General features: G+C 61.2%; 103 protein-coding genes and 1 tRNA gene. 45 read left to right on the plus strand and 59 right to left on the minus strand.

From position 1 onward, the window contains the following. The 7 genes from D1159_RS04985 to D1159_RS05015 form a co-directional block, all read right to left on the minus strand. Positions 1-561, minus strand: a 561-nt coding sequence (locus tag D1159_RS04985; protein ID WP_202620935.1) for a biotin/lipoyl-containing protein, incomplete at its 3' end; no start/stop codon positions are given. A gap of 21 nt (positions 562-582) precedes the next feature. Next, entirely contained in the window at positions 583-1,566 is a 984-nt protein-coding gene (locus tag D1159_RS04990) for an alpha-ketoacid dehydrogenase subunit beta (protein WP_161844585.1), read from the minus strand. After that, a complete protein-coding gene (locus tag D1159_RS04995; RefSeq protein WP_161844586.1) occupies positions 1,563-2,537 on the minus strand; it encodes a thiamine pyrophosphate-dependent dehydrogenase E1 component subunit alpha in 975 nt (324 codons plus the stop codon). Before D1159_RS04995 ends, D1159_RS04990 begins: the two co-directional genes overlap by 4 nt. A 68-nt stretch (positions 2,538-2,605) precedes the next feature. Beyond that, the gene (gene mch / locus D1159_RS05000; protein ID WP_161844587.1) at positions 2,606-3,565 is read right to left on the minus strand and encodes a methenyltetrahydromethanopterin cyclohydrolase; all 960 of its coding nucleotides are present in this window, start codon (positions 3,563-3,565) and stop codon (positions 2,606-2,608) included. Positions 3,566-3,609: 44 nt separating this feature from the next. Beyond that, positions 3,610-4,338 carry an SDR family NAD(P)-dependent oxidoreductase gene (locus D1159_RS05005; protein WP_161844588.1) on the minus strand — a complete coding sequence of 243 codons (729 nt, stop codon included), beginning with the start codon at positions 4,336-4,338 and terminating at the stop codon, positions 3,610-3,612. Positions 4,339-4,447: 109 nt separating this feature from the next. Further along, positions 4,448-6,715, minus strand: coding sequence for a xanthine dehydrogenase family protein molybdopterin-binding subunit (locus D1159_RS05010; protein WP_161844589.1), 2,268 nt, complete (start codon positions 6,713-6,715; stop codon positions 4,448-4,450). A 60-nt stretch (positions 6,716-6,775) separates the two neighbouring features. Next, entirely contained in the window at positions 6,776-7,246 is a 471-nt protein-coding gene (locus D1159_RS05015; protein WP_161844590.1) for a (2Fe-2S)-binding protein, read from the minus strand. 582 nt (positions 7,247-7,828) lie between these two features. Here D1159_RS05015 and D1159_RS05020 point away from each other — a divergent pair. From D1159_RS05020 to D1159_RS05065, 10 genes are all read left to right on the plus strand, one after another. Next, the gene (locus tag D1159_RS05020; RefSeq protein ID WP_161844591.1) at positions 7,829-8,575 is read left to right on the plus strand and encodes a GntR family transcriptional regulator; all 747 of its coding nucleotides are present in this window, start codon (positions 7,829-7,831) and stop codon (positions 8,573-8,575) included. A gap of 505 nt (positions 8,576-9,080) precedes the next feature. Next, positions 9,081-10,628 carry an ABC transporter ATP-binding protein gene (locus D1159_RS05025; protein ID WP_161844592.1) on the plus strand — a complete coding sequence of 516 codons (1,548 nt, stop codon included), beginning with the start codon at positions 9,081-9,083 and terminating at the stop codon, positions 10,626-10,628. After that, positions 10,625-11,692: an ABC transporter permease gene (locus D1159_RS05030; RefSeq protein WP_161844593.1), complete on the plus strand. Its 1,068-nt coding sequence runs from the start codon at positions 10,625-10,627 to the stop codon at positions 11,690-11,692. The genes D1159_RS05025 and D1159_RS05030 overlap by 4 nt, the downstream gene beginning before the upstream one ends. Continuing rightward, positions 11,692-12,615, plus strand: coding sequence for an ABC transporter permease (locus tag D1159_RS05035; RefSeq protein ID WP_161844594.1), 924 nt, complete (start codon positions 11,692-11,694; stop codon positions 12,613-12,615). The genes D1159_RS05030 and D1159_RS05035 overlap by 1 nt, the downstream gene beginning before the upstream one ends. A gap of 415 nt (positions 12,616-13,030) precedes the next feature. Then, positions 13,031-14,143, plus strand: coding sequence for a BMP family protein (locus D1159_RS05040; protein ID WP_161844595.1), 1,113 nt, complete (start codon positions 13,031-13,033; stop codon positions 14,141-14,143). 89 nt (positions 14,144-14,232) lie between these two features. Beyond that, positions 14,233-15,306 (plus strand): BMP family protein, encoded by a 1,074-nt coding sequence (locus tag D1159_RS05045; protein WP_161844596.1) that lies wholly within the window; start codon positions 14,233-14,235, stop codon positions 15,304-15,306. A 77-nt stretch (positions 15,307-15,383) separates the two neighbouring features. Beyond that, positions 15,384-16,523, plus strand: a complete 1,140-nt coding sequence (locus D1159_RS05050) for an FAD-dependent oxidoreductase (RefSeq protein WP_279280004.1) — start codon at positions 15,384-15,386, stop codon at positions 16,521-16,523. Position 16,524: 1 nt separating this feature from the next. Then, positions 16,525-16,854 carry a (2Fe-2S)-binding protein gene (locus tag D1159_RS05055; RefSeq protein ID WP_161844598.1) on the plus strand — a complete coding sequence of 110 codons (330 nt, stop codon included), beginning with the start codon at positions 16,525-16,527 and terminating at the stop codon, positions 16,852-16,854. Next, a complete protein-coding gene (locus D1159_RS05060) occupies positions 16,841-17,923 on the plus strand; it encodes an FAD-dependent oxidoreductase (protein WP_161844599.1) in 1,083 nt (360 codons plus the stop codon). Before D1159_RS05055 ends, D1159_RS05060 begins: the two co-directional genes overlap by 14 nt. Further along, the gene (locus D1159_RS05065; RefSeq protein ID WP_161844600.1) at positions 17,916-18,227 is read left to right on the plus strand and encodes a (2Fe-2S)-binding protein; all 312 of its coding nucleotides are present in this window, start codon (positions 17,916-17,918) and stop codon (positions 18,225-18,227) included. The genes D1159_RS05060 and D1159_RS05065 overlap by 8 nt, the downstream gene beginning before the upstream one ends. 76 nt (positions 18,228-18,303) lie before the next feature. Here the strand turns inward: D1159_RS05065 and D1159_RS05070 are convergent, their stop codons facing one another. Further along, a complete protein-coding gene (locus D1159_RS05070) occupies positions 18,304-19,278 on the minus strand; it encodes a hypothetical protein (RefSeq protein ID WP_161844601.1) in 975 nt (324 codons plus the stop codon). A gap of 223 nt (positions 19,279-19,501) precedes the next feature. Beyond that, positions 19,502-20,758: a serpin family protein gene (locus D1159_RS05075; RefSeq protein WP_161844602.1), complete on the minus strand. Its 1,257-nt coding sequence runs from the start codon at positions 20,756-20,758 to the stop codon at positions 19,502-19,504. 185 nt (positions 20,759-20,943) lie between these two features. On the opposite strand from D1159_RS05075, the gene D1159_RS05080 reads away from it, so the two are divergent. Together D1159_RS05080 and D1159_RS05085 are read left to right on the plus strand one after the other, a co-directional pair. Then, on the plus strand, positions 20,944-21,642 hold the full coding sequence (locus D1159_RS05080; RefSeq protein ID WP_161844603.1) for a response regulator transcription factor: 699 nt from the start codon (positions 20,944-20,946) through the stop codon (positions 21,640-21,642). A 25-nt stretch (positions 21,643-21,667) separates the two neighbouring features. Then, positions 21,668-23,773, plus strand: a complete 2,106-nt coding sequence (locus tag D1159_RS05085; protein ID WP_243152119.1) for a HAMP domain-containing sensor histidine kinase — start codon at positions 21,668-21,670, stop codon at positions 23,771-23,773. Positions 23,774-23,970: 197 nt separating this feature from the next. Here D1159_RS05085 and D1159_RS05090 read toward each other — a convergent pair whose 3' ends face one another. The 6 genes from D1159_RS05090 to D1159_RS05115 all read right to left on the minus strand — a co-directional run bounded on the left by D1159_RS05090 (position 23,971) and on the right by D1159_RS05115 (position 30,123). Then, complete coding sequence (locus tag D1159_RS05090) at positions 23,971-24,819, minus strand: bifunctional 5,10-methylenetetrahydrofolate dehydrogenase/5,10-methenyltetrahydrofolate cyclohydrolase (RefSeq protein ID WP_161844604.1); 849 nt, start codon at positions 24,817-24,819, stop codon at positions 23,971-23,973. A 23-nt stretch (positions 24,820-24,842) separates the two neighbouring features. Continuing rightward, a complete protein-coding gene (locus D1159_RS05095) occupies positions 24,843-25,475 on the minus strand; it encodes a cyclodeaminase/cyclohydrolase family protein (protein WP_161844605.1) in 633 nt (210 codons plus the stop codon). A 219-nt stretch (positions 25,476-25,694) separates the two neighbouring features. Continuing rightward, complete coding sequence (gene asnS, locus D1159_RS05100; RefSeq protein ID WP_161844606.1) at positions 25,695-27,089, minus strand: asparagine--tRNA ligase; 1,395 nt, start codon at positions 27,087-27,089, stop codon at positions 25,695-25,697. 70 nt (positions 27,090-27,159) lie between these two features. After that, positions 27,160-27,235, minus strand: a tRNA-Ala gene (locus tag D1159_RS05105). 136 nt (positions 27,236-27,371) lie between these two features. After that, on the minus strand, positions 27,372-29,366 hold the full coding sequence (locus D1159_RS05110; RefSeq protein WP_161844607.1) for an FtsX-like permease family protein: 1,995 nt from the start codon (positions 29,364-29,366) through the stop codon (positions 27,372-27,374). Continuing rightward, positions 29,356-30,123, minus strand: coding sequence for an ABC transporter ATP-binding protein (locus tag D1159_RS05115; RefSeq protein WP_161844608.1), 768 nt, complete (start codon positions 30,121-30,123; stop codon positions 29,356-29,358). The genes D1159_RS05110 and D1159_RS05115 overlap by 11 nt, the downstream gene beginning before the upstream one ends. 264 nt (positions 30,124-30,387) lie before the next feature. Between D1159_RS05115 and D1159_RS05120 the strand changes: the two genes are divergently transcribed. Both D1159_RS05120 and D1159_RS05125 read left to right on the plus strand, forming a co-directional pair. After that, on the plus strand, positions 30,388-33,414 hold the full coding sequence (locus D1159_RS05120) for a hypothetical protein (protein ID WP_161844609.1): 3,027 nt from the start codon (positions 30,388-30,390) through the stop codon (positions 33,412-33,414). A gap of 191 nt (positions 33,415-33,605) precedes the next feature. Continuing rightward, positions 33,606-33,812, plus strand: coding sequence for a carbon storage regulator (locus tag D1159_RS05125; protein ID WP_161844610.1), 207 nt, complete (start codon positions 33,606-33,608; stop codon positions 33,810-33,812). 119 nt (positions 33,813-33,931) lie between these two features. Here the strand turns inward: D1159_RS05125 and D1159_RS05130 are convergent, their stop codons facing one another. The 14 genes from D1159_RS05130 to glnA all read right to left on the minus strand — a co-directional run bounded on the left by D1159_RS05130 (position 33,932) and on the right by glnA (position 49,471). Further along, positions 33,932-34,192 (minus strand): HPr family phosphocarrier protein, encoded by a 261-nt coding sequence (locus tag D1159_RS05130; RefSeq protein ID WP_161844611.1) that lies wholly within the window; start codon positions 34,190-34,192, stop codon positions 33,932-33,934. Positions 34,193-34,209: 17 nt separating this feature from the next. Further along, positions 34,210-36,339 carry a PTS transporter subunit IIABC gene (locus tag D1159_RS05135; protein WP_161844612.1) on the minus strand — a complete coding sequence of 710 codons (2,130 nt, stop codon included), beginning with the start codon at positions 36,337-36,339 and terminating at the stop codon, positions 34,210-34,212. A gap of 116 nt (positions 36,340-36,455) precedes the next feature. Beyond that, on the minus strand, positions 36,456-37,298 hold the full coding sequence (locus D1159_RS05140) for a PRD domain-containing protein (RefSeq protein ID WP_161844613.1): 843 nt from the start codon (positions 37,296-37,298) through the stop codon (positions 36,456-36,458). Between the two features lie 376 nt (positions 37,299-37,674). Further along, the gene (locus D1159_RS05145) at positions 37,675-38,841 is read right to left on the minus strand and encodes an iron-containing alcohol dehydrogenase (RefSeq protein ID WP_161844614.1); all 1,167 of its coding nucleotides are present in this window, start codon (positions 38,839-38,841) and stop codon (positions 37,675-37,677) included. A 76-nt stretch (positions 38,842-38,917) separates the two neighbouring features. Beyond that, positions 38,918-39,847, minus strand: coding sequence for an ABC transporter permease (locus tag D1159_RS05150; protein WP_161844615.1), 930 nt, complete (start codon positions 39,845-39,847; stop codon positions 38,918-38,920). After that, positions 39,844-40,926, minus strand: a complete 1,083-nt coding sequence (locus D1159_RS05155; RefSeq protein WP_161844616.1) for an ABC transporter permease — start codon at positions 40,924-40,926, stop codon at positions 39,844-39,846. The genes D1159_RS05150 and D1159_RS05155 overlap by 4 nt, the downstream gene beginning before the upstream one ends. After that, positions 40,923-42,455: an ABC transporter ATP-binding protein gene (locus D1159_RS05160; RefSeq protein WP_161844617.1), complete on the minus strand. Its 1,533-nt coding sequence runs from the start codon at positions 42,453-42,455 to the stop codon at positions 40,923-40,925. The genes D1159_RS05155 and D1159_RS05160 overlap by 4 nt, the downstream gene beginning before the upstream one ends. Positions 42,456-42,533: 78 nt before the next feature. Further along, on the minus strand, positions 42,534-43,559 hold the full coding sequence (locus D1159_RS05165; protein ID WP_161844618.1) for a BMP family protein: 1,026 nt from the start codon (positions 43,557-43,559) through the stop codon (positions 42,534-42,536). Positions 43,560-43,635: 76 nt separating this feature from the next. Then, entirely contained in the window at positions 43,636-44,352 is a 717-nt protein-coding gene (locus D1159_RS05170; RefSeq protein ID WP_161844619.1) for a flavodoxin family protein, read from the minus strand. Further along, on the minus strand, positions 44,342-45,178 hold the full coding sequence (locus D1159_RS05175; protein WP_161844620.1) for a creatininase family protein: 837 nt from the start codon (positions 45,176-45,178) through the stop codon (positions 44,342-44,344). The genes D1159_RS05170 and D1159_RS05175 overlap by 11 nt, the downstream gene beginning before the upstream one ends. A 33-nt stretch (positions 45,179-45,211) precedes the next feature. Further along, positions 45,212-46,213, minus strand: coding sequence for an ornithine cyclodeaminase family protein (locus D1159_RS05180; RefSeq protein WP_161844621.1), 1,002 nt, complete (start codon positions 46,211-46,213; stop codon positions 45,212-45,214). A 429-nt stretch (positions 46,214-46,642) separates the two neighbouring features. Further along, a complete protein-coding gene (locus D1159_RS05185) occupies positions 46,643-47,272 on the minus strand; it encodes an XRE family transcriptional regulator (RefSeq protein WP_161844622.1) in 630 nt (209 codons plus the stop codon). Between the two features lie 81 nt (positions 47,273-47,353). Next, complete coding sequence (locus D1159_RS05190; protein WP_161844623.1) at positions 47,354-47,977, minus strand: DUF2284 domain-containing protein; 624 nt, start codon at positions 47,975-47,977, stop codon at positions 47,354-47,356. Between the two features lie 162 nt (positions 47,978-48,139). Then, positions 48,140-49,471 carry a type I glutamate--ammonia ligase gene (glnA, locus tag D1159_RS05195; RefSeq protein WP_161844624.1) on the minus strand — a complete coding sequence of 444 codons (1,332 nt, stop codon included), beginning with the start codon at positions 49,469-49,471 and terminating at the stop codon, positions 48,140-48,142. Positions 49,472-49,694: 223 nt separating this feature from the next. Between glnA and D1159_RS05200 the strand changes: the two genes are divergently transcribed. Further along, positions 49,695-50,039 carry a CGGC domain-containing protein gene (locus D1159_RS05200; RefSeq protein WP_161844625.1) on the plus strand — a complete coding sequence of 115 codons (345 nt, stop codon included), beginning with the start codon at positions 49,695-49,697 and terminating at the stop codon, positions 50,037-50,039. Positions 50,040-50,133: 94 nt separating this feature from the next. Next, complete coding sequence (gene rpmB / locus D1159_RS05205; protein WP_101693494.1) at positions 50,134-50,322, plus strand: 50S ribosomal protein L28; 189 nt, start codon at positions 50,134-50,136, stop codon at positions 50,320-50,322. A 144-nt stretch (positions 50,323-50,466) separates the two neighbouring features. On the opposite strand, the gene D1159_RS05210 is transcribed toward rpmB, so the two are convergent. The 9 genes from D1159_RS05210 to D1159_RS05250 all read right to left on the minus strand — a co-directional run bounded on the left by D1159_RS05210 (position 50,467) and on the right by D1159_RS05250 (position 60,610). Further along, positions 50,467-51,882: an aminopeptidase gene (locus D1159_RS05210; protein WP_161844626.1), complete on the minus strand. Its 1,416-nt coding sequence runs from the start codon at positions 51,880-51,882 to the stop codon at positions 50,467-50,469. Between the two features lie 113 nt (positions 51,883-51,995). Then, complete coding sequence (coaE, locus tag D1159_RS05215) at positions 51,996-52,598, minus strand: dephospho-CoA kinase (RefSeq protein WP_161844627.1); 603 nt, start codon at positions 52,596-52,598, stop codon at positions 51,996-51,998. Between the two features lie 6 nt (positions 52,599-52,604). Then, entirely contained in the window at positions 52,605-53,630 is a 1,026-nt protein-coding gene (locus tag D1159_RS05220; RefSeq protein ID WP_161844628.1) for an L-threonylcarbamoyladenylate synthase, read from the minus strand. An 11-nt stretch (positions 53,631-53,641) separates the two neighbouring features. Further along, positions 53,642-53,911 carry a hypothetical protein gene (locus tag D1159_RS05225; protein WP_161844629.1) on the minus strand — a complete coding sequence of 90 codons (270 nt, stop codon included), beginning with the start codon at positions 53,909-53,911 and terminating at the stop codon, positions 53,642-53,644. Between the two features lie 17 nt (positions 53,912-53,928). Further along, positions 53,929-54,993: a peptide chain release factor 1 gene (gene prfA, locus D1159_RS05230; protein ID WP_161844630.1), complete on the minus strand. Its 1,065-nt coding sequence runs from the start codon at positions 54,991-54,993 to the stop codon at positions 53,929-53,931. A gap of 35 nt (positions 54,994-55,028) precedes the next feature. Continuing rightward, positions 55,029-55,793: a YdcF family protein gene (locus tag D1159_RS05235; RefSeq protein WP_243152120.1), complete on the minus strand. Its 765-nt coding sequence runs from the start codon at positions 55,791-55,793 to the stop codon at positions 55,029-55,031. Next, entirely contained in the window at positions 55,790-57,694 is a 1,905-nt protein-coding gene (abc-f, locus tag D1159_RS05240; protein ID WP_161844631.1) for a ribosomal protection-like ABC-F family protein, read from the minus strand. The genes D1159_RS05235 and abc-f overlap by 4 nt, the downstream gene beginning before the upstream one ends. A 138-nt stretch (positions 57,695-57,832) precedes the next feature. Beyond that, complete coding sequence (murF, locus tag D1159_RS05245) at positions 57,833-59,224, minus strand: UDP-N-acetylmuramoyl-tripeptide--D-alanyl-D-alanine ligase (RefSeq protein WP_161844632.1); 1,392 nt, start codon at positions 59,222-59,224, stop codon at positions 57,833-57,835. 330 nt (positions 59,225-59,554) lie between these two features. Beyond that, positions 59,555-60,610 (minus strand): D-alanine--D-alanine ligase, encoded by a 1,056-nt coding sequence (locus D1159_RS05250; RefSeq protein WP_161844633.1) that lies wholly within the window; start codon positions 60,608-60,610, stop codon positions 59,555-59,557. Positions 60,611-61,008: 398 nt separating this feature from the next. On the opposite strand from D1159_RS05250, the gene D1159_RS05255 reads away from it, so the two are divergent. From D1159_RS05255 to D1159_RS05290, 8 genes are all read left to right on the plus strand, one after another. After that, a complete protein-coding gene (locus D1159_RS05255; protein ID WP_161844634.1) occupies positions 61,009-62,574 on the plus strand; it encodes an NAD(P)H-hydrate dehydratase in 1,566 nt (521 codons plus the stop codon). A gap of 42 nt (positions 62,575-62,616) precedes the next feature. Continuing rightward, positions 62,617-63,231, plus strand: a complete 615-nt coding sequence (locus D1159_RS05260) for a hypothetical protein (RefSeq protein WP_347563635.1) — start codon at positions 62,617-62,619, stop codon at positions 63,229-63,231. A gap of 61 nt (positions 63,232-63,292) precedes the next feature. Next, positions 63,293-64,243, plus strand: coding sequence for a patatin-like phospholipase family protein (locus D1159_RS05265; protein WP_161844635.1), 951 nt, complete (start codon positions 63,293-63,295; stop codon positions 64,241-64,243). Positions 64,244-64,282: 39 nt separating this feature from the next. Further along, a complete protein-coding gene (locus D1159_RS05270; RefSeq protein ID WP_347563636.1) occupies positions 64,283-64,810 on the plus strand; it encodes an ANTAR domain-containing protein in 528 nt (175 codons plus the stop codon). A gap of 69 nt (positions 64,811-64,879) precedes the next feature. Then, positions 64,880-65,683 (plus strand): diaminopimelate epimerase, encoded by an 804-nt coding sequence (gene dapF / locus D1159_RS05275; protein ID WP_161844637.1) that lies wholly within the window; start codon positions 64,880-64,882, stop codon positions 65,681-65,683. Then, positions 65,667-66,884: an LL-diaminopimelate aminotransferase gene (locus tag D1159_RS05280; protein WP_161844638.1), complete on the plus strand. Its 1,218-nt coding sequence runs from the start codon at positions 65,667-65,669 to the stop codon at positions 66,882-66,884. The genes dapF and D1159_RS05280 overlap by 17 nt, the downstream gene beginning before the upstream one ends. Before the next feature lie 74 nt (positions 66,885-66,958). After that, complete coding sequence (gene addA / locus D1159_RS05285; protein WP_161844639.1) at positions 66,959-70,573, plus strand: helicase-exonuclease AddAB subunit AddA; 3,615 nt, start codon at positions 66,959-66,961, stop codon at positions 70,571-70,573. Positions 70,574-70,689: 116 nt separating this feature from the next. Continuing rightward, on the plus strand, positions 70,690-71,292 hold the full coding sequence (locus D1159_RS05290) for a cytidylate kinase-like family protein (RefSeq protein WP_161844640.1): 603 nt from the start codon (positions 70,690-70,692) through the stop codon (positions 71,290-71,292). Positions 71,293-71,372: 80 nt separating this feature from the next. Here D1159_RS05290 and D1159_RS05295 read toward each other — a convergent pair whose 3' ends face one another. The 6 genes from D1159_RS05295 to D1159_RS05320 form a co-directional block, all read right to left on the minus strand. Then, entirely contained in the window at positions 71,373-74,741 is a 3,369-nt protein-coding gene (locus tag D1159_RS05295) for a PD-(D/E)XK nuclease family protein (protein WP_161844641.1), read from the minus strand. Between the two features lie 78 nt (positions 74,742-74,819). Further along, positions 74,820-76,295: an IMP dehydrogenase gene (gene guaB / locus D1159_RS05300; protein WP_161844642.1), complete on the minus strand. Its 1,476-nt coding sequence runs from the start codon at positions 76,293-76,295 to the stop codon at positions 74,820-74,822. A gap of 72 nt (positions 76,296-76,367) precedes the next feature. Further along, positions 76,368-76,652 (minus strand): DUF1905 domain-containing protein, encoded by a 285-nt coding sequence (locus tag D1159_RS05305; RefSeq protein WP_161844643.1) that lies wholly within the window; start codon positions 76,650-76,652, stop codon positions 76,368-76,370. A gap of 43 nt (positions 76,653-76,695) precedes the next feature. After that, the gene (locus tag D1159_RS05310; protein WP_161844644.1) at positions 76,696-77,529 is read right to left on the minus strand and encodes a 4Fe-4S binding protein; all 834 of its coding nucleotides are present in this window, start codon (positions 77,527-77,529) and stop codon (positions 76,696-76,698) included. 18 nt (positions 77,530-77,547) lie between these two features. Then, positions 77,548-78,288: an acyl-ACP thioesterase domain-containing protein gene (locus D1159_RS05315; RefSeq protein WP_161844645.1), complete on the minus strand. Its 741-nt coding sequence runs from the start codon at positions 78,286-78,288 to the stop codon at positions 77,548-77,550. 19 nt (positions 78,289-78,307) lie between these two features. After that, positions 78,308-78,916 (minus strand): hypothetical protein, encoded by a 609-nt coding sequence (locus D1159_RS05320; protein WP_161844646.1) that lies wholly within the window; start codon positions 78,914-78,916, stop codon positions 78,308-78,310. Between the two features lie 239 nt (positions 78,917-79,155). Here D1159_RS05320 and gltX point away from each other — a divergent pair, with 239 nt between their 5' ends. Together gltX and D1159_RS05330 are read left to right on the plus strand one after the other, a co-directional pair. Further along, positions 79,156-80,652: a glutamate--tRNA ligase gene (gltX, locus tag D1159_RS05325; protein ID WP_202620949.1), complete on the plus strand. Its 1,497-nt coding sequence runs from the start codon at positions 79,156-79,158 to the stop codon at positions 80,650-80,652. A gap of 23 nt (positions 80,653-80,675) precedes the next feature. Then, positions 80,676-81,074: a hypothetical protein gene (locus tag D1159_RS05330; RefSeq protein ID WP_202620938.1), complete on the plus strand. Its 399-nt coding sequence runs from the start codon at positions 80,676-80,678 to the stop codon at positions 81,072-81,074. Positions 81,075-81,164: 90 nt separating this feature from the next. Here the strand turns inward: D1159_RS05330 and sigE are convergent, their stop codons facing one another. The 3 genes from sigE to D1159_RS05345 all read right to left on the minus strand — a co-directional run bounded on the left by sigE (position 81,165) and on the right by D1159_RS05345 (position 83,929). After that, positions 81,165-81,887: an RNA polymerase sporulation sigma factor SigE gene (sigE, locus tag D1159_RS05335; RefSeq protein ID WP_161844647.1), complete on the minus strand. Its 723-nt coding sequence runs from the start codon at positions 81,885-81,887 to the stop codon at positions 81,165-81,167. A 60-nt stretch (positions 81,888-81,947) separates the two neighbouring features. After that, a complete protein-coding gene (locus tag D1159_RS05340) occupies positions 81,948-82,781 on the minus strand; it encodes a sigma-E processing peptidase SpoIIGA (RefSeq protein WP_161844648.1) in 834 nt (277 codons plus the stop codon). Between the two features lie 206 nt (positions 82,782-82,987). Beyond that, the gene (locus tag D1159_RS05345) at positions 82,988-83,929 is read right to left on the minus strand and encodes an Ig-like domain-containing protein (RefSeq protein ID WP_161844649.1); all 942 of its coding nucleotides are present in this window, start codon (positions 83,927-83,929) and stop codon (positions 82,988-82,990) included. Positions 83,930-84,146: 217 nt separating this feature from the next. On the opposite strand from D1159_RS05345, the gene D1159_RS05350 reads away from it, so the two are divergent. Further along, complete coding sequence (locus D1159_RS05350) at positions 84,147-84,566, plus strand: hypothetical protein (protein ID WP_161844650.1); 420 nt, start codon at positions 84,147-84,149, stop codon at positions 84,564-84,566. Positions 84,567-84,626: 60 nt separating this feature from the next. Here D1159_RS05350 and D1159_RS05355 read toward each other — a convergent pair whose 3' ends face one another. The 4 genes from D1159_RS05355 to D1159_RS05370 form a co-directional block, all read right to left on the minus strand. Next, positions 84,627-85,361 (minus strand): phosphatase, encoded by a 735-nt coding sequence (locus tag D1159_RS05355; protein ID WP_161844651.1) that lies wholly within the window; start codon positions 85,359-85,361, stop codon positions 84,627-84,629. Between the two features lie 106 nt (positions 85,362-85,467). Beyond that, a complete protein-coding gene (locus D1159_RS05360) occupies positions 85,468-86,229 on the minus strand; it encodes a hypothetical protein (RefSeq protein ID WP_161844652.1) in 762 nt (253 codons plus the stop codon). A gap of 35 nt (positions 86,230-86,264) precedes the next feature. Then, entirely contained in the window at positions 86,265-86,687 is a 423-nt protein-coding gene (locus tag D1159_RS05365; protein WP_161844653.1) for a hypothetical protein, read from the minus strand. Between the two features lie 195 nt (positions 86,688-86,882). Next, positions 86,883-87,344, minus strand: coding sequence for a hypothetical protein (locus tag D1159_RS05370; RefSeq protein ID WP_161844654.1), 462 nt, complete (start codon positions 87,342-87,344; stop codon positions 86,883-86,885). Between the two features lie 240 nt (positions 87,345-87,584). On the opposite strand from D1159_RS05370, the gene D1159_RS05375 reads away from it, so the two are divergent. From D1159_RS05375 to D1159_RS05390, 4 genes are all read left to right on the plus strand, one after another. Beyond that, complete coding sequence (locus D1159_RS05375; RefSeq protein WP_161844655.1) at positions 87,585-88,016, plus strand: PadR family transcriptional regulator; 432 nt, start codon at positions 87,585-87,587, stop codon at positions 88,014-88,016. Next, positions 87,988-88,425, plus strand: coding sequence for a DUF6120 family protein (locus D1159_RS05380; RefSeq protein WP_161844656.1), 438 nt, complete (start codon positions 87,988-87,990; stop codon positions 88,423-88,425). The genes D1159_RS05375 and D1159_RS05380 overlap by 29 nt, the downstream gene beginning before the upstream one ends. A gap of 6 nt (positions 88,426-88,431) precedes the next feature. After that, entirely contained in the window at positions 88,432-88,875 is a 444-nt protein-coding gene (locus D1159_RS05385; protein ID WP_161844657.1) for a hypothetical protein, read from the plus strand. A gap of 187 nt (positions 88,876-89,062) precedes the next feature. Continuing rightward, the gene (locus D1159_RS05390) at positions 89,063-89,665 is read left to right on the plus strand and encodes a TetR/AcrR family transcriptional regulator (protein ID WP_161844658.1); all 603 of its coding nucleotides are present in this window, start codon (positions 89,063-89,065) and stop codon (positions 89,663-89,665) included. Between the two features lie 74 nt (positions 89,666-89,739). On the opposite strand, the gene pheT is transcribed toward D1159_RS05390, so the two are convergent. Beyond that, a complete protein-coding gene (gene pheT / locus D1159_RS05395) occupies positions 89,740-92,409 on the minus strand; it encodes a phenylalanine--tRNA ligase subunit beta (RefSeq protein WP_161844659.1) in 2,670 nt (889 codons plus the stop codon). 31 nt (positions 92,410-92,440) lie between these two features. Beyond that, positions 92,441-93,466 carry a phenylalanine--tRNA ligase subunit alpha gene (pheS, locus tag D1159_RS05400; RefSeq protein WP_161844660.1) on the minus strand — a complete coding sequence of 342 codons (1,026 nt, stop codon included), beginning with the start codon at positions 93,464-93,466 and terminating at the stop codon, positions 92,441-92,443. A 603-nt stretch (positions 93,467-94,069) separates the two neighbouring features. On the opposite strand from pheS, the gene D1159_RS05405 reads away from it, so the two are divergent. The 9 genes from D1159_RS05405 (at position 94,070) to proC (ending at position 103,745) form a co-directional block, all read left to right on the plus strand. Continuing rightward, positions 94,070-95,296, plus strand: a complete 1,227-nt coding sequence (locus D1159_RS05405) for an argininosuccinate synthase (protein WP_161844661.1) — start codon at positions 94,070-94,072, stop codon at positions 95,294-95,296. A 113-nt stretch (positions 95,297-95,409) separates the two neighbouring features. Then, positions 95,410-96,795, plus strand: a complete 1,386-nt coding sequence (argH, locus tag D1159_RS05410; RefSeq protein WP_161844662.1) for an argininosuccinate lyase — start codon at positions 95,410-95,412, stop codon at positions 96,793-96,795. Positions 96,796-96,812: 17 nt separating this feature from the next. Continuing rightward, positions 96,813-97,487, plus strand: coding sequence for a hypothetical protein (locus D1159_RS05415; protein ID WP_161844663.1), 675 nt, complete (start codon positions 96,813-96,815; stop codon positions 97,485-97,487). Positions 97,488-97,493: 6 nt separating this feature from the next. Continuing rightward, positions 97,494-98,453 carry an N-acetyl-gamma-glutamyl-phosphate reductase gene (gene argC / locus D1159_RS05420; RefSeq protein WP_161844664.1) on the plus strand — a complete coding sequence of 320 codons (960 nt, stop codon included), beginning with the start codon at positions 97,494-97,496 and terminating at the stop codon, positions 98,451-98,453. Between the two features lie 32 nt (positions 98,454-98,485). After that, positions 98,486-99,703, plus strand: coding sequence for a bifunctional glutamate N-acetyltransferase/amino-acid acetyltransferase ArgJ (gene argJ / locus D1159_RS05425; RefSeq protein ID WP_161844665.1), 1,218 nt, complete (start codon positions 98,486-98,488; stop codon positions 99,701-99,703). 173 nt (positions 99,704-99,876) lie between these two features. Beyond that, a complete protein-coding gene (gene argB / locus D1159_RS05430) occupies positions 99,877-100,731 on the plus strand; it encodes an acetylglutamate kinase (protein WP_161844666.1) in 855 nt (284 codons plus the stop codon). Positions 100,732-100,745: 14 nt separating this feature from the next. Beyond that, entirely contained in the window at positions 100,746-101,924 is a 1,179-nt protein-coding gene (locus tag D1159_RS05435; RefSeq protein ID WP_161844667.1) for an aspartate aminotransferase family protein, read from the plus strand. A 25-nt stretch (positions 101,925-101,949) separates the two neighbouring features. Then, positions 101,950-102,873 carry an ornithine carbamoyltransferase gene (gene argF, locus D1159_RS05440; protein WP_161844668.1) on the plus strand — a complete coding sequence of 308 codons (924 nt, stop codon included), beginning with the start codon at positions 101,950-101,952 and terminating at the stop codon, positions 102,871-102,873. A 71-nt stretch (positions 102,874-102,944) separates the two neighbouring features. Then, the gene (proC, locus tag D1159_RS05445; RefSeq protein WP_161844669.1) at positions 102,945-103,745 is read left to right on the plus strand and encodes a pyrroline-5-carboxylate reductase; all 801 of its coding nucleotides are present in this window, start codon (positions 102,945-102,947) and stop codon (positions 103,743-103,745) included. Between the two features lie 66 nt (positions 103,746-103,811). On the opposite strand, the gene D1159_RS05450 is transcribed toward proC, so the two are convergent. Together D1159_RS05450 and D1159_RS05455 are read right to left on the minus strand one after the other, a co-directional pair. Next, positions 103,812-104,519 (minus strand): hypothetical protein, encoded by a 708-nt coding sequence (locus D1159_RS05450; protein WP_161844670.1) that lies wholly within the window; start codon positions 104,517-104,519, stop codon positions 103,812-103,814. Positions 104,520-104,626: 107 nt separating this feature from the next. Then, on the minus strand, positions 104,627-105,625 hold the full coding sequence (locus D1159_RS05455) for an RluA family pseudouridine synthase (RefSeq protein WP_161844671.1): 999 nt from the start codon (positions 105,623-105,625) through the stop codon (positions 104,627-104,629). A 152-nt stretch (positions 105,626-105,777) separates the two neighbouring features. Here D1159_RS05455 and D1159_RS05460 point away from each other — a divergent pair, with 152 nt between their 5' ends. Beyond that, positions 105,778-106,026 carry an IreB family regulatory phosphoprotein gene (locus D1159_RS05460; RefSeq protein ID WP_161844672.1) on the plus strand — a complete coding sequence of 83 codons (249 nt, stop codon included), beginning with the start codon at positions 105,778-105,780 and terminating at the stop codon, positions 106,024-106,026. Positions 106,027-106,139: 113 nt separating this feature from the next. Here the strand turns inward: D1159_RS05460 and D1159_RS05465 are convergent, their stop codons facing one another. Next, positions 106,140-106,940, minus strand: coding sequence for a PP2C family serine/threonine-protein phosphatase (locus D1159_RS05465; protein WP_161844673.1), 801 nt, complete (start codon positions 106,938-106,940; stop codon positions 106,140-106,142). A 249-nt stretch (positions 106,941-107,189) separates the two neighbouring features. Between D1159_RS05465 and D1159_RS05470 the strand changes: the two genes are divergently transcribed. From D1159_RS05470 to D1159_RS05485, 4 genes are all read left to right on the plus strand, one after another. Next, positions 107,190-109,133: a protein kinase gene (locus D1159_RS05470; protein ID WP_161844674.1), complete on the plus strand. Its 1,944-nt coding sequence runs from the start codon at positions 107,190-107,192 to the stop codon at positions 109,131-109,133. 43 nt (positions 109,134-109,176) lie between these two features. After that, complete coding sequence (locus tag D1159_RS05475) at positions 109,177-110,844, plus strand: S-layer homology domain-containing protein (RefSeq protein WP_161844675.1); 1,668 nt, start codon at positions 109,177-109,179, stop codon at positions 110,842-110,844. Continuing rightward, on the plus strand, positions 110,841-111,764 hold the full coding sequence (locus D1159_RS05480; RefSeq protein ID WP_161844676.1) for an FHA domain-containing protein: 924 nt from the start codon (positions 110,841-110,843) through the stop codon (positions 111,762-111,764). Before D1159_RS05475 ends, D1159_RS05480 begins: the two co-directional genes overlap by 4 nt. A 298-nt stretch (positions 111,765-112,062) precedes the next feature. Continuing rightward, positions 112,063-113,775 (plus strand): methyl-accepting chemotaxis protein, encoded by a 1,713-nt coding sequence (locus D1159_RS05485; protein WP_161844677.1) that lies wholly within the window; start codon positions 112,063-112,065, stop codon positions 113,773-113,775. On the opposite strand, the gene D1159_RS05490 is transcribed toward D1159_RS05485, so the two are convergent. From D1159_RS05490 to D1159_RS05500, 3 genes are all read right to left on the minus strand, one after another. Beyond that, the gene (locus D1159_RS05490) at positions 113,738-113,965 is read right to left on the minus strand and encodes a hypothetical protein (RefSeq protein ID WP_161844678.1); all 228 of its coding nucleotides are present in this window, start codon (positions 113,963-113,965) and stop codon (positions 113,738-113,740) included. The genes D1159_RS05485 and D1159_RS05490 overlap by 38 nt on opposite strands. A 16-nt stretch (positions 113,966-113,981) precedes the next feature. Next, the gene (locus D1159_RS05495) at positions 113,982-114,191 is read right to left on the minus strand and encodes a hypothetical protein (protein WP_161844679.1); all 210 of its coding nucleotides are present in this window, start codon (positions 114,189-114,191) and stop codon (positions 113,982-113,984) included. Positions 114,192-114,468: 277 nt separating this feature from the next. Further along, on the minus strand, positions 114,469-114,786 hold the full coding sequence (locus tag D1159_RS05500; protein WP_161844680.1) for a PHP domain-containing protein: 318 nt from the start codon (positions 114,784-114,786) through the stop codon (positions 114,469-114,471). Positions 114,787-115,012: the final 226 nt, after the last annotated feature.

Here is a 115,012-nt window from a genome sequence, read left to right on the forward strand (position 1 = left end):
CGCGGGGGCGGCGGCCGGCACAGGCGCCGGAGCAGCGGCCTGGGCGGCGGGGGCGGGGGCCGCAGCGGGAGTGGCGGGAGCGGCGGTGACGGGAGTGCCGTACTTCTTCAGGTCGTCAATGGTAATCATGCCCAGCAGGCCGGTGCCCTTGATGTGGGCGTAGGCCAGACCTTTTTCCTCGGCGATTTTCTTGGCCCGGGGCGTGATCTTCACATCGCCGGCGGGGACGGCGGCGGCAGGAGCCGGAGCGGCGGCGCTTGCGGCGGGGGCCTCCTGCGCAGCGGGGGCCGCGGCGGGGACGGAGTCGTCCAGAGGCTCGTCCATGCTGTCGGCGATGACGCAGATAGTCTCTCCGCAGGGGATCTCATCGTCCACCTGGGCGACGATCTTGCGGATGACGCCGTCCCGGGGGGCCTCGCCGGTGTTGGTAATCTTATCGGTGCTGACCTCTACCAAGGCGTCGCCTTTCTTGACGGCGTCGCCCTCGCTGACCAGCCACTCGCCGATGACGCCGGTCTCCATGGACAGGCCGAATTTCGGCATACCGTAATTTGTAATCATTGTCGTATCTCCTCCCGTGACTTAATATTCCATGACCTCGCGGATGGCCTTGACCAGGTCGTCCTGCTGCGGCATGACATAGTCCTCCAGGCCGGGGGAGAAGGGCATGGGGGAGTCCAGGCCGGTGACCCGCTTGACGGGGCCGCGCAGGTACTCGAACACGTCCTCGTTGATCATGGCGGAGATCTCAGCGGCCCAGCCGCCGCACTTCACACCCTCCTGGGCGATGACCAGACGGCCGGTTTTGGCTACGGACTTCTGAATGGCGTCCTTGTCGTAGGGGAAGACCGTGCGCAGGTCGATGATCTCGCAGGACACGCCGTCCTTTTCCAGCTGGGCGGCGGCCTTGTGGGCCTTTTCCAGCATGATCTGGGTGGCCACAATGGTCACGTCGCTGCCTTCCCGCTCAATCTCCGCCTCATAGAGGGGGATCTCGTACATCTCCTCCGGCACCTCGCCCTTTACGTTGTACAGGGCCTTGTGCTCCAGGAAGAGGACCGGGTTGTCGCTCTTGATGGCGGAGATCAGCATACCCTTGGCCTCGTAGGGGGTGGTGGGGCACACGATGACCAGGCCGGGCGTGTTCATAAACCAGGACTCCACACAGGCGGAGTGGTGGTAGGCGCAGCGGATGCCGCCGCCCTGGGGGGCGCGGACGGTGATGCCGCAGTGGGCCTTGCCCTGGTACATATAGTTGAGCTTGGCGGCGTTATTGGTGATCTGGTCAAAGCCCACGCCCAAAAAGTCGGCGAACATGATCTCCGGCACAGGCTTCAGGCCGCAGACGGCGGCGCCGCAGGACAGGCCCAGAATGGCGGACTCGGACAGGGCGGTGTCCTTGATGCGCTCGGGCCACTTGGCCCAGATGCCCTTGGTGATGCCGAAATCGCCGCCCATTTTAGCGACGTCTTCGCCCAGGACGAAGACGCGCTCGTCCTGCTCCATAATCTGATGCAGGGCCTCGTTGATGGCCATGCCGTAGGAAAGCTTCTTGCCTCTGCTCATCTCGTCTCCACCTCTCTGTCAGCGTAAGTATAAGTAGTAGCGGTCTCGATGCCGGGGAAGGGACTCTCCAGGGAGAATTTCAGCATCTCCTGCACGTGGGCCTCTTCCTCTTCCTCGATCTTGACAATGTCGCCCTCGGCGATGCCCCGGTCCAGCATGGTCTTGCGGCACAGCTTCACAGGGTCGCGGTCCTTCCAGGCCTGCACCTCTTCGTCGGGGCGGTAGGCGGCGGGGTCGCCGGCGAAGTGGCCCTGCCAGCGGTAGGTGTCAAACTCCAGCAGGGTGGGACCCTCCCCCTTGCGGGCCCGCTCCACGGCGGACTCCACGGCCTCTACCACGGCCTCGATGTCGTTGCCGTCCACATAGAAGCTGGGCACCTCGTAGCCCTCTCCCCAGGTCTTCAGGCGCTGCTGGGGGTGGGCTTCGGTGTACTTGGTGGAGATGGCGTACTGGTTGTTCACCAGGCAGTAGATGATGGGCAGTTTCCAGGTGGCGGACATATTCATGCTCTCGTGGCAGGTGCCCTCGCCCAGGGTGCCGTCGCCCATGAACACGGCGGTGACAGCGTCGGTGTGGTTGTACACGGCGTTGAAGGCGGTGCCCAGGCAGGTGACCATGGTGGAACCCTGAATGCCGTTGAAGCCCATGTTGCCGCAGTCCAGATCGTTGACGTGCATGGAGCCGCCCCGGCCGTGGTTCACGCCGGTGGCCTTGCCGAAGATCTCAGCCATGACCAGCTTGGGGTCGGTGCCGCACAGGGCGATGGCGCCGTGGCCGCGGTGGTCGGGGAATTTATAGTCGGTCTTCTTCAGGCAGTCCACCACGCCGGCCTGGCAGGCCTCCTGCCCGATGCTCAGATGGACGAACCCGGGGACGGTACCGTTGGCGGCATAGGTCTCGATCACCTCTTCAAAGCGGCGGATCATGACCATGTCACGGTACAGCTTCAACAGTCTTTCGTTTGAAAGCATTTCGTTTCCTCCTATGACAGATAGAATTGTAATATGTACCACTGGAAATAATGCCGGACAGATGAAAATCAGTGCAGGAAGCTGCGCTCCAGGGCGTCGTAGTTGATCTCGCCGGCGCAGTAGGCACGGCCGGTGTTGACGTTGTGGATCTGGATCTTGCCCACGGAGTGGACGTCGTGGTCCACATAGAAGAAGTCCCGGCCCGCCGCCTCAAACACGTCCTCAAAGAGCTCGCCGTAGTTGGGGGAGGAGGTCTTGCCGGCCAGCTGGTGGATGACCTTGGCGATGTCCTTGTCTTCAGCGTCCACCCAGACCTCAATTTCGCTGCCGTAGATCAGCGCGTCATTGATGCGGCCCATGGCCTTCATCTCGTCCTTGACAATGGGGGCGATGGGGGCGGAGCCCCGGATCATGACAATCTGGGCGGGATCAAAGTGCTTTTCAAACATCTTGTGGCAGGTCTGCTCCAGCATACGGGCGGAGACCTGGATAGAGGCCACCACACAGGTGCTGGGGGAGATGAGGATGTACACGTCCTCGGGCTTCAAATGGCAGGCGTCCGCCACTTCCCGGGCCACGGCCTCGGTGGGCATCTTCACATCCTGAAGGCAGAGCACCGCCTTGTCGTGGTGGTCGCTGTAGTCGGTCATCTCAAAATACCAGTCGGAGGGGACCTTGGCAATGCCGCGGGCCGGACCGGTGCCGATGGTGGCGAATTCGCCCTCGCCCAGCTTCCACCCGGCGATCTGGGAGCCCAGGCAGGCGATCAGGGGCTGATCAATGAACATATTCACCGAAGCGAAGCTGTACTGGTCATTGAGCTTGAAGCTGCCCAGCGTTACCTCGCCCAGATCGCCGATGCAGGCCCGGGTAAAAAGCAGACCGGCGGTCCAGCTGCCTTTGCAGTTCAGGCCCATGTCGATCACCGTGGTGCCGCAGTCCATTTTAATCACCTTGCAGCCCAACGCGTCGGCGTTCTCCAAAATCTCCTGGACCACTTTCATGGCTCGCTTGTTTGTACTGACCATTGCTGCGCGCCTTCTTTCTTCTCTTATTTTATCCGAAACCGGATTTATGCTTTTTTGCCGAAAACGTCGATGGCGGCGCCCATAATGGGGGCGGCGGCGTCGGAGGCCAGGAAGCACACCACCTTGGATACCTCGTCCACCTGGAGCATCTCATCCAGCTTGACGGTGATGGCGGGATCGGTGTCAATCCGGGCCCGGGTCTGTTCCGTATTGGTCATGCCCAGATAGATGGCGTTGACGTTGATGCCGTAATTCTTGACCTCCTCAGAGAGGATCTGGGTCAGAGAGACGATGCCGCCCTTGGACGCGGCGTAAGCGCCAAAGCCGGGGAAGAAGAGCTTGGCGCCGGAGGAGCTCATATTGATGATCTTGCCGTACCGGCGCTGGATCATGCCGGGCAGGACGGACTTAATGCAGTAGAATGTGCCGTTCAGATTGGAGTTGATGTGCCGGTCCCAGTCCTCCAGAGAGGTATCCATCACTGTGGAGGAGTGGTAGTAAGCGGCGTTGTTCACCAGAACATCCACCTGTCCGGCCTGCTCCAGAATACGCTGGAAGCAGTCGTGTACCTGGGTATAGTCGCCCACGTCGCAGCCCATGGCACAGGCGTCGCCGCCCTGGGACCTGATCTCCGCCGCTACCTTCTCCACCTTAGAGAGAGTGCGGCCCAGCAGATAGACCTTGGCGCCCTGCCCGGCAAAATCCTTGGCAAAGCCCGCGCCCAGGCCCTGACCAGCGCCAGTGATGACAACGACTTTTCCTTCAAAACCCATATTATCTCAGCTCCATTTCGTTCAGTGTGGGGCGTCTCTGAAAAGCGGCGAATCCCCTCGCCGCCTTTCAGAGACGCCTCCCCTTGCCGGGAGGCGTCCCGAAATACGGTTACGGCTGGTTCAGGGCGGCCAGGATCACTTCCTTGCGCAGGGGCAAGTTGTGGAAATCCCGCTCTACCGCGTTGGACACCGCGTTGGCGATGGCCGCCGGGGAGGGCACCACGGAGCACTCGCCGATGCTTTTGCCGCCGTAGGGGCCGGTATACTCCGGCTTGTCCACGCAGGTGACCCGGATGGGAGGCATCTCATCGGCGGTGAAGATGTGAGAAGTGCGGAAGGTGCTGTTTTTCACCCGGCCTTTCTCATCCCACACGATGCCCTCGCACAGGGCGTAGCCCAGGCCCATCTGAATGGCGCCCTCGATCTGCCCCTCCACCGACATGGGATTGAGCACCGAGCCCACATCGTGGGAGGCCACGTAGTCCAGTACCTTGACCTCGCCGGTCTCGGTGTCCACCTGTACCTTGACAAAGTGGGCGCCGTAAGACTCGGCCATAGCCCGGCTGGCAAAGGTCTCCGCCACCGCCAGATCCCGCTGGTTCTTGCTGCGGGCGTGCTGGGCCAGTTCCGCCATGGTGGCGGAGCGGTCGGGGTAGTTCAGGCTCCAGGCCCGGCCGTCGTGGAGGACAATGCGGTCGATGGCGTCGGGGAGGAGATCCGCGGCCTCCTCCAGCAGCATCTGCTTCAGGGCGTTGGCCGCCTTAACCGCGGCGTTGGCGCTGACGTAGGTGCCCCGGCTGGAAAAGTTGCCAAAATCCCAGAGGGTGGCGTCGGTGTCGGCCTGGATGTACTCAATGTCGCTGGGCTGGATGCCCAGAATCTCGGCGGTGACCTGACCCTGTAGAGTGACGGAGCCGTTGCCCATATCGCAGCAGCCGCTGGCCAGGACCACAGTGCCGTCCTCATTCATGTGCAGGATGATGCCGGTGGTGTCCGGGTGGACGCCGAAGACGCCGTTGCCGTGGGTGGCCGCCGCCATGCCCACGCCGATGCGGTAGCGGCCGTTCTCCCGGCGGGAGGCCTCCTGCTCCGCCAGGGCCTTTTTCCAGTCGAAGAGGGCGGCGCCCTGCTCCACACAGGCCTTGGCGTAGGTGTTGCCCAGGGGGGTGTTGTTGCGCAGGTCCAGGCCGTGCTCTCCCTTGAGGTTTTTCAATATCAGGTCTACCAGGTCCATGTTGAGGGCCTTGGCGATCTGGTTGAGCTGACGCTGCTGGGCGAAAAATTCCTGCGGGGAGCCGAAGCCCCGCATAGCCGCGCCGCACAGGCAGTTGGTATAGACCTCCGTGGCCTTAAAGCGGATATTGGGTATGTCCATAATGCGGAAGGCCTTGCCCCCCATGGCCCAGGCCACGCTGGAGGTGCCGCCGGCGTAGGCCCCGGCGTTGATGACCACGTTGAAGTCCTGGGCTACGATGGTGCCGTCCTTCTTGACGCCGGTCTTGAGGTAAAGGATCATCTGGTGGCGGCTGTGCGAGGAGGGAATGTCCTCCCGCCGGGTATAGACCAGGCGGACTGGCCGGCCGGTTTTAATGGCCAGCAGGGACACCACATGCTCCAGAATCATGTCGATCTTGCCGCCGAAGCCGCCGCCGATGGCGGAGGCGACAACCCGCACCCGGCTCATCTTTAAACCGAAGAGGCGGGACAGGTTCACCCGCACGGCAAAGGCGTCCTGGGTGGGGGACCACACCGTCAGTTTGCCGTTGGCGTCGTACTGGGCCAGGGCGGCGTGGGTCTCGATGGCGCTGTGGTGAATTGCGGGGAGGGAATACCGGTCCTCAAAGACCAGGTCGGCCTCCTCCATGCCCTTGTCCACGTCGCCCTGATTGAGGTTGACGACCTCGGCGATGTTGCCGCCCTCGTGGATGGGGTAGGCATCCTCCTTCATGGCCGCTTCCGGGTCGATGTAGAAGGGCAGCTCCTCATATTCCACCTGGATGAGTTTCAGGGCTTTTTCCGCAATCTGGACGGTATCGGCGGCTACAGCCGCCACCTTGTCGCCCACATAGCGCACAATGGGGTCAAAGATGCGCTCGTTCTTGGTCTCGTCAATATTCTCGCCGCAGCAGTTGAAGGGGATATCGGGGGCGTTCTTGTAGCAGACCACCGCCCGCACGCCGGGCAAGGCCTCAGCCGCGCTGGTATCAATATGCTTGATCCGGGCGTGGGCCACAGGGCTGAAGAGCACCTTGGCGTGGAGCATATGAGGCAGCTTCATATCGGCGACGTATTTCAGTTGACCGGTCACTTTGACCTGGGCATCGCGCACAGGCAGACGCATTCCGATCATACCATTTTTGGGTTGTTGATAGCTCATTGGTTATCGGTTCCTTTCCTGCTTGCCACGTGGTCGTGGAGATGCACACTTAGGATAAAATCAGGCGTTTCTCATCCGCGCTCCGGCCAGACGGATGGCGTCCACAATCTTGACATAACCGGTGCAGCGGCACAGGTTGTTGGAGATGGCGGCGCGGATTTCCTCCTCGGAGGGGTCTGGATTTTTGTCCAGCAGCGCCTTGGCGGACATGACCATGCCGGGCGTGCAGTAGCCGCACTGGACGGCGCCGGCGTCGATAAAGGCCTGCTGGATGGGGTGGAGCTCAGGGCCGTTGGACAGGCCCTCAATGGTCTGGATGTCCTGCCCCACCGCCTTGACGGCCAGCACCAGGCAGGAATTGACGGCCTCGCCGTCGAGGATGACCTTGCAGGCGCCGCAGTCGCCGGTGTTGCAGCCGCACTTGGCGCCGGTGAGGTCCAGCACCTCCCGCAGCACGTGGAGGAGGGTCCAGTTCTTCTCTACCTGGACGGTGCGCACCTCTCCATTGATCTTCAGTTCAATGGTCTCCATAATAATCTGACTCTCCTTTTATAAATAGAGTTGTGAAAACACTGACCCTATTATAACTGATTGCGGGAGAAATGTCACGTAGTCTTCATAGCACTTTTGCCAATCATTGCTCCGGTTCCCTTTTCCCAAAGAAAATTACCGGAAGAATCACAATAGTACTACAAATAAAACGAGGAGGTGGATGGCCGCCGCCAGAATTCAGGCGGGCAAGGGTATATGCTTACTGGTCCTATTATAGTTTTCTCTGATCAAAATGTCAATTTTATTTGTTGTTTTCTTTCAAATTCGTGCATAATATCTATGGAAAGAATCTGATTTAAGAAATTCAAACTTTTTTTGAGGCGAGAACGCCGCTTTTTTTCTGTTTTCTCATTTTATTTGTATATAGTACTACTAAACTAAAAACCAGGCAGGGAACCCATACGCCTCTTTTGGAAGGAATTGCTTTGGAGGGCAGGCCGGACAGCTTGCTCCCACAGAAAAACTTATTGCAATACGCCGGGGGCGGTGGTAGAATGTGTTACAAAGGGATGGGAGCCCGTTTTATGCCAGTGATTCTTTTGTAGGACGTGGTACGTTAATATGGATGATAATTTAAATATCCTGCGCGTAGACAACAAGCAGCTCTCCTATAAAACGAAACGGGCGCTGATTGAACTCATCCGCAGTTCCAGCGAGGATGGAAAGCCCTTCAAACTGCCCAATGAGGACGAGCTCTCCCACCGGCTGGGGGTAAGCCGCAATGTGCTGCGGGATTCCCTGGCCTCCCTGGAGGAGATGGGGGTGGTTACCCGCCGGCGGGGCAAGGGGACCATTGCCAACCCTCAGATTGCCAATACCACCTTCCGGCTGGATACCGCGCCGGAGCTGTTCCATTCTCTGGAAGAGGAGGGATACCAGCCGCGGATCGAGTCGCTGAACCTGGGCTTTGTGTTCAAAAATGACCCTGCCTTTGGGCCGGAGTCTGCATCCTACTTAAATACGGAAAAGCTGTGCTGGATTGACGATGTGGTGGCAACCTACTGTATTGACCACATCGACGGCCGCTTTGCCATTAACGCGAAGGACTCTATTTTGGCCCTGCAAAACATGGGGCACTATCAATTTTTGGAGCGGTACTGCCACACGTCCATGGCGTACACCATGTCCCAGCTGGACGCCATCATGCCCAGCGCCCAGGTGATGGAGCTCATGCGCCTGCAGCCGGGGGAGCCGGTTTTGTTTATGGATGACCATGTATATAACTATGACCACGAGATTGTGGCCCACTCTACCATCTATTTCCGCAGCGGCCTGCTGGACCTGAAGTTCCTGCGCAAAAACTGGTAGGCGGGCTGAGCAAATAAATTTCCTCCGATCCCTGTCACTGGCTGTGTTGGTATGGGTTTCGGAGGGATTTTTTTATCCTTTGGTTTCTGCGGGGGCAGGAACTCTCTGGAAAACTTGACTGTTTGGTAAAAGAAATTTTGATAGGCTGGTGTTCGGGATTTCTTTTTATTTCTCAGTATAAGACTATATGTGTTTGAGAAAAATGCGGTTTTTGCTGTGATGGTTTTCGATAAATCTACACCGGTTTTAAGGCAGGTTAGTGGAAAACTATTGACTTTTCGTCTGGGTATTTGTATAATCCAAATAAATTGTATGTAGTACAAAGCACCTAGGGTCTCTTTTGATGAGGCCTGACGCCAGCATGTGAGTGGTTGGCACCATGTGGCCCGGCTGGCTCCCATCCATCTGAGCCTGTTCCCTGGAGAGGGTAAGCGTTTCTTTTGTACATGATACATACGGTTTTCCCTATCTCTGCACGTCCAAACCATCTGAAAGGAGCCAGAACATGAATGTTGTAGAAATGCATGGTATCTACAAGTACTTCGGGGATTTCTGCGCCAACAAGAATGTGGATTTCACTCTGAAGCAAGGCGAGATACATGCACTGCTGGGCGAGAACGGCGCCGGCAAGTCCACCCTCATGAACATTCTATATGGTCTCTACGGCCATGACGAAGGTCAGATCCTGCTCAACGGGAACGAGGTCCACATGGACAGCCCCAGCGTCGCCATTGAAAACGGAATCGGCATGGTGCATCAGCACTTCATGCTCATTCCCCAGCTCACGGTGACCCAGAACATCTTCCTGGGTATGGAAAAGGAGACCGGAGTGGTCCACAAGATCAAGGATCTGGACCGCCGGGTGCAGGAGCTAAATGACCGGTACGGCTTCAATGTCAGCCCTCAGTCCCTGATTTGGCAGATTCCCGTAGGCGTGCAGCAAAAGGTAGAGATCCTGAAGGTTCTGATGCGTAACGCCAAGATCCTGATTCTGGACGAGCCCACCGCCGTGCTCACCCCCCACGAGGTGGAGGAGCTGTTCCAGTCCATCCGGATGCTGGCGGACAACGGCTATTCTATCATCCTCATCACCCATAAGATGAGCGAGGTGATGACCTATGCCGACCGGGTAACCGTCATGCGCCTGGGCGAAGTGATTGGTTCGGTGAACGTGAAGGACTCCACGGAGGAGGAGCTGGCCCACATGATGGTGGGCCGCGACGTCAACCTGGAGCGGCAGATCCAGCCCCAGCCCACCGGCGGCCCCCTGCTGGAGATCAAGGATCTACACGTACATAACGACAAAAATCTCAACGCCGTCAACGGCGTCACCTTTACGGTACACGCCGGTGAGATTGTGGGCATCGCCGGCGTAGACGGCAATGGCCAGCTGGAGCTGGGCGAGGCCATTGTGGGCGGCCGCAAGATTGAGAGCGGCGACGTGCGCATTGAGGGCAGCTCTGTGGCCAAGGCTACTATCCGCGGCCATTTGGACGCCGGCCTGGCCCATATCCCCGACGACCGTCTGGCCAAGGGCCTGGTGCTCCAGTTCCCCGTGAAGCAGAACCTAATTATGGGCAGCCAGCGCAAGGCGCCCTTTGCCCACGGCCTGATGGCGGACAACAAGGCCGTCACCCAGCACGGCGGGAAGATGGTGCAGGAGTTTGACATCCGGCCCCACGACGCGGAGTATCTGGCCGGCGGCCTGTCCGGCGGCAACCAGCAGAAGGTGATTCTGGCCCGGGAGGTGGGCCGGGATCCCAAGGTGCTCCTGGCGATCCAGCCCACCCGCGGCCTGGATATCGGCGCCATTGAGTTTGTCCGCTCCAAGCTGGTGGAGGAGCGGAGCAAGGGCAAGGCAGTGCTGCTCATCTCCACGGACCTGGACGAGATCCGCTCCCTGTCCGACCGGATTCTGGTGATGCACGGCGGCCGCTTCATGGGCGAGGTCTCCGCCGATGTGGACATCGGCAAGCTGGGCCTGATGATGGCCGGCAAGAGCGAGGCGGAAATTCTCGCGGCCAGTGTTGGGAAAGGAGGCGGAGAGAAATGAGTGAAAAGATAAAGGAGCTGGGGCAGGCGTTCTGGAAGCCCCTTCTGGCTGTTGTGGCCTCGGTTGTGTGTAGCTGGCTGCTGCTCACCGCGTTCGGCTACCCCGCCAACGAGGCGTTTGTCTCCCTGTGGGAGGCCACCTTTAAAAACATGCGGGTCTTCGGCAACACCCTGAATAAGGCGTGCCCGCTGCTCTTCACCGGTATCGCTGTGGCCATCGGCAACCGGGGCAGCGTGTTCAACATCGGCGCGGAGGGTCAGTTCATCATGGGCTGTACCGCCGCCACCTGGGTTGGCATCACCTTCACCGGTATGCCCGGCCCCCTGCTGATGGTCCTGATGGTTCTGGCCGGCGCGCTGGCCGGCGCGGCCTGGGCGTTCATCCCCGGCCTGCTGAAGACCAAGTTCAGCATCTCCGAGATTATCACTACCATTATGTTCAACTACATCGCCCTTCAGCTGGTGGGCTTCCTGGTGCGCAATCCTATGCGGGACATGAGCCAGGCGGAACCCCAGTCCTACTCCATCGCCGAGCAGGGCTTCATGCCCTACCTGATCGCCAAGACCAAGCTGCATCCTGGCTTCTTCTTCGGGTGCATTGTGGCGGTAATCATCTTTGTGCTGCTGTTCAAGACTTACTTTGGCTATGAGGTCCGGGCTGTGGGCTACAACTCCACCGCGGCCAAATACGGCGGCATCAGTGTCAACCGCACCATGATTCTCACCATGCTCATCTCCGGCGCGCTGGCCGGCATGGGCGGCGCGTTCGAGGTGGCCGGTTCTGCCCACTATCTGTACGAGAAGATCTCCAACGGCTACGGCTACACCGCCATCGCCGTGTCTATTCTGGCCAACAACAACCCCATCGGGGTCATCTTCAGCTCGCTGCTTTTCGGCTTCCTGGCCTCCGGCTCCACCGCCATGCAGCGTACCATCGGCGTGTCCTCCTCCTTCGCTGACATTGTGCAGGGCATTATCATCATCTTCGTGGCCGTGGCCACGGTCAGCCGTGTGAAGAAGGCCAAGAAAGCCAGCAAGCCTGTGAAAAAGGAGGCGAAGCAGTAATGGATCAACTCTCTTTCTTCCTTGCCGCTACCGTCCGAATGGCCATTCCGCTGCTCATCGCCGCGCTTGGCCTGGTGGTCTCTGAGCGCGCCGGCCTGATGAACATCGGCGTAGAGGGTACCATGCTCTCCGGCGCCTTTGCCGCCTTCGCTGTGGCAATCTACACCAACAGCTACTGGCTGGGCCTGATTGCCGGTATGCTGGCCGGCGCCCTGATGGCGTTTATCTTCGCCGTGGCCTCCATCAAGTTCAAGGCGCCCCAGATTGTCATCGGCTGCGCCATCAATATGCTGGGTTCCGGCTTTACGGCGGTGCTCTTCCGCAAAATGTTCTTCGACGCCGCCAGCGGCGGCACCCAGGCTAAGGCCTTCCCCACAGTGGCCATTCCCGGCCTGAGCAGCATTCCGGTCATCGGCGATATGCTGTTTAACCACAACATCATTGTGTACCTGGGCTTCATTTTGGTCTTTGTGGTCTGGTTTGTGATGAACCGCACCGGCATCGGCACCCGGATCATCGCCGTGGGCGAGCATCCCAAGGCGGCCGATTCCCTGGGCATCAACGTCTTCACCACCCGTTACGCCGCTACCATCTTCAGCGGTCTGATGATGGGTATGGCCGGCGCTTATCTGGCCATCGCCCAGTCCAACACCTTCCAGGTGGATATGACCGGCGGCAAGGGCTACATCGCCATGGCCGTGGTGGTGCTGGGCAAGTGGAGGGCGCTGGGCGTCCTGGCGGGCGCGCTGATCTTCGGCGGCTCCAACGCCCTGCAGATGACGCTGCAGAACTCCGGTCTGAACATCCCGCCCAACCTGGTGCTGATGGTGCCCTATGTGGTCACCGTTCTGGCTGTGCTGGCCGCCTGCAAAAAGAAGGCCATCGACGCCAGCGCCAAGGGCGTCCCCTACGAGAAGGCGTAAGCACTGGCACTACAACAAATATCGGGCGGGCCCTGCGCCCGCCCGATATTTGTATAAATTCGGGCCCTGGCTTCCAAAATTCTTCCGGTTGTGGGAGGGATAGTTGGTAGTACTATGTACAAATTTAGTAGTACTATATACAAGCAACGGCGGAAAAATAGGAAAAAAGGGCATTGAAGTATGGGAAAAAGGCCTGAATTTCTGAAGCAAGATTCTGCACCTGGATAAGATGCACGAATTTTTTTAAAAATCCCAAAAGAAATTGACATTTTGAATGGGAAAAACTATAATGGGACTATAAGACAAAGAGTGTAAAAACCATTTAGTTTGTGTTACTATGTGCGCTTTCCGGGGGATGGAAACAGACCAGCGTTCGGACCATTTTCTGCGAGTTCAATGTTTGGAGGCAAAGAAAATGAAGAAACTGATGTCATTGGTCCTCTCCGGCGCACTGCTCCTGGGCGCCGCCGGCTGTTCCAGCTCCGGAAGCGGCGCGCAGCCCAGCGCGGTGCCCCAGCCCAGTACCGCGCCGGAACAGAGCGCAGCGCCTGAGCAGAGTACGCCCCCCGCCAGCAGCGCCCCCCAGGGCGGCGGGAGCGAGGTGGATCCCTCTGGAGTGAAGATCGGCATCCTGATTCCCGGCTCTCCCACCGACGGAGGCTTCTGCCAGCAGGGAGCCGAGGCGGGGTACGCCCTTCAGGACCTGGGCTACCAGGTGGACATTGTGGAGGCCGCCACCGCGGAGGAGATTAAGTCCGAGTCGGAGAATATGGCCGCTGACGGCTATCAGATTATCTTCGGCCACGGGGCCCAGTGTACCACGCCCATGGCGGAGGTCAGCCCCGATTACCCGGACACCTGGTTCGTCACTTTAGGGGGCGAGGTGGTCACGGACAACCAGTTCCCCGTGTGCGTATGCGCGGAGGAGAGCTGCTATGTCCTGGGTGTTGTGGCCGCTATGCTGACCAAGACCGGCACCATCAGCTATACCCTGGGGGGCGATTTCCCCTCCTATGTGAAATATACCAACGCCCTCAAGCTGGGGGCCCGGAGCGTCAACCCGGAGATTAAGACCCTGGGCGCTGTGCTCAGCTCCACCAACGCCAACGAGTGCTACGAGACCACCATGAACCAGATTAACCAGGGGGCCGACTTCGTCTTCGGCAACTGCAACGAGGGGCAGCTGGGCAGCATCAAGGCGGCGGAGGACAGCCAGGACGTGTACATCCTGGGCTGCTTGGGAGATTTCAGCAGCACCTCCCCCGACCGGGTGGTGGCCAACATGGTGTGTGACTACTCTGTGGGATACATCCAGGCGGTGGAGGCCATCCTCAGCGGAAACGCCCCCGGGGAGATTATGATGCAGACCATCGCCACCGGCTGCGTGGGCTTCACCTGGAACGAGAATTTGAAGGGCACACTGCCCCAGGAGGTCATTGACGCTGCCGGGCAGGCCTTGGAGGACATCCGATCCGGTAAGATCGATGTGCCCAACGAGTACGAGCTGGATCCCAACGAGCCCATCTAAGGGTCAGGCAGGGGGACGGCCCATGCCCCGCTTTCTTTCGTAGTAAACCGAAACCGGTTGCTAAAAATCAAACATTTGGAGGAATGAACATGAAAAAGCTGATCCCCCTGATCCTCTCCGGCGCCCTGCTCCTGGGCGCCGCCGGCTGCTCCGGCAGCGGTTCTCAGCCCAGCTCCGCTCCCAGCTCTGCCCCGGAGCAGAGCAGCGCCCCCCAGGGCGGCGGGGACAACGCCTCCGACGTGAAGATCGGCATTCTCATCCCCGGCTCCCCCACTGACGGCGGCTTCTCCCAGCAGGGCGCCGAGGCCGGCAAGAACCTGGCCAGCAAGTACGGCTACTCCGTGTCCACCGTTGAGGCCGGCACCGCCGACGTGATTAAGGCCGAGGCTGAAACCATGGCGGCTGAGGGCTACAAGATCGTCTTCGGACACGGCGGCCAGTGCTCCGCCCCCTTCGCCGAGATCTGTGAGGATTACCCCGACACTTGGTTTGTCACCTTCGGCGGCACCGAGATTCGGGACAACCTGTTCCCCGTGGTCATGTGTGCGGAGGAAGGGACCTATGTCCTGGGCGTGGCGGCCGGCATGATGACTAAGACCGGCAACATCGCCTACACCCTGGGCGGCGACTACCCCGCCTACACCAAGACCACCATGGGCTTCGCCTTGGGGGCCAAGAGCGTGAACCCAAGCATCAAGATTCAGGAGGCGGTGCTCAGCTCTCCCGACTCCAACGAGTGCTATGAGACCACCATGAGCCAGATCAACAGCGGCGCGGACATGATCCTGTCCAATGCCAACGAGGGCCAGGCCGGCGCCATGAAAGCCGTCACCGAGAGCAGCGACGTCTACACCTTCGGCTGCCTGGGCAACTTCTTTGACATGGCCCCCGGCAAGGTGCTGGGCAACATCATCGGCGACTATAACGTGGGCTATGACAACGCCACCAGCGCCATCATGGACGGCACCGTCGAGGCGGACTACATGTTCCTGACCATTGCCAATGGCTGTGTTACCGTGGACTGGAACCCAGACGTGGCGCTCCCCGCCGACGTGCAGGCCGCCGTGGATCAGACTTATGAGGACATCAAGTCCGGCAAGATCGACGTGCCCAACGAGTACGAGCAGGACGCCGCCAAGGAGCTGCTGGCTTCCTACAAATAATCGCATGACCCAGCAGGGGACGGCGCAGAAAGAGGCGCTGTCCCCTGTTTTCATCACCGGTGAAGGGATGATTTTTCATGAAAAGCAGTGTACTGATAGTAGGAGGCGGCATTTTGTCGGTTACAGCCGCCTACTATCTGCGTCTGGCCGGCCATCCGGTGACGGTGCTGGAGAAGGGGGAGCTTGCCCAAGGGGCGTCGGGGTCCAATCTGGGACAGCTGTCCCTGTTTGACCGCACCGAGCCCTGGCACTACGCCGCCGCCCGGGAGACCTTTGACGAATTCTCCCGTATGGCGCAGGCCCTGGAGTACGCCCCCTCCGGCGGGGTGGTGGTGCTCCAGAACGAGGGGCAGTATTTAGGCGCTCTGCCTGTGATGGACGCTCTGCGGGCCCTGGGGGAGCCCGCCGAGATCATCGTGGGGCCGGACGTCCGCCGGGTGGAGCCCTGCCTGGACCACACAAAGATCTATGGCGTGCTCTACTGCCCTAACGAGGGCAAGGTAAATCCCCTGAAAACCACCCTGCACTACGCCAAGCTGGCCGAAGAGGCGGGGGTGGACTTCCGCCTGCACACCGCCGTCACCGGGTTTGAGACGGCGGGGGACGCCATCACCGCGGTCCGCACGGATCAGGGGGACTTCCGCGCCGGCGTGGTGATCTGCGCCGCCGGCGCCTGGAGCCGTCTCCTGGGGGAGGGACTGGGACTGGATCTGCCCCTGCGCTTCCACCGGGGCACTGCCTTTGTGTCCCAGCCAGTCCCCCCCTGCATCAACGGCCCCATTGTGGGCGGGGAGCTCTTTTTGGCCCGCCGGGATATGGCCCAGCGGCGTCATGTGGGCCTGGGGGGCATTCAGACCGCCCACGGCAGCATTCTCATCGCCCAGGCCACGGAAACGGCCCCTCTGGACAGCCGGGCCGTCACGCTGCCAGGTCTATGTCTGACAGCAAAGACCTTTTTGGACCACTTCCCCACCCTGGGAGATGTGGAGATTATCCGTGCCTGGGCCTGCGTGACCCCCTATACCCTGGATGGACAGCCCCTGTTCGGCTTTACAAAGGCCTTTGGGAATCTCTTTGTACTCAGCGGCTTCAAGGGAGCTTTTTCCATAGCCCCGGCGGTGGCCCGCCGGGCAGTGGCGGCGCTGGATCAGGGAGATGTCTGGGAGGGAGCGTCCTTCCGCCCGGACCGGATGGTCCAAATTGCAGAGGAGGGATAACATGCGCCGTATTCAAGAACACCCCATCCTGGCCATAGAGGAACGCGCTGCTGTCTGCCTCACAGTGGACGGCCGGCAGATTCAGGCGAGGGAGGGGGACACCGTCGCCGCCGCTCTGCTGGCCAACGGCATCCGGGTCTTCCGCCACACCAGCCGCTTTCATGAGCCGCGGGGCCTGTTTTGCGGCATCGGCCAGTGTACGGACTGTGTGATGGAGGTGGACGGCCGGCCCAACGTGCGTACCTGTGTGACCCGGGTTCGGGACGGCATGGTGGTGCGCACCCAGGAGGGGAATGGGGCCCCTGGGGAGGAGCGCCATGAAGACCTATGACGTGATTGTGGTGGGGGCCGGTCCGGCGGGCCTGGGGGCTGCCATTGAGGCGGGCCGGACTGGGGCGTCGGTTCTTCTGCTGGACGAGAATGACCGCCCCGGAGGGCAGCTGTTTAAGCAGATCCATAAGTTTTTCGGCTCCCAGGAGCACCACGCCGGAATGCGGGGGTTCGCCATTGGGGAAATGCTGCTGAAAGAGGCGGAGGAGGCCGGGGTGGAGGTACACCTGGGCTGGAAGGCATGGGGCGTCTTTCCCGACGGGAGCGTCACCGCCGCCAACGGGACGCAGAGCGTCCGGTACCGGGGACGGACCGTGGTGCTGGCCACCGGCGCGTCAGAAAACAGCCTGTCCTTCCCCGGGTGTACCCTCCCAGGGGTGATGACCGCCGGCGCGGCCCAGACTATGGTAAACCTCCACCATGTGCGCCCCGGGGAGCGGATTGTGGTGGTGGGGTCGGGAAATGTGGGGCTGATTGTGACCTATCAGCTCCTCCAGGCCGGGGTAAGGGTGGAAGCCATTTTGGAGGCCGCCCCCGCTCTGTCCGGCTACGCCGTCCACGCCGGGAAGGTCCGCCGGGCGGGTGTACCCATCCTGCTGGGCCACACCGTCACCCGCGCTCTGGGGGCCCAAGGCGTGGAGGGAGTGGAGATTGCCCAGGTGGATGGGAGCTTTGAACCCATTCCCGGTACACAGTGGGAAATGATCTGCGATACCCTCTGTCTGGCGGTGGGGCTCACCCCCCGGGTGGAGCTGGCCGCGGCGGCGGGATGCGCTTTGGTGTGGTCCGGCCCTCTGGGGGGAATGCTCCCCCGCCACGGCGCCGGGATGGAGAGCAGCCGGCCCGGGGTCTACGTGGCCGGGGATCTGGCCGGAATCGAGGAGGCCAGCACCGCTCTGGACGAGGGCCGCATGGCCGGCCTGGGGGCGGCGTACCGGCTCAGCCGCCTCTCCCGGGGGGAATATGAGGCCAAAGGGCAGGCCATTCAGGCCCGTCTGGACAGCCTGCGCCAGGGCCCCTTTGGGGAGAAGCGCCGCCGGGCTAAGGAGGAGGTGTGGAGCCATGTCTGAGGATAGGGAAATCGTCTGCCGCTGTGAAGAGGTGACCAGAGAGGAGATCGTCGCCGCCATCCAGGCGGGGGATACCTCCCTGGAGGCCATTAAAAAGCACACCCGGGCGGGGATGGGCTTCTGCCAGGGCCGCACCTGCCGCCGGCTGGTGGCCCGGATGCTGAGCGTTTATGCCGGAATGCCGGTGGACCAGCTTCTCCCCGGCAGCATCCGAATGCCAATCGCGCCTATCTCCCTCAAGCTGCTGGCCGAGACCGCAGACGGGGACTTGGAGGACGGGAGCCTGGAAAACGGGGAGAACTGACCCTCAAAAGCCATACATACATAAAAAACAGCGCCGCCGCAGAGTGCTCTCTGCGGCGGCGCTGTTTGTGATGCGGTTACTTCCTGGCCTCGAAATAGGAGATAATCTCATCCGCGGCGGAGGCGGCCTGAGTTTTCACCCGGTCGATCTCGTTGAAGGTCTCCATAGTACCGGCCTCGGAAAAGACCTTCATGGCGTCCAGCCACTCATCCCCGATGGAGGCGAGCGTGTCAATCCCGCCGGCCAAATCGGGGCAGCCCCGCTTGGCGGCTTCGGCGTCAAAGGCAGGCAGGCTGGTGTCAAGAACCTGGTTGCCGCCGCCGTCCAGGCCGCAGGACATCCCTAAAGTCATGGTAGTGGGCAGAAGGGACATAACCAGAGAGATATCGTAATTATCCGGATTTTTTACCCACATATCATAGTAAGTTGTAAGGCTCTTAAAGGTTTTGGCCCGGGCGTAGAGGGAGCCGGCAGCCTGCCGGGCAGTATAGTCGTCCTCAAGGCGGAGTACCTCGTCAAACAGGGGGATGGTCTGAATATCCGCCTGGGTGAGGGAGAGCTCGCAGTCATAGACATCACTGCCCTGAATGGAAAAGACAGCGGTGGTCTCCCCGTCCTTCAGATCGTTTTTATTAACCCGGAAGACGGACATGGCCCGGATGGGATCCCCCCCGGCCAAAATCTCCCCCAGCTTCGTGGGATTGGCATAGCCGCAGGTGAGGAAAAAGCTGTTCAGGCTCTGCCGGTCGCTCTCATAGGTACGCAGGCTCTCATACTCGTTGCTGCCGTTCAGCTTGATGGTATAGAGGCTGTTATTAGAGGGGACGGACGCGTTCTGCTTCTCGTCCGGCATCAGGTCGTAGACGTGAATGAGGTATGCCTGCTGATCGCTCAGTCCGGATTCCTCAGACAGGTCCAGGGAGTCGCCGGGCTCCAGCAGGAAGAGTCCCTTGCTTTCCACCAGACAGGGCTTTTTGGCCGCCGCTCCCCCGCAGCCAGCCAGGGAGAGGCACATGGCAGCGGCCAGGAAGAGGGAAACAAGTTTTTTCATGTACGCATTCCTCTTTTCGTCAAAATATAATAAATTTATTCTACATGACAGGGAGAGGAACGACAAGATGCTGACTGCATCGGTTTCCAACTTTTTTCAACAGACTGAAACGCCTCCGGCTGTCTGTTCAGCCGGAGGCGTCAGCGCGTCGAAAAATGCGAGGAGCAAGGGGATTGGGATCAGAAGAAACGTCCTTTTTGATGCTTTTCTGAAAGAAAAAGCATTATGGCGCCTCGAAGGTGCCCAGGAAGAGGGGGAGGGCCCGCTGGGTGTCCACAATGGCAAAGACGAAGGGCCGGTCAAAGGTGAGGACCTTGGGCTCGCTGACAGGGGCGGCGGCGCCGCAGGCCATAACGGCGGCGGTATAGGCGGCGGCGGTGGTGCCCTCCTCATCCACCCGGAAATAGGTGCCGTGGAGGACCTGGCTGAGATAGAGGGGCGGGGTCTCCACCGTGCCCATGGCGGAGAAGTCCGCGGCGTCTGGGTTGAAGGCATCCTCCAGACCCATAGCCTGAAGGGTGCTGCCTAACTTGGTCTTGTAGTCCAGCTCAAACCGGGGGAGGGCCAGGGATACCTCGGTATCTGTCCCGCCAGCCAGAAGGGCCTCCAACGTCTGGCCGTCCAGGCCGGCCAGACAGGCGTCCAGATCGCTGCCCTCCTTGGGGAGCAGGGCCAGGAAGGCCAGACGGCCGTCCTGATAGGGGAGCAAAACCCCCTCAGCCTGGCTGTTTTCCAGGTAGCGCTCTGTCTGGGTGCCGTTGCGCATCAGATCCACCTTGCCGGTGGAGCCGTCGGCCAGGTAAAAGTCCCGATCTTTGGAGGTGATCGCCGGGTCAAAGGAGCTGACCCACTTCCCCTCAAAGTAGACGGCGTTTACCAGGGCCATCACTGTGTTGGTGTCCAGGGGCCCAATGGCGTCCTTGATATAGCCGCCGGTGTGGGTCTCAATCCACTGGTTGATCTGGCCCACCGTGCCGGATTTGGTGAAGTCGGCCTCAAACACGCCGGTCTGATAGGTGTCAGTACACCGGCTGAGGAAGGAATCCTCCGCCGTCAGCCGGGGGTCGATCCACAGGCTGTCGGCGATGGTGAGCTTGGTGTCCCCCTCCAGCGCGGCGTAGTCCGCCAGCAGAGAGGCACAGTTGGCGTTGAGGGCGTCCAGTCCGGCGCCCCCGGCCAGAAGGCCGTCAAACTGGGTCAACGTGTCCCCGGCGGCGCCGTTGGCCGTCATGGACAGGGCCAGCAGCACGGACAGGGGGGAGACGCAGGTGTTTTCCCCCGGCTTCCCCGCCGAGCGGGCGCGGCGGAGGAGGTCCAGGCCGAAACCGGCGGCGGTACGGTCCAGATCCGGATCCTGCGCCGCCGTCACCGCCGGGAGGGAGGCCTTGGGCTGGAGGGCCTTGGCCCCGGCGGCAGCGCCGCAGCCGGTCAAGGGCAGGGCCAGCGCCAGAAGCAGAGGGAGCAGAGACGTTCTTTTCATGATAATATCCTCCTTTTTGCGTTTCAGCAGACCGATGAACTTCTTTCCGATTGCTTTTTAGACGGCGTGTGTTGTAAAATGTTCCCGGCGCCGCAGGGCAATTTAAAGAATTCTTAAAAGAAACCCGCTGCCGGACTTAAACTTTGGCGGGTAATCTGAGTACAACGACAGAGAGGGAAGCTGACATGTACAATATTTTAATCTGTGACGACGACCGGGACATTGTCTCCGCCCTGGAGATCTACCTGACCAGCGAGGGATACGGCACAGTCGCGGCCTACGACGGGCTGGAGGCGGTGAAGCTGGCGGCGGAGCGGGATGTCCATCTGATTCTGATGGACGTGATGATGCCGGGACTGGACGGTATTCGGGCCACGGCCAAGCTGCGGGAGACCACGAACATCCCCATCATTCTCCTCACCGCCAAGAGCGAGGACAGCGACAAAATTCTGGGCCTGAACATCGGCGCGGACGACTACATTACCAAGCCGTTCAACCCCATTGAGGTGATTGCCCGGGTGAAAAGCCAGCTGCGGCGTTATACCACCCTGGGAGGGCGGAAAAAGGCGGAGGGGTCCAATACGCGGCTGAGCAATGGCGGCATTGCCATAGATGACGCCGCCAAAACAGTAACCGTGGACGGAGAGGCAGTCTCTCTCACCCCGCTGGAGTACAACATTCTGCTGCTGTTGATGAAGCACCTGGGCCGGGTGTTTTCCACGGGGCAGATCTATGAGCAGGTGTGGAACGACCCTTCTTTGGGTTCGGAGAATACCGTGGCGGTCCATATCCGGCATTTAAGAGAGAAGATTGAGATTGACCCGGCCAATCCCCGCTATATCAAGGTAGTATGGGGACTGGGTTATAAGATGGAAAAAGTCTGACAGACAGAAGAAATGAGGTGACGCTATGGGGCGGCTGACAGGGCGTCCGGTCCTGCGGGGATTGGCCATGGCGCTGTGCATTGTGTGCGCGGTGGCGGCCTTCTGGTCCGGTGCTGTAGTCGTGGGGCGGTGGGACGATCTGTGGTCTGGGGGCGGCTTCTACGAGAGCGGCAGCATCCAGTCGGTCCATTGGGAGAAGGTGGGGCTGCTCCAGGATGGGATCGAGCTGCGGCTGGAGAAGGAGTGGGGACGGCCTCTGGACTACCTAACCCAGAACCGGCTGGAGGAGATCGAGGCCTCCCTGGACCGGGAGCGGACCAATCTCCGCTTCCGTGTGCTGGACGAGGCGGGAAATGTGCTGTGGAGCAACGCGGCGGCGGGGGAGCTGGAGCGCACGGCGGATCGGCTCAGCGGCAGCTACTACCATAGCTGGAATCCCCTGTCAGACCAGGACAAAATCTACTGGCTGGAGCGGGAGGAGAGGTACCGTATCCTTCGGGTTCAGACGGAGGCCGGCCCGGTAGAGTACCAGCCCAGCGATGAGGCGGCGGCGGAGTACGCCCAGTACGGCTACACCTACAACTTCAGCAACATGGCATGGAGCTATGATCCGGAGTTGGATATCCGGGGCCACCGGGCGGGGGTGGTGCTGGAGTCCGGCGTGGTCAGGCCGCTGACGGCGGCGGACGAATTTCAAACCGCCAAGGAGGCGTATGAGGAGATTCAGGGCTGGCTTACGCCGCTGCTGGCGGTGGCAGTGGCTGCCCTGACCGGGGCCGCGGTGCTGCTGATCTGGCTGTGCAGCGGGGCAGGCGCGGAACCGGATGGGACAGCCAGCCTTCGGGGGCAGGACCGCATTCCCCTGGAGTGTTATCTTATGCTTCAGGCGGTGGCTTTCTCCGTACTGCGGTCAGCGGGGGACCCCATTCTCTTTTATCTGAACGGGGGCAGCGGCGGGGTGCGCCTGGTGGTGGGCCTGGGGACCCTGTCGGTGGCGGGGGCAGGACTGGTTCTGGCTTTGTGCCTGACGCTGGCAGCCCGGGTACGCAGCCGTATGCTGCTGAAAAATACGCTGTGCTGGCGGCTGTGGGCGGCGGTGACGGGCTGGGCAGCGCGGACGGCGCGGCACTGGCCTGTCACCCGGCGGGCGGTATGGGCCTTTGCCCTCTATTTGACCGGCACCTTTGTCACCTCCTTCACCGTGGTGCTCATCCCCATCTATCAGGGCGCGGTGCTGTGGGCGGTGTGCCGCTGGGTGCGGCAGTGGAGCGCCATTCGTGCCGCCACAGCCCAGATTGTGGGGGGCGGCCCGGAGGTGAAGATTGACACGCGGGGGATGTTCTGGGACTTGCGTACTCATGCCGAGCAGCTCAACGACCTGGGCCAGGCCATCACAAACGCGGTAGAGGGGCGCCTGAAGAGCGAGCGCTTCAAGACGGAGCTCATCACCAATGTGTCCCACGACTTAAAAACCCCTCTGACTTCCATCATCAACTATGTGGATCTGATGAAAAAGGAGGACATCCAAAATCCCAAGGCCAAGGAATATTTGGAGGTGCTGGAACGGAAGTCCCAGCGGCTGAAAAAGCTCACCGAGGACTTGGTGGAGGCGTCCAAGGCCTCCTCCGGCAGCCTGCCGGTGAATCTGGCGCGGCTGGAATTCGGCCAGCTTCTCCGCCAGGCCATGGGGGAGTACGAGGAGAAGTTCCAACAGGCGGGGCTGACGGCAGTCATCGGCGGGGCGGACAGCTCCACCGCCGTGCTGGCGGACGGGCGGCACCTGTGGCGGGTGATTGACAATTTGCTGGGCAACTGCTGCAAGTACGCCCTGCCTGGTACCCGGGTCTACCTGGACCTGGAGCGGGACGGGGAGATGGTGGTGCTGGCGGTGAAAAATATCTCTCAAAATCCCCTGAATATTCCGCCGGAACAGCTGATGGAGCGCTTTGTCCGTGGGGAGGCCTCACGCACCACCGAGGGCTCGGGTCTGGGCCTGTCCATCGCCCGCAGCCTGACGGAGCTCCAGCATGGGACCTTCCGCCTGTCCATCGACGGGGATTTGTTCAAAGCGGCAGTGGCCATGCCCGCCTGTCCAGCGGAGCCTCCGGCCCTTCCGGCGGCGGAAATATGAAAACGAAGAGGCATACTCAGGTAGAGTATGCCTCTTCGTTTAGGATATCAAAAAACGCAAAATTTGAAGGCTTTGGAGGGATGGTGTGAAAGGGAACCGTCAGAATTCCCCCAAGGTGAATTGCCCCGAAGGGGCAGGAGAGGGCGGCCTGGACCGTTCACGTCCAGGCAAACCAGTCTTCAGAACTTCAATAAGTTCTAAAAACTGCGCTCTGCGGCCTCTACCACGTGGCCCACCAGCACACAGGTGGTGACGGAGCCCACGCCGCCGGGGACAGGCGTGATGGCGTCCACGACTGCTTCGGCCTGGTCAAAGGCCACGTCGCCTTTGAGCTTGCCGTTTTCATCTACATTGATGCCTACGTCAACCACCACCTGGCCGGGGGAGACGAAGGAGCCGTCCACCACGCCGGCCCTTCCGGCGGCCACCACCAGCACCTCCGCCTCCCGGCAGACGGCGGGCATATCGGCGGTGCGGGTGTGGCAGATGGTGACGGTGGCGTGCTTTTGCAACAGGAGCATGGCCACCGGCTTGCCGACCACAAGGCTGCGGCCGACGACTGTGACCTTTTTTCCGGTGAGATCATAGCCGTAGTGGGCCAGAATCTCCATACAGGCCTGGGCGGTGCAGGGGGGGAAGCCCTGCTTGGTGCCGGCGAAGACCCCGGCCAGAGAACCGTCGGTAATGCCGTCCACGTCCTTGGCGGGGGCTAGGGCCCGGCGGACGGTCTCGTCATCGATGTGTTTGGGGAGGGGGCGGAAGAGCAGACAGCCGTGGATGCCGGTGTCCCGGTTGATCTGGTCGATCACGTTGAGCAGCTCCCCCTGGGTGGTACCCGCATCCAGCACGAAGTGGCGCACCGCCACGCCTATCTTCTCACAGCGCTTCATGGCGCCCCGTTCATAGCTGAGATCGTCCTCCCGAGTGCCTACTCGTACAATGGCCAAGGTGGGGGTAACGCCCTGCTCCGTCAGCTTGCGGGTCCGCTGGACAAGGCTGTCGTTCAGGGCGGCGGCAACCTCTTTGCCAGACAGAATGGTAGCCATACTAAATGTCACCTCTTCCTTTATTATCCGTGGAACCGGGCGGCCACGTTGGCAAAAATGGCGTCGGCCAGGGGGCAGTACCGATCCAGCATGGCGTTGGCCTGGCGCTCCAGCTGTGCGGCTTTGTCCCGGTCGGCCATGGACTTGGTGTTGATGAAGACGTTAAGGCTGGCCCCCTGAAGGGCTGCCTTGCAGCATACTGCCCCTACGCCCACATCGGAAATGGCGATGGCGGAGCCCATACGGGCGTAATCACTGTGAAGGTCAATCGCTTCGCACGCCGCGCGCATGATATCCAAGGGGACGGCGCAGGCGGCGTCCAGCGCCTGGGCCATGACCTGGGCCTTATGAGCCTTCTGCTCCTCGGTATCCTTGGGCAGGCCATAGGCCCTGGACAGGGGCTCAAAGGCCGCGGCGTCTGCGGCCACCAGATCCACAAGGCGCTGGCGCAGGGCGGCGGCTTTCTCATCCAGGGCGATAACGTCGGCCTCTACATCGGCGTATTTTTTCTTGCCCACAGTGAGATTACCCACCATATTGCCCAGGGCGATCCCGATGGCGCCCACCAGAGCGCTGGCCCCGCCGCCGCCGGGCACCGGGGCCTTGGAGGCCAGCGTGTCAAGAAATTCGGTACAGGTCTGTGCTGAGAGATCCATAATAACCCTCCGTTCTATTTTTCAAAGGATGGTTGTGTACACAGGTTCTAAACCCTATCATAACTGACCAGTTTAGAAAATGCAAGATCCGATGGGTCAAAACAGGAAAAAAGATGGAGGGATGGGGAATAATGCAATATAAATGCCGGCAGATTATGCGATTTTTCAATAAAATAAAACCGCTGGGACAGAAAATCTGCCTCAGCGGTTTGCTGTTTTTTAGAAATCCGCGCTGCCAACGGTGCGGGGGTGGGGGAGAACATCCCGGATGTTGGAGATGCCGGTGAGGTACATGACCATGCGCTCAAAGCCCAGGCCGAAGCCGGCGTGCTTGCAGGAGCCGTAGCGCCGCAAATCCAGATACCACCAGTAGTCCTTAGGGTCCATGCCCAGCTCCTTGATGCGCCCCTCCAGCAGATCCAGCCGCTCCTCGCGCTGGGAGCCGCCGATGATCTCGCCGATGCCGGGGACCAGGCAGTCGGCGGCGGCCACGGTCTTTCCGTCGTCGTTGAGGCGCATATAGAAGGCTTTGATCTCCTTGGGGTAGTCGGTGACGAAGACCGGCTTCTGGAAGACCTGCTCGGTGAGGAAGCGCTCGTGCTCGGTCTGAAGGTCGGCACCCCACGATACCTTATAGTCAAATTTGTCATTGTTCCTGGCCAGCAGCTCCACCGCATCGGTGTAGCTCACCCGCACAAAGTCGGAGGAGGCCACGTGCTCCAGCCGCTGGAGCAGGCCCTTGTCTACGAAGGAGTTGAAAAAGGCCATTTCGTCGGGGCACTTGTCCATTACCGTGCGGATGATGTGCTTGATCATGGCCTCGGCCACATCCATGTCTCCGGCCAGATCGCAGAAGGCCATCTCCGGCTCGATCATCCAGAACTCGGCGGCGTGGCGGGTGGTGTTGGAGTTCTCCGCCCGGAACGTGGGGCCGAAGGTGTACACGTCGCCGAATGCCATGGCGAAGTTTTCCGCGTTGAGCTGGCCGGAAACCGTCAGGTTGGCCCGTCGGCCGAAGAAATCATGGCTGAAATCAACAGCGCCGTCCTGGATGCGGGGGGGATTGGCCAGATCCAAGGTAGTGACCTGGAACATCTCGCCGGCGCCCTCGCAGTCGGAGGCGGTGATGATGGGGGTGTGGACATAGACAAAGCCCCGGTCCTGGAAGAAGCAGTGAATGGCGTGGGCGGCCACGCTGCGCACCCGGAAGGCCGCGGAAAACAGGTTGGTCCGGGGCCGCAGGTGGGCGATGGTGCGCAGGTACTCTACGCTGTGGCGCTTTTTTTGCAGGGGATAGTCGGGGCTGGAGGCCCCCTCAATCCGGATGGACTGCGCCTTGAGCTCCAGGGGCTGCTTGGCCTGGGGCGTGAGGACCACAGTCCCAGTGACCTGGAACGAAGTACCCACGTTTGCCTTGGCGGTCTCCTTAAAATTGTCCACCTGGCCGTCGGCAAAGACCACCTGGAGATTTCGGAAGCAGGAGCCGTCGTTCAGCTCCAGAAAGCCAAAGGTCTTCATGTCCCGGATGGTGCGGGCCCAGCCGCAGACCGTGACGGTCTGTCCGTCCAGCGCCCCCTGATCCGCGAAGATCTGCGCAATCGTGGTACGTTTCATAGTGTTCAGCTCCGTTTCTAAGGTATGGAAAGAAGGCTTCAAATCTTAACGATTTGAAGCCTTCTTTTTATGGTGGAGATAAGCGGGATCGAACCGCTGACCTCTTGAATGCCATTCAAGCGCTCTCCCAGCTGAGCTATACCCCCATATCCGATTCAGCACAGGGCTCCGTACCGAACGAATGTCATTATAGCGGGACAGCGTCAGCTTGTCAAGCCTTTTTTGAAGAAAAGCAGCGCAAAATATTTTCTGCGCATTCCCTGGCCCCGGCGGGGGAAGCGGTCAGCGCTCCCGGAGGATGCGGCGGCTGCCCCAGCAGGTGGCCAGGAAGTAGGCGCCGTAGACCAGCAGAATAAACAGGGCGGTGACGGTGCTGCTGGCCGCAGCGTCCAGCCGGCCGATCTGGGAGATGACGTCGTTGGCGGCCCGCATTCCCACAATGGAGTGGACCACGGCCAGGGACAGAGGAAGGAAGAAGTAGAGGAAGACCTGGATATCCACCGAGCGGCCCCGCATTTTTTCCTCTGCGCCCAGCCGGGAGAGGACCTGATAGCGCACGCAGTTGTCCGCCGCCTGGGACAGGAGCTGGAGGGCCAGCACCGCCGCAGAGGTCACCAAAAAGATGATGCCCAGATAGAGCCCGATGAAGAGGAAGAGCATTTTGGTGCCCATCTGGGACCAATAGATGTCCAGCCGGCTGTCAATCATGTAGCCGTAGCCCCCCTCGTAGTCTTCCCCCACCAGATCCTCATGGGAGAAAGAGACAGAATGAAAGGCTGCGTCCAAGGTCTCCTTGTCGCTGCCGGGGGGATAATTGCCCACAAAGAGGATGGAGTCCACCTTGCGGCCGGCCGCGGCGGCGTCAGGGAGAATGACCAGGGTGTTGTAGGTGCTGCTGCAGGTGTAGAGCATGTCGTCGCGGAAGGAGGCGGGGTCGGCCTGATAGGAGATGCCGTCGATGACAAGGGGGGGCTGCTGGACCTGAAGCTGGGCGCAGGGGTCGTCGCGGGAGCCGCTGAGCACGCCGTAGCGGTCCCCGGCAAGGTCGACCCCCTCCTTGCCCTGGAGGGCCATGATGGTGTTGAAGTCGCTCTGGGCAATGGCGCCGAAGAGCTCGAAGGAGGCGGGGTGGCCTTCGTATTCCACCGTCACCGGCTTGCAGTTGATCCGCAGGAGGTTGATCTGGACCCGCTGGGGGAGGTTTTTCTCCGCGTCAAAGCCCTTTCGTGTTAAAAGAGAGGCGAAGTCCGTCTCACAGGGTTCGTCGAGGTAAAGTTTGATGGAGATGTCGAAGGGGGAGTCCTTGGCGACGCTGCCGGCGATGGTGTTGTTCATGCCCACCGCGCAGCCGGTGATGCCGATGGCCAGCAGCAGCATAAGGCAGACCACCGTCATGGACAGGTAGTTGGTGTTGATATTGGAGTTGAACTGCCGCAGGATGAACATATTCATGCCGCTGTAGTAGAGCTTTTTGCTGCTCTGGCAGATTTGCAGCAGAAAGCCGGACAGGGAGCGGAAGAAGAGCAGCGTACCCAGGGTGCCCAGCGCCAGCATCAGCCAGAAGCCGGAGTCGATTTGAAGCAGCCCCCGGGTGAGCAGCATCCGGTAGGCGGTGGCCAGCAGTATGACGCTTGCCGCGAACATCACCACCGCCGCGGGGAGGGCGCGCAGCTTCAGGCTTTGATTGTGCCGGTTGGCCTGGAGCAGGCGGATCAGCCGCTGCCGGGCCACGGAGAAGGAGTTGAAGAGCATCACGACCAGGAAGATGACGCCGAAGTAGAGCAGTGTTTTGAACACGCCCTTCCAGGAGAAGACAAAGTGGAACTCCTCCACCGTCACCTCAAAGAGGCTGGCGGTAAAGGCGGAGAGGAACTGAGCCAGCACCACCCCCAGCGCCAGTCCCGCCCCCAGGGCCAGCACGCCGATAAAAAGGGTCTCCAGAAAGAGGAGGGCGGCGATCTTCCCCTGCTCCATACCCAGGAGCATGTAGGTGCCCAGCTCCCGCTTGCGGCGGCGGAGCATAAAGGTGTTGGCATAGAGGATCAAAAAGGCCAGAATAAAGGATACGAAGACGGACACCACGTCGATGAGCTGGAGAATGGAGTCCACCAGATACTTGTTGGGCCCGCCGTAGGCGGCCAGAGATTCCATGACCCACTGGGTCTCTAGGGAATTGAAAATGTAGAATACGCACACGCCGAAGAGGAGCGTAAGGAAGTACAAAGTGTAGTCCTTCACGCTTCGGATAACGTTTTTTCGGGCCAGCTTAAAGAACATCGCCGCTGTCACCTCCCAAAAGGGTTACCACTTGGATGATTTTGGCGAAAAAGTCCCTCCGGCTGTCGTCTCCCCGGACCAGCTCGGTGAAGGGCCGGCCGTCCTTGATGAAGAGGATGCGGTGGCAGTAGCTGGCGGTAAAGGCGTCGTGCGTCACCATAAGGATGGTGGTCTGCCGCCCCAGATTCAGGTCCTCGAACCGGTCCAGCAGCAGCCGGGCGGATTTGGAGTCCAGAGCGCCAGTGGGCTCGTCGGCTAGGACAAGGGCGGGTTGGGTAATGATAGCCCGGGCGGCGGCAGTGCGCTGGCACTGGCCGCCGGACATCTGATAGGGGTACTTTTTCAGGCAGTCGGTGATCTCCAGCAGCCGGGCGGTCTCCAGGACCTTGGCCTCAATCTCCCCGGCGGGGCGCTTGAGGATGGTCAGGGCCAGGGCGATATTCTCAAAGGCGGTGAGCGTGTCCAGCAGGTTGCAGTCCTGAAAGACAAAGCCCAGCCGTTCCCGCCGGAACTGGGCCAGCTGCCGGCTGCGCAGCCGGGTGACGTCCATTCCATCAATGACAATGCGGCCGCTGGTGGCGGTGTCAATGGTAGAGATACAGTTGAGCAAAGTGGTCTTTCCGCTGCCGGACGCGCCCATAATGCCCACGAACTCCCCGGGGTAGACGGTAAGGCTGATGTCATCGATGGCACGGGTGACGTTGCCCCGGCCGCCGTAGTACTTTTGAAGATTGGTGGCAGATAAAATCGGTTCCATATCCGTTTCCTCCTTATGGCCCTATTGTAACCGAAAGAGGGGCGGCGCGCCATCGAACTTCCTTACAGTTGGGTGACAGTTTTGTAAGGTTGCCGGCAGAAAATACGGATTGTGAAGGGTTTTACTTGCGTCTTATTTTTACACGCTGTATAATAAAAGGGGATGTTTTAGCGGGGATGAGAGCCAAAATGGAAAAGAAGGAAGTTTTTGGATTTTTGAAAACCGGGTTTTGTCCCGCATTTATTTAGATAAGGAGGGGACAGTATGTCTCTGAAAGAAGCGATTTTAGAAGAATTGAAAGAGGGAGATCAGGTAGCGCTGATCTATGGGCAGAGTCTCCAGGCAGCGGGGAGAATTTTACGCCTGACACCCAACCTAATCCAAATTGACACCGGATCCGGCCGGCCCCGGATTGAATTGGAAAGCATTTATTCCTATGACATTGTAGAGGAGGCCCAGGAAGAGCCGGCCCCGCCGGCGAAACAGTCCGCCTCCGGTCAGGAGGAGGAGATCGCCGCCGGAATCGCCCAAAGCCAGGCGCCTACCCCAGAGGCGGCGGCGGATTGGGACGGCATCCGGCGCTCGGCCCGCTCCAGCGGAAACCGCGGCGTTCAACGGGCGGTAGAAGGTATTTTAGACGCCCTGCGCTTTGCCAGCCGGCAACAGTCCGGGGGTCAGGATAAAATAAGGGATATTACGGCGCGTACACTCAACAGCATTCAGCTCTATCCGGAGGAGACAGCCCTGTTTCGCCGGGTGCTGGGAGGCATCTGCCTGCTCCGGGGGGATTTCGCCGGGGCGGAGGATCACTTTGCCAGCGCCGGGGAGTTCCGGGCCGCAGCCTACGCTGCCCAGTGGGGGGGCCGCCCCCAGGAGGCAGAGGGCTATCTGAACCGGTATATCTTGGAAAACCGGCTGTGGGAGGGGGCCCTTATCCGGCAGTACGGCGACCTGGCGGCGGCGAAAAAAGACGCCTCCGCCCTGTGGACCTGCCTGCGCCGGGAGGCCGCGCCGGAGGAGGACCGGCTGCACTGTCTCATCGACTGCGCGGTCTATCTGGCCCGCCGGGGCGGGTTCCCTATCCGCTGGGCCCGTCCAGAGGCGCTCTATTCGGCGGAAAACCTGCCTGGAATTGTGGACAGCCTGCCGGATGGGTGGCGGGCGGAAGGGTTCCAGATGGAACCTGCGCCGCCTCAGATTTCGGAAAATCCGGATCAGAGCCGCTGGCGCACCGGCAGCGTGAAGACCTATAACACCAACTGCTTCGGCTTCCTCCGGGAGGAGGACGGCGGGGACTGCTATTTCTATGTACGCCAGGTGCTGGAGGAGGATATCGACCTGCGGCAGGCGCTGTACTTCGGCCAGTGGCGGGGGCTGGAGGTGCGCTATGTCGACGGCGTGGGCCGGAAGGGCCGCAGCGCGGATGCCATTGAGCTGACGGACCGGGGCCGGGCAGAGGCCAGAAAGCGCCTGGCCCGCTGCCGGGAGGAGCATGGCCGGGAGACCTTGGAGGGGTATATTGAGTTCTACAGCCAGCACAACACCTGGGGCGTCATCCGCAGCGGGGGGACAGGCTATGGCTTCTATCAGAGCGCCGTGACGGATCCCTTCCTCCGTGCCTATCTGGATGAGCTGTTTGAGGTGCCGGAGAACATGGAGTTCAAGGTGACCTTTGCTGCGGACCTAAGCCGCGGGGGAAAGCCGGTGGCCAAGCAGGTGGCCGCTCTGGAGCCCTTTCCCGAGGAGGACCGGCAGCGGTGGATCCAGCGCCGCTACGTGAGCCAGGAGGAGGCGGAGCGGTGGCAGGCTGAACAGGCTCCGGCGGACGAGGCGCCCCAGGAGGAGATCCGCCTGCCGGAGGAGGGGGAGGACCCCTATCCGGCGCTGAATTACGAGGCGCTGGCCCCCTGGACCGGACCGCTGCATCCGGCGACGGAGGCGCCCGCCCCGGCGGCAGAGGGCGAGAGCGCCCCGGCGGAGTCCGCCGGTGAATCTCCCGCCCCGGCGGAGAAGCAGCCGTCAGAAGCGGTTTCTTCCACCCTGGACAGCGGTGTTTCAGAGAAGGCCTCTGAGGCGCCGCCGGCCGGGGAGCAGCCCATGCTCTTCGGCGGAGAAGCGGGAGAGGAGGGCGTGGATCAGCGCCCCCTGAGCGGCTATATCCAGGCGCGGCTGGAGGAAGTGGACCTGGAGAAGCTGGTCCAGGACGGCTGTGTCAAGGAAGGGCGGTTTGAGGGCACGCTGGAGGAGGCCAAAAGGGCTGTGGACGCCCTGTCTGCCCAGGCGGCGGCTCAGGAGGCGGCAGATCGGGCGGAGGCGCTGCTGGCCGCAGCCAAACTCGTGTCCCAGGTCCAGGAGCGCCATCCGGACAGCGGCCCCGCCCTAGAGGTCCTGGGTCTGGGCCGCGGGCAGATACAGCGCCTGGTTGGACAGGGCCTGTTCCTCCAGGGCGGCGCGCTGGCCGCCGCCGGACGGACAGACGGAACCCGCTTCCTCTACCTGGAGGCTTTGTCCGTGCTCAGCCGGAACAGTCCGGCCTTCGGCTGGGCCTTTGGGGGATATCTGGGCTCCTACTTCTGGCCTGGAGAGGAGCTAGAGGCCAGAGTGAAGGAAAACGGCGCTTCCGTCCAGGAGGGGTTGTCCATCCTCCAGCGGCTGGAGTACATCCTCCGGGAGGAGGGGGTCTTTGCCTTGGGCATGCTCCAGCTCACCAACGTCCTCCAGTACCGGGGGGAGCTGGGCCGGGAGGTGGAAAAGACCCTTTTCCGCTGTGAACATTATAAGGCCGTCCGCAGCCATTTCCACCGCCTGGGCATTACTGACGCAGGTCCCACGGACATCGGCTTTCTGACAGAGCTCCGCCTTGCCGCCAACCGGGTCAAGGGGGTCCATCGCAGGCTGGAGGAGCTGCTGGACGCCTGCATCCGCCGTCCGGTGGGCGGGCTCGCCCAGCGGGAGCGGCTGTCCGCCCTGGGGGACGAGAGCTGGGAGCTGTGGATGAGCCCCACCGGCTCGGCCCGCCTGCGGGAGCTGCTGACCCTGTTGGAGGAGATCAACCGGACCGGCAGTCTCAGCGACCGGAACCGCCAGGGGGAGATTTTCTCCCAGGTGCTGACGCAGCTGGAACAGCTGAAGGCGGGGATAGACGCCTGCCCCACCTATGTGTCCCACCACATCCTCCGGCCTAGGATCGTCCAGCTTGCGGCGGCGGTGGCGGCGGAGCGGGACAAGAGCAGCGCCCCTGTCCCCTCCATCGACGTGACCATTCCGGAGGACGGCTTTCACCGGATTTAGACCCTGTATCCACAACCGCGAAACGCCGGCTTATCAGGTCTTCTGCCGGACCGCCGGAGGGGCGGTCCGGTGGATAAAAGTTTGCGGCTGCCTCTTATTTTCTGCTGGCTTTGTGCCGATAGTCTCTTCGGTAGAGTAGTAGGAAGAATGATTGCGGCAGGGAGGTAATACCCGGTGGGGGGATGCGCATTATGCTGGCACTGACTGTTCGGGAGGGCGATTATATTACAATTGGCGACGATATCGTGGTACAGGTGGTAAAAACCGGGGAGCTGTTCCGCCTGGCCATTGACGCGCCGCGGAGCTTGGACATACGCCGGGGCAAAGTGCATGAAGCGCGTACCGGAAGCGTTCCCGCCGCCATTCAGAAGCTGCGGAATAAAACCGAGAGAAGCTAGAGGCTGCCTGCTAAAGGGCAGGACGCCCTCTCCGTTGGGCGCAACGGGCGCGGATAGGAGCTAAAATTGACATGACAGCGGGGATGGGTCAACGCCCATCCCCGCTGTTCTGATCTGTTTTACAGATTTTCCGCGAAAAACTGCTGGACTGCGGCGGCATTGGCATCCTCGCTGCCGCCCTCCACGGTGATGGTGACGGTTTCGCCGGACTTGATGCCCAGGCCCATGAGGGCCATCAGCTTGGTGGCGGCGGCGGATTTTCCGTCGGACTTGGACACGGTGACAGTGCTGTCCAGCCCCTTGGCGGCCTTGACCAGCAGGCCTGCCGGCCGGGCATGGACTCCCACAGGGTCGGTGATGGTGTAGGTGAACTGCTTCATAACAATCTTCCTTTCTATTATCCCTTTATCTCCAGCAGAGGAGCGCCGGCCTGGATCCTGCCCCGGGCTGTGGGGGCGACGCTCTGGTATTCGTCGGTGTTGCAGATGATCATGGGGGTGGTACACAGGTAGCCCGCGGCCTTGATGGCGTCCAGGTCGAAGGAGATGAGCAGGTCCCCCTGCTTCACCTTCTGGCCAGCCTGTACATGGGCGGTAAAGTGCTTGCCGCCCAGCTCCACGGTGTTGATGCCGATGTGGAGGAGAATCTCCACCCCGCCGGGAGTGACCAGGCCGATGGCGTGATGGGTGTCGAAGAGGTTGTCAACCTCGGCATCGGCGGGGGCGTACAGCTTGCCCTCGGCGGGCTCAATGGCCGCGCCCTGCCCCAGGATGCAGGCGGAAAAAGCGTCGTCCTGTACCTCGGCCATGGGGATCACAGTGCCATCCATGTGGGCGGCGAGGACCGCGCCGGTCTTGTGCTGTGCGGGCTTGGCGGCGGGAGCGGCTGTGGGGAGGGCTGTGCTGTCCAGCCGGTCGGAGGCAGGGGAGTCCATAAAGTCCTCTAGATTGGACTTAATCACCGCCACCTGGGGGCCGTAGACCACCTGGACGCCGTTGCCCTTGTGGATGACGCCGGAGGCGCCGGACTGCTTCAGCAGCGTGTCAGAGACCTTGTCCGGGTCAAGAACCGTAATGCGCAGCCGGGTGGCGCAGCAGTCCACGTCGGACAGGTTGCCCTTGCCCCCAAGGCCCTTGAGAATTAGGGCGGAGACAGGGTCGGAGCCGCCGGCCGCCGGAGTGGAGCCGTCCGGGCCCACGCCGGTCTTGGCCTTGAAGTCGGAACGGGTGAAGAGCTTGGTCTCCTCCCCGTCCTCCTCCCGGCCGGGGGTTTTCAGGTTCATCCTGGTGATCATAAAGTAGAAGGTGAAATAGTAGACCACAAAGTATACCGCGCCCACAATGGGAATCCAGATCCAGTGGGTCTTGCCGTTGCCCTGAAGAATACCGAAGAGAGTCAGGTCAATGACGCCGCCGGAGAAGGTCATGCCTACCCCTACGTTGAAAAGGTGCATCAGCATATAGGACAGGCCGGCATAGACACAGTGGACGGCATACATCAGGGGAGCCACAAAGAGGAAGGTGAACTCCAGAGGCTCGGTGATACCGGTGAGCATGGCAGTGAGGGCGGCGGAGATAAGCAGTCCGCCGGCTACCTTCCGCTTTTCCGGCTTGGCGGTCTTGTACATCGCCAAGGCCGCGCCAGGCAGGCCGAAGATCATGAAGGGGAACTTGCCGGCCATGAACCGGGTGGCCTCTACGGAGAAGACCTGGGTAGACTTGGAGGCCAGCTCCGCGAAGAAAATGTTCTGGGCCCCCTGGACGGTGACGCCGTCGATGACAGCAGTGCCGCCCACAGCGGTCTGCCAGAAGGGCATATAGAACACATGGTGCAGGCCGAAGGGGATAAGAGCCCGCTCCAGCAGGCCGTAGATCCAGGTGCCGGCGTATCCCGAGCGGATGACCAGGTCGCCCAGGGCGGCGATGCCCATCTGAACCACAGGCCAGAGGAAGAACATGACGATGCCTACCACCACGAAGACGGCGGTGCAGACGATGGGAACGAACCGGGTGCCGCCGAAGAAGGAGAGAACCTGGGGCAGCTGGGTCTTATAGAACCGGTTGTGCAGGGCGGCCACGCCCAGGCCCACGATGATGCCGCCGAACACGCCCATCTGCAGCGTGGTGATGCCCAGGGTGGAGGTGGTGGTGTTGGCGGCCATGGCCTCCACGCCGCCCCGGGCGGTGATCATGGCGGAGATGGCGGTATTCATCACCAGATAGGCGATGGCGCCGGACAGGGCGGCCACTTCCTTTTCCTTTTTGGCCATGCCGATGGCCACGCCCATGGCGAAGAGCAGGGCCAGATTGTTAAATACCGCGCTGCCGCACTGGTTCATGATGTCCAGAACGGTGTAGAGGATGCCCCCCTCGTAAATCACGCCGGTGAGGCCGTAGGTCTCCAGCATGGTCTGGTTGGTGAACGAGCTGCCGATGCCCAGCAGCAGTCCGGCCACCGGCAGCAGGGCGATGGGCAGCATGAACGAGCGGCCCACCCGCTGCAATACGCCAAAGATTTTGTCCTTCATAAATGTTCCTCCCTTTGTTACAGTATGGCCGAAATAATAAAAACCCATACTGCGCGCACCGGAATACCCGAGTACACACCGTATGGGTTTCGCCCGCTTGACCGGTCACGATCCCGCTATGTTTGGCTTAAATTGATCCGTTTCAGATGGATCGTAAGATAGATAAGCTCCTCGTCGGAGACGGTTTTCTGATAGGTGTTGCGGATGTATTCGCCAATGCACTGAGCGCATTTGTAGTGCCGCTTACAGCTGCGGATGATCATCTCCTGAAAATCCCTGTCGTATTCGTCTGCGTGTTGGGGAGCGGCCTGGAAGAGCCGCTGGGCGAAGTACCGCAAATGGACCACAAAACGGTTAAAGTCCAGGGACTCCCGGTCGAAGGTCTTTTGATAGAAGTACTCTGTTACCTCCAGCGCTCCCTCGATGAGCTTGGTGATGTCGTACATCACGCTCATACTGGTGTTCAGCTCCGCGTTAACGATGTGCATGGCGATGAAGGAGGCCTCGCTGGGGTTGAGCGCAAGCTCTGTCTCCTGCTGAATCATCCGCAGGCAATGCTGGCCCAGGTGGTACTCCGTGGGGTAGTAGCTCATAATGGCCCCCTGGAGGGGATTGGTAAACTCGACGCCCTTTTCCTTTCGCTTGATGGCGAAGCTGATGTGGTCGGCCAGGGTGATGAGCAGCGACTCGTTAAGAGGGGCGGTAATCCGGCTCTTGATAAGCTGGATGAGGTCTTCCGTAAGCTTCAGATGTTCCATGGGGATCTGCTCCACCAGCTCCCGCAGCCTGCGCTGCTCCGCCTTGCCCTCCATGTGGTAGGTCTTCTCAAAGAGCGCCGGATCCGCCCGCTCTCCAACCTTTCGCTGAAAGCCCAGCCCTTTGCCGGTGACAATCATCTCGCGGCCCTTTTCATCTACGACGCAGAGGATGTTATTGTTGATGACCTTCTTGATCCGCAAACCCTCTGCCCCCCCCCCTCAAAAAAACAGACCAACCCCATCCTGCATTCCCCGTATGTGATACAGAGACAAATTCAGACAGAGTTGGTCAAGCCCGGAAAACCGGTAACATTCCAACGTTGATAGAACTATGATAGCTTTTCTGTAAAAAGAAGTCAAGGAGAAGTTAAAAAGTCAGGCAGAATTCTGCTGTTTGCACAATTTGGAAACCAAATTTTTTTACACCTAATCTAAAAGAGGATGAGAATATAGAAGGAGACGATCCTCCGGGCGCGAAAAGGCCCAGGGGGAATGATTCTGTCCGGAGCGAAGAACCTGTATTCACAACCACAAAAGACCTTGACAGTCTAGTATTTCCCTGTTATGGATACAGGTTCTAAAACGCCCGGCGGAGAATGGCCAGTACATCCTCCTGTACCAGCAGCTTTGTCCCTTTGATGGGCCCCTCGGCCACCGCGCTGGCAGCCAGAGCATCCAAGGAATCCTCCTCCACGCCCAGTTCTCTCAAGGTGCGGGGCAGGCCGAGGGTGTCAAAGAGATAGTGGCGCAGGGCGTCAATGCCCGCCTGGGCGGTGGAAAAGGGGTCGCCGCCGGGGATATTCCAGACGTTGCGGGCGAAGTCCACGAAGTTGTCCACAGTTTCCCTGTCCAGTACGTACTCCATCCAGTGGGGAAGGATTACCGCGATGCCGGCGCCGTGGGGGACATTGTAAAAGGCGCTGACTGTATGTTCAATGTAGTGGGTGCTCCACTGAATGGACTTCCCATGGGCCAGCATACTGTTGATGGTCAGGGTGGAGGCCCACATGATATTGGCCCTGGCTTCGTAGTCGGAGGGGTGCTCCAGGACCGTATTGGTGTAGTGGATGACGGTTTTCATCATCCCTTCTGCCATCCGGTTTTGGACATAAGTGTCCGGCGTGTTGGCGAAATAGACCTCCATGGCGTGGCTGATGATGTCGGCGCAGCCGGCGGCAGTCTGAAAGCGGGGGACGCTGTAGGTGTAGGCGGGGTCCAGAATGGCAAATTTGGGGCGCACCCACTCGCTGAACAGGTGGAGTTTTTCCTTGGTCGCCCCGTTACTGAGTACGGCGGTATAGTCCATCTCAGAACCGGCGGCGGCCAGGGTAAGGATACTGCCCACGGGGAGGGCGGCTTTTACCTTCGCGTTGTCCAGGACCAGGTCCCAGGGGTCTCCGTTGTAGCAGGCGGCGGCGGCGATGCCCTTGGCGCAGTCAATGGCACTTCCGCCGCCGATGGCCAGCAAGACCTGAATGCTCTGGGTCCGGCACAGTGCCGCGCCCCGCTCTACCGTGGTAATGAGCGGGTTAGGCTCAACCTGGTCAAACAGAGTACAGGTCAGACCATCCTGATCCATCAACGCCAGGGCTTTCTGGAGAATTTGGGTCTCCGCCTCGCTGCGCCGCTGGTAGGTGACCACCATCACCCGGGTGCCGTAAGTCCGAACAGCGCCGGCCAGCGCCGCGATCTGTCCGGTGCCGAAATAGACCTTAGTTGGGATGTGCCAGATGAAATTGAGCATGGATAGTCCTCCTTTTTACACTGGTTTGACTGTATGGAGCGGGCCAGGCGCCCCCGAAACGCGCACAAAACCAAAGCTACCGGCTGCTTTTGTACCGTACCCCCAGACAGGCGGGCCGGGCGCTCCGACTTTTGAAGCTGGTGACCACAAGGGCGAGAATGGTGAGGGCGTACGGGGCCATCAGCAGAAACTGGTGAGGGATCAGGGCAGTGACCTGCATCAGCAGGGCCAGTGCCTCCAGAAAGCCGAAGAGCAGGGCGCCGGCCATGATATGCACCGGGTTCCATTTCCCAAAAATGACTAAGGCAAAGGCAATATACCCCCGTCCCGCCACCATTCCGGCGGTGTACTGATTGAAGATGGCAGTAGACAAATAGGTCCCCGCAATGGCGGAAAAGACGGCGCTGATGAGCACGCCGGCCAGGCGGAAGCGGTTGACCCGCACCCCCCGTGTTTCTGCCGCCTTGGGATTCTCGCCGCAGGCGATGAGAATAATCCCCGCCTTTGTGCGGCGGAAGAAGAAGGCGGAGCAGCCCACTAGAAGAAAGGTCAGATAGACCAGCCCATACTGCTGGAAGAGAATTTCACCTAAAAAAGGGATGTGAGACAGAAGGGGGATAGGCCGCAGGGGGAAGGTGCGTTCCGCCAGAGGCATAGTGGCGGGGACGCCGAAAGCCAGCCGGTAAAAGAAGCTGGAGCTGCCCAAAATCAGCAGGTTGAACGCGATGCCGGTAATGGGCTGATCCACGCCGAACCAGATGACCAGCCCGCCGTAGAGCAGCGCCGCAAGGAGACAGCCCCCCACGGCGGCCAGCAGTCCCAGCCAGGCGCTTCCGGTGTGGTAGTTAACCATAAAGGCGAGAAAGGCGCCCACGGTCATCATGCCCTCCAGCCCCAGATTGAGTACACCGGATTTCTGTGCGTACAGCTCCCCCAAAGCGGTACACAGATAAGGCACGGTCATCCGCACTGTCATAGCCAGCAGGCTGATCAGAATCAATCTCATACCGTCTCCCTCCCCATTGTCTTTTCCAGCCGGTACATGGCCAGCCGGTCGGCGCAGATGGCGGCCACCAAAAGCATCCCCTGCAATACGTCGATAATGGAGTCCGGCACGCCGGTCATCACCTGCATGGCGGTGGCGCCAGAGGAGAGGGCGCCCAAGAGCAGGCTGGCAGCGGCAATGCCAACGGGATTGAGGCCGCCCAGCTTCGCTGCCACAATGCCGGTAAAGCCGAAGTCCCGGTTGATTTGCAGGCTGAACCGGTACTGGGAGCCGGAAACCTGGCAGGCCCCCGCCAGCCCTGCCGCTGCGCCGGCGAAGAGCATAACAAAGAGAATCAGGCGCTGGCTGTCCATCTCCTTCAGCTTGAACCGGGTGGCCTGGGGACTCAGACCGAAGCAGCGGATCTCGTACCCCAGGGGCGTGCGGTCCAGATAGCATACCACTCCGAAAAGCAAAATCAGCAGTACAAAGCCCAGATGGATGGAAGTACCGGGAATTAGGACAGGCCACTTGGTGTTGTCGGAGATCATAGCGGTCCAGTTGAGCTTCATGGGGTCCTGCCATACCACCTCCAGCATGAAGGTGGCGAAATAGAGCATAACGTAATTGAGCATTACCGTGACGTAGATCTCGCTAATATTCAGCTTGGCCCGGAGCAAAGCGGCCACACCGCTCCACAGAGCCCCAAACAGCATGCCGAGCACAACGGTGAGAAGAATGGCCAGGGCCGGGGGCAGTTGGGTCAGATACAGTCCCACAAACACTGCCCCCAGCCCCCCCGCCAGCAGGCAGCCGTTGCCGCCCAGATTGAGGATGCCGGCCTTGAGACACACCGACATGCCAAGGCCGATAAGGAGGATGGGGAGGGTGCGCAGCAGGGTCTGAGAGATCTGGTACCGGTTGCCGAAGGCGCTGCGGAACAGCACCGCATAGGCGGCCAGGGGGTGATCGGTCATGGTGAGCATGATCAGGGCGTGGAGGCCAAAGCACAAAACCAGCACCCCGCCCAGGAGGGCCAGGCGCTTTGCCAGAGGACAGGACAGGTCCTCCCGGAAGCGGTAGGGGAAGTTCCATTTCATTGTGCCTCACCTCCATGGATCATCCAGCTGCCGATCTGGCTGAGAGAAAAATCTCCGTCAAAGATCCGCACCAGCCGGCCCTTGTAGAGTACGCCGATCCGGTCGGAAAGAGCGGCCAGCTCGTCCAGATCTTCACTGATCAACAGGCAGGCGGCGCCCTGTGCCCGGGCGGCGAGGAGCTGCTTCCAGATAAACTCCTCCGCGATGATGTCCAGCCCCCGGGTGGGCTGGGCCGCCACGATGAGCCGGGGCTGGCCGGATAACTCCCGGGAGAGGAGCAGCTTTTGCAGGTTCCCGCCGCTGAGGGCCTGGGCCCGGCAGCCCAGCTCCGCCGGGCGCACGTCATAGTCCTCCAGCTGCCGGGCGGCCAAAGGCGCGGCGGCCCTCCGGTTCAGTATCCCCCAACGGCGGAAACGCTTGTCCCAATGGCGTCCGAAGATGAGATTTTCCTCCAGCGTCATGGAACCGATACTGCCGTTTTGAATGCGGTCCTCTGGGATTTCCGCCACCTTCAGGGCGCTCCAGTCCCGGTAGTGGATTGTCTCTGAAATGGGCTGTCCGTGAATTTTAATCTGTCCGGCGGCGAGAGGCCGCAGGGCGGTAACCGCCTCATAGAGATCGGTCTGTCCGTTGCCGGAGACGCCGGCGATGCCAAAAATTTCGCCGCCGCGGACCTGGAAGGTGACGTCGGTCAGGGTCTGGAGGCGCTCACTGTTGCAGGCGGAGACCCGGTCCAGCTCCAGTACCGGCTTGCCCGGCGTTTTTGGGGGGTTCTCAACCCCCAGCTGGTGGTTGGAGCCGAGCATCATCTCCACCAGCTGCTCGTGGGAGGTCTCTCTGGCATAGACAGTACCAATCAGCTTCCCCCGCCGGAGCACAGAGATCCGATCCGCCGCCCGGTCAATCTCCTTCAGCTTGTGGGAGACCATGATCACGGTGATTCCGGCGCGCTTCATATCCAAAATGCGCTCCATCAGAAGTTCTGCCTGCTGCATGGTGAGCACCGCAGTGGGCTCGTCCAGAATGAGAATTTTACTGTCCAGAAAAAGGGCTTTTAGAATCTCCACCCACTGCTGCTCCCCCACCGACAGCTTCCAGATCTCCTTGTTTAAATCAATGTCCACATGGTACTGCTCGCACAGAGTCTGGGCCCGCTCCCAGGCCTGGCGGAGATCCAGAAGAGGTCCCCTGCCATAGTCCAGACCGAGGAGGAGGTTTTTGATGCCGGACAGGGTGGGCACCAGCATGAAGTGTTGGTGAACCATGCCGATGCTGTGTGCCGCCGCGTCCCGGGGAGAGCGGAAGCGGGCGGGCTGGCCGTTGAGGTAGATGGCGCCGGAGGTGGGCTGGAGACAGCCGTAGATCAGGTTGGCGAGGGTGCTCTTTCCGGCGCCGTTCTCGCCGAAGAGGACGTGTACCTCTCCCTGGTGAATGTCCAGGGAGATATGGTCGTTGGCAGTCAGGGGGCCGAAGCGCTTGGTAACTGCCTCCAGACGCAGAAGAGGGGGAGCGGCGGTGCGGTTTGCCATACAGATCACCTCATTTGCTGGGGAGAGGGCATGTTTCAATGCCCTCTCCGATGACTGCAGGATTCAGGAAATGTTTCTCTAGGGTTCAAAGGGAACAGAGATGGCGCCGGAGATGATCTGCCCCTCCACCTCTCTGGCCTTGGCGACAATGTCGGCAGGCACCACATCTTCGTTAATCATCACTTCACAGGTGCCGCTGGCCAGGGAACCCTCGTAAGAGGTATAGTAGCGGCACTCGAATTTGCCCTGACTGACCAGGTTGAATACCTCCTTCATCGTGTTGTCCCAGCGGATGATGGACTGGGCGATGACAGTATCTGGGGCGATCTCGCTCTGGTCCAGCTTCTCCGCCATAGCGTAGATCCCTGCCTCCTGACAGGCCTGGATGACGCCGTCCCGTTCGCCGAAGACCACATCCGCCCCCATGGAGATCTGGGAGTTGGTGCACTCCTTCGCCTTGACCGGGTCATACCAGGACTCGATATAGGAGACCACTACCTTACAGTCTGGGTTGACGGACTCCACCCCCCGCTGGAACGCGTTGAGTTCGCTGGTGACATTAGAGGTGGGCATGCCGCCAACAAAGCCCACTACATTGGTCTTTGTGATAAGGCCCGCGATGACCCCTTGGACATAACAGCCCTCATGGAGCGCCTGGTCATAGGCGCCGATATTGGGCTCCGGGGTCTCCCAGCCATTGCCGCCTCCCAGGAAAATGATGTTAGGGTACTCGTCCTTGATCTTGGGTACTGCGTCCCGGCAGACGCCGGCGTGGGCGATGATGATGTCATATCCGGAGTCGGCGCAGGTGCGCAGCACGGACTCCGCTGAGTCAGTGGTGGTGTTCTCAATATAGGTGAACTCAAAGGGTTCCCCGGCGTCCTTCAGGCGCTGGAGAGAGAGGGTCATGGCCCGGTTCCAGATGCTGTCGATGGTATCTGCTACGACAAGAACCACTTTCAGGCGATTGGGTCCGCTGTCCGGCGGGGCGGAGGAGGGGGCGGGAGCGCCGCTCTGACCGGGGGCGGCCTGGGGTTGTCCGCATCCGGCCAGCAGTGCCAGAGACAGCGCGGCCGCCAGAACAAGAGATAACACTTTTTTCATCAGAAACATCCTCCTTTGTTCATCTGGCAGATGGAAAGGAACCTGGACTCTACCAAGCTTCCAGCTTGGTGGAGGACTAGGTCGCGGGTCGGGCGCCTGCGGGGGGAGAGAAGGTGCGCTGCCGGTCGTAGCTGTATTCCGGCGGCAGCTGATCCCCTAGAGCAAGGGTGCCGCAGCGGATGATCTTGGCCAGTTCGGTTACTCGAACACCCAACATATAGGCGTTCTCCAGAACTTCCTCCTCCCGGTGAATGGCGCCGTCGTTGGCGACCTGAGCGCCAGTGCCGATATAGGCCTCTGGCATGTCCGAGGTGACGGGGACGCAGTTCATCAGAAGCAGGTGGGAATTGAGGTACTCCATCACCACCTCCTGTCCGCCGTAATGGGTGTTGCCTTGGACAATCGCGCCGCCTACCTTGAGCAGCCGGGGTACCTTGCCATTGGTTTGGCTGAAAATGATGGCCCCCAGCCGGGTGATAATGGCGTTCATGGCGCTGGGCATTCCCATGTGGAACAGAGGCACGGCATAGATAATGCCGTCCGAGCGGATCCACTGGTTGGCCAGGTCGTGGAGGTCGTCGTCGATGACGCAGTTGCCGGTTTTGGTGTGGTAGGCCTTGCAGCTCTCCCGGCAGTGCTCATAGCGCTTTCCCGCGATGTTGTAGACCACCGCCTCGCCCCCCAGGGCGCGCACTCCCTCTGCCGCCCGCTGGACAAAGGGGGCGGTATTGCTGTTGGCGCGGGGGCTGCCGTTGATAATCAGAATGCGGATATCAGAGGCGTCAAGGGCCATGATTTATCTCCTCCTCTTTCGGGGCCAGGTTGTACTCTTGAATAAGCAGATCCGCCAGCCAGACGGCCAGAGCGTCATAGAGGGCATCGCCCGCCTGAGAGGTGGCGAAGCTGGGGTCGCCGTCCTGGCCGGGGTGCCGGTCCGGCCAGTAGTCCATGGAAAGCGCCTGAATGGGCCGGTAGACCGCGCCGCCCAGCAGGGGCTCCGACGAGCAGGGCACCGGCTTAGGGGGGAAGGTGGGAATGTAGGATACCGCCCGATCCAGGTGAACCAGATCCGGGAAGGCGGCCAGGGCGCGGGAGGTTTCCCGCGCACCGCCGTGTCCGTCGGCGAAGTCCAGGGGGAGAATACGCCGCTGATCTCCCTGGTGGGGCAGCAGCCAGTTGACGCACATCACATCCAGGTCCCGCTCAATCTGTAATTCCTGCAAAGCCACCTGCATGGCGGGAATGTTTCCGTCGTGGCCCATCAGCAGGGCGATGTGCCGGAAGCCCATCTGCTGAAGGGCGGCGCAGATCTCCTTGAGCAGCAGCACCAGCGTCATAGGCTTGAGCTGTAAGCTCCCGGGGTAGTGCGTAGCCTCGGGGTGTACGCCATAGGGCACTGTAGGGCCAACCACCGCGCAGCACCCCCGGCGGGCCAGCTCCGCGCAGGCCCGGCAGGCCATTTCCTGGGCGATAAAGGTGTCCGTTCCCAGGGGAAGGTGGAAGCCATGCTGCTCAATGGCGCCCACGGGGACGATGCAGACATCGGTTTTTTTCAGGCAGTCGTCAACATCCTTCCAGGTCATCTCCTCAAAAAGGGGGATTCCCGTCTTACTGTACAAAATTGTGTCCCTCCTTTCTCAGCATCCGGTTTGTCAGGCGAAGATACATACGTCAGTGCCAATCCCCAGCTCCACTGCCCTGCGGTAGGCCTGGTAGGAGATGGCCACGTCGTTGGCCCCCATGCCCAGGTGGGTCATGACCGTGCGTTCCAAGGGGGATTCCCGGCCTGCTTTCCGGCCGCAGACGATTTCGCTGAGGTTGGTATAGACCTGGTCCATACCCAGACCGTACTGCTGCTGGAAGCTGTTGACAAAGTTGTAGCAGTCGGCCTCCTCGTTGCCCAGCACCCACTTGTCCACTCCGCGGAGAATATTGGGAATGTCGATATCCCACAGGCAGGTAGGGCACAGGTGGGCGCCGGGAGCGATCTGATCCAGGGTAATCAGGGGTTCCCGGCAGGTGGTGAGCATACAGATGATGTCCGCCCCCGTGACTGCCTGGGTGATGCTCCCGCATGGGACCACCTCAATGCCGTACTTCTCCTGGCCGTACGCCTGGAGAGCGGTCATAGCGTCGGGATTGAGGTCAAAAATCTGGACCCGCTTCAGGGGAAAGACGTTCAGCTCGCACATGGCGGACAGATGGGTCCGGCCCTGGACGCCGCAGCCCACGATGGCCAAGGCCTGGGAATCGCGGCGGGCCAGGTATTTTGTGCCGATGGCGGCCATGGCGGCGGTGCGCATTCCGGTGAGATAGGTGCCGTCCATAAAGGCGATGGGCATCATGGTCTCGGCGTCGTTGATGGTGGTGACTCCCACGGTGTAGGGCAGTCCCTTGGACAGGTTGCCCTCGCAGCAGCCCAGCCACTTGTCGCCCACCACGTTCCATGGCCGGATGTAGGCCGGGTGGGGCAGCAGAAAGCAGTAGTTCCCCTCAGAGGGATGGAGCACGTCGCAGGTGTTTTGAAACAGCTCCCCGGTGCCGATGAAGCGCAGGGCGTCCTCCACGGCGGCCAGGGCCATTTTGGTGTCGCAGACCTGCTCCAACTGGGATTTGGTCAGAATCTTGGTCTTCCATGTTTCAGCTTTTCCCATACTTGATTCCTCCATTCTATCTGATGACATCTCATGTTAGCAGCTGAGGTGTTCCAGCGCGGGGAAAGAGTGAAAAGCAGTACCAATCGCCAGGACATGATGGATTTGCAAGATAAAATTGCCGGCGGCCAAAGGCAGTTGTGGCCGCAAAAATTTGTGTTGCGGCGTTTGGTACAGTTTCTGAGTGTGTTCTTAAATGAGAACACTCCGGTGAGATATATTGCAGTATAATATAAATTTTGTTCTCTGTCAATAGAACTTGAGTAAGAGAGCATGTAGACTTTTTTGAGAAAAATGAGAGACAAATTATGGTATATTATAAATAAAGTTATGATATATAGAAAAAATAGAGAAGATAGGCAGAAAAAACAGCACATAACCGGTGTAAAACCGTGTTATGTGCTGTTCACTATATAAGAACAACTTTACTTAATATGTGGGCGGTGTGTTTACCTGGAAAAAGGAGGCCTCAGTGTCCTGCTCGTTGGCCACCTTGTGGAAGAAGGTAGAGCGGTAGTAGATCATGCTCCCCTCTGGGAGCTGGTAAGAGTAATCGTCTAGGATGACCGTAACAACCCCTTTCAAGGTGAGAATAAACTCTTCGCCGTAGTGGGAGGAGGGCGCGCCGGAGTCAGAGTGGGGGGGCAGGTGAGTAATAGAGACATGCATGGCGGCGCGGTTGCTGTACATAAGATATTCCTGTATGGCGGCGCCGGCGGCGCACTCATAGAGCACCCGGGAGTACCGGTCCTCCTTGGAGACAATGGTCACATCGTGCTCCAGACTGTCAGTGAGCAGGTCGGCCACAGGAGCGCCGATGGCCTCCGCGATTTTTTTCAGAGAGCTGATGGTGATATTGACCTTTCCGTTTTCGTAGTTGCTGAGATAGGACAGAGACAGGCCGGACTGGCTGGCGAGCTGCCGCAGCGTCATCCCCTTCAGCCGCCGCAGCCGCCGGACGTTGAGATGACTGGTATCCACACTGGGACTGCCGGATGCCTTACAGTGGGCGTCCGGGGGGGAGGGGGGAAGTTTCGGGATCTGCTGGTCGTGCTGCATGGCAGTGCCTCCGTTCTAAAAGTAAGCTGTGTCATATGCCAGGGGCGGTTTTCAAACCGACTCCAGAGAAAGCTGCTTGGATTACTCCACCAGGACCAGGCCTACATTCGTCAGCTCAGGGACCTCCTCCGGAGTGGAGGTATGGCCTGCGGGAGTGATCTCCCACCCCACGCTGCGGGCCAGGGCGAAGACGTGAATGCCGCATCCCTCCATAGAGCTGCGGCTTTTCAGGGGAAAGCGGCACTGGCCGCCGGGTTGAATGGCGGAGCACTCTGCGTTGGGACAGAATACCTTTTTGCACGGCCCATTGGCGAATGCCATGGCCAGAACGTGGCCGTCCCGGAACGCGGCTCGCTCTAAACGGCCGGCCACGCGGTACATCTCCCGCTGGACATCCCCGCCGGCGGCATGACCATAGTCGGCGTGCCTGGCGCCCAAAAGGGAGTCAGAGGGAAAACGCTTCATGAAGAGCACGCCGAATTCATAGCGGTCAATACACGCCTGCATTTCAGACAGGGGGGTGGCGTAGGGGGGACAGTTGCCGTTGCTGCCATAGTAGCCGCAGCGGGGGTACCGGCATTTCAGCCGCACCCGGGGGTCCAGCCGGATGAGAGAGGCGGGGATGACTTTGGCGTCTGTCATGCCAGCCTCCAGAGCCAGCTGGCAGTAGCGCCGCAAATCCTGCTGTAGATGACTGGTATTCACGAAACTCGTCTCCTTATCTAACAAAGATGCTCACCGGAGTTTCGATAAAAACACACTTTATAGTATAGTGCAAAAGAAGAGAAAAGTAAAGCCTGATTTTGTACAGCGCGGAAAGCGGGCGGTGTCTCTATGACACCGCCCGCTTTCCTTAAAACCAGCCTGTTAATAGTTGGTGATATACTTCTCCCGCTCCCAGGAGCTGACCCGGGTTTTGTACTCGTACCACTCCCGGCGCTTGCCCTGGATATAGTTGCTGGCCACGTGGTCTCCTAGGGCGTCCATAAGCAGGGTGTCCTTTTCCAGCTCTTTGATGGCGCTGGACAGGGAGTCCGGCAGGTTTTCGATGCCGTGGGCGGTGCGGGCGGCCTCGTCCATGGCGAAGATATTTTCCGTAATCTCCTCCGGGGGGGTGAGGCCCCGCTCAATGCCGTCCAGGCCCGCCGCCAGGCAGACGGCAAAGGTCAAGTAGGGGTTGCAGGACGGGTCAGGGGAGCGCAGCTCCACCCGGGTGGACTGGCCCCGGGCGGCGGGGATACGGATAAGGGCGGAGCGGTTGCTGGCGGACCAGGCCAGATAGCAGGGGGCCTCATATCCCGGCACCAGGCGCTTATAGGAGTTGACCAGAGGGTTAGCAATGGCCGAAATACCCTTTACATGGGCCAGGATGCCGGCGATAAAGCTGTAGGCCTCTTTGGACAGGCCCCGGCGGTCGTTGGGATCGTAGAACACATTCTCCCCCTTGCGGAAGAGGGACATATTGGTGTGCATTCCCGAGCCGCACACCCCATAGATAGGCTTCGGCATGAAAGTGGCGTGGAGCCCGTTTTTCTGGGCCAGCAGCTTCACCGCCAGCTTGAAGGTCATAATGTTGTCGGCGGCGGTGAGAGCGTCGGCGTATTTAAAGTCGATCTCATGCTGGCCGGCGGCGTTCTCATGGTGGCTGGCCTCGATCTCAAAGCCCATCTCCTCCAGATTCAGGCAGATCTCCCGCCGGGTGATCTCCCCGTGGTCCAGGGGGCCCAGGTCAAAATAGCTGGCCTCGTCGTTGGTCTCGGTGGTGGGATTGCCCTGCTCGTCGGTTTTGAAAAGAAAGAACTCGCACTCCGGGCCCACGTTGAAGGTGTCATATCCCATGGAGCGCATTTTCTCCATCATCCGCTTGAGCACGTTGCGGGGATCACCCATAAAGGGGGTGCCGTCGGTGTTGTACACATCGCAGATCAGCCGCACCGTCTTGCCGAACTGGGCCCGCCAGGGGAAGGTGATGAAGGTATTCAGGTCCGGATAGAGGCACTGATCCGACTCGTCGATCCGCACAAAGCCCTCCACAGAGGACCCGTCGAACATGATCTGGTTATTTACCGCCTTCTCTGCCTGGGAGGCGGTGAGGGCCACGTTTTTCAGCTGGCCGAAAATATCGGCAAACTGCATCCGGATAAATTTTACGTCCTGCTCTTTCACAATACGGATAATGTCTTCCTTGGTAAAGGCCATGGCGCTGTTTCCCCTTTCTCTCCGCGGCATATCGCCGTCCAATCAAAAAAGGGCGCTCCACTCCCCCGGGAGTGAGAACGCCCTTGCCCTCAACTTACGAACGGCCCTATTCTAACACAGGTTTCCCTCCTTGGCAAGTGGAAATTCCCGTTTGATTCCATCTTGCGTCCGCTGCCCGGGTGGAGTATAATCGCTGTATACACTGTACGTGGAGGATGCGTTTATGAAAGTCGGTATCATTCGATGCCTTCAAACAGAGGATTACTGCCCCGGCACCACCGATTTCAAGGCCATACGGGAAAAGACCGGCGCCTTCGCGGGGATCGATGAGGAGATTGAAATCATCGGCTTTATCAACTGCGGCGGGTGTCCCGCGAAAAAGTCCATACTCCGGGCGCGTGCGCTGGTCAAGCGGGGGGCGGATACCATCGCCTTTGCCAGCTGTATCCAGAAGGGCACGCCCATCGGCTACCCCTGCCCCTTCGCCAAAAAAATGCGGGATCTGATCGCCAAGGACCTGGGAGACGGCATCCGTATTTTGGATTACACCCACGAAGCGCGTAATTGAGAATTTTCCTCTTGCAATTTCCCCTATTTTCTGCTATCATATCATTCGATGCTTTTAATGAGCGTGATATTAACAAGCGAGGAGGTTCAAGCGAATGGCCAAATGTGAATTCTGCGACAAGGGCGTTGTGTTCGGCATCCAGGTCTCCCACTCTCACCGCCGCTCCAACCGGCCCTGGAAGCCCAACGTCAAGCGCGTTAAGGCGGTTGTCAATGGTACGCCCAAGCACGTCTATGTGTGCACCAGATGCCTCCGTTCGGGTAAGGTCACCCGCGCTGTGTAATAATTCATTATCACAGTCACTCAAAACGCGCCCATGCCGCTGCATGGGCGCGTCTTGTTGCCGAAAACACTTTTTCGACAGCCTGAAACATCCCCGGGCCCAGTCAATCGGGCCCGGGGATGTTTATTTTACGGCGTCCTGTTCTTACTCTGCCTCTGCCTCATAAATGGCTCTCATGGCCCGATAGGTCATATAGCAGTCCAGCTTGGCCACCGTCTCAAAGGGGGCGTGCATGGAAAGCACGGGGACGCCCGCGTCAATGGTGTCGATGTCCCGGTTGGCCATATAGCAGGCCACGGTGCCGCCGCCGCCGGCGTCCACCCGGCCCAGCTCGGCCATCTGCCAGATGACGCCGGTCCCGTCCAGCACTTTGCGGACGTAGGCCACCACCTCGGCGGAGGCGTCGGAGGAGCCGGACTTGCCCCGGGCGCCGGTGTACTTGGCCAGGCCGATGCCGAAGTTGACCATGGCGCTGTTGCGCTTTTCGTACACGTCGGCGTAATTGGGGTCGTAGGCGGCGGTCACGTCGGCGGAGAGGCAGAAGGATTTCTCATAGCACGCCTTCAAGGGCACTTTTTGGGTGTCGCACAGGTCGGACATAAAGGTATCAAAGGCGGCGGACTGCATTCCGCTGACACCCTCGGAGCCAATCTCCTCTTTGTCTGCCAGAATACATACGGCGGTGCGCTCCGGCGCAGAGAGCTCCAGAATGGCGGCCAGCTCCGCGTAGGCGCACACCCGGTCGTCGTGGCCGTAGGCGCCCACGAAGGAGCGGTCCAGGCCCACGTCGCTGGCCTGGAACGCGGGGACGGCCTCCAGCTCGGCGGAGATGAAGTCCTCCTCTACAATGCCGTATTTCTGGTTGAGCAGGTCCAGCACGGCAAGCTTGATCCGGTTGTCCCCCTCGTCGTCGGGGAAGGGCCGGCCCCCCACCAGGATGTTCAGCTTCTCCGCGGGGACCGCCTCGCCCAGGGGCTTTTTGGACTGCTCAGCCCCCAGGTGGGGGAGCAGATCGTTTACGGTAAAGACCGGGTCTCCGGGGTTGGCGCCAATGGCCAGCCGGCGCACGGAGCCGTCCTTCAGGGCCACCACGCCGTGGAGTTCCAGGGGAATGGTCACCCACTGGTACTTGCGGATGCCGCCGTAGTAATGGGTCTTCAGATAGGCCATGCCATCCTCTTCATAGAGCGGGTTGGGCTTCAGGTCCAGGCGGGGGGAGTCGATATGGGCGGCGCCGATGTTCACCCCTTCGCTCAGGGGCCTGCGGCCCACCACGGCCAAAGTGAGGGCCTTGCCCCGGTTGGAGCGGTAGATCTTATCCCCGGGCTTGAGCTCCATGCCCCGGACAAAGGGCTTAAAGCCACGGGACTCCGCCAGGCGGATGGCCTCGTCCACGCACTCCCGCTCCGTCTTGCCTGCGTCCAGGAAGTGCTTGTAGTCCTCACAGTAGGCCTGCATGGCGCCCTCTTCCTTAGCGTCCAGACGGTCGTATCCGTGCTTGGGGGCGTAGCACAGCGCCTCCCGGCGCAGCTCGCCCACGGTTTTCTTTTTCTCTTCCATGGGAATATCCTCCTTTATGTGCAGAGTGCCTGCCTGGTTCCCCAAACAGGCCGATCTGGTTCCACTATCCTAACACAATTTTCCGGCGATTTCCAGAGAGATTTGCCGGATTGCTATCCCTCCAGCAGTTGGCGGAACAGCGCCGCCGCCCGGGCCCGGAAGGTTTCCGGGGTGTCTTCCCGTGTATTTTCTAAAATGTGGCTGCACTGGGCCTGATAGAAGGCCGCGGGGGGCTGGGCCGCCGCCCGGCGGCGGGCGTAGTCCTCCGAAATGCCCTCCCGGGCCATGATCCGCCGGATGCGCAGGTCCTCTGGGGCCAGCACTCCCACCACGGCGGCGCACTGCTCCCCGACGCCGCTTTCAAAGAGGGCGGCGGCGTCAATCACCGCCGCGATCCGGCCCTCCGCCTCCGCCAGGGCACACCGGCGCTCCAGCTCCGCCAGGATAAAGCGGTGGGTGATTTGATTCAGCTCCGCCAGGGCGGCCGGGCGGCCGAAGACCTGTAATCCTAGCTTTTTCCGGTCAATTCCGCCCGTTTTGTCCAAAATTTCCCTGCCAAACTGATCGGTGAGGGCTCTTTGCAGACGCCTGTCCTCCGCCAGCAGCGCATGGTAGACCTGGTCCCCGTCCAGCAGGCAGACATTGTGGCCCGCCAGCGCCTGGAGGGCGGTGGTCTTTCCTGCCCCGGTGGGGCCGGTGATGCCGATCTTTTTCACGGTCTGTCATTCCTCCAGGTCAGCGTCTACAATGTGGAACCCCGCCGCCTTGTTCAGCCGGTTGGACACCGCCAGACCGATCCCCTCCACCGGGGGGCACTGGGCCCAGATCCGGGTCACCGGGGTGCGGTCAAAGGCGCGCAGGGCGTCGAAGACCCGCCGGGCGTGCTCCGCAGCCTCCCCCGCCGGGCCGATGGCCTCCACGTTGCAGCCGGGAAAGCGATCCCGGTACTCGTCAAAGCAGATTACGCCGCTGTCCGCCGTCAGATGGGCGGCGATATAGGCGGCGCTCCGCCCTGGCTCTCCCCTTACGACAGTCACTGGCGCCTTGGGGGCGTAATGCCGGTACTTCATGCCGGGGGCTTTGGGCTGCTCCCCCGCCCTCATCAGGCGCAGGACCGCCGGGTCTACTGCTACAGGACCCAAGACCTGTTGAAGCTGCTCCAAAGTGACCCCGCCGGGGCGGAGCAGCCGGGGGGGGGCGGCGGTGAGGTCCACAATGGTGGACTCCACCCCCACCTGGCAGGGACCACCGTCCACAATGGCGTCGATCTTTCCCTCCATGTCCTCCAGCATATGGGCGGCAGTGGTGGGGCTGGGCCGGCCGGAGGTATTGCCCGACGGCGCCGCCGCCGGCACCCCGGCGGCGGACAGGATGGCCCGGCACACAGGATGGGCGGGGCAGCGCATCCCCACAGTGTCCAGTCCCGCCGTGACGGCGTCAGGCACAATCGCCCTGCGGCGGAGCACCATAGTCAGCGGCCCAGGCCAGAACCGCTCCGCCAGAGCGTAGGCGCTGGGCGGCACCTGGACGCAGTACTGCTCCAGCCAGTCCGCGCAGGGGATGTGGAGGATGAGGGGATTATCCTGGGGGCGGCCCTTGGCACGGAAGATGGCGGCCACCGCCGCCGGGTCCAGGCCGTTGGCCCCCAGGCCGTACACCGTCTCTGTGGGGATACCCAGCAGCCCCCCGGAGCGCAGCACGGCGGCGGCGGCGGGGACGTCCTCCGGGGTAAGCTGTCGTGTCTTCACAGCTTCCACCGTCAGCCGTACAGGGGGGCGGATACCCCTGCCAGCTCAATGGCCGTGTCTTTGGGAAAGCCCCGCTCCTGGAGGAAGCTGCGCACCGCCAGAATGCCGTACTTGGGATTGGCCCGCTCGTCCTCCAGCTCCACCTCCACAAAGCCGCCCCCGGCCCCCAGGCCGGAGCCGGTGAGCCAGCCGTCCTCCTCCAGCACCTGGGCCAGCTCTGCTTTCATCTGATCGAAACTCATGCCCGCCGGCAGGGCGGTAAAATGGATGTTCAGCTCCATACAGACGCTCCTCTTTCCTAATTTTCTTCCCCCGCCTTGAGGCGCTCCGCCTGGTCGGCGGCGGCCAGGCCGTCGATGATTTCGTCCAGATCCCCGTCCATCACCCCGTCAATCTTGTACAGGGTGAGGCCGATCCGGTGATCTGTCACCCGGCCCTGGGGGAAATTATAGGTGCGAATGCGCTCATTGCGCATTCCCGATCCCACCTGGCTGCGGCGCTCAGCGGTAAATTCGCTGCTCACCCGCTCCTGTTCCGCCTCATAGAGCATGGAGGCCAGAATGCGCATAGCCTTGTCCCGGTTCTGGAACTGGCTGCGCTCCTGCTGGCACTCCACCACCGTGCCGGTAGGCTTGTGGATGAGGCGCACGGCGGAGGAGGTCTTATTCACGTGCTGCCCTCCCGCGCCGGAGGAGCGGAAGACCTGCATCTCCACGTCGGCGGGGTTAATCTGCACGTCCACCTCCTCCATCTCCGGCAGCACCGCCACCGTGGCGGTGGAGGTGTGGATGCGTCCGCCGCTCTCGGTCTCCGGCACCCGCTGCACCCGGTGGACGCCGCTTTCAAACTTCAGGCGGGAGTAGGCCCCCTCCCCCTCAATGACCATGGACAGCTCCTTGATGCCCCCCAGCTCAGTCTCGTTCACGTTGGCCAGCTCCACCTTCCACCCCCGGGCCTCGGCGTACATGGAGTACATCCGGTGGAGGGAGTGGGCGAAGAGGGCGGCCTCCTCGCCGCCCACCCCGGCCCGGATCTCCATAATCACGTTTTTTCCGTCGTTGGGGTCTTTGGGCAGCAGCAGAATTTTCAGCTCCTGCTCCAAAGCCGCAATGTCCTGCTTGGCTTGGGCGAACTCCTCCTTGGCCATTTCGGCCATCTCCGGGTCGCCCATCAGGGCCTCGGCGTCCAGCAGGTCCAGCCGGCGCTGGTTTTGCCGCCGGTAGGCGGACACCACCGCCTCCAGCTCCCGCTGTTCCCGGTTCAGCTTGGCCACCAGCGCCGGATCCTGATAGGTCTCCGGGGCGTTGAGCTGGGCCTCCAGCACCTGATAGCGCAGGTCCAGCGCCTCTAATTTATCCCGCATGGCGTCTCCTCATTTCTTATTCTGAATTCTGTCAGTCAGCGGTCCAGCAGCCAGGATTTCAGCAGGGCTGGCGCCTCCCGCAGATAGCTGTTCACCCGGGCCGGCAGATCGGTGCTGGGGGCCGCCAGAGTAGACAGGGAATAGGTTCCGCCCCACACCCGGCCGAAGAGCATGCGCACCCGGGCCAGGTGGAAGCCGTTGGATACCACCAGCACCTGCCCCATGGACGGTTCCAGTCCCTCTTCTTCCAGCAGCGCAAAGGTATAGCGCAGATTCTGCCAAGTATTCCGGGAGCGGTCCTCCATGAGCACCTGGGCGGGGTCCGCCCCGTGTGCGGTGAGGTAGTCATACATGCACTGGGCCTCGGATATATGCTCGTCTGCGCCCTTTCCCCCGGAGACCACAATGATTATGTCTGGATGGTCCTCCAAATAGTCAAGAGCGGTGTCCAGCCGGTCCCGCAGCAGCACGGACGGGCCCCAGGGCTTCACCTGGGCCCCTAGGATAATCATAATCTGGGGCTCCCCGTGGATCTCCGTCCGGTCCCCGGCGATCACCACGCCCTCAAGAATACCAAAGCATACCGCTCCCGCCGCGGCCAGACCGGCGGTGAAGATCCGCAGGGCCCGTTTCCCCCGGGCCTGGCACCGGCAGGAGGCCCCCCACAGCCCGGCCAGCACCGCCAGGCACCCCAGCGGCAGGGCGAGGAACTTGAACGCCCCGGAGGCGAGGCAATACACCAGCGCCGCCAGTACCAACATAGCTGCCGCCGGGAGAAACGGGGCGTATTTTTTTCTCATTGTGCCTCCTCCAGCGCGGCGGAGAGGGCCTCCCAGGTCTCATAGAGGCCGGTGAGCTCCGCCTCCAAAGCCTCCTTTTGGACGCACAGCGCCTGGAGGCGGACATAGTCGGTAGCGGCCTCCTCCAGCTCCCCCTCCAGGGCCTTGAGCCGCGCCTCTGCCCGGGCCACCTCCCGCTCGGCGGCGTTGACCTGCTTTTCCAGCATCTTGGTGCCGCCGGTGCGGCGGGGCTTTTCCGCCTTGGGGCTCTCTCCCTTGGAGATAACAGCCTTTGCCGCCTGCTCCTGCTGCTTTTTCCGCTCCTGGGCGGCGCGGAATTCCTCAAAGGTGCCCCGGAAATCGGTGATGGACTGATGCTCCACCATCCACACCCGGGTGGCGAACTGGTTGATGAAGTACCGGTCGTGGGAGACAAAGAGCAGCGTCCCCTCGTAGTCGGTGACCGCCTCCTCAATCCACTCCCGGGAGGCGATATCCAGGTGGTTGGTGGGCTCGTCCAGAATAAGCAGGTTGATCTTCTCATCCATCAGCATACACAGCCGCAGGCGGCTCTGCTCCCCGCCGGAGAGGGCGGATACCGGCTTGAACACGTCCTCCCCCCGGAAATTGAAGGCGGCCAGCCGGTCCCGCGCGGCCTGGGTGGTGCAGTTCTGGGCGTACAGCATGGTGTCCACCAGATTGCGCTCCGGGTGGTCAAAGTGGATAATCTGGGGGAGGTAACCGATCTTCACTGTGGGGCCGAAGCGGATTTTGCCCCCGTCGGGGAGCAGCTCATCCAAAATCAGCTTGAGGAAGGTGGACTTGCCGGCGCCGTTGTCCCCCAGCAGGGCGATGCGTTCCCCGCCCTCCACCAGAAGGTTTACCCCCTGGAAGAGGGTGCGCCCGTCAAAGCCCATCTCCAGGTCCTTGACCAGCAGTACCTCGTCCCCCTGAAAGTCCCGCTCACCGAAGCGGACCTCCAGCCGGCGGTCCTTTTTGGGCTTGTCCGTCTTGCGCAGGCGTTCAATCCGCTTTTCCATGGAGAAAGCCCGCTTGTGCAGCTTGTCGTTGCCCATGAAAGCCCACAGGTGGAGCTTGTCCGCCGCGGTCTGAAGCTGCTCGATCTTGGCCTGCTCCTTCTCGTACTGCTTTAACTTCTCCTCATAGCGGCGCTCCTTCTCCTCGGCGTAGAAGCTGTAGTTGCCGCTGTAGAATTCCGCCTTTCCCTCCTGGATCTCAATGACCCGCTTCACCACCCGGTCCAAAAACCAGCGGTCATGAGAGATGGCCAGGACGGTGCCCTTGTACCGGTCCAGATATTCCTCCAGCCACTCGGTGGCCCGCAGGTCCAGGTGGTTGGTGGGCTCGTCCAGCAGGAGGATGTCGGTTTTTTCCAAAATCAGCCGCCCCAGGTTGACCCGGGTTTTCTCTCCGCCGGACAGGGAGGAGAAGAGCTGCCGGCGCATTTCTGGGGAGATGAGCAGGCCGTTGCACACCTTGCCGCGTTCCGTGTCGGTGTCGTAGCCCCCCTCTGCCTCAAACGCGGCGGCCAGCCGATCGTACCGTCTGAGCAGCTCCGGGTCCGGATCCGCCTCCATCTGTCCGGCCAGCTGGGCCATCTCCGCCTCCATACGGCGCAGGCGATCAAACGCGGTGCCCAGCACGTCCTCTACGGTGTATTCCGGGGGATAGACCGGGATCTGGGAGATCAGGCCCATGCCCTTTCCGGGAGCGATGACGACATCTCCCTCGTCGGCGTCCAGCTCACCGGTGAGAATTTTCAGCAGGGTGGTCTTTCCCGCGCCGTTTTTCCCCAGCAGGCCCACCCGTTCCCCTTGGTCAATCTGGAAGGTGAGCCCATCCAATATTTTCTTTCCAACCTCAAACTCCTTTACCAGGTTGGATACAGCAATGTCAATCATAATGGTCCTCTTTAAATTGTAACTGTCTTTCAGGAGCCGCTGATGGGATCCGCAGCTCCTAAACTTTATTTTCTTCCGGCGCTTTGACAAAAGGCCGCGGACCTGGCACCGGTCCGCAGCCTTTTGGTCCCTTACCGCCTACGTTTCGTTGGTAATTGTCTTCAAATACTCCACCAGGTCCTCAAAGGCCATCCCCCGGGAGGCTTTGACCAAAATGGTGGTGTCCGGCCGGACGACCTCGTCCAGAATCTTGTGGGCGGCTTCCTTGCTGGGACAGTAATAGACCTGCTCCACGGTGCTTACCTTGGCCGCGTCGTAGATATGCTTTGCCAGGGCACCCACCGCCACCAGGCAGTGGATGCCGGCCTTGCCCAGGTACTCCCCCACGCCGGCGTGGAGGGCGGGGGCCAGAGAGCCCAGCTCAAACATATCCCCCAGCACCGCCACCTTAAAAGCGGATTTGCTGCTGGACAGCACCTCCACCGCCGCCCGCATGGACTGGGGATTGGCGTTGTAGGTGTCGTTGAGAATGGTAATGCCGTCGGCCCGCTGGAGGATGTTCATGCGCATTTTTGTGGGGGCGAAGTGGAGCACCCCCTCCACAATCTCCCGCTGGGAAAGGCCGAAGTGCTCGCCCACCGCCATGGCCATCAGCGTGGGGTAGATCATGTGCTCTCCCAAGGCGGGGATTTCCACCTGGCAGGTCATGCGGGGGGTCTTCACCTGGCAGAGCATGTGGCTGCTGCCGTTGCTGGCAATCTTGCTGGCCTGGTAGTCCAGCCCCTCGCCGGAGCCGCACCAGACGGTCTCCCCCGGAAGCTGGCCCGCCAGGGTGCGCAGCAGAGGGTCGTCCCCGTTGAGCACCACAAAGCAGTCCGGCTTGGCGTGGTTGAAGATCTCCCGCTTGGCCTCCAGAATTTTCTCCCGGGTGCCGAAAAACTCGATGTGGGAGTCCCCCACGTTGGTAATGAGGGCCACGTCCGGCTCCACCAGATCGGACAGATAGTCAATCTCCCCGGCGTGGTTCATCCCCAGCTCCAGCACGGCGATCTCGTGCTCCCGGTTCAGGCGCAGCAGCGTCATGGGCACGCCGATATCGTTGTTCAGGTTGCCCTCCGTCTTGAGGACGCGGAACTTCTCCCCCAGCACCGCCGCCACCATGTCCTTTGTAGTGGTTTTGCCCACGGAGCCGGTGAGGGCCACAATGGGGATATCAAACTTTTTCTTATAGTGCTTGGCCAGGTCCCGCAGGGCCCGGGAGGTGCTGGCTACCTTGATGTAGAACTTTCCCGGCTGATAGTTCTCCCGCTCCCGCTGGGTGAAACAGCCGGCGGCCCCGCCCTCCAGGGCGGAATTGATATAGGCGTGTCCGTCAAAGCGCTCGCCGGACAGGGGGATGAACAGGGAGCCGGCGTGGATGGTCCGGCTGTCGGTCTCTACCCGGGTGATCTCCCGATCCAGATCGGAGAAATCTCCCAGCATCGCGCCTCCTACAACCTCCATGATCTCTCGTACGGTGATGGCTTCCATCAAATCTCCTCCACGGGACGGCTGCGTCCCCTTTATTTTGTCTTCAGCGGCTTTCTGAAATTGATCTGCTGCGTTTCACTGCCATACCATCGGCTGACAAGGGCCGGCACGGTTTTTCGGGGCGCAAGCGGCCGCTGGCGGCGTTGTACCCGCAGGGGGTACGCCCCATCCGTAAGGCAATGAAATTGCCGGCGGCTGGACAGTCCTCGTTGCCGGGCGACAGCCCGGCTGCCTCCTCCGCCAGATAGTCATACCCCATCTCCTGGCGGTTTAAGCGGCAAATCGCTTCGATATCATCCAGCTGTTCTTATCTCCGGCTTCATAGGGGGTCTACCGCTTCTCCCGGCGGGCCTTGATGGAGGCGTCTACGATTTTCTGGCACAGGGTGTCGTAATCTATGCCTATGGCGGCGGCCTCCTGGGGCACCAAGCTCAGGGCGGTCATCCCCGGCAGGGTATTGATCTCCAAAAACCAAGGCCGGTTTTCGCTGTCCAGCACAAAGTCGCTGCGGGAGTAAGCGGTCAGTCCCAGCACCTGGTGCATCCGCCGGGCGGCGGAGCGAATTTTGGCCTCCGCCTCCCCGTCCACCTGGGCGGGGCAGACCTCCAGGGCGGCGCCGGCCTGGTATTTGTTGCGGTAGTCGTAAAACCCGCTCTTGGGGATAACCTCAATGGAGGGCAGGCTCTCCCCCTCCAGCACGCCGCAGAAGAAGTCCCGGCCTTGGATGTACTGCTCCACCAGCACCCGGGCGGCATACTTCCGGCTCTCCCGCAGGGCGGCGGACAGCTCCTCCCGGGTTTTGCAGATGTAAACCCCTACCGACGACCCGCCGTTGGGGATCTTGACCACGCAGGGCAGCTCCTCATAGGACTCCGCCTGGGCGATCTCCCCGTCCGTGAGGGAGACCGTCCGCCACTGGGGGGTCAGAATCCCCTCCGCCGCAGCCAGGCTCTTGGTATAGTTCTTATCCATAGCAATGGCGCTGCCCAGATAGCCCGACCCGGTGTAGGGGATGCCCATCATGTCGAAAGCGGCTTGAATGCGGCCGTCCTCCCCGCAGTCCCCGTGGAGGGCGTTGAAGACAATGTCCGCCATCTGGCAGGCGGCCAGCACTCCCTGACCAAAGAGGCTCTCGCTCTTGTCCCCCCGGGCGGCCCGGACAGCCTCCAGGTCGGGGACCTCCTCCTTGATGTTCTTGTCAGGCAGGGGCGGCGGCAGGCGGAAGAGGTCCGCCAGGGGGTGCGGATAGTCCTCCAGCCCCAGGAAGAGGTCCACCAGCGCCACCCGATGTCCCTTCCGGGCCAGGGCTTGGCTGATCATCACGCCGGAGGAGAAGGAGACATTGCGCTCCGTGCTCAGACCTCCCGCCAATACTAATATGTCCATAACACACCTCATGTCTATTTATAATTGGACCAATGCTTCATAGGCCCTGCTTGATAACTGGCGCAATGCCCGGCGGCGAGAGATTTTTTCGCCAGACAAGGCAAAAAACCGCAGAAATACGTTGTATCGTTCCAGATTTTTTGACGCAGTATGGGGAAAAGATCCGCCCCATGGGTGTTTTCCAGGTGTTCAAACGAACTTCAGGCGGAGGGCGGAGGCCCCAGCGCCGGCTGCTTTGAGTCTATGCATACATTCCCGATTATAACATAAGCATTTCCAATACTCAATGTTAAACGGATAAATTAGACTTTCTTTCTCACAGCCCTGCGGCTATAATGATATAAAATAACCTGACTGTGCAGCTGGATGATAATGATGAAAAAGGGGAGGAATCCATTATGAAGATTGCGTCGGCGGAGCAGATGCAGGAGATGGACCGGGCGGCAATCCGCGAACGGGGCATTCCCTCCGCCGTTCTGATGGAGCGGGCGGCTGGCGCGGTGGCCAAGGCGGCCATTGCCCTGGCGGAGCGCGGGGGAGGACATGGAGGCCGGCCCAGGCGGGCGGTGTGCTTCTGCGGCCCCGGCAACAATGGGGGAGACGGAGTGGCGGCAGCCCGCCTGCTGCTGGAGGCAGGGTGGGAGATCCGGGCTATTCTGGTGGGGCGCCGGGAAAAAATGACCCCCGACTGCCGGGAGATGGAGCGCCGGCTCAACGAGCTGGGGGGGACGTTGGAGGATTTTGCCCCCGACCGCCCCGGCTTCGCCCAGTGGTGCCTGGATGCGGATGTGATGATTGACGCCCTGTTCGGCATTGGGCTGAACAGTCCGCTGCGGGAGGACGCCCGTTTGGCAGTCCAGATGATGAACACCTGCGACGTGCCGGTGGTCTCCGCCGACATCCCCAGCGGCGTGGAGGCGGACACCGGCCGCATTCTGGGGGACAGCGTCCGGGCCGACGCCACCGTCACCTTCTCCCTGCCCAAGGCGGGGCTCTTCCTGGGGGAGGGGGGGCTGCGCTCCGGGGCGCTCACTGTGGCGGACATCGGCATCCCCCTGGATCTCCTCCTGTGGGCGGACAGCAAGCTGTCCTCGGTGAGTGCCGCCGACGTCTCCCTGCCCCGGCGGGATCGGGCCGCCCACAAGGGGGATTTTGGCCGGGTGTTTGTGCTGGGGGGCTGCGTGGGGTACTCCGGCGCGCCGGTGCTGGCCGCCCGGGCGGCGGTCCGCGCGGGGGCGGGTCTGGTGACGGTGGGCGTGCCGGAGCCGGTATGGCCGGCAGCGGCGGTCAAGCTGGACGAGGCCATGCCCCACCCCCTTCCAGCCGGCCGGACAGGAGCCCTGGCCCTGGCGGCACAGGCGCCTGTCCTGGCGTTGGCAGAGCGCTGCGGCGCCTGTCTGATTGGCCCCGGCCTGAGCCGGGATCCGGACAGTGCCCAGCTGGTCCGCCAGCTGCTGGCCGGCTTGCCCATGCCGGTCATTTTGGACGCTGACGGCATAAATGCCCTTGAGGGGCATATAGATGTGCTGGACGCCCGCCAGGACCGGCTCACCGTGCTCACCCCCCACGATGGGGAATTTGCCCGGGTGGGCGGGGATCTCAGCACCGGGGACCGGCTGGCCGCCGCCCGGGCCTTTGCCCAGGCCCACGGCTGCTGTCTGGTTCTCAAGGGCCACCGCACCATCACCGCTTTTCCCGACGCTTCCGCATTTGTCAACACCACCGGCAACCCAGGCATGGCCAAAGGGGGCAGCGGCGACGTGCTGGGCGGCGTTCTGCTGGCCCTGTTGGGCCAGGGGTTCCCCCCCCGGGAGGCCGTCCCCCTGTCGGTGTGGATCCACGGCCGGGCCGGCGACCTGTGCGCCCAGGCGATTGGGGAGTACGGCATGACCCCCTCCGACCTGATCGCCCGGCTGCCCCAGGTGCTGCGGGAGTGCGAGGGGGCCGGCCAGCCCTGTTTTTAATGCGCAGTCGGGAATACCAGCGGTTGACAAGGAGGAACTGCCGTGCGCCATCGTTGGATGTATGTACCGATGATAACCCTGTGCCTGCTGCTCTCCGCCTGCGGCGGGGGCAGTGGAGGAGGACAGGCGGAGGAACTGGCTTTGGGGATCCGGGCCGAGTACCTGGCCGCGGACCGCTGCGCCGCCCAGGCGGAGATTATCGCCGACTACGGCCAGAGAGTGTATCAGTACGCCTTGGACGTGGATTGGGCCAGAGAGGGGGTGAGTACCCTTACCATCACCGCGCCGGAGGAGGTCGCCGGCGTCACCGCCCGCCTTCAGACGGGGGAGACCGCCCTGGAGTACGACGGGGTGCGGGTGGAGACCGGCCCGCTCAATCCCGAGGGACTCAGCCCCATGGACGCCGTCCCCGCCCTGTTCACCGCTGCCCGGGAGGGATTTCTGGCCCAGTGTACCTTGGAGTCCACCCAGGAGGGGCTCACCGTTCTCCACACCGTCATCCGTGACCCGGACGCCGCCCCAGGCGCCGGGACGGAGGTACAGCTCTGGTTCCACGGGGACACCCATGCCCTCCTCCGGGGGGAAATCAGCCAGGACGGCTTTACCGTCATCCAGTGCGTATTCCACCAGTTTGTCCTTACGCCCGCCCCGGCTTGACAGCACTTTTTTCCTCTTATATAATTTCTGAGGAGATAGGATGGAAAGCGGGAGGTGCAGTTTGGGGGAGGGAAAGCGGATTGGTCTGGTATTCGCCGGCGGCGGGGGAAAGGGCGCTTATCAGATCGGCGTGTGGAAAGCCCTGCGGCAGCTTGGGCTGGAGGAGCAGGTGACTGCGGTATCCGGCACGTCAGTAGGGGCGCTGAACGCGGCCCTTTTCGTCCAGGGGGACCTGGAGCGGGCGGTCCAGGTGTGGACTGAGCTCACCCCCACCCGCGTACTGCGGGGCAACAGCCCCCAGATGGAGCGGCTGGAGGAGCTGGCGGACCTGATGGGGCGCTGCCAAGGGGGCATCTGCCCCAAGGAGATCCCCGCCATGCTGCGGGAGATGGGACCGAAGCTGGCGGAGCTGTCCGTGCCGCCGGCGGCGCTGACACTGTCCGGGGCGTGGCGGGCCCTGTTCCGGGGGGGCGGGGCGCTGATCCCCTTTGCCCGGAGCGCCCTGGCGGCGGGGGCCTTCTCTCAGGGCGGCCTGAGAGAGATTGTGGACAGCGCCCTGGACGGGGAGAAGATCGCCCGTTCTGCCGTCCACAGCTACGCCGCCTGCTGTAAGATTCCCGATCTGAAACCCCAGTACTTCCCCCTGTGGGGGGAGAGCGAGGAGCGCGTGGCGGAGATTTTGCTGGCTTCCGCGGCCCTTCCCATGATCTTCCCCCTCAGCCGGGTGGGGAAGGGGTTTTACTGGGACGGCGGGATTCCCGGCGTGGGGGACAATGTGCCGGTTCGGCCCTTGGCGGAGCGGGAGAGCTGCAATACCATTGTAGCGGTGCATCTGTCCGGGGAGCGCTACGTGAATCCGGACCAGTACCCAGACCTGGAGATCCACAATATCATTCCCTCCCGGGATTTGGGAAAGGTGCTCACCGGTACGCTGGACTTTTCCGGAACCCACGCCCGGCAGCGGATGGAGCTGGGAGAGGTGGACGCCTACGAGGCCCTGGCGGACTGGTAAATTCCGTGTTCTGAAAAGGAGGCGGACCCCTTGGAGCGGGTGGCGGCGGTATTTGAGCAGGAGCGGACGGCCCAGAAGATCAAACGGCTGGTAGAAAGCGCCGGGGGGCGGCAGGTCCTGTGCTGCGCCACCGCCGCCGAGGCCCGGCTGCTGCTGGCCCGGCAGCGGGTGGCGGCGGTGGTGTGCGGGTATAAGTTCCCGGACGGCACGGCGGAGGAGCTGTTTTTTGACCTGCGGGACGGCCCGGGGATGCTGCTGCTGGCGCCGGAGCATCTTCTGGTGCTGTGCCGGGACAGCCCGGGCCTGTTCAAGCGGTCCACCCCCCTGCGCCGGTCAGACGTGCTGGACGGCGTGGGGGAGGCCGTGCGCTGGGGAAACCAGCTCCGCCGCCCGGCGGCGGAGGCGGAGCTTATCCGCCGGGCCAAGGAGTGGCTGATGGAGCGATATGGGATGGATGAAGAAACCGCCCACCGGGCGCTGCAAAAGCGAAGCATGGACCAGGGGCTCCGTCTGGCTCAGACCGCCCGGGACCTCTTGGAGCGGGCGGCGGGGATTGCCCTCTTTTAAGGAACCGCTGAACCGATTCTGTACAGGCGGATGGAGCGGAAGCAGCGGTTCCTCAAAGGAGGGACGCTTGTGAAGTTCACGAAAATGCAGGGTCTGGGCAACGACTATGTCTACCTGGACTGCACAAAGGAGACCCCCAAAAATCTGCCGGAGCTGGCGGTGCGGATGTCCCGCCGGGGCTTTGGCGTGGGGGCGGACGGCTTAATCTGTATTTGCCCCTCTTCTCAGGCAGATGTGAAAATGCGCATGTTCAACGCCGACGGATCCGAGGGGGAGATGTGCGGCAACGGCATCCGCTGCGTGGGGAAATTTGTGTACGACAAGGGATTGGTGCCCAAGCGGGAGCTGACAGTGGAGACCTTGGCCGGAATAAGGCGGCTGTGGCTCCAGACGGAGGGCGGACAGGTCGCCGCAGCCACCGTGGATATGGGAGAGCCGGCGGTGGCGCCGGAGCAGATTCTGGAGGTGGGGGAGGCCGCTTATCGGGTGACGCCGGTGTCCGTGGGCAACCCCCACGCGGTGGTCTTTTGGGACGGGATTGAGCGTATGGCGCTAAAAACCCTGGGGCCTCAGTTTGAGCGCCACCCCGCCTTTCCCAACCGGACAAACGCAGAGTTTGTGGAAGTAGCCTCCCCCAACCACCTGCGTGTGCGGGTGTGGGAGCGGGGAAGCGGGGAGACTTTGGCCTGCGGCACCGGGGCGTGCGCTGCGCTGGCCGCGGCGGTGTCCGCCGGGCGGGCCCGGCGGGAGGCGGTGGTCAGTCTCCCCGGCGGCGATCTCAGGATTTTCTGGCCGAAAGATAAGGAAATTTATATGACCGGTCCGGCTGTGACCGTATACGAAGGAGAGTATGACAATGGTTCAGATCAATGAAAACTTTTTAAAGCTGCCTGGGAGCTATCTGTTTTCTGAAATTGCCCGGCGGGTGGCGGCGTACAGCGAGGCCAACCCAGAGCGGAAACTCATCCGGCTGGGCATCGGCGACGTGACCCGCCCCCTGCCGCCGGCGGTGACCGCCGCCATGCACGCCGCGGTGGACGACATGGCGGACGCGGGACGCTTCCACGGCTACGGGCCGGAGCAGGGGTATGCGTTTGTGCGCAATGCCATCGCGGAGAAGGACTACCAGGCCAGAGGGGTGAATATCCAGCCGGAGGAGATTTTTGTCTCCGATGGGGCCAAGAGCGACTGCGGCAACATCGTGGATCTCTTCGGCCCGGACAACAAGGTGGCGGTGTGCGATCCGGTCTACCCGGTGTACGTGGACACCAACGCCATGTCCGGCCGGGCGGGGGACTTCGATGAGGAGGCGGGCAAATGGACCAATCTGGTCTACATGCCCTGTACGGCGGAAAACGGCTTTCTGCCGGAGCTGCCCCAGGAGCCGGTGGACATGATCTACCTCTGCTTCCCCAACAACCCCACCGGCGGCGCGGCCACCCGGGATCAGCTCAAGCCCTGGGTGGATTACGCCAACCGGACCGGGGCGGTGATCCTGTTCGACTCGGCCTATGAGGCGTTCATCACCCGGCCCGGCGTGCCCCACTCCATCTTTGAGATCCCTGGGGCGGAGACCTGCGCCATTGAGTTTCGCTCCTTCTCCAAGACTGCCGGGTTCACCGGCACCCGCTGCGCTTATACGGTGGTGCCCAAGGCCCTGGAGCGGGGAGGCGCCAGCCTGAACGCCATGTGGAACCGCCGCCAGTGTACCAAGTTCAACGGCGTGCCCTATATAGTTCAGCGGGGTGCAGAGGCGGTATACACCCCGGAAGGGCAGACCCAGGTGCGGGAGATGATTGCCTGCTACCAAAACAACGCAAAAATTATCCGGGACGGCCTGGCTGCCGCCGGCCTTACTGTGTCCGGGGGGGTGGATTCCCCCTATGTGTGGGCCCGCACCCCGGATGGTATGGGCTCCTGGGAGTTCTTTGACCGGCTGCTCACCCAGGCCAACGTGGTCACTACCCCCGGCGCGGGCTTCGGCCCCAGCGGGGAGGGGTACATCCGCCTCACCGGCTTTGGCGAGACTGGGGCCACCCGGGAGGCCGTGGAGCGGATCAAACAGATTCTGTAACGGCAGGCTTGAAGCCAAGGGGCGGGGCGTTCCCGCCCCTGTTTCATACACATACAGAAGAGAGGGGAGCGCATATGGGGGTGCGGCTGACAGAGGAGCAGCGGGCTGTAGTGGAGAACCGCGGGGGAACGCTGCTGGTATCGGCGGCGGCCGGCTCCGGCAAGACCCGGGTGCTGGTAGAGCGCCTGCTGGACCGGGTGGAGCGGGAGGGGCTGGATGTGGACCAGTTTCTCATTATTACCTATACCAATGCGGCGGCGGCGGAGCTGCGGGCCCGGATTGTGGAGGAGATCGGCCAGCGCCTGGCGGGCCGGCCGGAGGACGGCCACCTGCGGCGGCAGTCCACCCTGGTCTACAAGGCGCAGATATCCACTATCCATGCCTTCTGCGCCCAGCTGCTCCGGGAGCAGGGCCACCTGCTGGACATAAATCCGGATTTTCGTCTGCTGGACGAGAGCGAGGCCGTCCTCATCATGGGGGAGGTGCTCACCGATGTGCTGGAAAAGCGCTATGAGACGATTGCCCCGGGTGATGACTTTACGCAGCTGGTGGACACCATGTCTGCCGGGCGGGACGACAGCCGTCTGGCCCAAATTGTGCTGCATATCCGAAACAAAGTGCAGAGCCACCCACGTCCGGAGCGGTGGCTGGCCCGGCAGGAGGCCGCTTTCGCCCTGGAGGGCATCTCCGAGGCGGGGGAGACGGCGTGGGGCCGTCTGCTGCTGGAGGACGCCGCCCGGCAGGCGGGCTACTGGCTGGGGCAGATGACCCGGGCGCTGGACCTGTGCGCCTGCGATGAGGCGGTTGAGCGCAACTACGCCCCCAGTCTCTGCGCCACCATAGCGGGCCTGCAGGCCCTCCTGGCGGGGACAAAGCAGGGCTGGGACCAGACCCGAGCCGCGCTTCCCATCCCGTTTCCCACCCCGGGGCGAAAAAGCGCGCCGGCGGATCTGCCGGAATTTTTGCAGATAAAAGAACTGCGGGCCCGGTGCAAAAAGCGGATGGAAAAGCTGGCGGAGGGCTTTGCCGACCCAAGCCAGGCCCTTCTGGAGGATCTGGCGGCGGTGCGCCCGGCGGTGCGGGGGCTGTTTGCCCTGGTGACGGACTTTGAGGCTGCCTACCAGGCGGAAAAGCAGCGCCGGGGCGTGCTGGACTTCTCCGACCTGGAGCATATGGCGGTGGCCCTGCTGGCGGACGGGGAGGGCCCCACCCCCCTTGCGGAGCAGCTGTCTGTCCGCTTTGACGAGATCATGGTGGACGAGTACCAGGACACCAACGAGGTGCAGAACGCCATCTTTTCCGCCCTGTCCCAGAGGGGGCGCAATCTCTTCCTGGTGGGGGATGTGAAGCAGTCTATCTACCGGTTCCGCCTGGCGGACCCCACGATTTTTTTGGAGAAATACCGCCGCTTTCGTCCGGCGGCAGAGGCGGGAGAGGGAGAGGCGCGGCGGATGATCCTCTCCAAAAACTTCCGCTCTCAGGAGCAGATTTTGGAGGGCGCCAATTTCCTCTTCCGCAATTTGATGAGCGAGGAGCTGGGGGAGATGGACTACCGGGCGGAGGAGGCGCTCTACACCGGCGGTACGCTGCCTTGGCGGGAGGCATGCGCCGTGGAGCTGGACGCCCTGGACCTGTCGGAGGGCGGGGACGAGGGGGAGGCTCAGCCGGAGGAGCAGGCCGCCAAAGTGTCCAAGGACCTCCAGGAAGCCCGGTCCGCCGCCAGGCGGATCCGGCAGCTTTTGGACGAGGGCTTCCCCGTCTCCGATGGGGCGGGAGGGCTGCGGCCGGTGCGCAGCGGGGATATTGTAATTTTGATGCGCTCCCCAGGGGGCGTGCTTCACCACTATGCCCGGGCCCTAGGGGAGCGGGGCATCCCCTGGGAGGCGGAGGGCAGCGGGGATTTCTTTGACGCCACAGAAGTGCAGGTGGCGCTGTCCCTGCTGCAGATTATCGACAACCCCCGGCAGGATGTACCTCTGATCTCCGTGCTGCGCTCACCGGTATACGGCTTCAGCGCCGACGCCCTGTCCCTGCTCCGGGCGGGCTGTCCCGAGGGAGATTTTTACGACGCCCTTGCCGCCGGGGCGGCGGCGGGGGACGGGGACAGCGCCGCCTTCCTGGCCGAGCTGGAGGAGCTGCGCTTCGGTACCGTGGACCGGAGCTGCTACCAGCTGATCTGGCACCTGTACGACCGCACCAGCCTGATGGGGATTTTTGGCGCCATGGCGGACGGAGAAACCCGCCAGGCCAACCTGCTGCTCCTGTCCGAGCTGGCCCGGAAGTTTGAGGGAGCAGGGCACCGGGGGCTGTTTGGATTTTTGTCTTACCTGACCCGCCTGCGGGAACAGGGGAAGCGGATTGCCCCGCCCAGCACCGGTTCCGGCGGGGAGGGCGTGCGCATTCTGACCATCCACCGCTCCAAGGGGCTGGAGTTCCCGGTGGTGCTGTTGTGCGGGCTGTCCCGCCGGCTCAACCGGGAGGACACCATGCGGCCCATTCTGTTCCATCCCAAGCTGGGGGTGGGACCCAAGCGGCTGGACACGGAGCGAATGGTGGAGTACCCCACGTTGGCCCGGCAGGCGGTGGCCCGGCAGGTGGAGTACGAGATGATGGCGGAGGAGCTGCGGCTGCTCTACGTGGCGGTGACCCGGGCAAAGGAGAAGCTGATCCTATCCGTAGCCCTCACCGGCGGGGGAAGGGACGTCGCAAAGCTGGTCTCGGACGCGGGCTGTCCCGTGGAGCCCCAGGCCCTGGCGGGGTGCCAGACGGTGGGACAGTGGGTGCTGCTGGCCGTCCTGGCCCGGCCGGAGGCACATCCCTTATTCACTGCTGCTGGGGCGGAGGCACTGCCCCACGTTGGGGCCCAGTTCGGCCCGCCCTGGGATATCCGCTGGGTGAAGGGCGCCGCCCTGTCCCGGCCACCGTTGGAACGGCGGGTGGAGGAGCCGGGAGAGGAGGAGTCCCCCGCCGGCCCGGAGCTGGCAGCCCGGCTGTCCTGGACTTACCCCCACAGCGGCGATGTAGAGCTGCCCTCCAAGCTGACAGCAACCCAGCTCAAGGGGAGAAATCTGGATGACGAGGTGGCGGAGGACACCTATCCGGCTGCGGCCGGTGCAGTTCCACAGGAGACCCGTCCAACCCTGCGCCGTCCCCGGTTCGCGGAGGAGGAATTCGGCCTCACTCCCGCCCAGAAGGGCACCGCCCTCCACCTGGCCATGCAGTTTATCGACTTTCAGCAGACGGGCTCCGCCGCCCAGGTGAGCCGGGAGGTGGAGCGCCTGGTGCGCAGCGCTTTTCTGACCCCGGAGCAGGGGAAGGCGGTGGATGTGAAGCGGATTGCCGCCTTTTTCGCCTCCCCTCTGGGGCGGGAGGTACGCCAATCCCCCACCCTGCGGCGGGAGTTCAAATTCTCCCTGTTGACCCCGGCGGCGGACTACTTTCCGGGGGCGGGCGCGGGGGAACAGGTCTTGCTTCAGGGGGTCATCGACTGCTTTTTTGAGACGCTGGAGGGGATTACCGTGGTGGACTTCAAAACCGACCAGGTGCGCAGAGAGAATCTTGCCGCCCGGGCGGCGGAGTACCGCCCCCAGCTCATGGCCTACGGCCGGGCGCTGGAGGAGATCACCGGCCGGCCGGTGGTCCGCCGGGTGCTGTGGTTCTTTGCCCAGAATGCCGGGATTGAGGTGTGACTCCTCTGACTGACTGCACAAAACAGAGGTTTCTATTGCGAAAAATATAGACAAATTGACGGAAACATGCTATAATAAAGTAACCCGCCAGATGGAATATGTGGGGAGGTAGCCTTATGAAACATGTTGTGATTTCCATCAGCCGTCAGTATGGATCCGGCGGCCGGCTTGTGGCCCAGAGACTCTCTGAGGTACTGAACATTCCCTTTTATGACAAGGAGATCATCCAGAAGGTGTCCAAGGAGACCGGCCTGACGGAGCAGTATATCCGTCAGATGGAGAGCAAGCCTACCGGCAGCTTTATCTTTGACCTGTACAGCATGACCCAGACCATGCCCCTGCCGGATCAGGTGTTTATCGCCCAGTCCAGGATCATCAAGGAGGCGGCGATGCAGGGTCCCTGTGTGATTGTGGGCCGGTGCTCCGACTATGTACTGGACGAATTTCCCAGCTGTCTGCGGGTATTTGTCTCCGCCCCCATGGCGGAGCGGGTCCGCCGGGTGAGGGAGACTTATCAGGTAGAGGCGGTCCACATGGAGAACCATATCAACCGCCAGGACCGGTACCGGGCCTCCTATTACAGCCACTTTGCCGGGAAAAAGTGGGGAGATATGTCCAACTATGATCTGTGCGTCAACACCCGTATTGGCGTAGAGCAAGCGGTAAAAGTCATCCAAACTGCCGCCCTGTCCCTGGATGGGGAGCTAAGCGGGAAATAAAAAAGGCCCTCCAGCCGCGGCTGGAGGGCCTTTTTGCAGGGAAGCTCAAGAGGTGCTGTGGCATACCCGGCGGTTATGCCCTACGGATTCCCGCCATCGGAGGGTTCTTGCGGGGGCTGCTGCTCTAAGCTGCGCCAGAACGCCTGATTCTTGACGGAGGGAAGATAGCGGATGCGGTCCCCGCCGCGCCCCTCCTCGAAGTGGCAGGCGGCGGCGTAGTCGCACCACTGGCAGGCATTGTGCTCCGGACCCCGCCAGAAGGGATCGGCGGCGATATTGCCGGCGGCCAGTTCCTGCGCAATGGCGTGCAGGGTAGTGTTGATGTGCCGCTCCAGCCGGCCCAAACGCGCGGCGGAGACCAGCGCGTCGCCGGAGATGGCCCCGGTCTTGGAGGATACCCGCACCGGGAGAAAACGGATGCCCTCCGGCCCCGGATGTTCCATGGCGGACAGAACCTCCGGGTCATCCAGAATCAGGCCCCGCCGCTTGAGCTCCGCGTCCACCGCCTGCCGCCGCTGCGCCTGGGTCATAGAGCGGCTGCCCTTGATTACTGCGTCCCGAGCGGGGAGATAGACCACGCCGGCAGGGGCAATCTCCCGCTGAAAATACATCCGGCCCTCTTCCTTGAGGGTAAAGAGGTAAAGCAGCATCTGAAGACCCAGGCCGTTCCAGATGTCTGTGAGATCAAAGGATTTCCGTCCGGTCTTGTAGTCTACTACCCGCAGATAGAGCTTGCCGTCCTTGATCCAGCCGTCTACCCGGTCCACAAAGCCGGAGACACTGACGGTCACTCCGCCGGCGGTGAGCTGGATGGGAGGCAGATCTTTGTCCCGGCCAAAGCCCAGCTCGAAGGCGATGGGCTGGAAGTCAGAGGCGGACAGCTCGTCCACCACATTGTCCACTACCGCGTAAATTGACTTGAGTAGCCGCCGGAAGAGATAGCGGAAGCGGGGGGTCTCCTGTTCCAGTCCGCCCAGCTCCTGGGTGGTGTAACGGTCCACCGTCTCCCGTACCAGGGCGTGAAGCGCGTCTGGGTCCACCGGCTTGGGAATGGGGACAGTCCCGTCCTGGGTGAGCGTTTTCAGCACATGCTCCAGCACATAGTGGACAAAGGTGCCGTATTCCGGGGCGCGAAAGCCGGCGGCCTGACGGGCTTTGGCTTTCAGGCCGTACTGCATGAAGTAGGAGAAGTGGCAGGACTTATACTTGTCCATCCGGGAGGCGGACATGGGGACCAGATGACCATACAGAGCCTGAACGGCCCGGGGGGAGAGATGCCCCCGCTCCAGGGCGGCGGCCCGCTCCATCCGGGCGACCAGGGGGGCGTATTGGGGGAACTGGAGGAGAACGGCGCGCACAGCGGGAAACCGTCCGACCTGTTCCAGCGCGGGATGTGGGGCGGCCAGGCGAAACGCGCCCATCAGCTGCGCCTCACGCACAGGGCGCAGGCCGGGGAACAGGCCGCACAGCCGGCCAACCAGAAAGGCGGGCCGGCGTTCCTCCCCCTGCGTGCCGGCGGCGGGCCAGCTGATGGACAGATGCCGGTCCGGCAGCGCCAAGGTTTCGTAAATAATGGTCATCTCCCGGTAGAGCTTGCCTGACAGGGCGGGGGCCAGCTCCAGCCCGTAGGAGGCGAGCAGGCTCCGGTCGTCGTCGTTGAGCAGGCCGGGGGAGGGGGCGGCCTGGGGAATACTGGCGTCGTCGCACCCCAGCAGGAAGAGGGCGCGGCAGGATTTATGGGCCAGCCGGGGCATCTCGCCGGCGTTGACCCGGTCCAGAGAGACGGGAATGGCGCCCACGCTGTATTGGGAGAGCACCAGAGAAAACAGCCGGGCGAACTCCTCCTGCTCCATGGGCAGGCCGTCCAGAATGCGGGCGCACTGCTCCAAAGCGCCGCAGAGGATGTCCCACAGCTGGCGGTATTCGTCGGCTAAGGCGGGCGCACCCCGCCGGCGCAGGGCCTCCTCCCGCTCCGCCAGGCGCTGGGGCAGGCCGATGTCCTCCATGAACAGATACAGGGCGATGCTTCGTCCCCGTCCGGTGGGCTCCACCCCGGTGCGCAGCCGTTCCAGCGGGGTGACAACCTTCCGCCGCAGGGCGTTGATTTGTGCCAGCAGGGCGGTGTGGCGCTCCTCCCAGGGCAGGCCGTAGCCCTCTGGGTGCATGGTCCAGTCCCCGGTCTGGGTCCATTTGCTGCCCCGGATGTCCCACTTTAAGACGTAGTTTTCCAAAAGATCCCGCTCCTCATCGGTGAGGCTGGTAAGTCCGGTTTTGAGACAGCGGAACAGATCCTCATACCGGTACCCGCCGGCTACCGTATCCAGGGCGGCGGTGATGAGGGCCAGGACAGGTTTTTGTAAAATATCGCTCATCTGTCCCAGAAAGACGGGGACGCCGTACCGGGAAAAGACAGTCTCAATGAGGGGGCCGTAGGTCTCCATAGACCGGGCGGTGACGGCAATGTCCCGGAAGCGCAGGCCCTCCTCCCGGACCAGGCGGAGGATTTCTGCCGCGGCATACTCAACCTCAGAGTAGGGGGCGGCGGCCTCATAGAGGGATAATCCCTCCCAGCCGGCGGAGTGGGGGACAGGGCAGGGGGAGAAGAGCTGCGCCTCCACCGCGGCCAGGGAGGGAGCCTTGTCCCGGCTGGGCTGGGAGAGGACCTCTTCCTGGACGGGGATGCGGCGGTTCTGGGCCAAACGGATCAGCTGCCGGGCGGTGCGCCGGGCAGGGGAGAAAATGCCGCAGCCCCCGTCGGTCTCTTCCAGATGGTCGCAGGTGAGCGCCACAGTGACAGAGGCGGCCTGGCAGAGCAGAGCGTCGATTACCTCCCGCTCCTGGGGCGTGAAGTCGGTAAAGCCGTCCAGATAGAAGTCCATCCCCGCTCCCCAGCGGCTGTCCAGCAGGGCCTGAGCCAGCCGGGTGATCCGGTCCCGGGGATCGGCTCCCTGCTGGGCGGTGAGCGCCTCATAGGCGCCGTAGATCAGAGAGATGTCCCGCAGCTTGTCCCCCTCGCCGCCGGGGGCGTCCTCCCCGGCAATCCAGAGCTGCCGTGCCGAGACGCAGCAGGTCTTCAGCTCGTCCACCGTGGACAGCAGGCCGGAGAGAAACGCCGGTTTGCGGGAGGGACGCCGGTATAAAGTGAGCTGATCAGATACGTTTTTCAGGGCGGTGTACATCAACAGCAGCCGGCCGCCGGCGTCCAGCGTGGGGGCGGCCAGCCCGCCGTGGACGGAGAAGACCCGCCCGGCCAGCCGGGTGAAAGAGAGGACTTCCCCATACCGGGCAGCCTGGTTGCCGGCCAGGGCGCACAGACGCCGCTCGCTGTCATGGGAGTGCTGCTCCGGTACAATGAGTACCTGGGGCCGCCGGTCCCCGCTGTCTCTGATGCGGCGGAGCAGATGGGTAGACTTGCCGGTTCCGGACCGGCCAAGCAGCAGTGTCAGCATGGCCATTCCTCCTTATGTAACGAGAAGAAAAAGGGCCGTTTGAACAGGCGCAGCCTGCCCAAACGGCCTGAGAAGCGATTATTGGGGATTAAGGGTGTAGTTGGGGGCCTCTTTGGTGATATAGATATCGTGGGGATGGGACTCCCGCAGGCCGGCGGCGGTGATCTGCATAAACTGCGCCTTGCTCTGGAGATCGGCCACGGTGGGACAGCCGCAGTAGCCCATACCGGCCCGCAGGCCGCCCATAAGCTGATAGATGGTCTCGCTGGTCAGTCCCTTGTAAGGGACCCGGCCCTCTACGCCTTCGGGGACTAGCTTTTTGTTGTTTTCCTGGAAATACCGGTCCTTAGAGCCCTTGGCCATGGCGCCGAGGGAACCCATGCCCCGGTAGACCTTGAACTGGCGGCCCTGATAGACCTCGGTATCCCCTGGGGACTCCTCACAGCCGGCCAGCAGAGAACCCAGCATAACTACGTTGGCGCCGGCGGCAATGGCCTTGGCGATGTCGCCGGAATACTTCACGCCGCCGTCGGCGATGACGGGCACACCGTACTGGGCGGCCACGCAGGCGGCGTCATAGACGGCGGTGATCTGGGGCACGCCAATACCGGCCACCACCCGGGTGGTGCAGATAGAGCCGGGGCCGATGCCGATTTTCACGCAGTCCGCCCCCGCCTCGATGAGGGCGCGGGTGCCCTCCGCAGTGGCCACGTTGCCGGCGATGAGCTGCACATCAGGATAAAGGGCCTTGATCCGCTTGACGCACTCGATGATATTATGGCTGTGCCCATGGGCGGAATCCAAAGCCAGCACGTCGGCGCCGGCCTCCACCAGGGCGGCCACCCGGTCCAGCACGTCGCTGGTAACGCCGATGGCGGCGCCCACCAGCAGACGGCCCTTCTCGTCCCGGGCGGAGTGGGGGTAGACCTCGGCCTTTTCGATGTCCTTGATGGTGATCAGGCCCTTGAGATTGTCCTTATCGTCCACCAGGGGGAGCTTTTCAATCTTGTGGCGGCGGAGGATCTCCTTGGCCTCCTCCAAGGTGATGCCCTCCCGGGCAGTGACCAGGTTTTCCTTGGTCATCACGTTGTCGATAAGCTGATTCATGTCAGTTTCGAACTTCATGTCCCGGTTGGTGATGATGCCGATGAGCTTTCCATTGTCGCAGATAGGCACGCCGGAGATGCGGTACTTGGCCATGAGCTCGTCCGCCTCGGCCAAAGTGTGGCCGGGGGCCAGCCAGAAGGGGTTGGTGATGACGCCGTTTTCCGAGCGCTTCACCATGTCCACCTGCTCGGCCTGGGCGCCGATGGACATATTTTTGTGGATGATGCCGATGCCGCCCTCCCGGGCGATGGCAATGGCCATACGGTACTCGGTGACGGTGTCCATGGCGGCGCTCATCAAGGGGATGTTCAGCTTGATTTTTCTGGTAAGCTGGGTGGACAGGTCGATGTCCGCGGGGAGAATGTCGCTCTCCGCCGGGACGAGGAGTACGTCGTCAAAAGTGAGTCCCTGCTTGGTAAACTTCTCTCTGGCGTCCGTGTTGACCATAAATGCATCTCCTTTATTACTCTAAAATTTTTCCTATTCTACTCTCTTAGCATGCGCTTGTCAAGGGCGGATTTACCGCGGGCGGACCGTCACCTCTACCTGGTCTCCCTGGGACTTGTTCAGCTGTTCCCGAATGGCCTTCAGCATTCCGATGATATAGCAGATACTGCCGTCGGGATTTTTTACGCCCATATTTACAATGCTTCCATCATACGGGATCCCGTCAAAGGTCACGTGAACTTTGACCCTGCCCGTTCCAAATTCCTTTCGGATGTCATAGGGGAATTCCACATAGGCGCCGCCTTTTTGCCCGGCGGCGTGGATCTCAGCGCTGAACTGATACAGAGACTGTGCCATGTTCTTATCTTCTCCACAGATTTTATAATCAAATGGGGTGTGCTCACAGGTGCAAGGATTTCCCGGGACATTCCTCCACACAACGCAGGCACAGAATGCACTCGGTGCCGTTGCGGCGGCTGCGGCGGTTGTCAGGCACGTCCACATCCATGGGGCACACCTGCCTGCACTTGCCGCAGGAGCGGCAGCGCTGGGGATCGTTTTTGATCCGCAGCAGGGAGAAATAGCTGGCCGGCTTTAAAAATACCGTAACGGGGCAGATATATTTACAGAAGGCCCGGTTGTCCTTCAGGGCAAAGGCCAGCGCAATCCCCACGGCGTAGTACAGCAGGTTGCCGGCGAGAAAGCTGCAAAACAGCACGTCCTCCAGGTTGGGGACGCCCAGGACAAAGAGGGCGCCTACAAAGAGCAGGGAGGTGAGAAAGACCAGATAGCGGATCCACTGGAACTTCCTGCGGGGGCGCTGGGGGGTCTTGTAGGGGAGCAGGTCCAAAACCATGGCGGTCCAGCAGGCGTAGCCGCACCATCCCCGTCCGAAGAAAAAGGGGCCGAGGATTTTCGCCGCCAGATAGTGGATGACAGCCGCCTCAAACACGCCCAAAAACAGGTAGTACCAAAATCCCTCTATCTGCATATTTTCCCGGCACAGTACGCCGAGATAGACCAGCATGTACAGGCCGGCAGCAAACTGCACCAGATTGCGGGCGCAGGATATGTTCTTCTGGTAAAACAGAAGGCCAAAAGAGAGGCAGGCGCCGATATAGGAGAAGTTGAGCAGGTAAAACAGGTTGTCCAGCGCCAGCCACAAAATGACGGCGGCGGTCTCAAAAAGCAGCCAGAGGGCCAGAGGAAAGTCACGCTTCCTGTTCTTGTTCATCCCGATGCCCCATAGTTTTTAGTATTCCGGCAGCTCTGACAGAGTAAGGGCGGCGTCAAACCGGCTTTTTCCGTCGTGTCCGGTACCGTGGGCGTACCAGACGCCCCCGGCTTCTCCGGTATAGACCTGAAGCATCTCCCCCGGGCGGCACTCGGCCAGAAAGCCCACCTGGAGAGAGGAGACGAACTTCCCCTGCCCCAAGGCCTCCAGATGGAGGGCGTCGCAGGCGAAATCGGCGTATTTGCTGTTGTTTACATGGCGGTTTACATCAGCGTCGCTGTAGTGGAGCAGCCGCTCCTCCGCCAGGGACAGATCCGCCGGGAGGCGGACCCGGGTGAGGGTTTTGTCCTTGCACAGGGCTCCGCCGCCGGTGGCCTGAAATTCCGGCAGCCTGGAGAGATTGAGCAGCTTGTGGGTGTCTTGGCCGGCCAGCACCCAGGTAGAGATGGCCTCCCCCACGGGGGCGCCGTCCACAAAGAGGTCAAAGTCACGGTACATGGACGCCCCCTTTCCGCCCCGGTGCCAGGTGCGGATGGCCACCGTATTGTCCCAGAAAAGAGGCCGGTCCAGACGGTACCAGATCCGCGCCAGCATCCAGAAAGCGTTATGCCGCGCCAGCATTTCCTCCCGGGAGACATGCAGGGCCACCGCCGCCTCGGTGGCGGCCTCCTGAAGCAGGCCCAGCATGGCGGAGGGACGGCACTGATTAAAAGGGTCCGTATCCCGGGAGTTTACGGTGTATTGGTATTCAAAGAACATGAACGCTCTGACCTCCCGATCACAGGGGTTTGCCCCGAATTTGCAGGGACTGTTTGCAGCAGAGATCTGCCAAATCGCTCTGGGTGGCGGCGGGAATGCGCAGGGCGCTGCCGCACTGGGGGCAGATCAGATCCACGGAGCTGTAATTGACGCTGAGCTTCCACTCCTTGCAGCCGCAGGCGCAGGAGACGCCGCCCCGCTGGGCGATGTCCCGCAGCTCAGACAAAACCTCGTGCATCACCAGCTCGTCCAGAAAGGTCCCCGCCTGCGCGGCTTGGGCGTCCAGCTTGTCCACCGCCTCCTCCAGCCGGCGGACGGCGGCGTAAACCGCGTCTGCCTCTCCCACATAGCAGCAGTCCAGGCCGGACGCGCCGCAGGAAAAGGCCAGGGCCCGCCGGTGGAGAAAGTCCTGACTGGGACAGGCGGCGGTGTGCGCCCTGCCGCAGAAGACGCAGGGCACCTCCAGCCGCACCTGTCCGCCGGTGAGCGCAATGCGCAGGGCGGAGTGCCCGCAGGGACAGGGCAGCTCATTGGAAGCGGCAGCGAGTTGAAAGACGGTGCGCTCCAAAATCACACTCTGGCGGCAGTGGGGGCAGAAATAAGCGATGGTACGTGTTTCTTCCGCCATATCAAAAACCTCATTTCCATGCGAAAGCAGATGACGTGTATGTTTTCCTATTATACTCTGATTTCCCCAGGTTGAACAGGGCGGGATAAGACAAAATTCACCTGGGGCGGGGGAAAAGTTTTGCCAAATCCGCAAAGGGGAGGACGCGCAGGGAAAACCGGCGATCCCCTTGCCAAGCCGGGACAAACCTTTTATAATAAATGCAATTCGGGACATGTGGAGGTTAGAGAACATTGGACATGAAATGGTTTGACGAGATGGAGGCCCGCATCCCAAAGGGGGAGGTGCGCACCCGGTTCGCCCCTTCGCCCACAGGGTATATGCACGTGGGCAACCTGCGCACGGCGCTGTATACCTGGCTCATCGCCCGGCACAGCGGGGGAAAGTTTTTGCTGCGCATTGAGGACACGGACCAGGGCCGTCTGGTGGAGGACGCGGTGGATGTCATCTACAAGACCCTGCGCAGGTGCGGCCTGGACTGGGACGAGGGTCCCGACGTGGGCGGACCGGTGGGGCCCTATATCCAGACTGAGCGCCGGGATTTTTATGGAAAATATGCCCAGCTGCTGATAGAAAAAGGCTACGCCTACCGCTGCTTCTGCGATAAAGAGCGGTTGGAGTCCCTCCACGGGGCGGATGGGCTGGGCGGCTACGACGGCCGCTGCCGCAATCTCTCCCAGGCGGAGATCGATGAAAAGCTGGCCCAGGGCGTGCCCTGCGTGATCCGCCAAAAGATCCCGGCGGAGGGGAGCACTACCTTTGTGGACGGGGTATTTGGGGAGATCACCGTGGAGAACAGCACCCTGGATGACCAGGTGCTGATCAAATCCGACGGGCTGCCCACCTATAACTTTGCCAACGTCATCGACGACCATCTGATGGGCATCACCCATGTGGTGCGCGGCAGCGAGTACCTGTCCTCCACCCCCAAGTACAACCTGCTCTACCAGGCCTTCGGCTGGGAGCTGCCGGCCTATCTCCACTGCTCTCCCGTCATGCGGGACGCCCATAACAAGATGTCCAAGCGGAAAGGGGACCCCTCTTACGAGGATCTTCTGGCCATGGGCTTTTTGTCTGAGGCGGTGGTGAACTATGTCACCCTGCTGGGCTGGTCCCCCCGGGGGGCGTACAGCGAGCGGGAGTTCTTCACCCTGCCGGATCTGGCGGAGATCTTCGAGACTGGCGGTATCTCCAAATCCCCCGCCATCTTCGACCTGGAGAAGCTGAAGTACTTTAACGCCAGCTATCTCCGCGCCCTGCCGGCGGAGGAGTTCTATCAGGGGGCCCTGCCCTATCTGAAAGAGGCGGTGAAGAATCCGGAGATTGATCTGTCCCTGGTGGCGCCTCTGGTTCAGCCCCGGTGCGAGACCTGGCTGGACATCGCCCCCCAGGTGGACTTCCTGGACGCCCTGCCCTCCTACGGCAACGAGCTTTACTGCCATAAGAAGATGAAGACCAACGAGGGCAACTCGCTGGAGGCCCTGGAGCTGGTTCTGCCTGTGCTGGAGGGCATGGACCGCTGGGAGTACGGCGCCCTCCACGACGGCCTGCTGGATCTGGCCGCCAAGCACGGGCTGAAAAACGGCCGCATCCTCTGGCCGGTGCGTACCGCTCTGTCCGGCAAGGCGGTGACCCCCGGCGGCGCGGTGGAGCTGTGCCACATTTTGGGCAAGGAGGAGGCCCTGCGCCGGATTCAGGCGGGGATAGAGCAGCTGAGACAGGCGAAACAGGGATAAAAAAGAGCGCTGGGGGGATTTATGTGAAGAACTTCAGGAATTATACGCCGGAAAAGTATAAGAGCGCCGGTTTTCAAGCGATCGAAGCGGGCGTTTATAAGACCAAGTCGCCTTATGATGACAAGGAAATTTACGTCACCTCTCTCTCTTTTGAGATGGAGCCGGAGTGCTTTGGGGAAGAGGACGCCTCCCCCAGAAATCTGACCCAGATCCCCATTGAGGGCATTTTGGACGAGTTTTCCGTCTACGTCACCGACTTTTACGACGCTTTGAACGAGGCCAGCGAGGTGATTTGCTACCAGGAATTCGGCTCCTCTCATCTGTCCGATATCCAACGGCTGAGAACCCTGATTGGAAAGCGGTTTTACGCTGAACTGTGTGAGGAAGACGAAGACGAGGAGTATACCATGGTAATGGAATAAAAAGCGGCGCCAGGAGCATTTTCAAATAAAACCCAGGCAAAGCGGCCAGCAGCCATTTTGCCTGGGTTTTTGGATAGGTTCAGACAGACGCTAGAGAAGACGCAGGATTTCCCGCTTGAGCCGGGAGATAATACGCTTTTCCAGGCGGGAGATGTAGGACTGGGAGATGCCGAGCCGGTCGGCCACCTCCTTTTGGGTCTGCTCCCGCCGGCCGTTGAGGCCGAAGCGCAGGGTAATAATCTCCTGCTCCCGGGGCTCCAGCTTCTGGATGGCCTGAAAGAGCAGCTGGCGATCCACGTCGTCCTCGATGGGCTTCATTACCAGATCGGTGTCGGTGCCCAGGATGTCGGACAGAAGGAGCTCGTTGCCGTCCCAGTCGGTGTTGAGGGGTTCGTCAAAGGAGACCTCGCCCTTCTGGTTGGCGATTTTGCGCAGGTGCATTAAAATCTCATTCTCAATACACCGGGAGGCGTAGGTGGCCAGCTTGATGTTCTTGGCGGGCTTGTAGGTGGACACCGCTTTGATCAGGCCGATGGTGCCGATGGAGATGAGATCCTCCAGCCCCACGCCGGTGTTCTCGAAGCGGCGGGCGATGTAGACCACCAGACGGAGGTTGTGCTCAATAAGATGCCCCTTGGCGTCCTCGTCCCCCTGGTTGAGCAGCTGGATGAGCCGCCCCTCCTCCTCCCGGGAGAGGGGGGCGGGGAGGGTGTCGCTGCCGCCGATGTACATAATCTTGCCTGGCAGGCACAGGCCCAGCCGGGCCATCAGGCGCTGAAGGGCGGCGTAGAGCCGCAGGCGGGATACGTGCATGAAAAAGCTCCTTCCTCCGGTTAACCGCCGGATTTTACCGATTTTTGAGCGCATGGACGATTACGCGCCGATGAGCGCGCTGTATCCCCCGCCGTCAGAGACTGGCGTGGGGGAGAGGGCCACCAGAATGTCCCCGTAGGACTCCTGTCCGACCTGGACGCCGTCGCTGTGCATGGCCAGGAGGAAGCCGCAGTCTACCCCTACCGCCCGGTAGGGGAGCAGCCGGAAGCGGGTGGACAGGGGGCTGAGCGCCTCCAGCGCGGCCACCGGGTCTCTCAGGTCCACCCGGGCGGCGGGCAGAAGGGCGCGCAGCTTCTCCCCCTCCGCCACCAGCACCGGCCGGCCGGTCACCGGGTCGGCCAGAGTGTTTCCCGTGTCCACCAGGGCGGTGAGCCGTACGGTGCGCCCCTGAAAGGAGACGGCGGCGGTGCGCAGCTCCCGAAAGCCGTGCCGGGCGGAGCGGCGGAAGACCAGCGTAAGCAGGGCGTAGCACCCGGCCGCGGACAGAAGGATGAGCCGCAGGTCCATTGCCGAGTAGAAGATGCCGTTTTTCAGCGCCAGTCCCCGCCCGCCCAGGAGGGTAATGGCGAAAATTCCGCCGCCGAAGGCCGCCGATACGCCCAAAAAAACCAGAGTAACCCGGAGAAGGTGGGAGCTGCGGTGGTAGGCGCACAGCAGCATCAGCACCCCGGCCCCCAGCTTGCACAGGGGGTGGAGGAGAAACTCCATGCCCGGGAGGAAGACGGCGGCGGCGTAGAGGGCGCCCAGCGCCGCCCCCAGACCCAGCCACCCCCGGCGCAGCGGCTCCCCCGCCAGCTTGCCCGCCGCCAGCAGCAGCAGATAGTTGACCGCCAGATTGAGCAGAAACAGGGCATCCAGATAGACGACGGTCACGGCGTTCCCTCCTTTCACCCTATCCGCAAGGGCCTCCTGGCCTGCCTGCGTCCCCGTGAGGGTAAGGCTATTATAAGCCAGTCCGGCCACAAAAAAGGTCAGAACAGGGCAAGGCGGATTTTGTCAAATCAACCTCGCGTTCCACAGCGCAAAACACCGGCGTCCCGTTGAACGGGACGCCGGTGTTTTTATGGAAAACGGATAAATTAGAACTTGCAGCGGACGAGACAGGTGAGGGTCTGGCCGTCCACCGTGCAGGTGAGGGTAACGGCTTTGCCGTTGCTGTTGGCCACGGCAGTGACCACGCCGTCGCTGCTCACCGTAGCGATAGAGGTGTCGTCAATGCTCCAGGTGGGAGTGGAGGAGGTGCCGTTTACCCGCATCGTTACGGTCTGGCCCTGCTTCTCCATGGTGAAGTCAGTCTTGTTCAGGGAGAGGCTGCCGCTGGGGGCGGCGGTAGAGGGCGCGGTGGGAGTGACCGTGGCCCCGGCAGGGGCGTCAAAGTTGCATCGGACGATACAGGTTTGGGTAATATTGGTTCCCTTCAGGGTGGCGGTGATGGTGGCCCGGCTGACGCCGTTGGAGCGGCCCAAGGCGGTGATCCGTCCGTTGTCATCCACGCTGACAACTTCGGGGTTGCTGCTGGTCCACTCCAGATAGCCTACGCTCCCCGCGGGGGAGAAGGTTGCATTGATGGAGTGGGACTCCTGATAATTGGAGACGGTGAAGTCTGATTTATCCAGGGAGAAGCTGGCGGCGGTCTGGTCGGCGGGAACCCCGGGGGAGGGCTGGGCGCTGGGAGCCACAGAGGGCGTGGGCTGAGCCGTGGGGGTGGGCGCGGGGGTGGCGGAGGGCGGCGTGATGGGCTTGCCCTTGTCCACCATAGGCTTGATAATGGAGATGACGATGCACACCGCCGCCACAATCAGGGCCAGAGAGATCACCGTGCTGATGATCCGGACGGGAGAGGGGGTGGAGTAACCGCCGCCCCGGGTATTGCGCCGGGGCGGACGGCTGCCCCGGGCGGACGGCTGCTCCGGAGGACGGCCGTTGCAGAAGGGGCAGCGTTTATAGGTAGCGGCGTAATCCTCGCCGCAGATGTCGCAGTGTATGGTTTTGTTCCTGGAGCCGGTGGGCGTCCGAGCCATAAAAATCCCTCCGATAAGACAAAGTTTAGCTTTATTCTACCTAAAAATAAGACGACCGTCAACCGGTGGGGAGAAATTGTAAGCGAAATTTAAGCTGTTAACAGAAAAGGGACGGGCCGGAGTGTTTGACAACCACCACAAAAGCACTATAATATAGAATAAGACAGCGGCATCGTTTCCCCGCCGCTACCGTCACGACAGCGAGGAGGTTACTGATATGAAGCTGGAACTGACGAACAAGCAATTCCGCCGTCTGCTGGACATGGCCTATATCGGAAACTGGGTTCTGAACTCCACCCGGGGGGAGGACCGGTTTCAGGACTATGATGAGGTAGAAAGCCTGCTGTTCCGCCAAGCCCGGGAAGAGGGCATGGGCGTGCTGGCGGAGGATTGGAAGGACGAGGTGGTCCCCTCCCGGGCGTTTGTGGAGGGCGGCATCCATGAGGCCATCATCGAATATGAAAACAGCATTTTCTTCGACATCCTGGCCGAGGATCTGGCCCGCCGGGATATGGACGACGTGCCCATCGACGAGAGCAACTATGAGGAGCTCAACCGCCGGATTGACGCCTATATTGCGGAGTTTGACCAGCACGGCACCGACAATATCCTGGTAGACAGCGACACCCTGCCGTAACAACAGAAAATCCCCCGCCACGGCTTCGTCTGAACGCTGCGGCGGGGGATTTTTTGCGCTTTAGTGCGGTATGCGCTCCCGGCGGCGGGCGATCATGGCCCGGAAAGCGCCAGGGTCGCGGTTGATCACCAGCTCCGGGGGGAAGCCCAGCTCGCGCAGCAGGGCGTGGGCGTAGGCGTGGCCGCCTACGGCGGAGGTGAAGTGGGCGTCGCTGCCCACGGTGACGCATACCCCCTCCCGCCTGCACAGGCGGAGCATTTCGGCGCAGTGGACGTGGGCGTCCAGCCGGAAGCTGCGGGGAGCCAGAGAGCTGTTGTTGACCTCCAGCAGGACCCCATGCTCCCCGGCGGCCCGGACCACGGCGGGATAGTCCAGGGGATAGCGGCCGTCGTCCGGGTGGCCAATAATAGCCACATAGGGGTTTTCCATGGCCCTAAGGACGGCGTTGGTATACCCGTCCGCGTCCCCATTGGGGGGGATGCACTTGGGATGGAGGCTGGCAATGGCCAGGTCCAGCTCCTTGAGGGCGGGCCCGTCCAGGTCCAGGGCGCCGCCGGTGTCCATCAGGTTGAGCTCCGCCCCCAGCATGACGTCAATGCCGAAGAGGGTGCGGTCGATAACCCGCAGGTTCATAAAATAGTCCCGGCAGGTGGTGTGGGCCATGCCGGGGGCGTGGTCGGTGACGCACAGCAGCTCCAGCCCGCGGTCCGCGGCGGCTTTGGCCATCTCCAGCACCGTGGAGTAGGCGTGGCCGCTGGCGACGGTGTGGGAGTGGCTGTCCAAACGAAATTTCATAGGCAATTCCTCGTTTCCAGGGATTTTCCCCCCATTATATCCCCGAAAGAGGCAAAAAGCAAGATGCCAAAAGGGTAAGCGCCGGTGTGCGGCCCACCCTTTTGCCCTAATTGAATTTGTGTTCAGAAGCGCGGAGGCTCAGAGTGCCGGTGGGGATAGTCCCATAGGGGCAGTCCATGCAGATGATGAAATCCTTGTTGTCTGCGTTCTCCGCCACCGGGGTCGCGCCCCACTGGCCGGATTTGATGGTGTTGGTGCTGCGGAGGACCTTCTCGCCGTTCACGACTTCGTAGATCCGCAAGCGGATATCGTATTTTCCCGTATTGTGCAGGGCGGCGCGGTAGAAGGAACGGCTGCCGGTGAAAAGCGGAAGCTCGAAGTCAGCAGGCACATCGCGGTTGTAGTAGATATACTTGCTGGCTTCTGCGTCCGCCGTGGGGAAGGTCTGGATGCTGATGGTGCCTATGGGGTCGTTCCCCCAGATACAGTTCATGGAAACGTGAAAGCGCTTGTTGGCGGCGCCGGCCTTGATTCCGGTGCCGCCGGATTTACCGGCGTCTACTGTTGTGGAATACCACAGTTTAGATTCCCCGGTTTCCAATTCTTCATAGATAGTTAACTGGATGTCATACTTTCCGGTGTTGTTCACTGTGACCTGGAAAAAAGGAGAATTACCTATGGAAAATTCATAGCGTTCGCCCCGAACAATGGACTCGTTATTATAGATATGCTCCCCGATTGCGGGGATGTTTACCATGAGGGCGGCAGGCTGGGCGGGCGCGGAGGACGCGAAGGAGGGAACGGCTGCGGCGGAGAGGACGCAGGCGGCACAGAGGACGCCGCCCAGAACCTTTTTGTACCTGTTCATAACAATACTCCTTTCGAGATGGCCAACCGCTCCCTTTACAGGAAGTCTATGTCGGCTATACGGACATTTAAAAAACCCTCCGGCTCATAGGTTTCATCATCGCAGGAAAAGCGGATTACGAAGCTTTTTCCGGCGGCGTTTTCCTCCACACCGGTGCCGCCCCACTTTCCAGCGGGGATTTTGTAGTCGTTGTACAGGATCTCCATCCCGTCCTTCACCTCGTAGAGGGACATGGTGATCTCCTGGTCGCCGGTGTTGTGCAGGGCCACACGGAAGAAGGCGTAGCCGTCCCGCATATGGAAGGGATAGGTTCCCACCTCATGGTCCTCGATTATGGAGCCGGGGTGAAGGCTGTAGTCCTTGTAGACCCTGGCGCTGTCGGCGGAGGCGGGGATTGCCATGGAACAGAGCAGGCCGGCAGCGCACAGGACGCCGGCGGCTTTTCGATAGACTTTCATCTGAATCACCTTTCTTTTTTAATTTCGTGCAGTTACAGTTATTAGCATACGACATTTGTATCTGGAATTAGACCTCTATTTTATGTGAATAATTTTATAGGTTTATCCTATGGTTGACTAGGCTCCATTCTCTCCCGAGAATGGAGCCTAGCAGGGATGAGGGATGGATTAGAACATATTTCTAGGAGGTGCTGCTTAATTGTTGATCTTTTCAAAGCTGGTGCCCAGCTTGTAGTACAGATAGCCGTTCAACTCCACACTGCCGTCAGCGGAATGGACAGTGAGAAGGTAGTCCCCGCTCTCCAAAGGGACCTCTGCGTAGAAGGACTGGGCGGTATGGGCCGGGACCTTCTGGGAGCAGTAGGCCTCTTTCTCGCGGGTGGCGATGATGAAATAGAGATCCTCTTCCCCGTCATTGGCAATGGCTACCTTCCAGTAGTTATAGGTATCGCCAATGGGGAACTCTATCAGCTTCTGGTTTCCGCCTGCCAGCGTTACCTGTGTGCTGGGCGTTACGCCTGTGAATTCCGCAGGTGCAGGAGACGGGTGCGCTGCCGGAGCCGCTGTACCCTCAGATGCCAGCGTGCCGCCGCCAAGACAGGCCAATACCCCCAGCGTCAGGAGCCCTGCGGTCATTCCGCTTCTGCTGAAATACATGGTTTCCTCCTTTCAGATTGTGATTTGCACATCGTAGCGCTGCGATTCACCGGGGAGTGCTCTGCTGTGATGTACAGTCTATATTATAGTACATTAAAATTATTTGTCAACATAAAAATAAATAAAAATTCGATAATATTATTCGAGCAACATCTTGCAAAGAGGAAATCTATCTGCTATAATAAAAATGATCCAGAAGGAATGGAATACGTATTTCAAAAATAGGAAGCAGGAGAGTTCATGTCGACAGAAGAACCAAAAACCAGAGGAAAAAAGAAAACCAGCACCTCTCCCGAGGGACTGGAAGAAAATTTGAAGAAGGGCAGCTCTGAGCTACTGATCCTTTTTCTGCTGCGGGAGCAGGAGATGTATATCAACGAGATGGCGGAGCGGCTGTCCCAGCGCAGCGGCGGGCGGCTGAATATCAGCTTTCCCTACGCCATCATTTACCGTCTGCTGGACGCGCACTATATTGAACTGGGGGCAAAGACCGCCGCCCCGGACGGCCGCCGCCGCCAGTACTACCGCGTTACCGAAGCGGGGTGCGCCTATCTGGAGGAGCTTTTGGCAGTTCTGGATCGCTTTATGGGGGGTGTATACCAGATCATTAATGGCAGCGACAATGAGAAAGAGGAGGAAAAAGATGGGAGCAATGATTGCGCAGAGAGCTGAGTACCTCCGTGAAGTCAAAAAAGAGCTGGCCTGCCCCTGGCGGGAGCGGCGCCGCCTGCTCCGGCGGGCGGAACAGGCGGTGGACGCCTTCCTGGAGGAAAACCCCGAAGCCGGCCAAGACGACTGGTACGCCGCCCTGGGCGCGCCGGAAGACATGGCGGGAGAGCTGCTTACAAGCTATGACACGGGGGAAATCAAGAGAATAAGGCAGAACAAGCTGCTTTCTCTGAAAGTTGCGGTGTTCAGTCTTGTGGTATTGGTGTTCGCCTTTGGAGGTTTGCTTTACTATTATTGGGCGCACGAGGGGTATGTGGAAGTGACAACGATCATTTATGAAACAGATACCATTCCGACACCACCCCCGCCCGAAGCAACAACAAGAGTAACTTATCACTATTTGGAGGATTAAAGAAAGATGAAACGAATTCGTGCCTTTGTTACAGCGTTTCTGGTTCTTTCGCTTTGTGTCTGCACTGTTTCCGCGCAGGAAAATCCCTCTGTACAGTCCACTGAGGTCATCTGGTATGAGGATGGCAGTTGTCTTGAGATCACAACAATCGTTGACACACAGGCCCGCGCTTCCGCCAAATCCGCAAAGAAAATCTTTGATTATAAGGTTGGTGGAAAGGTTGCCATCTCTTATACGCTGCAAGGATGGTTTGAGTACGACTCTTCTACCAGCAAAGCGGTTGACACAGATGCGTCGATTGACATTTACCAGCCCGGCTGGAGCCTGACCAGCAACCGTGAAACCTGCTCCGGCAGTACGGTGCGGGGGACGGCCACCTTCTCGGGGCCCAGCGGATCCAAGACCCTCAGCGGCTCCATCACCTGCGACAAGAACGGGAATATTTCCTGATCAGAAACAGAACATACAGCGGCCCGCCGTGATGCGCCACGGCGGGCCGCTTTTATGCCTGCGCCGCGCCGGGAAAAGCCGCTTGCAAATGGGCCCGTTTTTTCTTATAATTTGATTGGAAGACAGCCGGAATTCCAGGCGCTGCCGCCCAGGGCGGCCCGGAACCATAGAAACGGAGGGGACGCGTTTGCCGTACACACCGCAGGAGCAGCGCATTTTAGACGCGGCGCTCAATGTAATGGCCAGATATTCTATCAGCGGAACAAGAATGCACCTGATTGCTGAGGAGGCAGGCATGGCCTCCTCCAACCTGCATTATCACTTCAAAACCAAGCACGACCTGCTCCTGGCGCTGCTGGCCGAGATGCAGGATCGGTTTGACGGGGAGCGCAGCGACGTGATGATGCGCAGCAGCCGCACCCTGCGGGAGCGGCTCCAGGTCTTTTTCGAGCAGAAGAAGACCTTTATTCTGGAGCAGCCCCGGTACGACAAAATCCAGTTTGACTTCTGGGTGCTGGGGCAGTCGGACGAGACGGTAAAGGAGTCCTTCGGCCGCTCCTTTGACCACTGGCGGGACCATCTGATCCAGAGTATGACGGAATTTTATCCCCAGATGGACCCGGAGTACGCCAAGGAACTCTCCTTTCTGCTGGTCTCCTTGATGATGGGGGCGTCCATGCAGTACCTGAACGGGGACGGGGTGGACCTGGACGCCTATTTCTCCATCTGCCTGGACATGGTCATGGGGGAGATTGAGCGGACCTGCGGCCCCTGCCTGGCGGAGGAATAGATGAAAAAAAGAGGCGGACCGTAAACACGGTCCGCCTCAGGCTGTCAAAAAAGTATTTTCGACAGCCTAAGCAATCAGCGCAGGACGGCGCCCAGCTCCCGCTCCAGCAGGGCGAGGATGCTGTTTACATCGTCGTCGGCCTCCGCGGCGGTGAGGCTGCGGTCATCGGCCCGGAGGGTGAGGTTGAAGGCCACCGACTTCTTCCCCGCGCCGATCCCCTGGCCCCGGTAGATGTCGAAGAGGGCCACCTCTTTCAGCAGGCCCTTGGCCCCCCGGCGGATGCACTCCTCCAGCTGGCCCACCTGGACAGCCTCGCCGCATACCACGGCAATGTCCCGCTGGACGCTGGGGAACCGGGGCAGGGGGGCGTACACCGGGTCGGGCCCCTTGGCGGCGAGGAGGGCGTCAAAGTCCAGCTCGGCGCAGTACAGCTCCCCGTCCACGCCGTAGTTTTGGGCCACCAGGGGGTGGATCTGGCCCATGACGCCCAGGCAGCGGGCCCCGCTCCACACGGCGGCGCAGCGGCCGGGATGGTAGGAGGGGTTGTCAGAGCAGGTGCGGAAGGACAGTGCGGGGGCGCGCAGGCCGGTGAGAAGGGCCTCCACCGTCCCCTTGAGGGCATAGAAATCCATGTCCGGGCCGTAGGCGCCCAGCGAGAGCACCTTGGCCTCGTTGGCAAGGCCGTCCCTGCCGCCGGGGAAGTAGATTCGGCCAATCTCATAGAGCATGGCGGTCTTGTTGCGGTAGTTGTAATTGCGGGTGAGGATTTCCAGCATGGAGGGCAGGGTGGTGGTGCGCATGATGGAGGTGTCCTCCCCCAAGGGGTTGAGAATCTGGAGGGAATTGCGCCGACGGTCCTGCGCCGGCATGGCGATCTTGTCATAGGCGGAGGGGGAGAGAAAGGAGTAGGTGATGATCTCGCTGCAGCCGCAGGCGCGGCAGAGGGCGCCCAGCTTCTGCTCCAGCTTTTCCTGCTCCGAGTACCCGCCCAGGGTGGTCTCGCCCCGCATCAGGGTGGTGGGAATGTTGTTGTAGCCGTAGAACCGGGCTACCTCCTCCGCCAGATCGGCCATCTCCTTCACGTCGCCCCGCCAGGAGGGGACGGTGACGGTGCGGTCCCGGTGGATCTGGAAGCCCAGCTTTTGCAGGATGGTCCACATCTCGTTTTCCGAGACATCGGTGCCCAGCAGGGCGTTGATCTTCTCCGGCTCCAGCTTGAGGGCGGTGGGCTGGGGGACGTGGTTGAGAATGTCGATGACGCCGTCCACCACCTGGCCGGCGCCCAGCAGCTCCACCAGCTCGCAGGCCCGCTCCACGGCGGGGAGGGTGTTCATGGGATCCAGGCCCTTTTCAAACTTGGCCGACGCCTCGGTGCGCATCCCCAGGGCCAGGGCGCCCTTGCGGATGCAGGTGCCGTCAAAGCAGGCGGACTCAAAGACCACGTCGGCGGTGTCCGCCACAATCTCGCTGTTCTCGCCGCCCATAATGCCGGCCAGGCCCACCGCCCGGGTTTCGTCGGCGATGACCAGGTGGCTGGCGGTGAGGGTGTGCGCCTTGCCGTCCAGGGTGGTGAGCCTTTCTCCCTCCTCCGCCCGGCGGACGATGATTTTGCCGCCCTTTACATAGCGGTAGTCAAAGGCGTGCATGGGCTGGCCGTACTCCAGCATCACGTAGTTGGTGATGTCCACAATGTTGTTAATGGGGCGTACTCCCATGGCCCGCAGCCGCTCCCGCATCCACTTGGGGGAGGGGGCGATCTTCACGTTGCGCACCATCCGGGCGGTGTACCGGGGCACCAGATCGGCGGCGGGGGTCTCCACGTCCAGCAGCTCCGGCAGTACGCCGGGCCCGCCCCCCTTGACCGCGGGGGTGTGCAGGCGCAGGGGCCTGTCAAAGGTGGCGGACACCTCCCGGGCCAGACCGATCACGCTGAGGCAGTCGGGCCGGTTGGGGGTGATCTCAAACTCCACCACATGGTCGTCCTGGCCGGTGACGGTTTTGATGTCGTCCCCGGGCTTGCAGTCCTCCTGAAGGACGAAGATGCCGTCGGGAATGCAGTGGGGGAACTCCCGCTGCTCGGCGTGGAGGCCGGCCAGGGTGCAGATAGCGCGGGTTTGAGCATGGACGGCGACGAGATCGCCGGCGTGGATGTTCTGACAAGGCGTGACCACAGTCTCGCTGCCGCCTTTTCCGTCGCTGAGCACACAGCTCCACAAGCTGCCCCCCGCGTTTTCCACGGCTTGGACGCTCAAAACCTGAATGGGACCGCTGTCGCCGTCGGGAGTGGTGCCAGGTGTCTGGGGGTGGTAGTCATTCAAAAGGGCGGCGGCGGTAATCACTCCGTAGGGGAAGTCCCGCTCGTCCAGGCCCAGCTCTTTCAGGGAACACAGCATCCCGTTGGACAGCACCCCCCGCAGCTTGCCCTTCTCAATCCTCTTGCCCCCGGGGAGGGTGGATTTGTGCAGGGCCACAGGGACCAGGTCGCCTACGTGGATGTTCCACGCCCCGGTGACGATCTGGACGGGCTCCTCCTTGCCTACATCCACCTGGCACACCCACATATGGTCCGAGTCTGGGTGGCGCCCCATGGACAGGATGCGGCCTACCACCACGTTGTTGATCTCCTCCCCCATGTCGTGGGTCAGCTCCACCTTGGAGCCGGACAGGGTCATGGCCTCGGCGAAGTCTCTGTCGCCGGCGTCAATCTCAACAAATTCGCTGAGCCATTTTCTGGATAGATTCATATTGAAAACTCCTCTGAACTGTGATGTTTAATCAGAACTGCTCCAAAAAGCGCATATCGTTCTCGAAAATCAGCCGCAGGTCGGCGATTTTGAACCGGCGCATGGCGGTGCGCTCCAGGCCCATGCCGAAGGCCCAGCCGGACCAGATCTCCGGGTCGATGCCCGCCATGCGCAGCACGTTGGGGTGGATCATCCCCGCGCCCAGCAGCTCGATCCAGCCCTCCCCCTTGCAGGTGGGGCAGCCGGCGCCGCCGCACTTGTGGCACTGCACGTCCATCTCGCAGGAGGGCTCGGTAAAGGGGAAGTGGTGGGGGCGGAAGCGGGTGACAGTGCCCTTGCCGAACAGCTGCTCCGCCAGCAGATTTAAGGTGCCCTTCAGATCAGCCATAGTGACGTTTTTGTCAATAACCATGCCCTCCACCTGGTGGAACATGGGGGAGTGGGTGGCGTCCACCTCGTCCTTGCGGTACACCCGGCCGGGGGCGATGATGCGGATGGGCAGGGGCATGACCTCCATGGAGCGCACCTGCATGGGGCTGGTCTGGGAGCGGAGCATCACCCGGCTGTCCGTGTCAAAATAGAAGGTGTCCGACCAGTCCCGGGAGGGGTGCCCCTCCTCCGCGTTGAGCTTGTCAAAGTTGTACTCGGCCAGCTCCACCTCGGGGCCGTCCACCACCTGAAAACCCATGCTGACAAAGATGTCCTTGATCTCGTCCAGGGCGATATACATGGGGTGGCGGTGGCCCAGCACCGCCGGTCGGCCGGGGATGGTCACGTCCACCGCCTCGCTGGTGAGGCGGGCGGTCAGGGCCTGGGCCTCCAGGTCCCGCTGCCGCCGCTCCAGGGCGGAGGCCAGGGCCTCCCGCACCTGATTGGCCAGCTGGCCCATGACAGGCCGCTCCTCGGGAGAGAGCCTGCCCATCTGCTTGAGCAGGGCGGTGAGCTCCCCCTTCTTGCCCAGATACTTCACCCGAAGGGCGTCCAGCGCCTGGGCGTCCCCGGCGGCGGAAAAGGCGGCCAGGGCGTCGGTACGAATGTGCTCCAACAACTGCTTCATGTCTGTGCGTCTCCTTATTGTCAGTTAAAAGAAATACAAGCTCTGAATGGAATACGGACCTGTTTTAACAGCAAAAAAGCCCCCGTCCCATCCGAACAACAGACTGGGACGAAAGGCTTGCCCTTCCGCGGTACCACCCGCATTCCCACGCCGGGGCGCGGGCACTCTTAACGCCGGTAACGGGGCGTGACTCCGTCCCTGTCTCCAGGGCAGCTCCAGGGCGAACTAAGCGGCGGGTCTTCCGCGTCCGCTTTCAGCCGGCGGCGGACGCTCTCTGTAGGAACCGGGGCCGCTATTTTCCCCTTCCTCGCGTGTAAGCCTATTTATAGCATATCAAAACCGAAAATGCAAGGGTGAAACGAGCAAACCCGAGAAAAGATTGCCGCCGGCAGGGCGGGGCGGGCGAGCGTGAGAGCGGGAGGGCCGGCGCAATGAATACAAGTCGAATAATATTCACTAAAAAATGAATATTATTCATAAAGGTGTGAAAATAGACAAGATTGAAAAGAAGAAAAACGCATATTTATGCGAATATAGCCCTTGCATTTTTTACAGGAGCGTGATACACTAGCAGCAACATTGAAACAGACGGAGGTTTTCCATATGGCTGGCAAGAAAGAGATTAAAAAGGTAGTGCTCGCCTATTCCGGCGGGCTGGATACATCCATCATCATCCCCTGGCTGAAGGAGAACTACAACAACCCGGAGATCATCGCGGTTTCCGCCGACGTGGGCCAGGGGGACGAGCTGGACGGCCTGGAGGAAAAGGCCATCAAGACCGGGGCCTCCAAGCTGTATATTGAGGATCTGACCGACGAGATGGTGGACGACGTGATTATCCCCTCCATGATGATGGGGGCCAAGTACGAGGGCTACCTGCTGGGCACCGCCTTCGCCCGGCCCATCATCGCCAAGCGGCTGGTGGAGATCGCCAAGAAGGAGGAGGCGGACGCCATCTGCCACGGCTGCACCGGCAAGGGAAACGACCAGGTCCGCTTCGAGCTGGCCATCAAGCGCTTTGCCCCCGAGATGACCATTATCGCCCCCTGGCGGGAGTGGGACATCAAGGGCCGGGACGAGGAGATCGACTATGCCGAGGCCCACAACGTCCCCCTGAAAATCTCCCGGGAGACCAACTACTCCAAGGATAAGAACCTGTGGCATCTGAGCCACGAGGGCCTGGACCTGGAGGATCCGGCCAACGAGCCCCAGTACGACAAGCCCGGCTTTCTGGAGATGGGCGTCTCCCCCTTCCAGGCTCCGGACGCCCCCGCCTATGTGACCATCGACTTTGTAAAGGGCGTGCCTGTGGCCTTGGACGGGGAGAAAATGAAGGGCTCTGATATCATCCGCAAGCTGAATAAGCTGGGCGGGGACAACGGCATCGGCCTGCTGGACATTGTGGAAAACCGGCTGGTGGGCATGAAGGACCGGGGCGTGTATGAGACCCCCGGCGGCACCATCCTCTACCGGGCCCACGAGGTGCTGGAGATGCTCACCGTGGACAAGGACACCATGCACATGAAGAGCAAGCTGGCGGTGGACTTCGCCGACCTGGTGTACAACGGCAAGTGGTTCACCCCCCTGCGGGAGGCCCTCCAGGCCTTCGCGGTGCAGACCCAAGCGCATGTCACCGGAACGGTGAAGCTCAAGCTGTACAAGGGCAACATCATTACCGCCAGCGTCACCTCTCCGGACAGCCTGTACTCCGAGCAGCTGGTCACCTTTGAGGAGAGCGACTATAACCAGGACGACGCCACCGGCTTCATCAACCTGTGGGGCCTGCCTGACACGGTTCAGGCTCTGAGGGAGCAGGGAAAGCTGAAATAACCGGTATTATCTGACAGTGCAGCGGAGGACGGGCCCGGCGGGGCGGTTCCGCGTCCCCCGCTGCCCCTGTCATTTTTCCATTTTTCACATCAATACAGCGAGGTGCTTTTGCTATGAAACTATGGGCAGGCCGGTTCCAGAAGGAGACCGACACACTGGTCAACGATTTCAACTCCTCCATCTCGTTTGACGCCCGGCTCTATCGGGAGGATATCACAGGCTCCATGGCCCACGCGGCCATGCTGGGAAAGACCGGGATTATCGAGGCCCACGAGGCGGAGAAGATCATTGGCGGTTTAAAGGCCATTCTGGCGGATATCGAGGCAGGCAATGTGGAGTTCTCCATGGAAAACGAGGACATCCATATGAACATTGAGACCATGCTCACCCAGCGCATCGGCCAGACCGGCAAGCGCCTGCACACCGGCCGCAGCCGGAACGACCAGGTGGCGGTGGACTTCCGCCTCTTTGTGAAGAAGGAGATCCCTGTCATCACCGGCATGGTGAAGGACCTGGAGCGGGTGCTGGTGCGCAAGGCAGAGGCTAATCTGGACACAGTGATGCCCGGCTATACCCACCTTCAGCGGGCCCAGCCCACCACCTTTGCCCACTATATGATGGCCTACGCCAACATGCTCAAGCGGGATATCACCCGGCTGGAGGACTGTCTGGAGCGCATGGACGAGTGCCCCCTGGGGGCGGGGGCCCTGGCCACGTCCACCTATCCGGTGGACCGGTTCCAGACCGCCGCCGCCCTGGGCTTCCAAAAGCCCACCGACAACTCCATGGACTCGGTGTCCGACCGGGATTTTGCTATTGAGTTTTTGTGCGCCTGCTCTATTTTGATGATGCACCTGTCCCGGTTTTCCGAGGAGATCATCCTGTGGTGCTCCTGGGAGTTCAAGTATGTGGAGCTGGACGACGCCTATTCCACCGGCTCCTCCATCATGCCCCAGAAGAAAAACCCCGACGTGGCCGAGCTGGTCCGGGGCAAGACCGGCCGGGTGTACGGCTCTTTGATTACGCTGCTGACGGTGATGAAGGGCCTGCCCCTGGCTTATAATAAGGATATGCAGGAGGACAAGGAGCCGGTCTTTGACGCCATTGATACGGTGGAGCTGTGCATCCCCGTCTTTACCGCCATGCTGGACACCCTTACGGTGAAGAGCAAGAATATGCGCGCGGCGGCCTCCGGCGGCTTCATCAACGCCACCGACTGCGCAGACTATCTGGTGAAGAAGGGAATGCCCTTCCGGGAGGCGTACATGATCGTGGGCAAGCTGGTCAACTTCTGCATCAAGACCGGCGAAACCCTGGACACGCTGCCCCTGAAGGACTTTAAGGCGGTCTCCCCCGTCTTTGACGAGGATGTGTACCAGGCGTTGGAGCTGAACACCTGCGTCAACGGCCGGCAGGTCTATGGCGGCCCCGGCTGTGAGAGCGTCCTGCGGCAGATTGACAACATCAAACAGTTCCTGGCCCAGCGGGAGACAGAGTGACAGAGAAAGGAGCACCCATGAAACACACAGACAGGGCGATTGCCATCCTTGGGGCGGCGCTGGCGCTGGCTCTGACGGGCTGTACCAAAACGGGAGCAGTCCCTGACGGGACCAGCGCCCCAACGCCTTCCCCCACAGCGGCGGAACCTGCGCCTGCGCCCGCGCCTACCCCGGAACCAACCCTCTCCGCGGAACCGGAGGCGGATCTCTTCCCCCGGAACTTCAGCTTTGCCAGCGGCGCGGGGGGCTGGTCCACCGAGCTGGACGTGGCGGCGGACGGGTCCTTCACCGGCCAGTACCACGACTCGGACATGGGGACCCAGAGTGTGTACTACTGCAACTTCCACGGGACTTTCAGCCAGCCGGTGAAGGTGAACGACTACACCTACTCCATGCGCCTGGAGACCATCCAGCAGGAGGGCGCGGAGGGGGACGAGACCCTCGATGAGGACGGTACGCACTGGATTGTCTCCTACCCCTACGGCCTGGATGATGCGGACAAGATTTTCATTTACCTGCCCGGAGCCCAGCGGCAGGATCTGCCGGAGGGCTTTGTCAACTGGACCCGGGCCTTTGACCCCTGGGACACGGAGGACGAGCTGTCCAGAGAGGGGACGGACAAACTGCTCTGTTATGGACTATATAACGCGGCCGGAGACCAGGGATTTGTAGAGACCGGCTGGACGAGGTGACAAGAGATGGGAAAACCAAAGATCTATATTGACGGCAAAGAGGGAACTACCGGCCTGCAGATCTACGACCGTCTGGCGGAGCGGGAAGACATTGATTTACTGCTCATTGACGAGGACAAGCGCAAGGATAGGTTGGAGCGGAAAAAACTGCTCAACGCCGCCGACCTGGTCTTCCTCTGCCTGCCGGACGCCGCGGCCAAAGAGGCGGCGGCCCTCATTGAAAACCAGCATACCCGGGTGATTGACGCCTCCACCGCCCACCGGACCAGCCCGGACTGGGTGTACGGCTTCCCGGAGCTCCATGGCCGGCGGGAACAGATTAAGTCTGCCCGGCGGGTGGCCAATCCCGGCTGTCACGCCACAGGCTTTATCAGCATTGCCGCCCCGCTGGTGGAACTGGGCCTGCTGCCGGCGGACGGGCTGTTGACCTGCTTCTCCCTCACCGGCTATTCCGGCGGCGGGAAGAAGATGATTGCCCAGTATGAGGGAGAAGACCGCCCCTGCGCCCTGTCCAGCCCCGCGCTGTATGGGGTGCTGCAAAACCACAAGCACCTGCCGGAGATGCAGAAGGTGTGCGCCCTGGCGTACCCGCCGGTGTTTACCCCCATTGTGGACGACTACTACAAGGGGATGGCCGCCACAGTTCCCCTGCGCATGAGCCAGCTGCGGGGGGTGTCCACCCTCCATGAGGTGTGGCAGGCCCTGTCCGGCTATTACGGCGGGGAAGGGGTGGTCCAGGTGGAGGGCGACCCCACCGATCCGGACAGCGGCATGGACTCCGGCTTCAAGATCTACGCCAACATGCTGCGGGGCAAGGATACCCTTTCCCTCATCGTGGCCGGGAACGACCAGCAGTTCACCGTCACCGCCCTCTTTGACAACCTGGGCAAGGGGGCCAGCGGCGCGGCGGTGCAGAACATGAATTTGATGCTGGGCTTCGGGGAGACCGCCGGCCTGAATCTATAAGCGCCCAGAAGATGAAAAAGGAGCTGTCTGCCATGAAACAGATTTCCGGCGGCGTCACCGCCGCCAAGGGATTCCGGGCCGCGGGGGTCCACTGCGGCGTAAAGCATCACAAGAGCGACAAAAAGGATCTGGCGCTGATTGTATCCGAGCGGGAGTGCGCCGCCGCAGCTGTCTACACCATGAACCGGGTGAAGGCGGCGCCGGTCTATGTGACCATGGACCATCTGGAGGACGGCACCGCCTGGGGAGTTATCGCCAACAGCGGCAACGCCAACGCCTGCTGCCCCATGAGCCACGAGAACGCGGAGCTGATGTGCCAGTACGCCGCCGCCGCCACCGGCCGCAAGGCGGAGGACTTTGTGGTGGCCTCCACCGGCGTCATCGGCCAGACCATCAACATCGCCGCCATTGAGAAGGGCACGCCCGCTGCCGCCGCCGCGCTGAGCGAAGAGGGCTCTGACGGCGCGGCTCACGCCATCATGACCACGGATACGGAGAAAAAGGAGATCGCTTACTCCTTCACCGTAGGGGGAAAGAGCGTCTCCATCGGCGCAATCGCCAAGGGCTCCGGTATGATCCACCCCAATATGGGCACCATGCTGTGCTTTATTACCACGGACTGCGCCATCACCCAGGAGATGCTGGCGGAGGCCCTCCACGAGACCGTGCCCAAGACCTTCAACCGGGTGACTGTGGACGGGGATACCTCTACCAACGACATGTGCGTGGTGCTGGCCAACGGCATGGCGGAAAACGACCTGATTGAGTGGAAGGACGACAGTTATACCGTCTTTCAGAAGGCCTTGCTCCAGGTGTGTACCCATCTGGCCCGGGCCATCGCCGGGGACGGGGAGGGCGCGTCCCGGCTGGTGACCTGCCGGGTGTGGAAGGCCCGGAGCGAGGAGAGCGCCGAGCGCCTGGCCAAGGCGGTGGTGGGCTCCCCGCTGGTGAAGGCCGCCATGTTCGGCGCCGACGCCAACTGGGGCCGGGTGCTGTGCGCCATGGGATACTCCAAGGCGCCCTTCCGGCCGGAGTATGTGGATGTGCGCTTCTCCTCCGACGTGGGAGAGATTCTGGTCTGCCGCCAGGGCATGGGGGTGGACTTCGATGAGGAGGCCGCCAAGAGCATTCTGTCCCAGGACGAGGTGGTCATCGACATCTGTCTCAATGAGGGAGGCCACGAGGCCAGCTGCTGGGGCTGCGACCTGACCTACGAATACGTGAAAATCAACGGAGACTACCGTACCTAGGTTCTTTTCTTGAAAGAAAAGAACCAAAAGAACTTTCATATGCTTCGCACCTTTTGTACGAAGTGGGCCTGTTGATAAAGCCGCTTTTCAAAATATGTCTTTGTCAGCGGTTCCAAACTGTATTAAACAGCCGAAAATAAACGAATTGCAGTTGATAATTGGAGGTTTTACCCATGTCCGATCCTGTTGTGACCCGGGCCACGGTACTGGCGGAGGCACTGCCCTATATTCAGAAATTTTACGGCAAGACCATTGTGGTCAAGTACGGCGGCAACGCCATGATCTCGGACGAGCTGCGCCGGGCCGTCATCAGCGATATTATTCTGCTCAACCTGGTGGGCATCCATGTGGTGGTGGTCCACGGCGGCGGGCCGGAGATTACCGAAATGCTGGGTAAAATCGGGAAAGAGTCCAAATTTGTGGACGGCCTGCGCTACACCGATGAGGAGACCATGGATATTGTGCAGCAGGTGCTGTGCGGCAAGGTGAACAAGAATCTGGTGGCCACTCTCAACCGCCGGGGGGGGCAGGCCATCGGTCTGTGCGGCATGGACGCCGGGCTGTTCCAGGCCAGGAAGCTGGACGAGAAATACGGCCTGGTGGGGGAGATTGTGAAGGTTAACCCCAAGCCGGTACAGGACGGCCTGAAGGACGGCTATATTCCCGTGGTATCCACCGTTGCCCAGGGACTGGACGGGGAGAACGCCTACAACATCAACGCCGACACCGCCGCGGCCAAGCTGGCCATCGCCCTGGGGGCGGAAAAGCTGATTCTTCTCACTGATGTCCGCGGCCTGCTCCGGAACCCCAAGGACGACGGGACGCTGATCCACGCCGTGGGCCTGTCCGACGTGCCCCTGCTGGTGAAGGAGGGGGTCATCAAGGGGGGCATGATCCCCAAGGTGGAGTGCTGTGTGGAGGCGGTGCGCTCCGGGGTGGCCCGCACCCACATTCTGGACGGCCGCATTCCCCACTCCATCCTCATTGAGATGCTCTCCGACGAGGGCATCGGCACCATGATTCTGTAAGCGGGGGGAGTACCATGAACTTTGACGAGCTGAAAGCACTGGATCACGCCCATACCCTCCAGACCTACGGCCGGTTCGACGTGGATATCGACCACGGCAAGGGGGCGACTTTGTGGAGCCTGGCGGGCCGGGAGTATGTCGACTTTACCTCGGGCATTGGGGTATGCTCCGTGGGATACGGCAACGAGACCTGGGCCAAGGCGATTTATGATCAAGCCCTGAAGCTGGGGCATATTTCCAACCTGTTCTACTCCCAGCCCTACGCCCGGCTGGCGGAGACCCTGTGCAGGCGGACTGGCATGGCGGCGGCCTTCTTTGGCAACTCCGGCGCGGAGGCCAACGAGGGCATTATCAAGCTGGCCAGAAAATACAGCTTTGACAAATACGGGGCGGGGCGCAGCAATATTATCACGCTGAACAATTCCTTCCACGGCCGCACCCTGACCACCCTGACCGCCACCGGACAGGACGTGTTCCACCAGTACTTCTTCCCCTTTATGGAGGGCTTCCGCTACGCGGACGCCAACGACCTGGACAGCGTAAAGGCCCAGGGAGGGAAGGACACCTGCGCGGTGCTGGTGGAGCTGGTTCAGGGAGAGGGAGGCGTGCTCCCGCTGGAAAAAGAATTTGTCCGCGGCCTGGCGGAGCTGTGCGCCCAGCGGGACTGGCTGCTGCTGGTGGACGAGGTTCAGACCGGCGTCGGCCGCACCGGTACGCTCTTCGCCTTCCAGCAGTACGGAATTGAGCCAGACGGGGTGTCCTTTGCCAAGGGCATCGCCGGCGGGCTGCCCATGGGGGGATTTTTGGTCCATGCGCGCTGCCGGTCCGTCCTGGGACCCGGCACCCACGCCAGCACCTTTGGGGGCAACCCGGTGTGTGCCGCCGCCGCCCAGGCTGTGCTGGACATTTTAGACGAAACGGCGCTGGCGGAGGTGGCGGGGAAGGGAAACTACCTCCGCCGGGGAATTGAGGCGCTGAACAAGAAGAGCATCGGCGCCACCCGGGGCCTGGGTCTGATGATCGGTATAGAAGTCAAGGCGGGCTATACCAATAAAGCGCTGGCGGCGCAGCTGATAGACGGAGGGCTGCTGGCGCTGACTGCCGGACCGGCCCTGCGCCTGCTCCCCCCGCTGACCATTACAAAAAAAGAGATGGACAAGGGCCTGGCGATTATGGACAAAACGTTGGAATAACGATATTATTGATGAGGTGAACGAGATGAAAGATCTGCTCAAGCTGCTGGATCTCTCCAAAGAGGAGATCATCCATATTCTGAACGTGGGCGACCAGATGAAGTACAACCAGAAGCACGGCCTGACCCACAACTATCTCCAGGGCAAGAGCCTGGCCATGATTTTTGAAAAGAACTCCACCCGGACCCGGGTGTCCTTTGAGACCGGCATGTACCAGCTGGGGGGCCACGCCCTCTTCCTGTCCGGCAAGGAGAGCCAGATCGGCCGGGGGGAGCCGGTGGAGGATACCGCCCGGGTGCTCTCCCGGTACTGCGACGGCATTATGATCCGCACCTATTCCCAGGCGGAGGTGGAGAAGCTGGCGGAGTACGCCAGTATTCCGGTGATCAACGGCCTGACCGACTTTGCCCACCCCTGCCAGGTGCTGGCCGACCTGATGACTGTCCGGGAGCACCAGAGCAAGCTGGAGGGCCTGAAGATGTGCTTCATCGGCGACGGCAACAATATGGTCAACTCCCTCATTGTGGGCGGTCTGAAGGTGGGCATGGACGTGTCCGTGGCCTGCCCCGAGGGCTATGACCCCCACCCCGACGTGCTGGCCTTCGCCAACACCGTCGCCGACGCCAGGCTGACCATCGTCCGGGACCCCATGGAGGCCGCCAAGGGGGCCGACGTGGTGTTCACCGACGTGTGGGCCTCTATGGGACAGGAGGACGAGGCCGCCAAACGCCGGGCCGCGTTCACCGGCTATCAGGTCAATGCTGAGCTGATGAAAGTGACCAACCCGGGCTGTATGGTGCAGCACTGCCTGCCTGCCCACCGGGGGGAGGAGATCACCGCGGAGGTCTTTGAGGCCCATGCCCAGGAGATCTTTGACGAGGCGGAGAACCGCCTCCACGCACAGAAGGCGGTCATGTACCTGCTTATGGGCGAAGAGGGGCAGAAATAAAAAGGATCCGCCCCCCAGACACCGTTCAGGTCTGGGGGGCGGGCTGTTTTTTGAAAGGAGCCAGGTGCGTAATGAAAAAAGCGGCGTTTATCGGGACGGGAAATATGGGCGGCGCTCTGCTCCGGGCGGCCTGCCAGGCCATTGGGGCGGATCAGGTGCTGGCGGCCAACCACACGCCGGAGAAAGCGGAGCAGCTGGCGGCGGAGACGGGGTGTACCGCGGTATCCTCCAACCAGGCGGCGGCCCGGGGGGCGCAGTATCTCTTCTTGGGGGTGAAGCCCCACAAGATGGAGGGGGTGATCCGAGAGATCGCGCCGGAGCTGACGCAGGGACAGGTGCTGGTATCCATGGCGGCGGGGCTGACGGTGGACACTTTGGCCGGGTGGGCCCCGAAGGGCGTCCCTATCCTGCGCATCATGCCCAACACCCCCTGCGCCATCGGGAAGGGGACCACGGCTCTGTGCGCCGCCCCCGGCACGGCGGAGGCCCACTGGGCGGCGGTAGAGGAGATTTTGAGAGAAACCGGCCTGGTGCGCCGGCTGGAGGAGGGGCAGATGGATGCCTTCTCCGCCGTGGCCGGGTGCGGCCCCGCCTTTGTGTACCTCTTTGTAGAGGCGCTGGCGGATGGAGGCGTACTGGCGGGCCTGCCCCGGGATCAGGCCCTGGCCTACGCGGCCCAGACCGCAGCCGGGGCCGCGGCCATGGTGCTGGAGCGCGGAACGCACCCCGGCGCGTTAAAGGACGCGGTGTGCTCCCCTGGAGGTTCCACCATTCAGGGAGTCGCCGCCTTGGAGCGGGGCGGCCTGCGGGCGGCGGTGATCAGCGCGGTGGAGGCCGCCTGGCGGAAAAACCGGGATTTGGGCAAAACTTGACCCTTGACCACAGAAAACGGGAGCGGATGAGAAATCCGCTCCCGTTTGTAGATACAGGTTCTTACATTACATGCTCATGGCGTTGGTGCTCAGATCCATGCCGAACTGCTCCGGATCGGAGGGCATCCAGACGGCCTTCTCTTTGCCGTTGATCTCCATCTTGGTCAGCTCGAAGTCCACCTCGAAATCCTTGGTGCCGCTGGCGGGCTGGAGGGTGGCCAGCACATTGCACATCTCTGCCAGGTAGTTGTGGAGGATCTCGTTGAGCTGCGCCTCCGTGGTGATGGAGCTGGGATCCTCCGGCATGACGCTGTTCAGGGCATTCTCCATGGCGGTGGTCATGGTGGCGGAGTCATAGTAACCGATGTGGGCGATGACCACGGCGGTCTTGTCCTTCTCACTGATCTCCTTGATCTCGGCGGAGAAGCTGAGGCGGTCCAGCATGGAGATAATGGCGTTGTAGAGATTGGTGATCTCCTCGTCTGTGAGTTCCAGGCCCATGTCCTCGAACTGAGCGGACAGCTCGGAGACCATCTCTTTCTCAAAATCGCCGGCATCGCCGATGAGATCGGCCATCGCCTCCTCCTCAGAGGTGTAACCAAAGAGCTCCTTGGCGCTGGAGGCGTCCTGGCGGATAATCAGATCGTAGAAAACCTGTGCCACAGCGTCGGGCTGGGCGGGCTTTTCCCCGGCGCCCTGACAGCCGCTGAGCAGCAGTGTGCACATCAGGGAAAGGACCAGAAGAAGCGCGGGAATACGGCGGTGCTGTTTCATAGTAAATTCTCTCTCCTTTATGTAGGTTTCTTATTGCGGCATAACCGCGGGCGGACAGCCTGCGTCTTATTATATCGGCCGAAAGTTAAAAAATGAAAGCCAGAATTTTATAAAAATTTTTCGCCGCTATGCTCCGCACCGCTGACAGATATGCCAAAATATTGGGGAACAAAGTCCACGTCCGAGACGGAAAAGGATTTTCCGTCCAAATAGGCCAGAGGGCCGGCGTCAGTTGTGAAGCGGAAGGCCAGCCGGTAGGAATACAGAGCTTGAAAGCTGCGGCCATAGCACTGGTTATCCCGCTCCCGGCCGTACTTTCCGTCCCCCAGCAGGGGGTGGCCGGCGGCGGCGAACTGGGCCCTGATCTGGTGGGTGCGTCCGGTGAGCAGCTCACACTCCACCAAAGACAGGCGGTCCTTTACCGCCAGGGTGCGGTAGCGGGTGAGTGCGCGCTTGCCCCCGGGGATGGGGCGGCGGTAGACCGTAACCTGCTTTTTTCCCTCGTTTTTGAGAAGAAACCCCTCCAGCTGCCCGGCGGGGGGCTCCATTTTGCCGTGGATGGCGGCCAGATAGTATTTGGCCACCTCCCGATCCTTGATCTTCTGGTTGAGCACCCGCAGGGCGGGGGCGTTTTTGGCGGCGATGACAATGCCGCCGGTGTTCCGATCGATGCGGTTGCACAGGGCGGGGGCAAAGGAGCCCTCCTGATAGGGGCTCCACTCCTTCTTCTGGTAGAGGTAAGCCTGAATGTGGGTGATAAGCGTGTTGACCCGCTCATTTTCGTCCGGGTGGACCACCAGCCCCGGCCGCTTGTTCACCAGCAGGAGGTTTTCGTCCTCATAAACCAGATCCAGCTTGGGCTGGAAGATGGACAAAAAGGCGTTTTCCGGGGTGGGAGTGTCAAAAAACTCGTCGTTGATGTACAGCTGAAGCACATCGCCCACTTGGAGGCGCACATCCCGCTTAGAGCCCTTTCCGTTGACCTTGACCCGCTTGAGGCGGATATACTTCTGAGCCAGGGGGGCAGGGAGCAGCGGGAGATTCTTGGCAAGCCAGCGGTCCAGCCGCTGGCCGGCGTCATTTTTCTGGACAATAAATTCTTTCATGCCGATTCCTCGCAACACAATTTATTCTGAACCTGGCAGAGTACTGGACGCAGCAAGTTCTTAATGTTTCGTGAATTTTAAATCTGCCTCTTTACACTCCGAAACTTTTCAGGTAAAATAGGGCGTAAGGAAGCGAAGGAGGTTTGGCTGTCATGCAGAACGATTATACACGCAGATTCAGCCTCAATTATGAGAAGGATCAGGAGATTAAGGACATTCTGACCTCTGTTTACAACTCGCTGCAAGAAAAGGGTTATAACCCCATTAATCAGATCGTGGGCTATATTCTCTCAGAGGATCCGACTTATATCACCAACTACAATAACGCCCGCGCCCTGATCCGCCGTCTGGACCGGGATGAGCTGCTGCAGGAGCTGGTAAAGCAGTATCTGAATACCTAACCCCCCGCCCCCGCTTTGAATGGCGGGAGAAGATGCAGGGGTCCTTTTCATAACGAAGGCAAGCCGAAGCGGAGCGCCCAAAACCGGGCGCTCTGCTTTTTTGCGCGGCCTGGTCAGCGGCCAGGAAGCAGGCGGCGCAGAAAGCCCGGCCGGGACCAGCGGGAGGCAATGATCACCGCCGCGGTGACGTTGTCCGAGCTCCCTTGGGCCAGGGCGGTCTGGACGCACAGGCGGGCGGTCTCCGCTGCCCCCCGCCGGGCGCCCAGCACCGCGGCGATCTCCCCGTGGGTGAGGACGCCGGACAGGCCGTCGCTGCACAAAAGAAAGCGGTCCCGGTCCTGGAGTGGAATTTCACCGGACACAAAGGGCTCCAGCCGCATCTCTTCCAGGGGGATGCCCAAAAACTGAGTGAGAATGTGGAAATCCCTGGGCTGGCAGGGGAGGCCGGCGGCCAGCAGCCGCTGGGCGTTGGTATGGTCCTGGGAAAGCTGGGTGAGCTGTCCCCCGCGCAGGCGGTAGATCCGGCTGTCCCCCAGATTGAAGGCGGTGGCCTGCCCGCCGGAGACCGCCAGACAGGCCAGGGTCGTACCCATATCCTGGGCGTCCATCTGCGCCTGCATCCGGCACACCGCCTGACCGGCGCGGCGGACGCAGCCGTCAATCTGATCGGGAAAGTGCTGGGGGGTGAAAGCGGCCAGGGACTCCACTGCGGCCAGGGCGGCATGGGCGCCGTACTGACCGCCGCCCATGCCGTCGCACACCGCGCACAAAAGCGCCTCCTGGCACTGCTCCGCCGCGAGGGTACGCAGCTGGGCAAGGTCCCGGTTCCATACGCCGTTGAGATAAAAATTGTCCTCATTGCGCCCCCGAAGGACGCCTACGTCGGAGCAGACCCCACAGTCAAACTGATACAAATCCCACTCCCCCTTCTCCTCTATTCAGGGTAACAAGGGCGGGCGGGAATGTCAATCACGAAAATGGGCGGATGGCCAGATATCACCGGTAAGGGACAGGCCGGCCCTGCCGATCCTGTGCGAAGGAAAGGCATGGGAATTCCGCCGGACAGGATCCTTTTTTGTATGTGAGAGTAGAAATCGGCGGAGAACAGTGATATACTAGACGCAAAACACAAGGGATTTGATTTGACAGGAGGTGGGACCGCTATGGGTGAGTTGCCTCAATTCAGCCCGTTTGGTCCGGAGTGGGTGGTGAAGGAGCGTCTGGGACAGGGGTCCTTTGGGACGGTCTACCGGATTGAGATGCATACCCTGGGCCGTACCTACGAAGCGGCGCTGAAGCACATCCGCCTCCCCGCCGGAGAGGACGAGCTCAACCAACTCTACGCCAACGGCTATATTACCGGTCCAGATACGGAGCAGGCCTATTTTGACGAAAAGGTGCGCGAGATCAGCCAGGAGATCGATACCTGCTACCAGCTCAAGGGGAACACCAATATTGTCTCCTATGAGGACCACCGCATTATTCCCCTGGAGGACGGGCCGGGCTACGACATCTTCATCAAGATGGAGTGCCTGACCAGCCTGGCCAAAAAGATCCAGCGGGAGGGGCTGCGGCTGGGAGAGCTGGTGGCGCTGGGGGTGGATATCTGCTCCGCGCTGGATCTGCTTCAGCACAGCGATATGGTCCACCGGGACGTAAAACCGGACAACGTCTTTGTCAACCAGGCGGGGCACTTCAAGCTGGGGGATTTCGGCGTGGCCCGTACCCTGAAGATGACCCGGGGGAGCCTGTCCCAGAAGGGAACCGACGACTACATGGCCCCCGAGCTGCGCATGGGCGGCGTGGGAGGCTGCCAGGTGGACATCTACTCTTTGGGCATTATGATGTACCGGCTGCTCAACCAGAACCGCAGCCCCTTCCTGCCCCTCCCCCCGGCCGTGCCGGCCAACCATGAGATCGAGGCGGCCTATCAGAAGCGCTTTGGGGGAGCGCCCCTTCCGCCCCCCTGCTACGGCGGCGAGGCCCTGCGGGAGATTGTGCTTATGGCCTGCGCCTACCGGCCGGAGGACCGGTGGAGCAACGCTGCGGCCATGCGGGGGGCCCTGAGAAGCTATGGGGATGCGCTGACCCAGGAGGAGCGGGAGACGGTGCTGCTCACGCCCATGCGGAAGGGGACGAGAGGGCGGGCTGTGACGCCTGCGCCAGTCCCAGCCCCGGAAATGGGGGGCGGAACCCGGATCATCGTCCCCGCTGCCGGCGGAAACGGGCTGACGCCCGCCGGAGCGGAGGCAAACAGGGAGAGCCCGCCGCCACCTCCTCCGCCGCCCGAGCCGTCCAGGGAAGATCCGGCGGTGCGGGAGCCGGAGACGGTCCCCCTGCCCCAGCCTCCCGCAGAGAAGAAGGGGAAAAAAGGCCTGCTGATCGCCGGATGCGGTGTGTGTGTGCTGGCGGCGGCAGCGCTGGGAATTGGACTGCTGGCGGGCCAGCCGGGGCCGGGCCAGGCGGCCCCGCCGGCTGTGTCCACTTTGGCGAAGGCAGAAATTCCCGCATCCCCCACGCCGGTTCCCACCCCCTCGGCGGCGGCCAGCGCGGTGCCGGCGGCTGCACCGGCACCAACTCCGACGGCAGAGCCAACTTTGGAGCCCGCCTCCACGCCGGAACCCACGCCGGAGGCGGTTGCCACACCCACCCCAAAGCCTGAAACTACACCGGCCCCCACGCCAAAATCTACTCAGACGCCGGCGGCTACACCTAAGCCCACACCAAAACCCACCCAAACGCCGGCGGCTACGCCCAAACCCACGCCGAAACCCACCCAGACGCCGGCGGCTACGCCCAAGCCCACGCCGAAATCTACTCAGACGCCGGCAGCCACGCCTAAGCCCACGCCGAAACCGGCCGCTGTGGCGGTGACTGGGGTGTCGGTGTCCCCCTCTTCCCGGATGCTGGAGGTGGGGCAGGGGGTGCAGCTGTCCGCCACGGTGAGCCCCAGCAACGCCGCCAGCCAGTCGGTGAGCTGGAGCTCTTCCAACCCGGCGGTAGCCTCGGTGAGCGGCGGCTATGTCACCGCCAAGGGGCCGGGGACGGCCATTATCACCGCCAGCTGCGGCGGTCACAGCGGAACCTGCGCCATCTCTGTGAACTGACAGAATTGGCGGGACAATAGAAGAAGGAGAGTGTGATTGGAGTATGAGAAAGAGACAGGTAATGGCCCTGCTGCTGGCCGCTGCAATGGCAGGGGGCGCCCTTCCTGCGGCTGCGGCCTCGGGGATGGACAACACGGCCCATGTGGCCTCCGGCGGTCTGTCCCACACGCTGGTGGTGAAGAAGGACGGGACCGTCTGGGCCTGGGGGTCTAACCAGGACTACCAGCTGGGTCTGGACGGGCTCGATCAGGCCCAGGCGCCCACGGAGGTAGAGGGTTTGTCGTCGGTGCTGGCGGTGGCGGCAGGGTACAACTTTTCCGCCGCCCTGCGGTTTGACGGTACGGTATATCAGTGGGGCGGCGGAATGGACAAGACGCCCAGGCAGGTGCCGGGGCTGACCAATGTGGCGGACATCGCCGCGGGACAGACCGACCTGCTGGCCCTGAAGACCGACGGCACGGTGTGGCAATGGACCTACGGCGGGACGCCCAAACAGGTCAGCGGCCTGCGGCGCATCGGGGCCATCGCCGCCGGAGGGAGCCACTTTTTGGCCCTGACCTGCTCCGGCGAGGTGTGGGCCTGGGGCGCCAATGACTACGGCCAGCTGGGCACCGGGGACAAAGACGCCCGGACCACGCCGGTTCGGGTGAGTAATCTCATCGACATCGTGGACATCGCGGCGGGCTACTCCCACTCTCTGGCGGTGAGCTTCGACGGCCGTGTGTATGCCTGGGGCGCCAACGGCAACGGCCAGCTGGGCACCGGCAAGACCGACGACAGCGCCGTACCGGTGGAGGTGAAGGGGCTGAACAAGGCGGCCCGGGTGTCCGCCGGCAACAGCTCCTCCGCAGCGCTGACGGAGAGCGGCGAGCTGTACACCTGGGGCTATGGGGAGTACGGCCAGCTGGGCCAGCGGGACCCGCTGATCTCCCAGCCCAATCCCACCAAGGTGAGCGCCCTCCAGGAGAAGGGGAGCTATCTGGCCTCCGGCGTCAGCCACAATCTGATGCTCAACAGCAATAACTATCTGTTTGTTTGGGGCCGCAACCGGGACTACCAGGTGGGCAACAAAAAGAATACCAACGTCAGCCAGCCTACCCGGGTAATGGGTTCCATCGCGGAGCAGGTGACCTATGAGGTGGGGGTGCTGGACGGCCTGGACCAGTGGGCCTATGAGGACATTGCCGGCCTCTATGCCCTGGAGCTGGTGCCGCCTATGCTGTGGGACAACTATAAGTCCAACCTGACCCGGGGGGAGCTGGCCCATATTCTGGTGAGCATCTATGAGGACATCAGGGGCAGCAACGTGGGCACCAACAAGAAGGAGAGCTTTGAGGACCTGGAGGGCCACCCCTTGGAGCGGGACATCCGCAAGGCCTATCAGCTGGGCATCCTCAACGGCACCTCAGCCACCACCATCTCCCCGGACTGGCCCATCACCCGGCAGGAGGCGGCCAAAATGCTGTGCAGCTTCCTGACCCGGCTGAATAATGAGAAAATCTCTGATAAGCCCGGCAGTCTGGCCTTTTTTGCCGACGCGGTGGATATTCCCGACTGGGCGGCCTCCGCAGTGTTCTATGTGTACGAGAACAAGATCATGATGGGGGACAGCAAGAAGAATTTCAATCCTAAGAGCAATATTACCAGGCAGGAAATCCTTTCTGTAATTGCCCGCCTGGCGGACCGGCATCAGTGGGGGAGTAAAAAGTGAGATTGAGGAACGGAATGATAAGGGCGGTTGTCCTGCTGGCGCTGCTGGCGTGCTTTGCCGTACAGGCAGGGGCGGCGCTGCCTGCAAGCCTGTCTGTCCTCTCCGCCCAGTCGGAGCTGACGCCGCTGGGCGCCGCGTCAAAGAGCGGCAGATTGGAGCCGGAGGAGCCTGCGAAAGGAAGACCAGAGGAGACGGAAGAAGAGGCCACAGGGGTAAAGGCCATCCTGAACCGGCTGACCGCCCTGCCGGCGCCTGTGCTGGCAGGAATAGGCGGCGGTATTGTGGCGGCGCTCCTTCTGATCATCCTGCTGGCGAGCCGGCGGGGGAAGCGCCGCAAGGCCCGGCAGGCGGAGGAGCAGGCCCAGTACGGCCAGGGGGCCCAGTATGCGCCTCCCGGCGGCCAATATGCGCCGCCTCCCCAGTACACGCCCGCGGGTCAGTACACACCGCCGCCCCAGTATACGCCGCCTGGTCAGTATACACCGCCTCCCAGCCAGTATGCGCCGCCTGAGCAGTACGTCCCCCCTGAGAGCGCCTGGGCGCCCCAGGGCGAAAACGGCACCCGGGTGCTGGGCGGCCCCCAGAAAGCGCTGACGCTGCTCCAGGTGATGGTAGATCGGGAGGAGACCCACGCGGAGTACAAGCTGGCCCTGATGGGGGATATCCGGGTGGGCCGGGGGAAGGACAACACTCTGTCGCTCCCGGAGGACGACGCCATCTCCACCCACCACTTTCTCCTTCGGGACGGGGGCGAGGGCAGCGTTATCCTGCGGGACGTGGGCTCCACCAACGGTACCTGGCTGTTCCAGAACAAGGGCAAGACCCGGCTGGAGCCGGAGCAGGATTATCCCCTGCCGGACGGGGCGGCATTCATGGCGGGGGACACCCGCTTTCAGGTATTTCAGGTCAAGAATGGATAAGAAGCGGCGCAAATGGTGCGGTTTCTAAGAGAAAACCTGTTTGGCGCCCCAGCCAGCACGGCTTGGGGCGCCAAACAGCTTTTTAAACGGCGGCATTTTTGAAAAAGCACCGGGGCAAAGCAAACCCTTGCTCCGGCGGTATGCCCTGGGTGAACAAAAAGGATGCAGGTTTGCAGACATAGGAAAAATAGATCCATAATATATTCCCGTCAATTTACTTATCAAACAGAGAAATTTTCCGATATATATGTTGCGGCTGGCAGCTGCGGACAATAAAATATAAAAGGAGATTGGAACTATGATTCACTACATAAAAAATTTGAAAATCAGACGAAAGCTCCATATCCTCATAGGGGTTGCGCTGCTGGGAATGCTTATTATCAGCGGAATGTCATTTTTCCTCATGGGCCAGATGAACGAAATGACAAGCGACATTGCAACAAGCTGGCTTCCCAGCATCGATGTGGCAAGGGAATTGAGCGCCACCATTTCTAATATCCGGCTGAATGAGCTGGGATACCTTACCGCAAGCTCTGACGACGAAAAAGAGACCAGCCTTCAGCGCCTCAATACTGGGATAGGCAGTATGGATGCCCTCTTAGATACATATGGGAAATTGATTGACAAAGAAGAGGGAGAGTTCTATGGCAAGGCGAAAAATCTCTGGATACAGTACAAAGAAGCAGAGGAAAAAATGATGGCTTTGGCCGCGCAGGGCCACATGGAGGCTGCCCGCGCCATCCAGAATGGAGACTGTGAGGCGCTTTTCCAGTCTTTGAACAGCGCCTTTGAAGAGATTATCACCTACAATACAAAAGGCAGTGATGATGCGGCGGCAGAAAGCGCATCCCTTTACAGAACGGCCACCCTGACCATGATAGCGGTTGTCATTGCCATCATCCTTGTGGGGGTGTTTTTCTCGTTTGTGATCATACGTCTGATCAAGACCCCTATTTCCGAAATGGAGAAGGCTGCCATAAAAATGGCAGAGGGAGATTTGGATGTAGAGATTTCCTATACCTCTAAGGATGAACTGGGTGTTCTCGCCGCTCAGGTAGGCAAATTGATCCATAAACTTCAAGTTATTATTGATGATGAGAATAAATTCCTTGCTAAAATGGCGGAGGGAGATTTTACGGTGAATTCGGCCTGCGAGGAAGAATATACCGGCGGCTTTTCCCCCCTGCTTGTCTCTTTTCAGGGCATTGCGGAAAAGCTGAACGACACAATGCTGCAGATTAGTCAAAGCTCCTCTCAGGTCGCAAGCGGAGCGAATCAGGTATCAAATGGCGCCCAGGCGCTTGCTCAGGGAGCAACCGAGCAGGCCAGTTCCGTGCAGGAGCTTGCCGCCACCATCAATGAAATCTCTAACAAGGTGAATCAGAACGCGGACAATGCGCGGCAGGCCAGTAAAGCGGCAGGCTGTGTCAGTATAAAAATGAATGTGAGCAAAGAAAAAATGCAGCAGATGACACAGGCAATGGAGGATATCAGCAGCTGCTCCAACGAGATCGGCAAAATCATGAAAATCATTGAAGACATTGCGTTCCAGACCAACATCCTCGCGCTGAACGCCGCTGTAGAAGCCGCACGCGCAGGTACTGCCGGAAAAGGATTTGCCGTAGTAGCCGGTGAAGTCCGCAATTTGGCAAACAAAAGCAAAGAGGCATCCGAAAATATCTCTGCTTTGATCGAAAATTCCTTAAAGGCAGTGGAAAATGGAACACGCATCGTGGGCGATACGGCGCAGTCTTTGATTCAGGCGGTCAATGGCGTAAACGAAGTGACTGACATTATCGGACAGATTTCGGAGGCCAGCAGCGATCAGGCGGATTCTATCTCTCAGGTTATTATGGGAATTGACCAGATTTCCAGTGTTGTACAGACAAACTCGGCAACTGCGGAAGAAAGCGCGGCGGCAAGCAAAGAGCTGTCCAATCAGTCGCAGCTTATGAAGGGCCTGGTAGAAAAGTTTAAGCTAAAAAGTCTTCAACATATCCCAGTGCGTTGACGCGGCAGAGTCTGGCTAGAGCCTGTTTGAAACCCGTCAACACGCCCAAAGTGCGGGCCTTTTTCCGCCTGAGCGGCGCGTTTTTTCCTTGAAATCCGTCCGTATCCCTGATTTTGACCTGAATAGTCTCGGTATCCACCACGGTGATTCGCTCCACAAACCTGCGGGTGAGAGTGTCATCGTACTCCATGAAGCACATGGACTGCTCATCCAGCCAAGCCCCATCTCCTGCCGCCTGGAGGCTTGGACAGCCTGCTGTTCCTCGTCCTGCTGATTGCGATTTGAGTAAGAATTTCCTGCTTTTCGTCCATCAGAACCTTGAGTTGTGTATTTAGTTCCGTGTCCTCTTTGGTTTCCAGGGTCTTGTCCACCAGGACCGCCTGCTCCGCAGGCAGGTCCAATTCCTCCATCGCCATCACAATGTCCTCCCGAACGGAGTATTCAGATGCCTTTTGTCAGGGGGGAATCCCAAAAAATATGGTCCTTTGTCTTTTTCTCAAGACAAAGGACCATATCAGAGCTTGATTCCAATGGACAGGGCACATTTCGATTTTGAGACGCAAAGCTCGCTTTCAGATTTTGTGGATATTTTAGCATAACAGCCAATCCAGATTCAATTCATATTTTGCAAGCCGGATATCCGGCTTGAATCGAGTCACCTTCTCACGGAACTCCGGTGTATCCAGATATCGGTCATTTGTATTTCCGCTCGTCCCGTCCCACCTTCAGCTGTCTGCACAGGTGGGACAGAGTGCCCCCCGCTTGGAAGCCGTAGCCTAAAAGATAAAAATTACGGTGTTCCTTCGCACTCAGCTCCACCCCGCGAATAACCCGAATCCCCGCGTCGCTTCCTGCCTCCATAGCCCCGGTTATACTGCCAATGGTGTCGTGGCCGGTAATTGCAACTATCTGGATGCCGGCGGCTTTAGGCAGGTCAATCACCTGCGCGGGAGTGTATTGCCCATCTGAGGCGGTGGTGTGGGTATGCAAGTCCGCAAGAACTGCCGTCATACCGCCTCCTCCGGCTTGACCGCTGCAATGCGTATCACAGGCGGATCATCGTTACCGTATGGGGCAAAGCCGGTGCGCTCCTGGGCGTATTCCACGCGAAAGCCACGCTGCTCCAGCGACTGCGTAAGCTCCTCCAGCACATAAGGAAGCGGAAACTGACGCTCCTACTCTCGCCACTTTTCATATATGGCCATTACAACAGCAGAAAGAGCTATAGCTTCACCCG

Source organism: Pseudoflavonifractor sp. 524-17 (assembly GCF_009935845.1).
Classification (GTDB): domain Bacteria; phylum Bacillota; class Clostridia; order Oscillospirales; family Oscillospiraceae; genus Pseudoflavonifractor_A.

Bases quoted from the DNA above. Each gene is read 5' to 3' on its own strand.
- D1159_RS05320 (WP_161844646.1), bottom strand. From the start codon at position 78,916: ATGGCGGAAGAAACACGTACCATCGCTTATTTCTGCCCCCACTGCCGC.
- D1159_RS05405 (WP_161844661.1), top strand. From the start codon at position 94,070: ATGGCTGGCAAGAAAGAGATTAAAAAGGTAGTGCTCGCCTATTCCGGC.
- prfA (WP_161844630.1), bottom strand. From the start codon at position 54,993: ATGCGGGATAAATTAGAGGCGCTGGACCTGCGCTATCAGGTGCTGGAG.
- D1159_RS05225 (WP_161844629.1), bottom strand. From the start codon at position 53,911: ATGGAGCTGAACATCCATTTTACCGCCCTGCCGGCGGGCATGAGTTTC.
- D1159_RS05415 (WP_161844663.1), top strand. From the start codon at position 96,813: ATGAAACACACAGACAGGGCGATTGCCATCCTTGGGGCGGCGCTGGCG.
- argC (WP_161844664.1), top strand. From the start codon at position 97,494: ATGGGAAAACCAAAGATCTATATTGACGGCAAAGAGGGAACTACCGGC.
- D1159_RS04995 (WP_161844586.1), bottom strand. From the start codon at position 2,537: ATGCTTTCAAACGAAAGACTGTTGAAGCTGTACCGTGACATGGTCATG.
- D1159_RS05210 (WP_161844626.1), bottom strand. From the start codon at position 51,882: ATGGAAGAGAAAAAGAAAACCGTGGGCGAGCTGCGCCGGGAGGCGCTG.
- D1159_RS05115 (WP_161844608.1), bottom strand. From the start codon at position 30,123: ATGGAACCGATTTTATCTGCCACCAATCTTCAAAAGTACTACGGCGGC.
- asnS (WP_161844606.1), bottom strand. From the start codon at position 27,089: ATGAAACGTACCACGATTGCGCAGATCTTCGCGGATCAGGGGGCGCTG.
- D1159_RS05235 (WP_243152120.1), bottom strand. From the start codon at position 55,793: ATGAGAAAAAAATACGCCCCGTTTCTCCCGGCGGCAGCTATGTTGGTA.
- D1159_RS05380 (WP_161844656.1), top strand. From the start codon at position 87,988: ATGGGAGCAATGATTGCGCAGAGAGCTGAGTACCTCCGTGAAGTCAAA.
- sigE (WP_161844647.1), bottom strand. From the start codon at position 81,887: ATGCACGTATCCCGCCTGCGGCTCTACGCCGCCCTTCAGCGCCTGATG.
- D1159_RS04990 (WP_161844585.1), bottom strand. From the start codon at position 1,566: ATGAGCAGAGGCAAGAAGCTTTCCTACGGCATGGCCATCAACGAGGCC.
- D1159_RS05500 (WP_161844680.1), bottom strand. From the start codon at position 114,786: ATGACGGCAGTTCTTGCGGACTTGCATACCCACACCACCGCCTCAGAT.
- D1159_RS05180 (WP_161844621.1), bottom strand. From the start codon at position 46,213: ATGGGAAAAGCTGAAACATGGAAGACCAAGATTCTGACCAAATCCCAG.
- D1159_RS05185 (WP_161844622.1), bottom strand. From the start codon at position 47,272: ATGCAGCACGACCAGCAGATCCCGAAACTTCCCCCCTCCCCCCCGGAC.
- D1159_RS05365 (WP_161844653.1), bottom strand. From the start codon at position 86,687: ATGAAAGTCTATCGAAAAGCCGCCGGCGTCCTGTGCGCTGCCGGCCTG.
- D1159_RS05025 (WP_161844592.1), top strand. From the start codon at position 9,081: ATGAATGTTGTAGAAATGCATGGTATCTACAAGTACTTCGGGGATTTC.
- D1159_RS05290 (WP_161844640.1), top strand. From the start codon at position 70,690: ATGAAACATGTTGTGATTTCCATCAGCCGTCAGTATGGATCCGGCGGC.
- D1159_RS05050 (WP_279280004.1), top strand. From the start codon at position 15,384: ATGAAAAGCAGTGTACTGATAGTAGGAGGCGGCATTTTGTCGGTTACA.
- addA (WP_161844639.1), top strand. From the start codon at position 66,959: ATGGGGGTGCGGCTGACAGAGGAGCAGCGGGCTGTAGTGGAGAACCGC.
- D1159_RS05200 (WP_161844625.1), top strand. From the start codon at position 49,695: ATGAAAGTCGGTATCATTCGATGCCTTCAAACAGAGGATTACTGCCCC.
- D1159_RS05375 (WP_161844655.1), top strand. From the start codon at position 87,585: ATGTCGACAGAAGAACCAAAAACCAGAGGAAAAAAGAAAACCAGCACC.
- D1159_RS05040 (WP_161844595.1), top strand. From the start codon at position 13,031: ATGAAGAAACTGATGTCATTGGTCCTCTCCGGCGCACTGCTCCTGGGC.
- D1159_RS05455 (WP_161844671.1), bottom strand. From the start codon at position 105,625: ATGAAAGAATTTATTGTCCAGAAAAATGACGCCGGCCAGCGGCTGGAC.
- argF (WP_161844668.1), top strand. From the start codon at position 101,950: ATGAAAGATCTGCTCAAGCTGCTGGATCTCTCCAAAGAGGAGATCATC.
- D1159_RS05310 (WP_161844644.1), bottom strand. From the start codon at position 77,529: ATGAACAAGAACAGGAAGCGTGACTTTCCTCTGGCCCTCTGGCTGCTT.
- D1159_RS05155 (WP_161844616.1), bottom strand. From the start codon at position 40,926: ATGAAATGGAACTTCCCCTACCGCTTCCGGGAGGACCTGTCCTGTCCT.
- gltX (WP_202620949.1), top strand. From the start codon at position 79,156: ATGAAATGGTTTGACGAGATGGAGGCCCGCATCCCAAAGGGGGAGGTG.
- D1159_RS05160 (WP_161844617.1), bottom strand. From the start codon at position 42,455: ATGGCAAACCGCACCGCCGCTCCCCCTCTTCTGCGTCTGGAGGCAGTT.
- D1159_RS05035 (WP_161844594.1), top strand. From the start codon at position 11,692: ATGGATCAACTCTCTTTCTTCCTTGCCGCTACCGTCCGAATGGCCATT.
- D1159_RS05255 (WP_161844634.1), top strand. From the start codon at position 61,009: ATGAAGATTGCGTCGGCGGAGCAGATGCAGGAGATGGACCGGGCGGCA.
- argH (WP_161844662.1), top strand. From the start codon at position 95,410: ATGAAACTATGGGCAGGCCGGTTCCAGAAGGAGACCGACACACTGGTC.
- D1159_RS05360 (WP_161844652.1), bottom strand. From the start codon at position 86,229: ATGAACAGGTACAAAAAGGTTCTGGGCGGCGTCCTCTGTGCCGCCTGC.
- D1159_RS05435 (WP_161844667.1), top strand. From the start codon at position 100,746: ATGAACTTTGACGAGCTGAAAGCACTGGATCACGCCCATACCCTCCAG.
- D1159_RS05490 (WP_161844678.1), bottom strand. From the start codon at position 113,965: ATGGAGTACGATGACACTCTCACCCGCAGGTTTGTGGAGCGAATCACC.
- argB (WP_161844666.1), top strand. From the start codon at position 99,877: ATGTCCGATCCTGTTGTGACCCGGGCCACGGTACTGGCGGAGGCACTG.
- D1159_RS05015 (WP_161844590.1), bottom strand. From the start codon at position 7,246: ATGGAGACCATTGAACTGAAGATCAATGGAGAGGTGCGCACCGTCCAG.
- pheT (WP_161844659.1), bottom strand. From the start codon at position 92,409: ATGAATCTATCCAGAAAATGGCTCAGCGAATTTGTTGAGATTGACGCC.
- D1159_RS05135 (WP_161844612.1), bottom strand. From the start codon at position 36,339: ATGAAGGACAAAATCTTTGGCGTATTGCAGCGGGTGGGCCGCTCGTTC.
- D1159_RS05065 (WP_161844600.1), top strand. From the start codon at position 17,916: ATGTCTGAGGATAGGGAAATCGTCTGCCGCTGTGAAGAGGTGACCAGA.
- D1159_RS05090 (WP_161844604.1), bottom strand. From the start codon at position 24,819: ATGGCTACCATTCTGTCTGGCAAAGAGGTTGCCGCCGCCCTGAACGAC.
- D1159_RS05075 (WP_161844602.1), bottom strand. From the start codon at position 20,758: ATGAAAAGAACGTCTCTGCTCCCTCTGCTTCTGGCGCTGGCCCTGCCC.
- D1159_RS05030 (WP_161844593.1), top strand. From the start codon at position 10,625: ATGAGTGAAAAGATAAAGGAGCTGGGGCAGGCGTTCTGGAAGCCCCTT.
- D1159_RS05005 (WP_161844588.1), bottom strand. From the start codon at position 4,338: ATGGGTTTTGAAGGAAAAGTCGTTGTCATCACTGGCGCTGGTCAGGGC.
- D1159_RS05460 (WP_161844672.1), top strand. From the start codon at position 105,778: ATGCAGAACGATTATACACGCAGATTCAGCCTCAATTATGAGAAGGAT.
- D1159_RS05305 (WP_161844643.1), bottom strand. From the start codon at position 76,652: ATGGCACAGTCTCTGTATCAGTTCAGCGCTGAGATCCACGCCGCCGGG.
- rpmB (WP_101693494.1), top strand. From the start codon at position 50,134: ATGGCCAAATGTGAATTCTGCGACAAGGGCGTTGTGTTCGGCATCCAG.
- D1159_RS05120 (WP_161844609.1), top strand. From the start codon at position 30,388: ATGTCTCTGAAAGAAGCGATTTTAGAAGAATTGAAAGAGGGAGATCAG.
- D1159_RS05145 (WP_161844614.1), bottom strand. From the start codon at position 38,841: ATGCTCAATTTCATCTGGCACATCCCAACTAAGGTCTATTTCGGCACC.
- D1159_RS05010 (WP_161844589.1), bottom strand. From the start codon at position 6,715: ATGAGCTATCAACAACCCAAAAATGGTATGATCGGAATGCGTCTGCCT.
- D1159_RS05250 (WP_161844633.1), bottom strand. From the start codon at position 60,610: ATGGACATATTAGTATTGGCGGGAGGTCTGAGCACGGAGCGCAATGTC.
- D1159_RS05045 (WP_161844596.1), top strand. From the start codon at position 14,233: ATGAAAAAGCTGATCCCCCTGATCCTCTCCGGCGCCCTGCTCCTGGGC.
- D1159_RS05125 (WP_161844610.1), top strand. From the start codon at position 33,606: ATGCTGGCACTGACTGTTCGGGAGGGCGATTATATTACAATTGGCGAC.
- D1159_RS05165 (WP_161844618.1), bottom strand. From the start codon at position 43,559: ATGAAAAAAGTGTTATCTCTTGTTCTGGCGGCCGCGCTGTCTCTGGCA.
- D1159_RS05055 (WP_161844598.1), top strand. From the start codon at position 16,525: ATGCGCCGTATTCAAGAACACCCCATCCTGGCCATAGAGGAACGCGCT.
- D1159_RS05150 (WP_161844615.1), bottom strand. From the start codon at position 39,847: ATGAGATTGATTCTGATCAGCCTGCTGGCTATGACAGTGCGGATGACC.
- abc-f (WP_161844631.1), bottom strand. From the start codon at position 57,694: ATGATTGACATTGCTGTATCCAACCTGGTAAAGGAGTTTGAGGTTGGA.
- D1159_RS05370 (WP_161844654.1), bottom strand. From the start codon at position 87,344: ATGTATTTCAGCAGAAGCGGAATGACCGCAGGGCTCCTGACGCTGGGG.
- D1159_RS05350 (WP_161844650.1), top strand. From the start codon at position 84,147: ATGAAGCTGGAACTGACGAACAAGCAATTCCGCCGTCTGCTGGACATG.
- glnA (WP_161844624.1), bottom strand. From the start codon at position 49,471: ATGGCCTTTACCAAGGAAGACATTATCCGTATTGTGAAAGAGCAGGAC.
- D1159_RS05475 (WP_161844675.1), top strand. From the start codon at position 109,177: ATGAGAAAGAGACAGGTAATGGCCCTGCTGCTGGCCGCTGCAATGGCA.
- mch (WP_161844587.1), bottom strand. From the start codon at position 3,565: ATGGTCAGTACAAACAAGCGAGCCATGAAAGTGGTCCAGGAGATTTTG.
- D1159_RS05485 (WP_161844677.1), top strand. From the start codon at position 112,063: ATGATTCACTACATAAAAAATTTGAAAATCAGACGAAAGCTCCATATC.
- proC (WP_161844669.1), top strand. From the start codon at position 102,945: ATGAAAAAAGCGGCGTTTATCGGGACGGGAAATATGGGCGGCGCTCTG.
- D1159_RS05355 (WP_161844651.1), bottom strand. From the start codon at position 85,361: ATGAAATTTCGTTTGGACAGCCACTCCCACACCGTCGCCAGCGGCCAC.
- pheS (WP_161844660.1), bottom strand. From the start codon at position 93,466: ATGAAGCAGTTGTTGGAGCACATTCGTACCGACGCCCTGGCCGCCTTT.
- D1159_RS05070 (WP_161844601.1), bottom strand. From the start codon at position 19,278: ATGAAAAAACTTGTTTCCCTCTTCCTGGCCGCTGCCATGTGCCTCTCC.
- argJ (WP_161844665.1), top strand. From the start codon at position 98,486: ATGAAACAGATTTCCGGCGGCGTCACCGCCGCCAAGGGATTCCGGGCC.
- D1159_RS05095 (WP_161844605.1), bottom strand. From the start codon at position 25,475: ATGGATCTCTCAGCACAGACCTGTACCGAATTTCTTGACACGCTGGCC.
- D1159_RS05020 (WP_161844591.1), top strand. From the start codon at position 7,829: ATGGATGATAATTTAAATATCCTGCGCGTAGACAACAAGCAGCTCTCC.
- D1159_RS05110 (WP_161844607.1), bottom strand. From the start codon at position 29,366: ATGTTCTTTAAGCTGGCCCGAAAAAACGTTATCCGAAGCGTGAAGGAC.
- D1159_RS05280 (WP_161844638.1), top strand. From the start codon at position 65,667: ATGGTTCAGATCAATGAAAACTTTTTAAAGCTGCCTGGGAGCTATCTG.
- D1159_RS05315 (WP_161844645.1), bottom strand. From the start codon at position 78,288: ATGTTCTTTGAATACCAATACACCGTAAACTCCCGGGATACGGACCCT.
- D1159_RS05170 (WP_161844619.1), bottom strand. From the start codon at position 44,352: ATGGCCCTTGACGCCTCTGATATCCGCATTCTGATTATCAACGGCAGC.
- D1159_RS05130 (WP_161844611.1), bottom strand. From the start codon at position 34,192: ATGAAGCAGTTCACCTACACCATCACCGACCCTGTGGGAGTCCATGCC.
- D1159_RS05345 (WP_161844649.1), bottom strand. From the start codon at position 83,929: ATGGCTCGGACGCCCACCGGCTCCAGGAACAAAACCATACACTGCGAC.
- D1159_RS05495 (WP_161844679.1), bottom strand. From the start codon at position 114,191: ATGGCGATGGAGGAATTGGACCTGCCTGCGGAGCAGGCGGTCCTGGTG.
- D1159_RS05450 (WP_161844670.1), bottom strand. From the start codon at position 104,519: ATGAAACAGCACCGCCGTATTCCCGCGCTTCTTCTGGTCCTTTCCCTG.
- D1159_RS05470 (WP_161844674.1), top strand. From the start codon at position 107,190: ATGGGTGAGTTGCCTCAATTCAGCCCGTTTGGTCCGGAGTGGGTGGTG.
- D1159_RS05060 (WP_161844599.1), top strand. From the start codon at position 16,841: ATGAAGACCTATGACGTGATTGTGGTGGGGGCCGGTCCGGCGGGCCTG.
- D1159_RS05080 (WP_161844603.1), top strand. From the start codon at position 20,944: ATGTACAATATTTTAATCTGTGACGACGACCGGGACATTGTCTCCGCC.
- guaB (WP_161844642.1), bottom strand. From the start codon at position 76,295: ATGGTCAACACGGACGCCAGAGAGAAGTTTACCAAGCAGGGACTCACT.
- murF (WP_161844632.1), bottom strand. From the start codon at position 59,224: ATGGAAGCCATCACCGTACGAGAGATCATGGAGGTTGTAGGAGGCGCG.
- D1159_RS05085 (WP_243152119.1), top strand. From the start codon at position 21,668: ATGGGGCGGCTGACAGGGCGTCCGGTCCTGCGGGGATTGGCCATGGCG.
- D1159_RS05295 (WP_161844641.1), bottom strand. From the start codon at position 74,741: ATGCTGACACTGCTGCTTGGCCGGTCCGGAACCGGCAAGTCTACCCAT.
- D1159_RS05385 (WP_161844657.1), top strand. From the start codon at position 88,432: ATGAAACGAATTCGTGCCTTTGTTACAGCGTTTCTGGTTCTTTCGCTT.